General features: G+C 33.5%; 113 protein-coding genes, 1 tRNA gene and 1 CRISPR repeat array (2 of these 115 only partly in view). Of the genes, 59 read left to right on the forward strand and 55 right to left on the reverse strand.

Going from position 1 to position 115,343, the window contains the following annotated elements; translation table 11 throughout:
* Positions 1 to 1,121, forward strand: the 3' portion of a protein-coding gene (locus FJR48_RS10630; protein ID WP_152308105.1) for a hypothetical protein. 82 nt of this gene lie to the left of the window's left edge; only the last 1,121 of its 1,203 coding nucleotides appear in the window; its start codon lies off the left edge, out of view; the stop codon is at positions 1,119 to 1,121.
* Here FJR48_RS10630 and FJR48_RS10635 read toward each other — a convergent pair.
* Positions 1,099 to 2,004, reverse strand: a complete 906-nt coding sequence (locus FJR48_RS10635) for an AraC family transcriptional regulator (RefSeq protein ID WP_152308106.1) — start codon at positions 2,002 to 2,004, stop codon at positions 1,099 to 1,101. The genes FJR48_RS10630 and FJR48_RS10635 overlap by 23 nt on opposite strands.
* A gap of 211 nt (positions 2,005 to 2,215) precedes the next feature.
* On the opposite strand from FJR48_RS10635, the gene FJR48_RS10640 reads away from it, so the two are divergent.
* Both FJR48_RS10640 and FJR48_RS10645 read left to right on the forward strand, forming a co-directional pair.
* A complete protein-coding gene (locus FJR48_RS10640; RefSeq protein WP_152308107.1) occupies positions 2,216 to 2,554 on the forward strand; it encodes a cyclophilin-like fold protein in 339 nt (112 codons plus the stop codon).
* 11 nt (positions 2,555 to 2,565) lie between these two features.
* Entirely contained in the window at positions 2,566 to 3,300 is a 735-nt protein-coding gene (locus tag FJR48_RS10645) for a pirin family protein (protein ID WP_152308108.1), read from the forward strand.
* Between the two features lie 11 nt (positions 3,301 to 3,311).
* Here FJR48_RS10645 and FJR48_RS10650 read toward each other — a convergent pair whose 3' ends face one another.
* Positions 3,312 to 3,665: a MarR family winged helix-turn-helix transcriptional regulator gene (locus FJR48_RS10650; RefSeq protein WP_188108580.1), complete on the reverse strand. Its 354-nt coding sequence runs from the start codon at positions 3,663 to 3,665 to the stop codon at positions 3,312 to 3,314.
* Positions 3,666 to 3,855: 190 nt separating this feature from the next.
* On the opposite strand from FJR48_RS10650, the gene FJR48_RS10655 reads away from it, so the two are divergent.
* From FJR48_RS10655 to FJR48_RS10675, 5 genes are all read left to right on the forward strand, one after another.
* Complete coding sequence (locus tag FJR48_RS10655; protein ID WP_152308110.1) at positions 3,856 to 4,599, forward strand: SDR family NAD(P)-dependent oxidoreductase; 744 nt, start codon at positions 3,856 to 3,858, stop codon at positions 4,597 to 4,599.
* 169 nt (positions 4,600 to 4,768) lie between these two features.
* Complete coding sequence (gene cas9, locus FJR48_RS10660; protein ID WP_152308111.1) at positions 4,769 to 8,242, forward strand: type II CRISPR RNA-guided endonuclease Cas9; 3,474 nt, start codon at positions 4,769 to 4,771, stop codon at positions 8,240 to 8,242.
* A gap of 114 nt (positions 8,243 to 8,356) precedes the next feature.
* Positions 8,357 to 9,229, forward strand: a complete 873-nt coding sequence (gene cas1, locus FJR48_RS10665) for a type II CRISPR-associated endonuclease Cas1 (protein ID WP_152308112.1) — start codon at positions 8,357 to 8,359, stop codon at positions 9,227 to 9,229.
* Positions 9,226 to 9,558 (forward strand): CRISPR-associated endonuclease Cas2, encoded by a 333-nt coding sequence (cas2, locus tag FJR48_RS10670; protein ID WP_152308113.1) that lies wholly within the window; start codon positions 9,226 to 9,228, stop codon positions 9,556 to 9,558. Before cas1 ends, cas2 begins: the two co-directional genes overlap by 4 nt.
* A 49-nt stretch (positions 9,559 to 9,607) precedes the next feature.
* Positions 9,608 to 11,684: a CRISPR direct-repeat array (repeat unit 36 nt; unit sequence ATTGTATCAAATGGGGATTTGAGAGTAGCTGAAGAC).
* Positions 11,685 to 12,019: 335 nt separating this feature from the next.
* A complete protein-coding gene (locus FJR48_RS10675; protein ID WP_152308114.1) occupies positions 12,020 to 13,171 on the forward strand; it encodes an alcohol dehydrogenase catalytic domain-containing protein in 1,152 nt (383 codons plus the stop codon).
* On the opposite strand, the gene FJR48_RS10680 is transcribed toward FJR48_RS10675, so the two are convergent.
* The 3 genes from FJR48_RS10680 to pstS form a co-directional block, all read right to left on the reverse strand.
* Positions 13,161 to 14,765 (reverse strand): cation:proton antiporter, encoded by a 1,605-nt coding sequence (locus tag FJR48_RS10680; RefSeq protein WP_152308115.1) that lies wholly within the window; start codon positions 14,763 to 14,765, stop codon positions 13,161 to 13,163. The two genes, FJR48_RS10675 and FJR48_RS10680, sit on opposite strands and share 11 nt — an antisense overlap.
* Before the next feature lie 137 nt (positions 14,766 to 14,902).
* Entirely contained in the window at positions 14,903 to 16,036 is a 1,134-nt protein-coding gene (locus FJR48_RS10685) for a hypothetical protein (protein ID WP_152308116.1), read from the reverse strand.
* Between the two features lie 164 nt (positions 16,037 to 16,200).
* A complete protein-coding gene (gene pstS / locus FJR48_RS10690; protein ID WP_152308117.1) occupies positions 16,201 to 17,205 on the reverse strand; it encodes a phosphate ABC transporter substrate-binding protein PstS in 1,005 nt (334 codons plus the stop codon).
* A gap of 141 nt (positions 17,206 to 17,346) precedes the next feature.
* On the opposite strand from pstS, the gene pstC reads away from it, so the two are divergent.
* The 5 genes from pstC to FJR48_RS10715 all read left to right on the forward strand — a co-directional run bounded on the left by pstC (position 17,347) and on the right by FJR48_RS10715 (position 22,950).
* On the forward strand, positions 17,347 to 18,204 hold the full coding sequence (pstC, locus tag FJR48_RS10695) for a phosphate ABC transporter permease subunit PstC (RefSeq protein ID WP_152308118.1): 858 nt from the start codon (positions 17,347 to 17,349) through the stop codon (positions 18,202 to 18,204).
* On the forward strand, positions 18,204 to 19,043 hold the full coding sequence (gene pstA, locus FJR48_RS10700; RefSeq protein WP_152308119.1) for a phosphate ABC transporter permease PstA: 840 nt from the start codon (positions 18,204 to 18,206) through the stop codon (positions 19,041 to 19,043). The genes pstC and pstA overlap by 1 nt, the downstream gene beginning before the upstream one ends.
* Positions 19,044 to 19,138: 95 nt before the next feature.
* A complete protein-coding gene (gene pstB / locus FJR48_RS10705; protein WP_152308120.1) occupies positions 19,139 to 19,924 on the forward strand; it encodes a phosphate ABC transporter ATP-binding protein PstB in 786 nt (261 codons plus the stop codon).
* Positions 19,925 to 19,938: 14 nt separating this feature from the next.
* On the forward strand, positions 19,939 to 20,610 hold the full coding sequence (locus tag FJR48_RS10710) for a phosphate signaling complex PhoU family protein (protein ID WP_152308121.1): 672 nt from the start codon (positions 19,939 to 19,941) through the stop codon (positions 20,608 to 20,610).
* 72 nt (positions 20,611 to 20,682) lie between these two features.
* On the forward strand, positions 20,683 to 22,950 hold the full coding sequence (locus tag FJR48_RS10715) for a CHASE domain-containing protein (protein WP_152308122.1): 2,268 nt from the start codon (positions 20,683 to 20,685) through the stop codon (positions 22,948 to 22,950).
* Between the two features lie 45 nt (positions 22,951 to 22,995).
* Here FJR48_RS10715 and FJR48_RS10720 read toward each other — a convergent pair whose 3' ends face one another.
* Positions 22,996 to 23,736: a Gabija anti-defense Gad2 family protein gene (locus tag FJR48_RS10720; RefSeq protein WP_152308123.1), complete on the reverse strand. Its 741-nt coding sequence runs from the start codon at positions 23,734 to 23,736 to the stop codon at positions 22,996 to 22,998.
* 133 nt (positions 23,737 to 23,869) lie between these two features.
* On the opposite strand from FJR48_RS10720, the gene glnA reads away from it, so the two are divergent.
* Complete coding sequence (gene glnA / locus FJR48_RS10725) at positions 23,870 to 25,300, forward strand: type I glutamate--ammonia ligase (protein WP_152308124.1); 1,431 nt, start codon at positions 23,870 to 23,872, stop codon at positions 25,298 to 25,300.
* Positions 25,301 to 25,357: 57 nt separating this feature from the next.
* Here the strand turns inward: glnA and FJR48_RS10730 are convergent, their stop codons facing one another.
* Entirely contained in the window at positions 25,358 to 27,628 is a 2,271-nt protein-coding gene (locus tag FJR48_RS10730) for an ATP-binding protein (RefSeq protein WP_188108581.1), read from the reverse strand.
* A gap of 162 nt (positions 27,629 to 27,790) precedes the next feature.
* Here FJR48_RS10730 and leuA point away from each other — a divergent pair, with 162 nt between their 5' ends.
* The 5 genes from leuA to FJR48_RS10755 all read left to right on the forward strand — a co-directional run bounded on the left by leuA (position 27,791) and on the right by FJR48_RS10755 (position 32,547).
* On the forward strand, positions 27,791 to 29,449 hold the full coding sequence (leuA, locus tag FJR48_RS10735) for a 2-isopropylmalate synthase (RefSeq protein WP_152308126.1): 1,659 nt from the start codon (positions 27,791 to 27,793) through the stop codon (positions 29,447 to 29,449).
* Between the two features lie 70 nt (positions 29,450 to 29,519).
* Complete coding sequence (locus FJR48_RS10740) at positions 29,520 to 30,152, forward strand: response regulator transcription factor (RefSeq protein ID WP_152308127.1); 633 nt, start codon at positions 29,520 to 29,522, stop codon at positions 30,150 to 30,152.
* Entirely contained in the window at positions 30,145 to 31,197 is a 1,053-nt protein-coding gene (locus tag FJR48_RS10745) for a sensor histidine kinase (RefSeq protein WP_152308128.1), read from the forward strand. The genes FJR48_RS10740 and FJR48_RS10745 overlap by 8 nt, the downstream gene beginning before the upstream one ends.
* 46 nt (positions 31,198 to 31,243) lie before the next feature.
* A complete protein-coding gene (locus FJR48_RS10750) occupies positions 31,244 to 31,669 on the forward strand; it encodes a hypothetical protein (protein ID WP_152308129.1) in 426 nt (141 codons plus the stop codon).
* Between the two features lie 65 nt (positions 31,670 to 31,734).
* Positions 31,735 to 32,547: a DUF3187 domain-containing protein gene (locus tag FJR48_RS10755; protein WP_152308130.1), complete on the forward strand. Its 813-nt coding sequence runs from the start codon at positions 31,735 to 31,737 to the stop codon at positions 32,545 to 32,547.
* A 5-nt stretch (positions 32,548 to 32,552) separates the two neighbouring features.
* On the opposite strand, the gene FJR48_RS10760 is transcribed toward FJR48_RS10755, so the two are convergent.
* Complete coding sequence (locus FJR48_RS10760; protein ID WP_152308131.1) at positions 32,553 to 33,713, reverse strand: esterase/lipase family protein; 1,161 nt, start codon at positions 33,711 to 33,713, stop codon at positions 32,553 to 32,555.
* Between the two features lie 43 nt (positions 33,714 to 33,756).
* On the reverse strand, positions 33,757 to 34,818 hold the full coding sequence (locus FJR48_RS10765) for a methyltransferase (RefSeq protein WP_152308132.1): 1,062 nt from the start codon (positions 34,816 to 34,818) through the stop codon (positions 33,757 to 33,759).
* A 104-nt stretch (positions 34,819 to 34,922) separates the two neighbouring features.
* Between FJR48_RS10765 and FJR48_RS10770 the strand changes: the two genes are divergently transcribed.
* From FJR48_RS10770 to FJR48_RS10905, 28 genes are all read left to right on the forward strand, one after another.
* Positions 34,923 to 35,216 carry an ApeI family dehydratase gene (locus FJR48_RS10770; RefSeq protein ID WP_152308133.1) on the forward strand — a complete coding sequence of 98 codons (294 nt, stop codon included), beginning with the start codon at positions 34,923 to 34,925 and terminating at the stop codon, positions 35,214 to 35,216.
* A complete protein-coding gene (locus FJR48_RS10775) occupies positions 35,213 to 35,896 on the forward strand; it encodes a glycosyltransferase family 2 protein (protein ID WP_152308134.1) in 684 nt (227 codons plus the stop codon). Before FJR48_RS10770 ends, FJR48_RS10775 begins: the two co-directional genes overlap by 4 nt.
* Positions 35,887 to 36,735: a lysophospholipid acyltransferase family protein gene (locus FJR48_RS10780; RefSeq protein WP_152308135.1), complete on the forward strand. Its 849-nt coding sequence runs from the start codon at positions 35,887 to 35,889 to the stop codon at positions 36,733 to 36,735. Before FJR48_RS10775 ends, FJR48_RS10780 begins: the two co-directional genes overlap by 10 nt.
* A gap of 37 nt (positions 36,736 to 36,772) precedes the next feature.
* Positions 36,773 to 37,372: a hypothetical protein gene (locus FJR48_RS10785; RefSeq protein ID WP_152308136.1), complete on the forward strand. Its 600-nt coding sequence runs from the start codon at positions 36,773 to 36,775 to the stop codon at positions 37,370 to 37,372.
* A 141-nt stretch (positions 37,373 to 37,513) separates the two neighbouring features.
* Positions 37,514 to 38,425 (forward strand): flavodoxin family protein, encoded by a 912-nt coding sequence (locus tag FJR48_RS10790; RefSeq protein ID WP_152308137.1) that lies wholly within the window; start codon positions 37,514 to 37,516, stop codon positions 38,423 to 38,425.
* Between the two features lie 10 nt (positions 38,426 to 38,435).
* Positions 38,436 to 39,584 (forward strand): beta-ketoacyl-ACP synthase III, encoded by a 1,149-nt coding sequence (locus FJR48_RS10795; RefSeq protein ID WP_152308138.1) that lies wholly within the window; start codon positions 38,436 to 38,438, stop codon positions 39,582 to 39,584.
* 1 nt (position 39,585) lies between these two features.
* Positions 39,586 to 40,002, forward strand: coding sequence for a DarG family dialkylresorcinol biosynthesis protein (locus FJR48_RS10800; protein WP_152308139.1), 417 nt, complete (start codon positions 39,586 to 39,588; stop codon positions 40,000 to 40,002).
* Positions 39,989 to 40,984: a BtrH-related acyltransferase DarH gene (gene darH / locus FJR48_RS10805; RefSeq protein WP_152308140.1), complete on the forward strand. Its 996-nt coding sequence runs from the start codon at positions 39,989 to 39,991 to the stop codon at positions 40,982 to 40,984. Before FJR48_RS10800 ends, darH begins: the two co-directional genes overlap by 14 nt.
* Positions 40,985 to 40,989: 5 nt before the next feature.
* Positions 40,990 to 41,856 carry an ABC transporter ATP-binding protein gene (locus FJR48_RS10810; RefSeq protein ID WP_152308141.1) on the forward strand — a complete coding sequence of 289 codons (867 nt, stop codon included), beginning with the start codon at positions 40,990 to 40,992 and terminating at the stop codon, positions 41,854 to 41,856.
* 1 nt (position 41,857) lies between these two features.
* Complete coding sequence (locus FJR48_RS10815) at positions 41,858 to 42,991, forward strand: ABC transporter permease (RefSeq protein ID WP_152308142.1); 1,134 nt, start codon at positions 41,858 to 41,860, stop codon at positions 42,989 to 42,991.
* Positions 42,992 to 43,258 carry a phosphopantetheine-binding protein gene (locus tag FJR48_RS10820; protein ID WP_152308143.1) on the forward strand — a complete coding sequence of 89 codons (267 nt, stop codon included), beginning with the start codon at positions 42,992 to 42,994 and terminating at the stop codon, positions 43,256 to 43,258. It begins immediately after the preceding gene.
* A complete protein-coding gene (locus tag FJR48_RS10825; RefSeq protein ID WP_152308144.1) occupies positions 43,251 to 44,336 on the forward strand; it encodes a beta-ketoacyl synthase N-terminal-like domain-containing protein in 1,086 nt (361 codons plus the stop codon). The genes FJR48_RS10820 and FJR48_RS10825 overlap by 8 nt, the downstream gene beginning before the upstream one ends.
* Positions 44,333 to 45,136 carry a beta-ketoacyl-[acyl-carrier-protein] synthase family protein gene (locus FJR48_RS10830; RefSeq protein ID WP_152308145.1) on the forward strand — a complete coding sequence of 268 codons (804 nt, stop codon included), beginning with the start codon at positions 44,333 to 44,335 and terminating at the stop codon, positions 45,134 to 45,136. The genes FJR48_RS10825 and FJR48_RS10830 overlap by 4 nt, the downstream gene beginning before the upstream one ends.
* Positions 45,133 to 46,224, forward strand: a complete 1,092-nt coding sequence (locus FJR48_RS10835) for a beta-ketoacyl-[acyl-carrier-protein] synthase family protein (protein WP_241856064.1) — start codon at positions 45,133 to 45,135, stop codon at positions 46,222 to 46,224. Before FJR48_RS10830 ends, FJR48_RS10835 begins: the two co-directional genes overlap by 4 nt.
* Complete coding sequence (locus FJR48_RS10840) at positions 46,224 to 46,871, forward strand: beta-ketoacyl synthase chain length factor (protein ID WP_188108582.1); 648 nt, start codon at positions 46,224 to 46,226, stop codon at positions 46,869 to 46,871. Before FJR48_RS10835 ends, FJR48_RS10840 begins: the two co-directional genes overlap by 1 nt.
* Before the next feature lie 15 nt (positions 46,872 to 46,886).
* Entirely contained in the window at positions 46,887 to 48,401 is a 1,515-nt protein-coding gene (locus FJR48_RS10845) for an HAL/PAL/TAL family ammonia-lyase (RefSeq protein WP_152308147.1), read from the forward strand.
* On the forward strand, positions 48,398 to 49,093 hold the full coding sequence (locus tag FJR48_RS10850) for an SDR family oxidoreductase (RefSeq protein ID WP_152308148.1): 696 nt from the start codon (positions 48,398 to 48,400) through the stop codon (positions 49,091 to 49,093). Before FJR48_RS10845 ends, FJR48_RS10850 begins: the two co-directional genes overlap by 4 nt.
* Before the next feature lie 9 nt (positions 49,094 to 49,102).
* On the forward strand, positions 49,103 to 50,332 hold the full coding sequence (locus FJR48_RS10855) for a beta-ketoacyl-[acyl-carrier-protein] synthase family protein (RefSeq protein WP_152308149.1): 1,230 nt from the start codon (positions 49,103 to 49,105) through the stop codon (positions 50,330 to 50,332).
* A 6-nt stretch (positions 50,333 to 50,338) separates the two neighbouring features.
* The gene (locus tag FJR48_RS10860; RefSeq protein WP_152308150.1) at positions 50,339 to 50,599 is read left to right on the forward strand and encodes an acyl carrier protein; all 261 of its coding nucleotides are present in this window, start codon (positions 50,339 to 50,341) and stop codon (positions 50,597 to 50,599) included.
* The gene (locus FJR48_RS10865) at positions 50,592 to 51,137 is read left to right on the forward strand and encodes a hypothetical protein (RefSeq protein ID WP_152308151.1); all 546 of its coding nucleotides are present in this window, start codon (positions 50,592 to 50,594) and stop codon (positions 51,135 to 51,137) included. The genes FJR48_RS10860 and FJR48_RS10865 overlap by 8 nt, the downstream gene beginning before the upstream one ends.
* Positions 51,127 to 51,876, forward strand: a complete 750-nt coding sequence (locus FJR48_RS10870; RefSeq protein ID WP_152308152.1) for a lysophospholipid acyltransferase family protein — start codon at positions 51,127 to 51,129, stop codon at positions 51,874 to 51,876. The genes FJR48_RS10865 and FJR48_RS10870 overlap by 11 nt, the downstream gene beginning before the upstream one ends.
* The gene (locus tag FJR48_RS10875; RefSeq protein WP_152308153.1) at positions 51,855 to 52,334 is read left to right on the forward strand and encodes a hypothetical protein; all 480 of its coding nucleotides are present in this window, start codon (positions 51,855 to 51,857) and stop codon (positions 52,332 to 52,334) included. Before FJR48_RS10870 ends, FJR48_RS10875 begins: the two co-directional genes overlap by 22 nt.
* A complete protein-coding gene (locus FJR48_RS10880) occupies positions 52,331 to 54,421 on the forward strand; it encodes an MMPL family transporter (RefSeq protein ID WP_152308154.1) in 2,091 nt (696 codons plus the stop codon). The genes FJR48_RS10875 and FJR48_RS10880 overlap by 4 nt, the downstream gene beginning before the upstream one ends.
* The gene (locus FJR48_RS10885) at positions 54,408 to 55,547 is read left to right on the forward strand and encodes a class I adenylate-forming enzyme family protein (RefSeq protein ID WP_152308155.1); all 1,140 of its coding nucleotides are present in this window, start codon (positions 54,408 to 54,410) and stop codon (positions 55,545 to 55,547) included. The genes FJR48_RS10880 and FJR48_RS10885 overlap by 14 nt, the downstream gene beginning before the upstream one ends.
* 41 nt (positions 55,548 to 55,588) lie before the next feature.
* A complete protein-coding gene (locus tag FJR48_RS10890) occupies positions 55,589 to 55,852 on the forward strand; it encodes a phosphopantetheine-binding protein (protein WP_241856065.1) in 264 nt (87 codons plus the stop codon).
* Between the two features lie 5 nt (positions 55,853 to 55,857).
* Positions 55,858 to 56,214: a hotdog family protein gene (locus FJR48_RS10895; protein WP_152308156.1), complete on the forward strand. Its 357-nt coding sequence runs from the start codon at positions 55,858 to 55,860 to the stop codon at positions 56,212 to 56,214.
* A complete protein-coding gene (locus FJR48_RS10900; RefSeq protein WP_152308157.1) occupies positions 56,211 to 57,068 on the forward strand; it encodes an alpha/beta hydrolase in 858 nt (285 codons plus the stop codon). The genes FJR48_RS10895 and FJR48_RS10900 overlap by 4 nt, the downstream gene beginning before the upstream one ends.
* A gap of 3 nt (positions 57,069 to 57,071) precedes the next feature.
* A complete protein-coding gene (locus FJR48_RS10905) occupies positions 57,072 to 58,595 on the forward strand; it encodes a response regulator (protein WP_152308158.1) in 1,524 nt (507 codons plus the stop codon).
* 5 nt (positions 58,596 to 58,600) lie between these two features.
* Here the strand turns inward: FJR48_RS10905 and FJR48_RS10910 are convergent, their stop codons facing one another.
* Genes FJR48_RS10910 through FJR48_RS10955 form a run of 10 tightly spaced genes read right to left on the reverse strand, consistent with a single transcriptional unit; the run spans position 58,601 to position 69,478 of the window.
* Positions 58,601 to 59,188: a response regulator transcription factor gene (locus tag FJR48_RS10910; RefSeq protein ID WP_152308159.1), complete on the reverse strand. Its 588-nt coding sequence runs from the start codon at positions 59,186 to 59,188 to the stop codon at positions 58,601 to 58,603.
* 1 nt (position 59,189) lies between these two features.
* Complete coding sequence (locus FJR48_RS10915; protein WP_152308160.1) at positions 59,190 to 61,196, reverse strand: penicillin-binding protein 1A; 2,007 nt, start codon at positions 61,194 to 61,196, stop codon at positions 59,190 to 59,192.
* Positions 61,193 to 61,882: an ATP-binding cassette domain-containing protein gene (locus tag FJR48_RS10920; RefSeq protein WP_152308161.1), complete on the reverse strand. Its 690-nt coding sequence runs from the start codon at positions 61,880 to 61,882 to the stop codon at positions 61,193 to 61,195. The genes FJR48_RS10915 and FJR48_RS10920 overlap by 4 nt, the downstream gene beginning before the upstream one ends.
* 24 nt (positions 61,883 to 61,906) lie before the next feature.
* The gene (locus FJR48_RS10925; RefSeq protein ID WP_152308162.1) at positions 61,907 to 62,791 is read right to left on the reverse strand and encodes a DNA adenine methylase; all 885 of its coding nucleotides are present in this window, start codon (positions 62,789 to 62,791) and stop codon (positions 61,907 to 61,909) included.
* Positions 62,788 to 64,605 carry an AlwI family type II restriction endonuclease gene (locus FJR48_RS10930; RefSeq protein ID WP_152308163.1) on the reverse strand — a complete coding sequence of 606 codons (1,818 nt, stop codon included), beginning with the start codon at positions 64,603 to 64,605 and terminating at the stop codon, positions 62,788 to 62,790. Before FJR48_RS10930 ends, FJR48_RS10925 begins: the two co-directional genes overlap by 4 nt.
* Positions 64,602 to 64,793, reverse strand: coding sequence for a DpnD/PcfM family protein (locus FJR48_RS10935; protein WP_152308164.1), 192 nt, complete (start codon positions 64,791 to 64,793; stop codon positions 64,602 to 64,604). Before FJR48_RS10935 ends, FJR48_RS10930 begins: the two co-directional genes overlap by 4 nt.
* Position 64,794: 1 nt before the next feature.
* Entirely contained in the window at positions 64,795 to 65,559 is a 765-nt protein-coding gene (locus tag FJR48_RS10940) for a DpnI domain-containing protein (protein WP_152308165.1), read from the reverse strand.
* Positions 65,556 to 66,569: a DNA adenine methylase gene (locus tag FJR48_RS10945; protein ID WP_152308166.1), complete on the reverse strand. Its 1,014-nt coding sequence runs from the start codon at positions 66,567 to 66,569 to the stop codon at positions 65,556 to 65,558. Before FJR48_RS10945 ends, FJR48_RS10940 begins: the two co-directional genes overlap by 4 nt.
* A gap of 48 nt (positions 66,570 to 66,617) precedes the next feature.
* Positions 66,618 to 67,712 (reverse strand): aminotransferase class I/II-fold pyridoxal phosphate-dependent enzyme, encoded by a 1,095-nt coding sequence (locus tag FJR48_RS10950; protein ID WP_152308442.1) that lies wholly within the window; start codon positions 67,710 to 67,712, stop codon positions 66,618 to 66,620.
* Positions 67,712 to 69,478: a sensor domain-containing diguanylate cyclase gene (locus tag FJR48_RS10955; protein ID WP_152308167.1), complete on the reverse strand. Its 1,767-nt coding sequence runs from the start codon at positions 69,476 to 69,478 to the stop codon at positions 67,712 to 67,714. Before FJR48_RS10955 ends, FJR48_RS10950 begins: the two co-directional genes overlap by 1 nt.
* 199 nt (positions 69,479 to 69,677) lie before the next feature.
* Here FJR48_RS10955 and FJR48_RS10960 point away from each other — a divergent pair, with 199 nt between their 5' ends.
* Positions 69,678 to 71,993 carry a diguanylate cyclase gene (locus FJR48_RS10960; RefSeq protein ID WP_152308168.1) on the forward strand — a complete coding sequence of 772 codons (2,316 nt, stop codon included), beginning with the start codon at positions 69,678 to 69,680 and terminating at the stop codon, positions 71,991 to 71,993.
* A gap of 188 nt (positions 71,994 to 72,181) precedes the next feature.
* Here the strand turns inward: FJR48_RS10960 and FJR48_RS10965 are convergent.
* The 4 genes from FJR48_RS10965 to FJR48_RS10980 all read right to left on the reverse strand — a co-directional run bounded on the left by FJR48_RS10965 (position 72,182) and on the right by FJR48_RS10980 (position 73,656).
* Positions 72,182 to 72,258 (reverse strand) — tRNA-Met (locus tag FJR48_RS10965).
* 65 nt (positions 72,259 to 72,323) lie between these two features.
* A complete protein-coding gene (locus FJR48_RS10970) occupies positions 72,324 to 72,542 on the reverse strand; it encodes a cold-shock protein (protein ID WP_152308169.1) in 219 nt (72 codons plus the stop codon).
* Positions 72,543 to 72,766: 224 nt separating this feature from the next.
* The gene (maf, locus tag FJR48_RS10975) at positions 72,767 to 73,312 is read right to left on the reverse strand and encodes a septum formation inhibitor Maf (RefSeq protein ID WP_152308170.1); all 546 of its coding nucleotides are present in this window, start codon (positions 73,310 to 73,312) and stop codon (positions 72,767 to 72,769) included.
* Positions 73,300 to 73,656, reverse strand: coding sequence for a YchJ family protein (locus tag FJR48_RS10980; protein WP_152308171.1), 357 nt, complete (start codon positions 73,654 to 73,656; stop codon positions 73,300 to 73,302). Before FJR48_RS10980 ends, maf begins: the two co-directional genes overlap by 13 nt.
* A gap of 118 nt (positions 73,657 to 73,774) precedes the next feature.
* Here FJR48_RS10980 and FJR48_RS10985 point away from each other — a divergent pair, with 118 nt between their 5' ends.
* Positions 73,775 to 77,224 carry an FIST N-terminal domain-containing protein gene (locus FJR48_RS10985; protein ID WP_152308172.1) on the forward strand — a complete coding sequence of 1,150 codons (3,450 nt, stop codon included), beginning with the start codon at positions 73,775 to 73,777 and terminating at the stop codon, positions 77,222 to 77,224.
* Here the strand turns inward: FJR48_RS10985 and FJR48_RS10990 are convergent.
* Positions 77,221 to 77,703: a hypothetical protein gene (locus tag FJR48_RS10990; RefSeq protein WP_152308173.1), complete on the reverse strand. Its 483-nt coding sequence runs from the start codon at positions 77,701 to 77,703 to the stop codon at positions 77,221 to 77,223. The two genes, FJR48_RS10985 and FJR48_RS10990, sit on opposite strands and share 4 nt — an antisense overlap.
* Positions 77,704 to 80,256 (reverse strand): alanine--tRNA ligase, encoded by a 2,553-nt coding sequence (gene alaS / locus FJR48_RS10995; protein WP_152308174.1) that lies wholly within the window; start codon positions 80,254 to 80,256, stop codon positions 77,704 to 77,706.
* A gap of 169 nt (positions 80,257 to 80,425) precedes the next feature.
* On the opposite strand from alaS, the gene FJR48_RS11000 reads away from it, so the two are divergent.
* Positions 80,426 to 80,659, forward strand: a complete 234-nt coding sequence (locus FJR48_RS11000) for a hypothetical protein (protein ID WP_152308175.1) — start codon at positions 80,426 to 80,428, stop codon at positions 80,657 to 80,659.
* Positions 80,660 to 80,665: 6 nt separating this feature from the next.
* Here FJR48_RS11000 and FJR48_RS11005 read toward each other — a convergent pair whose 3' ends face one another.
* From FJR48_RS11005 to FJR48_RS11015, 3 genes are read right to left on the reverse strand one after another with little or no spacing between them, the layout of a single operon-like run.
* The gene (locus FJR48_RS11005) at positions 80,666 to 81,106 is read right to left on the reverse strand and encodes a 2-thiouracil desulfurase family protein (protein ID WP_152308176.1); all 441 of its coding nucleotides are present in this window, start codon (positions 81,104 to 81,106) and stop codon (positions 80,666 to 80,668) included.
* Positions 81,106 to 82,065 (reverse strand): HD domain-containing phosphohydrolase, encoded by a 960-nt coding sequence (locus tag FJR48_RS11010; protein ID WP_152308177.1) that lies wholly within the window; start codon positions 82,063 to 82,065, stop codon positions 81,106 to 81,108. Before FJR48_RS11010 ends, FJR48_RS11005 begins: the two co-directional genes overlap by 1 nt.
* 13 nt (positions 82,066 to 82,078) lie before the next feature.
* On the reverse strand, positions 82,079 to 83,500 hold the full coding sequence (locus FJR48_RS11015) for an aldehyde dehydrogenase family protein (RefSeq protein WP_152308178.1): 1,422 nt from the start codon (positions 83,498 to 83,500) through the stop codon (positions 82,079 to 82,081).
* Between the two features lie 119 nt (positions 83,501 to 83,619).
* Between FJR48_RS11015 and FJR48_RS11020 the strand changes: the two genes are divergently transcribed.
* Complete coding sequence (locus FJR48_RS11020) at positions 83,620 to 83,844, forward strand: hypothetical protein (RefSeq protein WP_152308179.1); 225 nt, start codon at positions 83,620 to 83,622, stop codon at positions 83,842 to 83,844.
* A 1-nt stretch (position 83,845) separates the two neighbouring features.
* Here the strand turns inward: FJR48_RS11020 and FJR48_RS11025 are convergent, their stop codons facing one another.
* The 12 genes from FJR48_RS11025 to FJR48_RS11080 all read right to left on the reverse strand — a co-directional run bounded on the left by FJR48_RS11025 (position 83,846) and on the right by FJR48_RS11080 (position 94,047).
* Positions 83,846 to 84,457 (reverse strand): GDSL-type esterase/lipase family protein, encoded by a 612-nt coding sequence (locus FJR48_RS11025; protein WP_152308180.1) that lies wholly within the window; start codon positions 84,455 to 84,457, stop codon positions 83,846 to 83,848.
* A gap of 9 nt (positions 84,458 to 84,466) precedes the next feature.
* Positions 84,467 to 84,796: a YraN family protein gene (locus tag FJR48_RS11030; RefSeq protein WP_152308181.1), complete on the reverse strand. Its 330-nt coding sequence runs from the start codon at positions 84,794 to 84,796 to the stop codon at positions 84,467 to 84,469.
* A complete protein-coding gene (locus tag FJR48_RS11035) occupies positions 84,797 to 86,866 on the reverse strand; it encodes a molybdopterin oxidoreductase family protein (protein ID WP_152308182.1) in 2,070 nt (689 codons plus the stop codon).
* A 31-nt stretch (positions 86,867 to 86,897) separates the two neighbouring features.
* Positions 86,898 to 88,157 (reverse strand): homoserine dehydrogenase, encoded by a 1,260-nt coding sequence (locus FJR48_RS11040; protein ID WP_152308183.1) that lies wholly within the window; start codon positions 88,155 to 88,157, stop codon positions 86,898 to 86,900.
* A gap of 1 nt (position 88,158) precedes the next feature.
* A complete protein-coding gene (locus FJR48_RS11045; protein ID WP_152308184.1) occupies positions 88,159 to 89,376 on the reverse strand; it encodes an LL-diaminopimelate aminotransferase in 1,218 nt (405 codons plus the stop codon).
* 60 nt (positions 89,377 to 89,436) lie between these two features.
* A complete protein-coding gene (locus FJR48_RS11050) occupies positions 89,437 to 90,336 on the reverse strand; it encodes a hypothetical protein (RefSeq protein ID WP_241856066.1) in 900 nt (299 codons plus the stop codon).
* Positions 90,330 to 91,127 (reverse strand): hypothetical protein, encoded by a 798-nt coding sequence (locus tag FJR48_RS11055; protein WP_152308185.1) that lies wholly within the window; start codon positions 91,125 to 91,127, stop codon positions 90,330 to 90,332. The genes FJR48_RS11050 and FJR48_RS11055 overlap by 7 nt, the downstream gene beginning before the upstream one ends.
* Entirely contained in the window at positions 91,120 to 91,803 is a 684-nt protein-coding gene (rlmB, locus tag FJR48_RS11060; RefSeq protein WP_152308186.1) for a 23S rRNA (guanosine(2251)-2'-O)-methyltransferase RlmB, read from the reverse strand. Before rlmB ends, FJR48_RS11055 begins: the two co-directional genes overlap by 8 nt.
* Positions 91,804 to 91,826: 23 nt before the next feature.
* Complete coding sequence (rsmI, locus tag FJR48_RS11065; protein ID WP_152308187.1) at positions 91,827 to 92,642, reverse strand: 16S rRNA (cytidine(1402)-2'-O)-methyltransferase; 816 nt, start codon at positions 92,640 to 92,642, stop codon at positions 91,827 to 91,829.
* A 14-nt stretch (positions 92,643 to 92,656) separates the two neighbouring features.
* Positions 92,657 to 92,857, reverse strand: coding sequence for a 50S ribosomal protein L31 (gene rpmE, locus FJR48_RS11070; protein WP_152308188.1), 201 nt, complete (start codon positions 92,855 to 92,857; stop codon positions 92,657 to 92,659).
* A 105-nt stretch (positions 92,858 to 92,962) separates the two neighbouring features.
* Positions 92,963 to 93,634, reverse strand: coding sequence for a 16S rRNA (uracil(1498)-N(3))-methyltransferase (locus FJR48_RS11075; protein ID WP_152308189.1), 672 nt, complete (start codon positions 93,632 to 93,634; stop codon positions 92,963 to 92,965).
* Entirely contained in the window at positions 93,631 to 94,047 is a 417-nt protein-coding gene (locus FJR48_RS11080; protein ID WP_152308190.1) for a hypothetical protein, read from the reverse strand. The genes FJR48_RS11075 and FJR48_RS11080 overlap by 4 nt, the downstream gene beginning before the upstream one ends.
* Before the next feature lie 48 nt (positions 94,048 to 94,095).
* On the opposite strand from FJR48_RS11080, the gene FJR48_RS11085 reads away from it, so the two are divergent.
* Positions 94,096 to 95,316 carry a molybdopterin molybdotransferase MoeA gene (locus FJR48_RS11085; RefSeq protein ID WP_152308191.1) on the forward strand — a complete coding sequence of 407 codons (1,221 nt, stop codon included), beginning with the start codon at positions 94,096 to 94,098 and terminating at the stop codon, positions 95,314 to 95,316.
* Here the strand turns inward: FJR48_RS11085 and FJR48_RS11090 are convergent.
* From FJR48_RS11090 to FJR48_RS11110, 5 genes are all read right to left on the reverse strand, one after another.
* Positions 95,313 to 95,894: a 6-pyruvoyl trahydropterin synthase family protein gene (locus FJR48_RS11090; RefSeq protein WP_152308192.1), complete on the reverse strand. Its 582-nt coding sequence runs from the start codon at positions 95,892 to 95,894 to the stop codon at positions 95,313 to 95,315. The two genes, FJR48_RS11085 and FJR48_RS11090, sit on opposite strands and share 4 nt — an antisense overlap.
* 1 nt (position 95,895) lies before the next feature.
* Positions 95,896 to 96,654, reverse strand: coding sequence for a 7-carboxy-7-deazaguanine synthase QueE (locus FJR48_RS11095; RefSeq protein WP_152308193.1), 759 nt, complete (start codon positions 96,652 to 96,654; stop codon positions 95,896 to 95,898).
* Positions 96,655 to 96,657: 3 nt separating this feature from the next.
* On the reverse strand, positions 96,658 to 97,623 hold the full coding sequence (gene moaA, locus FJR48_RS11100) for a GTP 3',8-cyclase MoaA (RefSeq protein WP_152308194.1): 966 nt from the start codon (positions 97,621 to 97,623) through the stop codon (positions 96,658 to 96,660).
* Entirely contained in the window at positions 97,613 to 98,245 is a 633-nt protein-coding gene (locus FJR48_RS11105) for a hypothetical protein (protein ID WP_152308195.1), read from the reverse strand. Before FJR48_RS11105 ends, moaA begins: the two co-directional genes overlap by 11 nt.
* 108 nt (positions 98,246 to 98,353) lie before the next feature.
* Positions 98,354 to 99,679: a hypothetical protein gene (locus FJR48_RS11110; RefSeq protein ID WP_152308196.1), complete on the reverse strand. Its 1,326-nt coding sequence runs from the start codon at positions 99,677 to 99,679 to the stop codon at positions 98,354 to 98,356.
* Positions 99,680 to 100,045: 366 nt separating this feature from the next.
* Here FJR48_RS11110 and FJR48_RS11115 point away from each other — a divergent pair, with 366 nt between their 5' ends.
* A complete protein-coding gene (locus FJR48_RS11115; protein ID WP_152308197.1) occupies positions 100,046 to 100,519 on the forward strand; it encodes an RDD family protein in 474 nt (157 codons plus the stop codon).
* 13 nt (positions 100,520 to 100,532) lie between these two features.
* Here FJR48_RS11115 and FJR48_RS11120 read toward each other — a convergent pair whose 3' ends face one another.
* From FJR48_RS11120 to FJR48_RS11140, 5 genes are all read right to left on the reverse strand, one after another.
* Positions 100,533 to 101,051: an outer membrane beta-barrel protein gene (locus FJR48_RS11120; RefSeq protein WP_152308198.1), complete on the reverse strand. Its 519-nt coding sequence runs from the start codon at positions 101,049 to 101,051 to the stop codon at positions 100,533 to 100,535.
* 111 nt (positions 101,052 to 101,162) lie between these two features.
* A complete protein-coding gene (locus FJR48_RS11125) occupies positions 101,163 to 102,101 on the reverse strand; it encodes a c-type cytochrome (protein ID WP_152308199.1) in 939 nt (312 codons plus the stop codon).
* 10 nt (positions 102,102 to 102,111) lie between these two features.
* Positions 102,112 to 103,326 (reverse strand): cytochrome b, encoded by a 1,215-nt coding sequence (locus FJR48_RS11130; protein ID WP_152308200.1) that lies wholly within the window; start codon positions 103,324 to 103,326, stop codon positions 102,112 to 102,114.
* Between the two features lie 12 nt (positions 103,327 to 103,338).
* On the reverse strand, positions 103,339 to 103,869 hold the full coding sequence (gene petA, locus FJR48_RS11135) for a ubiquinol-cytochrome c reductase iron-sulfur subunit (RefSeq protein WP_152308201.1): 531 nt from the start codon (positions 103,867 to 103,869) through the stop codon (positions 103,339 to 103,341).
* Between the two features lie 50 nt (positions 103,870 to 103,919).
* Complete coding sequence (locus FJR48_RS11140; RefSeq protein WP_152308202.1) at positions 103,920 to 104,711, reverse strand: hypothetical protein; 792 nt, start codon at positions 104,709 to 104,711, stop codon at positions 103,920 to 103,922.
* A gap of 186 nt (positions 104,712 to 104,897) precedes the next feature.
* Here FJR48_RS11140 and FJR48_RS11145 point away from each other — a divergent pair, with 186 nt between their 5' ends.
* Positions 104,898 to 107,138 (forward strand): methyl-accepting chemotaxis protein, encoded by a 2,241-nt coding sequence (locus FJR48_RS11145; protein WP_152308203.1) that lies wholly within the window; start codon positions 104,898 to 104,900, stop codon positions 107,136 to 107,138.
* Here the strand turns inward: FJR48_RS11145 and mnmG are convergent.
* Positions 107,135 to 109,009 (reverse strand): tRNA uridine-5-carboxymethylaminomethyl(34) synthesis enzyme MnmG, encoded by a 1,875-nt coding sequence (gene mnmG / locus FJR48_RS11150; RefSeq protein ID WP_152308204.1) that lies wholly within the window; start codon positions 109,007 to 109,009, stop codon positions 107,135 to 107,137. The genes FJR48_RS11145 and mnmG overlap by 4 nt on opposite strands.
* Positions 109,010 to 109,097: 88 nt before the next feature.
* Here mnmG and FJR48_RS11155 point away from each other — a divergent pair, with 88 nt between their 5' ends.
* Genes FJR48_RS11155 through FJR48_RS11170 form a run of 4 tightly spaced genes read left to right on the forward strand, consistent with a single transcriptional unit; the run spans position 109,098 to position 112,278 of the window.
* Positions 109,098 to 109,313, forward strand: a complete 216-nt coding sequence (locus tag FJR48_RS11155; protein ID WP_152308205.1) for a hypothetical protein — start codon at positions 109,098 to 109,100, stop codon at positions 109,311 to 109,313.
* The gene (locus tag FJR48_RS11160; protein ID WP_152308206.1) at positions 109,313 to 109,999 is read left to right on the forward strand and encodes a tetratricopeptide repeat protein; all 687 of its coding nucleotides are present in this window, start codon (positions 109,313 to 109,315) and stop codon (positions 109,997 to 109,999) included. The genes FJR48_RS11155 and FJR48_RS11160 overlap by 1 nt, the downstream gene beginning before the upstream one ends.
* A 1-nt stretch (position 110,000) precedes the next feature.
* On the forward strand, positions 110,001 to 110,618 hold the full coding sequence (ribE, locus tag FJR48_RS11165) for a riboflavin synthase (protein ID WP_152308207.1): 618 nt from the start codon (positions 110,001 to 110,003) through the stop codon (positions 110,616 to 110,618).
* A gap of 58 nt (positions 110,619 to 110,676) precedes the next feature.
* Positions 110,677 to 112,278, forward strand: a complete 1,602-nt coding sequence (locus tag FJR48_RS11170; protein WP_152308208.1) for a diguanylate cyclase — start codon at positions 110,677 to 110,679, stop codon at positions 112,276 to 112,278.
* Here the strand turns inward: FJR48_RS11170 and FJR48_RS11175 are convergent.
* Together FJR48_RS11175 and FJR48_RS11180 are read right to left on the reverse strand one after the other, a co-directional pair.
* Complete coding sequence (locus tag FJR48_RS11175) at positions 112,253 to 113,395, reverse strand: sensor histidine kinase (protein WP_152308209.1); 1,143 nt, start codon at positions 113,393 to 113,395, stop codon at positions 112,253 to 112,255. The two genes, FJR48_RS11170 and FJR48_RS11175, sit on opposite strands and share 26 nt — an antisense overlap.
* A gap of 39 nt (positions 113,396 to 113,434) precedes the next feature.
* On the reverse strand, positions 113,435 to 113,986 hold the full coding sequence (locus FJR48_RS11180; protein WP_241856067.1) for an MnmC family methyltransferase: 552 nt from the start codon (positions 113,984 to 113,986) through the stop codon (positions 113,435 to 113,437).
* 320 nt (positions 113,987 to 114,306) lie between these two features.
* Here FJR48_RS11180 and FJR48_RS11185 point away from each other — a divergent pair, with 320 nt between their 5' ends.
* Positions 114,307 to 114,594: a cytochrome c gene (locus tag FJR48_RS11185; RefSeq protein ID WP_152308211.1), complete on the forward strand. Its 288-nt coding sequence runs from the start codon at positions 114,307 to 114,309 to the stop codon at positions 114,592 to 114,594.
* 31 nt (positions 114,595 to 114,625) lie between these two features.
* Here the strand turns inward: FJR48_RS11185 and FJR48_RS11190 are convergent, their stop codons facing one another.
* Together FJR48_RS11190 and FJR48_RS11195 are read right to left on the reverse strand one after the other, a co-directional pair.
* A complete protein-coding gene (locus FJR48_RS11190) occupies positions 114,626 to 115,123 on the reverse strand; it encodes a hypothetical protein (RefSeq protein WP_241856068.1) in 498 nt (165 codons plus the stop codon).
* An 8-nt stretch (positions 115,124 to 115,131) separates the two neighbouring features.
* Positions 115,132 to 115,343, reverse strand: partial view of a hypothetical protein gene (locus tag FJR48_RS11195; RefSeq protein WP_152308212.1) — the 3' portion only. Its footprint extends 91 nt past the window's final position; 212 of the gene's 303 nt are visible here — the last part of the coding sequence; the start codon falls outside the window, past its right edge; it ends in the stop codon at positions 115,132 to 115,134.

Raw genomic sequence — 115,343 nt, forward strand, 5'->3', positions numbered from 1 at the left:
ACTCCATTAAAATAGGTGACTTTAGTTTAGGTGGAGCACTAAGAGTCAACTACGTAAATGACAGTTCAAAAACAGATACTGCAAATGCTTCAAAGGGGAGTCAAGGTATATTTGATTTGGATACTGCAAGAGTAAATATAGACTATAAACATGATGATTTTTTAGGAAAGTTTGAGTATAGATGGTATCCAGGATTTGGAAATACACAAAACGGTACCAACTATAGTTTTATTCATACTGCATGGCTGGGATATGCTATAAATAACACTGCTCATGTAGAGGTGGGTATCAACCGTGTTCCATTTGGTCCAACTGCTTATGGAGCATCTCAAAGTTGGTTTTTTGACCAACACTACTACGTAGGTCTTGCAGATGATATGGACTTGGGCGTAAAATTTAGCTCAACACTAAATAATATAAAATACGATTTAGCATACTACTATGGTAGTGAGGATGACGGTATCGGTGCAGGAGGTGAGAGTACACGTTATGCTTATGACGTTGTTGATGATTTTCATGAAAAAAATCAGCTCTCAGCAAGAGTAATCTACTCTAGTAAGTTATGGGATAAAAAACAAGAATACGGTATATCATTACTATATTCACAACTCGAAGCTCAAACTCAAGGTGTGGATGATGGTTCAAGGTTTGCAGTGTCTGCTCATATGATAAACCGCTATAAAAACTTTACACTTACCACCCAATTAACAAGATATGAGATGAGTGTTGATGCAAATAACGACTCCGTAGATGATGCACTAATCAAAATGGGTGGATTTAACTATGGTGAAGGGGTAGCTTCAGAAGCTTGGCTACCATCTGTTTCACTTAACTACAAAATAGATACGCCAAATATAGAGTGGCTTGACTATGCACTGCCGTATATAGAGTATAGCAATATAATAAAAGATGAAGATACGTTTAACAACAGTTATATGTGGATGATAGGTACTGCATTTGCAAGAGGAAACTGGTATATATATACGGACCTAGCTTTAGCAAACGGTAACTACTTTGTAGGACCTTATACAGGTTCGGACGGAGGGACTAATAACTTTGGTGCAAACAGTTCAAATGATTTAGAACATCGTCTTAATATCAATTTTGGATATTATTTTTAAGGATATATGCCTTTGGAGATAAACCAAACATTCTGGAAAACTCTCTGCTAAACTGCGAGGGAGATTCATACCCTACTTGAAATGCGGCTTCACTTATTTCAATATCTTTTAAAAGTAAAAGTTGTTTCGCTTCTTCAAGTCTAAGGTTTTTTTGAAACTGAATAGGCGACATCGTTGTTATGGTTTTAAAGTGCTGGTACAGCGATGACTCACTCATATCTACACTATATGCCAACTCTTTTATATTTAACTTTTCATCAAAGTTTTCTTTGATTTGCGATATAACTTTTGTTATTTTATTTGAGGTAGTTCCCGCTTGTGAAAACTTTCTTAAAAAAGTTCCGCCTTTACTTTTAACCAAATTATAAAGTATCTCCTTGACCAAAAGCGGTGAAAGATACTCAATATCCTCTTTTGGTCTTTTAAGAAGCATGATAAACCTATGAATAGACTCGTACAGTTCAATATCCATATCACCGAAGTACAAACCTTTTTGCGCATTTTTATCTAGTTTTTCCTCATGTGGTTTTAAAGTTTTTAGAAGTTCATATATATCTTCTAAAGAGAATTTTACTCTAAGCGACATATACGGTTTATCTTCTGATGCCTCTAAAATTTTCATTTTAGCAGGTAGATGCGTAGAGGATATCAAATACTCTTCATTATCATAACTAAGTGTTTCATCTCCAAAACCAACAGCTTTATGCCCTTGCAAAATAACACAAAGCGATGGCTCATACAAGATGTTTATCTGCTGGGTTGGAGATTTTGAGAAGAAAAAATCAAGATTTGAAATCTCACTTTGAACATCGCCTTCTAGTGGATATGTTGCACTTAAAAAATCAATCATTTCAGATCTTAACTTTTCTAAATTGCTATGCATTTTACCCTCCATATAGATAAGCAGTATTATATACTATTTATACTCATCCTACAAAACTTCAAATACTATATATATTTGGATAATCAGGCATCTTTAATGGATTTTTATTATATTAATATACTGAAACTTAGTTTATAATGTTGAGATGTTAAAATTTATATTTCTTATTTTACTTACATTTAATTTGGTTGCTGATGGAAAGGAAAAAAGTATGCAAATCACGATAGAAAGCAATGGTGAAAAAACTATTTTTGAGCTAAATGATTCAGATGCGGCAAAAGAACTTTACACTCAACTTCCACTTAATATAGATGTGGAAAATTTTGGAAGTAATGAAAAGATATTTTATCCGCCAAAAAAACTATCTACGTCTAATACACCGCCAGCTAATGCAAAAAACGGAACTCTTGCATATTATGCGCCTTGGGGAGACGTAGTTATGTTTTATAAAGACTTTGGAGCTGCTAAAGGGTTATATGAACTTGGTAGCTGCATAAGTGCTTGTGAGAATATAAAAAATATGTCAGGTACTATAAATATACATAAGTAAAAGGATAAAACATGCTATTACATAAATCAAAATCAGACCAACAAATTCAACATCTTTTTAATAACAGTTTTACTGAGAACAAACCCATACCATTTCCTGAACATAATAAACACTATGCATATTCAAGCCTATTTTATTGGGCTCATTTAGTAGCTCATGAGAGTGCTGAATTTCCTCTACACGGGCATAAAGGTTTTGAGATAATGACCTTTGTTCTTAAGGGTTCTTTAGAACACTTTGATACGGCTACAAATGTATGGACACCAATTAAACAGGGTGGTTTTCAAATTATTCAAGCAGGAAGTGGCGTCATGCATTCTGAACGTATAGTCAAAGGATCTGAAGTATTTCAAATATGGTTCGATCCAGATTTTTCAAAAACACTTAAAACAGACCCAAGCTATCAAGACTATACTGAAGATAATCTAAGCATAGATAATGCTGAAAATGTTAAAGCTATTGAATATATCGGGACAAAAAGTGACATTGAACATCAAACTGCTGATATAAGCATACGTAGAGAGTTTTTTCAAAAAGGAACTTATACTAAAAAAACAGGTATATCATATGTATATTCTATTTATGTTATGGAGGGCGAAGGCAGCATAAATAAAAAATCTGTAGTACAAGATGATTTTGTAGTTATCGACGATACATCTTCTTTTGTTGTAGATGCAAAAGACGAGCTGGAGTTATTTATTATAAAGTCTCCAAAAGTGCTTCCCTACCCTAGAGTTAAAATATAAACTAAAAGATTTTATTCTAATTTGTCTAAAGAGAGATGCACCTTTTGAAGTAACTCTAAAAGCTTCTTAGCTTCATCTTTATCCAAATCTTTAATAATCTCTTGGTTTACTTCTTGAGCACAGGCAATAGTTTTTTTTGCCAATGATACTCCGCTATGGGTTAAAACCAGATGCTTTTTTCTTTTGTCCTCTGTTGATTTTACCCTTTTAATCAAACCCTTTGATTCGAGTCTATCTATAAGCCTTGTAATACTTGCTTCATCACCGTTAACATATTTAAGCATCTCTTTTTGAGTTTTTACATTGTTTTTATATAGATTCACAAGGATACTAAACTGTAAATGTGTCGCATCATAAATTTTCAACCTGCTCTCCATCATCCTTTTTATATTTGTAAATATAATATTGAAGTGGTAGCCGTAAGATTCTGATAAATTAAATTCCTCTTTTTTCATAAGAAAATTATAACACAATAAACTAAATACTTGTCTTTAACAAGTTTTAAGATTTTTACTAATATACTTGCATACAACAAGTAAATAAAAAGGAGCAAAAATGTCTAAGAAAAATGTACTTATAACAGGTGGAGCAAGAGGTATAGGAGCTGCAACTGCAAAAGAACTTGGAGCTCAAGGGTATAGAGTATTTATAAACTATGTAAACTCTACACAAGTGGCAAACGAGTTAGTAGATGAAATAAATTCAAACGGCGGGGAAGCATATGCTATTCAAGCTGATGTCAGAGTTGACACGCAAGTTGAAAGTATGTTTGATGATATTGAATCTAAATACGGCGGTGTAGATATTTTGGTATCAAACGCAAACATGAACTTTACTCAAAAACCTTTTGTTGAGCAAACTTGGGATGAGTTTTCTCAAAAACTAAATGATGAGATGCATGCGGCATACGTATCTGCTAAATATGCAACAACTTCTATGATAAAGAAAAAATTCGGTCGTTTGGTGTTTATATCTAGTACTTTGTCCGAGAGTCCTGCACCTAGTTTTATAGCTCACGGTTCAGCCAAAGGGGCACTTGATACTTTTAGTAAATATCTTGCACAAGAGTTAGGAGCTCATGGGATTACATCAAATATCATTGCACCGGGATTGGTACTAACGGATGCAACAAGCCAAGCACCAGATGAATTTAAAGAATTCATACGTTCTATGACACCTACTCAGACAATCTCAAAACCTGAAGATGTGGCAAATGCTATAAGCTTTCTTGTTAAGGATGAAAGTGCCCAAGTTACGGGAGCTTATCTATCTGTAAGCGGTGGGGCTTATCTATCATAAATAAAAAATTTGTACAGTGAGAATTTTCTCGTTGTACATGACTATTTTGTTCAATAATCTACTGTTTTAGTAACAAAATGAAATATCTAGTGTGTATACTATTCTTAATATGATTTGGTATAATAATGTGAATTATTATTATATATTTTATAAATATTAGGAAACATTAATGAAGAGAGTATTGGGTTTAGATATAGGTGTTGCAAGTATAGGCTTTTCATTAATAGATGTGTTGGAAAAAGATGGAAAAACTGAATTTAATAATCTTACAACAAATAGTATTATTTTTGATGTTCCAGAACTTGCAGAAGAGAGACGTAAAGGGCGTTCTTCGAGAAGATTGAACGATAGAAAAAGCAGAAGAAAACAACATATACGTAATTTATTCTTTGAACATGGTTTAACAGATAAATCTTTTGTTACTGAGCCAAGTAGTTACTTGAATACTTTAGATGTAGAGAGTGATGTTTATATTCTAAGAGAAAAGGCATTACATCAAGATTTATCTAAAGCAGAGTTTATCAAAGCACTTTATAGCATAACTACAAGGCGTGGGTATTCAAATCAATTTGAATCGACCGAGCAAGATGAAAATAGTGCAAAAGAAAATGAAAAAATCAATGGCTCCATAAGTAAAAACATACAGCTAATCAAAGAAAAAGGTTTCATCCTCCCTACTGAACTTTTAACATATAGACGTACTCAAAAAGAAGAACTTGGATACCAAAACATTCCTGTACGCAATAAAGGCGGTAATTATACAAATTCACTCAATAGAAAACTCCATGAAGATGAATTAAAAATCGTAATTTTCAGTCAAAAAGATAATAGAAATATTTTTGCAAGTGAAGAGAAATGTGAAAAGTTTTATATCGCGGTAAGAGATGTAATGATGGAACAACGACCGCTTAAAAGTTTTGAAGATATGGTTGCATATTGCAGTTATTTTGACAAATATCACGAAACACCGCAAAAGAGAATGTCTCTTTCAAGTATTTACAATATAGAACTCACTTTAAAACAATCTCTCAGCAATTATAAAACTATGGATAAAAAAAGTGGTGAGATAATTTCTTTGTCAAAAAAGCAAATTGATGAGGTGGTTGCAAAATGGGTTAATGAGCCGACAAGCGATAAGATCACATTTGCAAATATTTTTACAAAAACAAGTTTGAAAAACTGTAAACTTAATGATGTTGGTGGAAGTGCAGAAGTACTGAACATCAAAGGATTTAGAGAACTATCTGCTATTTTCAAGCAGTATAATGTGGATTTTTATACTGAGCATAGAGATTTTTTTGAAAAAGCACTTCTTATTTTGAGTTACTATAAAAATATTTCTAAAAGAGTTGAAGAGTTACAAAAATCTTTTACTGGAAAATTGGAGCCAAAAGATGAATTCATTAATGAAGTTGCAAAAGTATCTTCCATAGATGGATTCGGTTCTTTTTCAGTTCGTTTTGCAAAAATGGTTTTAGAAAAAATGGAACAGGGGAATTCATTTTCGGAGGCTCTTGAGAGTTTGGGTTATTTTGATAAATATCTTGGTATGCCAGCTTATGATTACTTACCACCGTTTAACCCTACACAAGCAGATATAAAATGGTTAAAAGAGAATCTCTCTTACTTTGATACAAAGCATCTGTACTATAAAGCAAACAGTTCAAAAACAGTTGAACGAATTATCTCGGTAATGAGAAAACTTATCAATGACATAATAAAAAAATATGGGAAAATTGATGAGATAGCGATAGAAGGTGGAAAAGAGCTTAACAGTAAAAAAGAAGAAGATAAAATTAAAGAAAACCAAAAAGACGATAAAAAGATCAACGATGAGGCAAAAAATCTTTTAAAAGACAAGAATATCAAAGATTATGATAACCCTACAAAAGTTAGAAAAGCTAAAATGCTTATTGAACAAAAATATAAATGTCTTTACAGCAACGAACCGCTAACCCTCAAAGAGGCATTAGATGAAGAAGAATGTGAAATTGAACATTTTATTCCACGTTCCCATTTTTGGAACAACTCTCAAAAAAACACCATTCTCGTCCTTAAAAAGCATAATCAAAACAAAACTGATGTACCACCTATGGAGTATCTAAAACAGATAGGAAAGTGGGAAGATTATAAAGCAGCTGTTCATAACAGCTCGATGAAAGAGAGTAAAAAAGATTGGCTCACAAATGAAGAAAAAATAGAAGCTATTTTTGATCAAGATACTAATGTTTTTCTAGCAAACTATCTAAATGATACACGTTCAAGTATAAAGATTATCAAAAACTACCTTGAACATTATCTCTATCCTAAAACGAATCGTTACGGAAAAGATGAACAAAGCAATGTACGGGTTGTGAGTGCAAAAGCAATTAATGAACTAAAACATATTTGGGGAATCAAGGAACTAATTACCTCAGAAGATACAGGAAAAAAAGACAGAACGACTAACTATCATCACAGTATAGATGCTTTAACAGTTGCTTTGTGTGATAAAAAAGGGATGTTTGCTTTACATAACTTTTTCAAACAAAAAGAAAATAAGTTTAAAACAAAAGCTATGAAAGAGAATGTTTCCAAGAATGTTCCTTTTACAAGTGAAGGGGAAACTCTACACTCTTTCTGTAGTCATTTAGTGGAAAAATATAAGAACAATGAACTCTATGTATGTCCATATAACAAGATTAAGACAAATAAAAAAGGTTTTAAAGATGGAAACAAAAAGCTTGTAGTGGCACAAAATTCTAAAGGGGTTAAACAGCTTCAAGAATTAAAAAATATCAGCTTACTTCCTTATGACCTTCTTCAGGAGAAGAAACAGCTAAAAGTGACAGATAGAACAGATGAGGGTGTAAGAATGTGTGTTCAAGAAATTGTATCGCAACTTGATATTTTTAAACAAAAAGGGATTAGAGAGGCTTTACCAAAATATGGCGAATTTTTGATTGCAAAAAGGGCAGAAGAAGAAAAATTTAGTGTACTAGAAAAAGAGCTTGTGAATAAACAAAAAGCTGATAAAAAGAAAGAAGATGTGGAACTTTCTAAGCAGATAGATGAGATAAAATCACAACTTCAATCCGTTAGAGATGAAATAGCGTTTTCAAATTGTTATTTTGTAACGAAAAATGGAACCAAACAGATTGTTAAAGGTGTGAAAAATTTAAGTGATTCAGAAACAAAAGCGAGTACTGTACTGATTCAAAATGGCAATAGTATTTTAATGGAAAAATTGAATATAGAAACTTTTAAACAAGCGCAAGAAGAGGGGCACCCATTTGTATGTAAAGAGAATGATTATACAGTTTCTGTAGATATTTACAGTTCTTCTAAACATCAGATAATCGGACTTAAATATTTTAGATCTATAGAAAATGATATAGAACCAAATTTTAAGGAAAGTTTTCAAAATATAGATAAACAGTATGAGTTTTCTATACATAAAGGGGAAGTTGTCGTTATTTTAGATGAAAAAGAGAAAGTTCAGTATTTGGCGGTTGCTAATGGTGGAGGACAAATAGCTGGTACAAATCATAAGATACAAATTGAAAATATTAATACAAATGGTGTTGTAGCAGTAACTATCAATAAAAAAACAATCATAAAAAAAGCAAAAATTGACTTTTACGGAAATTTTCAGATTGGCTAAAGATGAATTACTCTAAAATTATACTCGTATCAAATGGGGATTTGATAGTCTGCTTAAGACAAGGGGTCCTCTCCGCACCCCGCAAGGTTTATCCTTTCAAGCGGAGAACTTCTTATGTTTAAACATATATTCATCAAAAACAGATCTCACCTCTACTATAAAAATAATTCACTTGGCATAAAAAATGATGATTTTGACACTACTATATCTTTAGATGATATAGATATGCTTATAGTTGAAAACCAACAAACTACGATTACATCGTCGTTACTTTCACATCTAGCACAAAAAAATATCTGTACCGTTTTTGTAGACGAAAAATATATGCCTTCATCTATCAATATCCCGCTTTATAAAAATAGTAGAGTTTCACTCGTACAAAAGGCACAGCAAAAAGTTTCCAAACCAAAGCACAACCAGTTGTGGAAACAGATAATCTTTGCAAAAATAAAGCATCAGTCTTTTGTCTTGGAAAAATATAAAAAGAGTAAAGCGATAGATGGACTGTGGCATAAAGTAACCTCTGCCGATAAAACAAATATAGAAGCACTTGCCGCAAATATATACTTTCCAGAACTCTTTGGTAAAGAGTTCACAAGAAGAGATGACAGCGTTATAAATGCTGCACTTAATTACGGTTATAGCATTATAAGAAGTTCAATAGCCCGTTATATAATTGCTTACGGAATAAATCCGACAAATGGTATATTTCATTCAAGCCAGTTAAACAATTTTAATTTGGCAGATGATTTTATAGAAGTATTTCGTCCTGTTGTGGATGAGTTTGTACATTGTAATATTAAAAGTAAAAGTTTTGGATGGGAAGAAAAAAAGAAGTTTTCTGTACTACTTTATGAGTATGAATTGTTTAATATAGAAGAGGAACGTAAAATCTCTCTTGATAATGCAATAAAAACAGTTGTCGCCTCTTATCAGTCTTTTTGTCTGGGTAAAAGAGAAAACATAAATATAGCAAAAATGATATGAGTAGATTTAGACGTATGGTTTTATTTGCAATGTTTGATATGCCTACAGAGACAAAGGGTGATCTAAAAAGATATAGACAATTTAGAAAAGACTTGCTTTCATATGGCTTTATAATGTTTCAGTACTCTGTATATGTCCGATTTTGTGACAGTTTGTATATGGCAGAAAAATATGAAGCAAAAATTGAAGAGGTTGCACCTGAAAAAAGTTCTATTCGAGTACTTCGAGTTACAGAAAATCAATACAAAAATATGATAATTGTTGAAAACTATCGAGAAAAACCAGAGGAAAAAGTAGAAGAGATGACACAACTTGTTATGGTTTTTTAGAAGGTAACGTCTCTAAAAAGTCCTAAATATAGTACCTTTGAGCTACTCTATTGTATCAAATGGGGATTTGAGAGTAGCTGAAGACGAAGCGAATAGAGAGCGTAGCTCGTTGTGCATTGTATCAAATGGGGATTTGAGAGTAGCTGAAGACCAAAGTGAAAGTTTAGAGTATTATTCTAAAATTGTATCAAATGGGGATTTGAGAGTAGCTGAAGACACGAGTTTAGCACTATAACATCACTTTTAAATTGTATCAAATGGGGATTTGAGAGTAGCTGAAGACGCATGTTCTGTAGCACCGACTATCTTCATAATTGTATCAAATGGGGATTTGAGAGTAGCTGAAGACAGTATGTTTTTATATAAATGATTTAGAACAATTGTATCAAATGGGGATTTGAGAGTAGCTGAAGACTGTGTTTCAGATGGCGAAGGGGATTATGATATTGTATCAAATGGGGATTTGAGAGTAGCTGAAGACTTTTCGCAAGAGGACAATTCAACCACCAGAATTGTATCAAATGGGGATTTGAGAGTAGCTGAAGACCATACCATCTGAATTACATAGCACTTTATAATTGTATCAAATGGGGATTTGAGAGTAGCTGAAGACAAACTCAGTCAAGTTGATGTCACCTGTAGTATTGTATCAAATGGGGATTTGAGAGTAGCTGAAGACGCAGGTAAACGCATTATGATTTCTTTGCGAATTGTATCAAATGGGGATTTGAGAGTAGCTGAAGACTGTTATCTCATCATATTAGAAAAATAAACTATTGTATCAAATGGGGATTTGAGAGTAGCTGAAGACATGACAGGTGTATTTATAGCACTTGGAACAATTGTATCAAATGGGGATTTGAGAGTAGCTGAAGACTACCTAAAAGAGCTGGACGCATACAGCTTGATTGTATCAAATGGGGATTTGAGAGTAGCTGAAGACACTAATTCTCAATTGAAATTCCAAAATGAGATTGTATCAAATGGGGATTTGAGAGTAGCTGAAGACATAGCTTACAAATGGTAAAAGCAGAATCAGATTGTATCAAATGGGGATTTGAGAGTAGCTGAAGACAAAGGTGTAATAAATGAATCTAAAACCAAATTGTATCAAATGGGGATTTGAGAGTAGCTGAAGACCATAACTTTGTCGGAGGTGTTACGAAAAGTATTGTATCAAATGGGGATTTGAGAGTAGCTGAAGACGGTATAACTCAACTAATGGGGATGAATTAATTGTATCAAATGGGGATTTGAGAGTAGCTGAAGACTATGAAAACATAATTGATAGCGTTCTGCGTATTGTATCAAATGGGGATTTGAGAGTAGCTGAAGACTAGACTTTTCGCCATCAAAACCTTTACGTTATTGTATCAAATGGGGATTTGAGAGTAGCTGAAGACTGTCCTACTGATATATTGATACTCATTTTTATTGTATCAAATGGGGATTTGAGAGTAGCTGAAGACAGACAAATTAGGAAATGAAATTACAAAAGAATTGTATCAAATGGGGATTTGAGAGTAGCTGAAGACTAAGCACTATAACTTACCGATATGTTAATTATTGTATCAAATGGGGATTTGAGAGTAGCTGAAGACAGTAGTAGCTGATACGATACCGACTAAGAAATTGTATCAAATGGGGATTTGAGAGTAGCTGAAGACGTACAAGCTGACTACTCATTCACTATGAAATTGTATCAAATGGGGATTTGAGAGTAGCTGAAGACCCTTGTCTTAGCTTATTAGCTCTTTTTTGAATTGTATCAAATGGGGATTTGAGAGTAGCTGAAGACAAAAGTGTTTTATGATCTAAATGCACCGGCATTGTATCAAATGGGGATTTGAGAGTAGCTGAAGACATGTTTGTTGGCAAAGAGCTTTTAACTAAAATTGTATCAAATGGGGATTTGAGAGTAGCTGAAGACCGCGTGGGTACAAAACCCTAATTTAATTTATTGTATCAAATGGGGATTTGAGAGTAGCTGAAGACATGAGTAGAGTTACTTATTATTCATTAGATATTGTATCAAATGGGGATTTGAGAGTAGCTGAAGACCGCGTGGGTGCAAAACCCTAATTTAATTTATTGTATCAAATGGGGATTTGAGAGTAGCTGAAGACATGAGTAGAGTTACTTATTATTCATTAGATATTGTATCAAATGGGAATATTCATTACAACATTTAATAAATGTATATAGTTATAAAGGCTTTTTGCATCAAAATTACTTACTTTTAGAACAAATATAGTATATATAACTTTACTTGTTCCAAATAGTGTTCAAAAATTGAAAATCAACACTCCCATAACTATTTAATACTTTTTAAACAAACATAATCAAAATCCATAAAAAAATAAAATTTGTAGAATTGTGCATTTTATATGGAGTATCTATCTAGTAGATAATTTTAAAAAGTTATAAAATTGTATTATAAAACCTTATTAGGAGGAGATAGATGCAAACATCGCAAAATCCGTCTCGAAGAGATTTTATTAAAACCTCGGCAGCAATCGGTGCGGGACTCATACTTTGGAGTCCTGTTCTAGCAACAGACAAAGGAGATAAAATGAACGCTATAACAACAAAAGGATACGCGGCATTTGATGAGTCGGGTGTTTTAAAACCTTGGACTTTTACCAGACGCCCTGTAGGTGATAACGATGTACTTATCGATATAAAATTTGCAAGCATCTGCCACTCTGATATACACCAAGAAAAAGGTCACTGGGGTAAACAACAATACCCTCAAGTTCCTGGTCACGAGATAGCAGGTGTCGTAACTGCAGTCGGTAAAAACGTGACTAAGTTCAAAGTTGGAGACCGTGCAGGTGTGGGTTGTATGGTTGATGGATGCACTACTTGTGAAAATGAGGAACAGTACCAGAGCGATACACTATTTACATACGGTTATCCAGATAAAAGAGAACCTACGAGGATATCTCAAGGCGGATACTCAAAACAGATAGTCGTAAGAGACCACTATGTTGTTCACATTCCGGATAGTCTTAGTTTTGAAAATGCCGCACCGCTTTTATGTGCAGGGATTACGACTTACTCACCTATTATGAGAGCAGACTTTAAAAAAGGCGATAAAGTAGCAGTAGCGGGAATCGGAGGCTTAGGGCATATGGCTGTAAAATTTGCGCTAAGTAGAGGTGCCGAGGTTTATGCTTTTACTACAAGTGCCGACAAAGTAGAAGATATCAAAGCTTTTGGTGTAAAAGAGGTAATCGTCGTAGATGATACTAAAAAACTTTACGAATACGCAGGACAAATGGATTATATGATTTGTACAATCCCTTATCAGTTTGATGTCGCAGCTTATGCATCTGTAGTTAAACCTTATGGATTTTTCACTCAGGTGGGGATGCCAGAAGCTTTTGAAATCACACTAAACAATCTTGGTCTTTCTTTCTCAAGGGTTAATTTTAATGCTTCTCTTATCGGAGGGATGAAAGAGACTCAGGAAGTAGTAGATTATTGTGCGGAAAATAAAATATATCCGCAAATAGAGATAATAGATGCTAAAGATATTACTGATGCATGGAAGAAAGTTGAAAACAAACAAGCAAGGTTCAGATACGTAATCGATACGGCTACAATTTAATAGCCTCTTCAAACATAGCACTTGCAGTTTTTTCCGTCTCTACAATTATATGTGAGAGGTTTAAACTTGAAAGTGCTTCTTGTTCTTCATATTTATTTACTTTAACTATTGTCTTTTTATTTTCTCTCAAATCTTTTACCGCCTGACATATCTGATGAAGTTTTTCGGAGTTTCCTATAGATATAACTACCGCTGATGCATCTTTGATATTTACGGATTCGAGTACGTTTTTTTGTGCAGCGTTTCCAAATATAACAGGCTTGTTTAACTTTCTAGCCTCTTTTACGCTTAAAATATCATTCTCTATGGCAATATAATCCATATTTTTTTTCTCTATTAACCTTGATATATTTTTACCAAGTCTGCCGTAACCTATCAGCACGATATGGTTACTTAGTTTTTCATTGTTATCGGGAGATGTATATTCTTGGGATTCTTCAGGAGTGTAACTAAACATATCAACTATTTTAGATATATTTTTCAAAACAAAAGGCGTCATAATCATACTGATAACTACCATAACTACAAGTACTTGACCGATAACTGGATCAATCAAGTTCTTTGCAAAAGAGAGTTCAAATATAACCAAACCGAACTCTCCAAACTGAAAAAGGGTAATAGCACTCTTTAGTGCAACTCTTGAATCCGTAGCAAATCTAAGCAATAAATATATAATTAGTATTTTTGCCAAAATAAGTACAGGCAATATCAATAAAACAGTATATATGTTTTCAAATATGATGCTAAAGTTAAGCTGCATCCCCACAGTTACAAAAAAGACACCCAGCAAAAGATCTCTAAATGGTACAAGGTCGGCTTCTACCTGATGCTTGTAGTGAGTTTCAGCTATCATCATTCCTGCTATAAAAGCTCCTAATGAGTATGAAAATCCAAACGCATGAGCCAAATACGATGCACCCATAACAATAAGTAAAACAGACCCAACAAATATCTCATTTGATTTTGTTTTGCTTACCTGATGAAAAAACGGTTCTATCAAATACTTACCGACTAAAAATAAACCCATAAGTAAAACAACAGCATTGAGCAAAGTCTCAATAAGTAACGAAGATACTGATTTATCCGTTACGCTAAACATGGTTATCATTAAAAGTATCGGTATAACCGCTATATCTTGAAAAAGTAATATTCCAAGCACTTTTCGACCGTAGAGTTTATTTATATCACCGTTTTCATTAAGCAGCTTTAATACTATGGCGGTTGAGGACAAAGCTAAAGCAGCTCCGATAATAATAGATGACTTAGCCTCTATTGAAAAAATATTATGTGCTAAAAATGAAAAAAATGCGGCTGTTATGAAAACCTGGAGTGCTCCGTATAAAAAAACCTCTTTTTTCATTTTAATTAAATTTCGTACCGAAAATTCTAATCCGATAGTAAACATTAAAAATACTACACCAAACTCTGCTATTTCTTTTAGTTCGTGAGAATTTATTGCATCGTGAAGTTCATACCCGTAAGCTATAATCGTACCCGTTGCGATATAGCCTATGATAGTTGGGATTGAGAATTTTTTAAGAAATAAATTTAAAATTGTTGCGCTTAAAATTGAAAATATTATTATCTCTAACATATATGCACCTTAATAAATATAAAGTGCATTATACATTATAAAAATAATATTTATTTTAGGAGACAAAGCCTTTTGAAAATAGGCTTTGTTTTTTAGGGAGAATGAATGAATTTGCCCCAAATTGAGGCATGATATTTTTAGAATTCTACTTGAGCTGTTAACATATATGCCGTACTGTCAGCTTTTTCAGGCTTAGAAGCTTTAAACGCATCCTTCTCATTATCTTTAACGATAACGTTAGCTACCCATTGAACATTATGATTTTGTTGCCATGCAAAACCGGCGATAAGTGAAGTTCTTTCTCTTTCGTCAGAGCTTACAAGTTCTTCATCAGTCCAAGCATCATAACGAGCAAGTACTCTATACTCATAAGTGTTACCAAAACGGTATTCCCCGTTTATAGAGTAACCCGAACCGGCTTGAGCCGATACGTAAGTAGAATTATCAGCCGTGTCATCTGAGACAACATATTGAGCAGACACTAAAAACTCAGGTTGATTATATACGGTATGAAGGCCGTAAAAAACTAAGTCATCATAATCATTTGCTAATCCACTTGCACTCGCTTTATGTTCTTGGTTGTATTGACCAAAGAAAGAAGCGTCAAAGTAAGTTTTTTTCGTTTGTTTATCTTTACCGTTTACACCAAGAATATGAGCAGTAGCTCTCCACTCCAAACTCATACCGTTACCGGCTTTATCACTAGCTTCATCATCATTAAAATCTGAGTGGTAACCTTCACCGTTAAATATACCTATTTCACTGTCAAAGTACTGAGTTTTTGTTTTGAAGTTAAAACCAAAGTCCGCCGAGTTACTTAAATCTCCACCGTTTTTAGCTTCTATCATTACTTTTGAAATATCACGGTAAAACCAAGCATTATGCTCTTCATAATCATGCCAAGGGCGGTGTACCAAACCAAGTTCAACACCTGTATTTTCTAACACGTTATTTAAATATAGGTATGCATATTTAGCACGAACAACCATATCGTCTTCAGCATTTTGGTGCATATCGAATGTTACACGGTAGTATGATTTAGGGTCATCTAAAAGATATGCTTTTAGTTGAAAATACGCACGTCTTAACTCAAAGTTAGTTTCGTTTGGATTTACAAGCTCATCTTTATAAGAGTTTTTAGTAAGACCTATATATGTCAAACCGCTAAACTTTAGTTTATCGGTATGTGAGAAAACAGGTGTAGCATCGCTAGCCATAACACTTGAAGCCAAAGTTAAACCGGCTACCGCAGATAGAATGATTTTTTTCATTATTTTTATCCTTTTAAATTATTGGCAAAATTATAAATTTCTTTGGTTACGAAAAGATTACATTGAATTACACTTGTGTAACTTAAAAAACAGGGCAAAAAAAAAGCTCCCGCATCAAAGAGATGCAGGAGCTTAAAAAAATAATAAACTATATTAGAATATTACTATTTGATATTTTCAGCCCAATACTCGCGAATCATTTTTTTCGTAGCATCAGGAAGTGCGATATAACCAAGTTTTTTAGCTTGAGCATCACCGTTCATAAAAGCATAGTCATAAAACTTTATAACTTTTTTATTCATTTTAGGTTTTTCAATCGGAAGCAATATAAATGTAGCTGCAACTATAGGATATGAAGTATCACCAGGTTGAAGTGCTAACATCGCATAAAAATGATCTTTTTTAGTCCAGCTTGCATATTTAGCGGCAGCTTTAAAATTAGCTTCCGTTGCCTGAACCCATTTACCGCTAGCTGTTTTAAGTACAGCTGCACTTAAATGGTTTTTCTCTTTATATGCATTTTCTATATAACCTATAGAGTTTGGAGTTTGCTTGATTAAGTTTGCAACACCCTCGTTACCTTTACCGCCTATACCAGTAGCCCAGTCAATAGCTTTACCGGTACCAAAATTTTCTTTCCAGTTTTTGCTGCTTCCGCTTAGGTAGTATGTAAAGTTATAAGTAGTACCGCTTCCGTCTGAACGGTGAACAACGATTATTTTTGCATCAGGAAGATTTATATCAGGATTATCGGCTTTAATAGCTGCATCGTTCCATTTTGTAATACGACCCGCAAAGATATCTGCTACAACATCATTTTTAAGCTTTAGTGTTGCATCCGCAATACCGTCTATATTAAATGCGACTACAATCGAGCCGATAACTGCAGGGAATTGTAACAATTTACCTTTAGATAGTTTTTTAGCATTTAACGGTTTATCGGATGCTCCAAAATCAACTACACGTTTAGTGATTTGCTTGATTCCGCCGCCTGAACCTATAGACTGGTAATTTACACGATTTTTTGTGTCTTTTCTATAGTCAAATGCCCAACCGTAATATAAAGGTGCAGGAAACGATGCACCTGCACCGTTGATTTTATCTGCTGCTAATAACGGAGTTACACCGACCGCCGCTACAAGTAATGTTGAGAGTATTTTTTTTAACATTTTTCATGTCCTTTTTAAAATTAAAGTTGACGAAATTATAAATTTACCTTATTACAGATTGGTTACAAAAAAACTATAAGTCTGTAATCATTTCGTAATAAAAACTTCATAAAATTTCAAACTTTTTTATTGGAGGATTCTTTGAGTTTAATAATTGATAAATTTTTTGCAAACTCTACAAAACTTATAGCAGTGGGGATACTGCTTTTAGTAGCTAGTATATTTGCTATTTTATTTGAACACTCCCTGACATCAATACAAGCTTTTGGAGTCAGTTTTGTCACAGAAACAAAATGGGCTCCGAATTTAGAAAAGTTTGGAGCATTGCCTGCTATATACGGTTCTGTTTTATCAACTTTTTTAGCGATGATTTTAGCAGTCCCGGTAGCTATAGGTGTAGCTATATTTTTAAGTGAATTAGCCCCTGCAAAACTTAAATCACCGGTTGGCGTATCTATAGAACTTTTAGCTGCAATTCCATCAGTTATATACGGTATGTGGGGTCTTTTTTACTTCGTACCTATAGTTCGCGATGCCGTAGGCGGTATAGGTATATCGATGCTGACTGCGGGGATTGTTTTAAGTATTATGATTTTACCGTTTATGGCAGCCGTTACACGTGATGCTATGAACACGACACCCGATATCTTAAAAGAATCGGCTTATGCACTTGGCGGAACAAAATGGGATGTTATCAAGGATATTGTAATCCCTTACGCAAAAGCGGGAATAATAGGTTCTTTTATTTTAGCGCTCGGTCGTGCGATAGGCGAGACTATGGCTGTTACTTTTGTAATGGGTAATGTCCATAAAGTCTCTACAGATTTAACTCAACCTGCAACTTCTATACCTGTTACATTGGCAAATGAATTTACGGAGGCTGATACTGATTTATACTATTCATCATTATTTGAATTATCTTTATTGCTTTTAGTGATCAGTTTTACGATTATCTTTGTTGCAAAATTCTATTTTCTAAGAAGAAAGAAGGCGGTATAATGACACAGACTCAAAAAAGAATATTAACAAATAAGATAGTTATGTCTCTCTCGACATTATCTGCACTTATTGGAATGGGTTTTTTATTTTGGATTCTTTATGTACTTGTTTTTAACGGTGTAGATGCACTAAGTTCTACTATATTTACAAGCGAAGGTGCACCTCCGGGATATGAACAAAGCGGATTAAAACACGCCCTTATCGGTCAGCTGTATATTGTAGGATATGCAACCATATTTGGTGTCCCTCTTGGAATACTAGCCGGAACTTATCTTAGTGAGTACGGCGGACGTGCAAAACTGGCAGAGATTATTCGTGATATATCGGATATTATGATGAGTGCTCCGAGTATCGTAATCGGTGCATTCGTATATGCTATTGTCGTTGCACCTATGGGTCACTTTAGCGGTTGGGCAGGAAGTGTTGCTTTGACTATTATTATGATACCTATCATTTTGCGTACAACAGATGATATGCTACAACTTGTACCATCAACCTTACGTGAAGCAGCATTTGCACTCGGTGCTCCAAAATATAAAGTTATTATACAGGTAGTTTACCGCGGTGCAAAAGCGGGAATATTGACGGGTATTTTACTCGGTGTCGCTCGTGTAGCAGGTGAAACTGCACCACTTCTGTTTACATCGTTTAACGATAACTTTTTAAATACGGACATGATGGAGCCTATGGCATCACTAACAGTTACTATGTACAACTATGCAACTTCTCCATATGAAGACTGGCAGCGTCTTGGTTGGGCTGCGGCTTTTATACTTAGTATGTTTATTTTAGGTCTTAATATTATAGGAAGATTATTTATTATGAAGAAAAAGTCTTGATTTTTTCTTCTCTTGTCCTTGGACAAAGCTTTAGTGAATGAAGATAATTTGGACTTGTTCAAATTATCTGAGAAAATATAAAAAGGAAAGTAAGAATGGCAAGTATTGTTGATATAAACGGTGAAATAGCACTAGATGTAAAAGATTTTGATTTTACATATGCCTCTGCGGAGGAAGCTAGTATAAAAAAAGTGAGTATGCCTATTGCAAAAAACTCTATTACGGCATTAATCGGACCTTCCGGATGCGGTAAGACTACACTTTTAAGAAGCTTTAACCGTATGCACGATTTATATCCCGGTAATAAATACGACGGTGAAGTTATGTTTAAAGGCAGAAACATTTTAAGTGCAAAAGAAGATTTGATAAATCTTCGCATCCAAATAGGTATGATATTTCAAAAGCCTACAGCTTTTCCTATGAGTATATTTGACAATGTAGCATACGGAATGAGACTTCAAGGTATAAAAAACAAAACTGAACTGCAAGACAGAGTCGAAAAAGCACTTAAAGATGCAGCTATCTTTAAAGAGGTTAAAGACAGACTAAAACACGATGCAAACGGTCTCTCAGGAGGTCAACAACAACGTCTCTGTATAGCTCGTGCCATTGCGGTTGAGCCTGAAGTGCTACTTTTTGACGAACCGACATCTGCACTTGACCCGATCTCTACGGCGGGTATAGAAGAGTTGGTAGTAAGTTTAAAAGACAGAGTTAGTATAGTTATAGTTACGCACAATATGCAGCAAGCTGCACGTGTAAGTGATTATACAGGTTTCATGTATCTAGGTGAGTTAATAGAACTCGGCAAAACTGAGGAGCTTTTTGTAACGCCGCGCGAAAAGTTAACGCAAGATTATATTACAGGCAAATTTGGTTAATTAGGAAGTGATTAATGAGAAGTAAATACGAAATAAAAATAACTGATATAAGAGAAAAAATAGCAAAACTCTTAGAAAATATTACACAAGCAAATAAGATAGCTTATGATGCTTACAAAGACAACGATACGATTAAGTTTCAAGAGGTACAAGACAAACTGAACAATCTTGGATTTAATGCTGATATGATTGACAATGAAATTATAAAAGCATTCGCTCTATTTGGTCCTGAAGCAGATGAGCTTCGCTCTTTAATAGCATATTTAAAAATGACTAACGAGATAGTCCGCATAGGTATGGGTATAAAAAAATATGCACGCAGAATGAAAGAACATATAGACAGCGAGTGTGACTTAGAACCTCTAAACCCTACTATATTGCCTCTTCATAAAAGTACTATTGCTTCTTTGGAGTTGATATGTGAATGTTTTGTGAACTTTGATGAGTGTAATATTGAAGACAACTATAGAAAAGTTATGGTTGAAGAGAGTAAAAACGATGATCTGTTCTCTATTTTAGAAAAAGATATTATGACCAATATTATAGATGAAAAAGAGTTAGCTATAGAGTATGTAAAAGTTCTTGGAAGTCTTAGAAAACTTGAGCGTTCATGTGACAGAACGGTAAATATAGCAAACCTAATGTTGTATGCAAAAAATGGCGGGGAAATTCACTTGCATCAATAAATAAATAAATAAATAGCCTTATCAATAACTATTTGCTACAATACTTGTAGCAAATAAAATTAAAGGTCCTTTATGCCTATTCATTTTAACAAGTCACATAAAGTGTGGCCAATCGTTACAATTATAATTGGACTTTTATTTAGCGCTTTAAGTGGGTGGCTCACCTATAATTACTACAAAGAGAAAGAAAACTTACGCCTTGATTTGGCAAGTAACGAAATAATTCTTCTCGTACAAAATCGCATGGCAGCATATGAACAAGTTCTAAAAAGCGGTGTTGGCTTATTTAATGCTTCTGATATGGTTTCTCGTAAGGAGTGGACTATATTTGTTAAAGAGCATAAATTAAATGAAAACTTCAAAGGAATTCAAGGATTTGGCTATTCTGAAGTTGTTTTGCCACAAAACAAACATCAACACGAAGAACGTATAAGAAAAGAGGGATTTGCTGACTTTAAAATATATCCAGATGGGAAAAGAGAATTATATACTTCCATAATATATTTAGAACCTTTTGATGAGCGTAATATAAGAGCCTTTGGATATGATATGTTCTCCGAAAAAATTCGAAGAATTGCCATGAAAAAAGCGATGCTAAACGGTAAAGCAGCACTCTCTGGTAAAATTAAACTTGTTCAAGAATTTAACACAGATATTCAGGCTGGTTTTTTAATGTATTTACCTGTTTATAAAAAAGGCTATAAGTTAGATACCCCTCAAGAGAGAGCTTTGGCAATTCAAGGTTTTGTATATGCACCGTTTCGTGCAAATGACCTTATGAACGGTATTTTGGGAAAAATGTTTCCTAACATAGATTTTGAAATTTACGATGGAGATTCTATTGCTAAGGATAACATCCTATATAGCTCCAATTCTAATAATAAGTCAAAATTGTATAAAAAAACAAATATTACTATGAATGGACATACTTGGACGCTTATATTTAAGACAAACAGCGTATTTAAAAGTGAAAATATTTACGTTATCTTTCTTATTCCTAGCCTTATCCTAATATTAACTTTCTTGCTATATTCATTGCTAAATTCATTGATTAAGACAGAAAAGAATGCAGTGCAAATTGCAAAAAAAGCCACTCAAAAGTTACAAAACTCAGAAGAAAGACTTAGATATGCACTAGAAGGTGCCGGAGATGGACTATGGGACTGGAATCTTGTGACAGATGAGGTCTTTTTTTCAAAACGATGGAAAAAGATGCTTGGGTTTTCAGAAGATGAAATAGGCTCAGATATAGATGAGTGGAAAAGCTTGATACATCCGGAAGATTTAGAACATATGGATGCAGATATAACGGCGCATATTGAAGGTAAAAGAGATACCTACAAAAATGAACATAGAGTAAAATGCAAGGATGGTTCTTACAAATGGATACTTGATAGAGGAATTATAGTTAGCCGTTCAATTGATGGTACTCCATTAAGAATGGTTGGTTCACAAAGTGATATTTCTGAGCGCAAACAGTCTCAATTAAAATTAGCATACTATTTAGAAATAATAGATAAAAATGTCATATCATCAACAACTGATTTGCATGGTAAGATAACTAAAGTTTCACAAGCATTCTCTGATATTTCAGGCTATAGCAAAAATGAACTTCTTGGAAAAAGTCATAATATTCTTAGACACAAGGATATGCCAAGTAGCACATATAAAGAGCTTTGGAAAACTATACAATCAGGTAATATATGGGAAGGTGAAATTAAAAATAAGCGTAAAGACGGCTCGACTTACTGGGTAGATGCCACTATATCTCCTGTCAAAAATGAACAAGGTGAAACTATTAATTACACATCTATACGCCATGACATTACAGATAAAAAGCGCATTGAGGAACTATCTGTCACAGACAAACTGACACAACTTTATAATCGCCTAAAGTTAGACGAAATTTTTTCTATGAAACTTGCTTCTGCTCGAAGGTATAATAGTACCTTTTCTATTATTATGATGGACATTGACTACTTCAAAAGTGTAAATGATACATGGGGACATCAAGCAGGTGACGATATTTTAAAAGAGTTTGCAACAATTATAAAAAATAATATTAGAGAAACAGATGTCGTTGGTAGATGGGGAGGTGAAGAATTCCTAATTTTATCATCGGAGAGTGACCTTGAGAGTGCAATTAAATTATCTGAAAAATTAAGAGATATAGTATCTTTATTTAAATTCTCATTTGCAGGACATAAAACTGCAAGTTTTGGAGTAAGCTCATACCATGCAGGCGACGATGAAAAAACTATGGTAAAACGAGCCGATGATGCTTTATACCGTGCAAAAGAAAATGGAAGGAATAGGGTGGAAGTAGAAAAATATGACTAAAATTTAATATTCTATCAGTCTGACACAAAATTTCTTACACTCCCACTATTTGTGGCTATCTTTTTGTTCATCAATATAATGTGAGATAGCTTCTTTTATGTTGCTGAGTTTATTTGGATTACCTTGCAGGTTTTGAAAGTGTTTACTTGTATCTTTATCCTCTTCAACTTTTAAATCCGCAATTTTTGAACATACCTGCAAAAAAACATCATACGGTACATCATCACCGCGCTTTAAAAAATATATAGCACGCTGAAGCGATACAAATGGATTTACGCTTACTCTTGTTAAATGATTTATTCTGGTATTTATATAGTTTACAAACTCTATTCTCATATCACATTCTAAAATGCTGAAAAGTCTTTTTTTTGTATCATATACACATTCAAAAGCTATCTTTGTGGAGTCAAAGTCAAAGCCCTCAACCAGCTCTTTTAAAGAAGCCCCTTCAAAACGTTCTCTATATACAAGTTGGTATATATCATTTTTATATTTGTAAGTATATGAGTTATTTTCATACTCAAAAAAATCTTGGTTCATCGCAGAATTTAAAAGTTCCCTGTCTTCATTGAATGGGAAAAACATATCCAAGTCCCTAAATCTATCTGCTTTTATACAAGAACCCGCAAGATAAAACTTTATATATCTTTTTTTTATATGGGTAATTATAAGTCTTTGAAAAAATTCGTTTAATTTAATTGAAATATTGTCTAATCTATAATCTAAAAGAGAAGCTTGCTCGTAAGAAAGTAATTCTTCATAATTTTTCCAGAAATCATAAACCATAGATTCCTCCAAATTTAATGTAGTTAAATTATATCTCATTCTTAGATAATATAATTTTTATATAAACATATATAATCTTTATTAAATTTAAATTCGGATATACTTATATTAATTTTTTTTGGGAGAATAACGAATGGGAAAATTTGTTAATAGTATAGATGAGTTCTTTACATATTGTGAAGATAATGACGTACAATTCGTTGATTTTAGATTTACGGATATAAAGGGTGCATGGCATCATTTAACTTATAGAATGGGTGCAGTATCAGCCGAACAACTTGAAGCCGGTCTTCCTTTTGACGGTTCTTCCGTAGATGCATGGCAGCCTATCAATAAATCGGATATGTTGCTAAAACCTGATGTTCCGACTGCTTTTTTGGATCCTTTTACAGCTGATCCTACTATAATCATTTTTTGTGATGTGTATGATATCTATAAAAATCAAGCATATGAAAAGTGTCCACGTTCAATCGCTAAAAAAGCTTTACAACATGCCGATGAATTAGGTATTGCGGATGCTGCATACTTTGGACCTGAAAACGAGTTCTTTATTTTTGACGATGTTAAATTTGTTGATAATATCAATGAAGCCGGTTACAAAGTTGATACTGAAGAGGGTGAGTGGAATTCTAATACTCACTACGAAGATATGTACAACACGGCACATCGTCCAGGTACTAAAGGCGGTTACTTCCCTGTAGCTCCAACCGACTCTATGGTTGATATGCGTGCAGAGATGATGCAAGTACTAGAACAAGTTGGACTTGAAGTTGTACTTGGTCACCACGAAGTTGCGCAAGGTCAAGGTGAAATCGGTATCGTATTCTCTGACATCATCGGTGCAGCCGACAACGTTCAAAAATATAAATATGTCGTAAAAATGATAGCACACCTAAACGGTAAAACTGCTACATTTATGCCAAAACCTCTTTACGGTGACAACGGTAACGGTATGCACGTACACCAATCGTTATGGAAAGACGGCAAAAACCTTTTTTACAAAGAGGGCGAATATGCTAACTTAAGCGAAACTGCTCTACATTACATCGGCGGTATCTTTAAACACGCTCGTGCAGTTGCTGCATTTACAAATCCTTCTACTAACTCGTACAAACGTTTAATTCCGGGTTTTGAAGCTCCAAGTATTTTAACTTACTCAAGCCAAAATCGTTCGGCATCTTGTCGTATCCCATATGGTGCGGGTGAGAAAGCTACACGTGTTGAGATGAGATTCCCTGATTCAACTGCATGTCCATACTTAGCGTTTGCTTGTATGATGATGGCTGGGCTTGATGGTATCAAAAACAAAGATATCCCAATAGGACCAATGGATGAAGATCTGTTTGAATTAACTCTTGATGAGATTCGCGAGAAAAAAATACCGCAGATGCCACATACTTTACGTGGTTCTCTTGAAGCACTTATCCGTGATAACGACTTCTTAAAACCTGTGTTTACAGATCTGTTTATCCAAACATATCAACACTATCAATTTGAGCGTCAAGTATGGCCGGATGAAGGTCGTCCGACTGCTTACGAGTTCAAAACAACTTACCAGTGCTAATAAATTTTTAGCATTGTTTATTCCCACTTTGTGGGGATATCTACACTTTTTTTAATCCTAAAAAAATTTTCTCAATGTTTTGGCAAGTTTGTTTTTATCTATTGGCTTTGTCAGATAATCATCCATTCCGGCTTCTAAAAAACGCTCTTTATCGCCTTTTAAAGCATTAGCAGTTAATGCAATAACAGGGGTATGGACAAGGTTATTGTCCTTTTCATATTTCAATATGTTTCTCGTGGCCTCTATACCACCCATATTTGGCATATTTTCGTCCATAAATATTGCATGGTATTTATTTTCTTTATATAGTTTTATAGCTTCAAACCCGTCTTTTGCAAAATCAAAATTTAAGTTCATTTTTTTAAGGGCAATATCCATAAACATTCTATTGGCTTCATTATCTTCAACTACCAATATTTTTTCATTATTAAAAAGATTATTCTCGTATTTTTTAGCTTCATTCTCTATTATCGTATTTCCAACCTCTACCGGAATCTCAAAATAAAACTCACTTCCGACTCCAAGCTCACTTTTTACTTTTAGTTCTCCACCGAGCAGTCTAACCAACTCATGGCTGATAGCAAGCCCAAGACCTGTTCCTCCATACTTTCTTGTAGTTGAACTATCTTCTTGATGAAACGCTTCAAATATGTGTCCTAATTTATTTGGAGATATCCCCTTCCCTTCGTCTTTAACGGAGATTTTTAATATACCTTCAAAAAAAGCTATATTAACAAATATATTTTTACCGCTGTCGGTGAATTTTATGGAATTACTTAAAAGATTAGATATAACCTGTCTAACTCTAAGAGGATCCGACTTTATTGATTTTGGCATATCGCTTTGAATATCTATATTAAGTGCAATATTATGTTTGGAACATTTTCCCGAAAACAAATCAATCACCATTTTAAACTCTTCAAAAGGATCGAAGTAAATCATATCCATGTTTAATTTACCATTTTCTATTTTGCTAAAATCAAGAATGTCATTTATAATCTGCACAAGCGATTTACTAGAACTGTCTATGATATTTACGTACCCTAGTGCTTTTTCGCCATGAATCTCATCTTTTAATATATCTATAAATCCAAGTATTGCATTTAAAGGCGTTCTTATCTCATGTGACATATTAGCCAAGAACTCGCCTTTTGCTTTAGCATACTCTTTAGCTTTATCTCTCTCCACATTGGCAATTTTGGTTTTTTCTTCAATGATAGCTTCTTGTTTTGCGGTTAGTTCTTCCAGTTCTATTTTATCCGTAATATCAATTCTGATGGCATCATATGAATCAAGTTTGTAGTTTTCGTCGTAATGCGGTTGTATAACTGCATCCACCCAATAGTAAGTACCGTCTTTTTTTAAATTTTTTATTTTTCCACGCCAAGTTTTTCCGGCTTGTATAGTATCCCACATCTCTTTGAAAAAACTCTTTGACATATCGGGATGGCGTATAATATTATGTGGCTCTCCAATAAGTTCAGCTGTAGAATAGCCGCTTGTTGTGCAAAATGCTTCATTCGCATATGTTATAACACCCTCTAAATCAGTCGTTGAAATCAAAATATGTTGGTTTATAATATCCAGATATTTTTGCAACTCTTTAGTTTTACTATTTACTTTTTCTTCAAGCTTATCATTTATATCGTACAATTGATCCGTAGTCTGTTTAATTCTTTTGCTTGCAGGATAAAATATAAAAAATCCTTCAAGCAACAAAATTAGTAAAGTTATAAAAAATATTTTTTTTATACTGTCTGATAAATTGTTTATTTTCTCATTACTATAACTTTTATATTCTTGCACTGCTCTATCCAACTCTACAAGCAGACTTTGAGAATCTTTTCTGGCCGATACTAGCAAATCTATATTTCTAAAAGTATTTATACTCTCTATTTTTTTTATAAAATTTGTAACATTTTCATTGAGTTTTTCTTTATAATACAGCTTTTTTAAATCATCCGTATCTAAATTTTTTAATAAATACTCGTGAGATTCTTTCATTAAATATATATCTTTTTCAAGTTTATCTTTGTTAGAGAGGGTTGGATTTTCTATATATTCCCGACATAGTAAAATTATTTTTTGAGAAAGCATTCTTTGTCTGCCGGTAATATTTATTATTTCATTATCTTTTTCTATGGTTGAAATTATTTGGTGTTGGTTTAAATATGAAAGCCCGCTAAAGATAGCTATTAAAATAAGTGCAGGTATATATATATTTCTATTTGTTAATAATGTTAAATATTTAGTATTATGTTCTTTTTTCATAATATTTATTAATCCATTTTTAACTATGTAATTTAATTCTAATTTTAATTTTATCATAATAATCTTTAATATTTTGTGATATACGTCAAAAAACATTAACTTATATAAACAAATTATATATATCACACTTTACTTGCCTAATAATAAATTTGATATAATTCCAAAATTGATAATAAATGTAAGAGTGTATTATCAAAAAATTCAAGATAAAGGTTTGTAATGAGACATATTACAAAGGGCAAGTACCGCCCGTATCCACAAATAGATTTGCCAAATCGTACTTGGCCGGACAATACTATACAAAAAGCTCCTCGTTGGTGTAGTGTAGATTTACGTGATGGTAATCAGGCACTTATTAATCCAATGAACATGGAGAAAAAACTTGAATTATATGCACTCTTACTAAAACTTGGATTTAAAGAGATAGAAGTTGGTTTTCCTTCGGCTAGTAAAGTTGAATTTGACTTTTTAAGACGTTTGGTTGATGATAATCTTATACCGGATGATGTAACTATTCAAGTTCTTGTTCAAGCTCGCGAGCACTTAATAGCAAAAACTTTTGAAGCACTAAAAGGCGTTAAAAAGGCTACCGTGCATCTATACAATTCAACATCCGTTGCACAAAGAAAAATCGTCTTTAAAAAAGAAAAAGAAGAAATTATAAACTTAGCTTTAGAAGGTGTAGATTTAGTAAAAAAATATGAACAACAACATGAGGGTGAAATATTTTTAGAGTACTCACCTGAGAGTTTTACGGGAACCGAGTTAGAGTTTGCAGCCCAGATTTGTAATGCGGTAACTGAAAGATGGGGCATCTGTAGTGAGAGAAAAGTTATAATAAATCTTCCTGCTACGGTTGAAATGTCAACGCCGAATGTGTATGCAGACCAGATTGAATGGATGGGCAGACACTTAAATAATAGAGAAAATGTTGTTATTTCTACTCATACCCACAACGATAGAGGGACTTCGATTGCTGCAACAGAACTTGCTTTGTTGGCAGGTGCGGACAGAGTTGAAGGTACACTTTTAAGTAACGGTGAGCGTACGGGTAATGTAGATATCATAACACTTGCACTTAACATGACGACACAAGGCTTAGACAGTAACCTTGACTTAAGCGATGTAAATGAAATTTTAGATGTAGTTGAACGCTCTACCGAGATGCCGACGCATCCACGTCATCCATATGTAGGTGAACTTGTATATACTGCTTTTTCAGGCTCGCACCAAGATGCCATAAATAAAGGTATGGCTCATCAAGAAATACGTGCGGATGCTTTTTGGGAAGTTCCGTATCTTCCAATCGATCCAAGAGACGTAGGACGTACATATGAAGATATCATACGTATAAACTCGCAGTCCGGTAAAGGGGGAGTTGCATATATTTTAGAGAAAAACTTCGGTTATCAGCTTCCAAAAGCTATGCATCCGGAAATTGGAAAGTTAGTTCAGATTCTTAGTGACAAAGAGGGGCGTGAGTTAGATGCTAAAGAGATTTTTGAAGTGTTGCAGGACAATTACTTTAGAAATAAAGAACATATCTCTTTTGTTGATTCTTCCATAAACTCTAAAAGTTCTACATCTACTTGTGAACTTACTTACAAAATGAACGGAAAAGAAATCATATCTGTAGGTGAAGGCAACGGACCTATAGATGCAGCAAAAAATGCACTTATGAAAGAGTATCCTAACGAGTTTAAGATTAAATCTTACTCTGAACATTCTTGCGGTGATAAAAGTACGGCAAAAGCTATTGCATATATAGAAATTCAAAGTGAGAATACACTTTCTTGTTTTGGAATGGGTGCGGATAACGATATAACTACAGCATCTATAAAGGCACTATTTTGTGCTATAAATAGGGCATTTAATTAAAAAACACTTTAGAGGTGACTTTTTTGTCTCCTCTTAACAAACTGCTAACACTTACATATTAAAATAATGTATGAATAAAAAAATACTCCTATTAGAAGACGATTCACTACTGGCAGATACATTAAAAGAGTTACTACAATCAGAAACTTACAATGTAACTTTAGTTAAAACGGGAAATGAAGCTATAGACAAAACTTACGATGAAAAGTTTGATTTGTACGTATTTGATATAAACGTCCCTGACATTAGCGGACTTGAAATTTTAGAATCCCTAAGAGATGCCAACGATAAAACTCCAACTATATTTATCAGTGCCTTAGTAGATATAAACTCTATTTCAAAAGCTTTTAAAGTAGGTGCCGAAGATTATATTAAAAAACCTTTTTTCCCTGAAGAATTGTTAATACGCATAGATGCAAAGTTACTACCGAAACAAACAAATATAGTTTATAAAAATATAGAGTTTAATCCAAGTGAAAAAATATTAAAAATAGACGGACATATAAAATCAATAGGTGAAGTTCAAGAAAGATTACTTGAAATGTTTTTGACAAATCAAAATCAGATTTTGGATAAGGATATTCTTTTGGAATGTTTGGATAAACCCTCACCTACGGCACTTAGAGTTGCAATAACTAAACTAAAGCAAACCACGGGATTAAATATAATAAATGTACGCGGTATAGGATACTCACTTGAATAAAGTCGAAACGGAATCTTTTTTAAAAAGTTTTTTTCTTTTTTTTACCTCACTTAGCATACTGATTGGAATTGTATATTATGTTAGTTTTTCAAAAAGTGTACAGACTTTGGATGAGAGTATTTTATCTCAGATGAGATTGTGCAGTTACGATTTAAAGTGCGAGCAGTTTAAACTAGATTTTATAGATATTAAAGAAGAGAAAAAACTATCTACCCTATATAAAAATGAAAATGGGCTTACGAGTTATTACCCTATTCCAAATTCCGAAAACTTTTTACTCTCATTTAATCTCTCCCAAGAAGACTATTTAAAAGAGGTTCAAATTTTAAAAGAAAAACTTTATCTGGAAATATTTGCAGTTTTAGTAGTTGTTTTTCTTTTATCTGTTTTATTTTCTATATATTCACTCTACCCGCTTAGGAATGCCCTGCTTTTAACTCAGGAGTTTATTAAAGATATACTCCACGATTTTAACACGCCTCTTGCAACTCTAAGATTAAATTCTTCAATGTTAAAAAATGAAATCGGCACTAACGATAAAGTACAAAGGATAGAGCTCGGAGTTAAAAATATTCTTGATTTACAAGAGCATCTACGCTCATATTTGCAAAACAGTTCTATTCAAAAAGAGGAGTTTGATTTAAAAGAGCTTATTCAAACTAGAATAGACATTATACAAATAAACTATCCCGATATAAAATTTTTCGAAGATATTAAAAATATTAAATTGTTTACTAATAAAGAAGCATTTACCAGAGTTATAGACAATTTACTAAGTAATGCCGCAAAATATAACAAGCAAAACGGCTCGGTAAAAATAGTTTATGAAGAAAATAGTTTAAAGATTATAGATACCGGCAAAGGTATTAAAAACCCGAAAAAAATATTTAACAGGTTTTATAAAGAACAAGAAAGAGGCTTGGGAATCGGTCTGCATATAGTTAAAAAACTATGTGAAGAATTAGGTATAAATATACAAATAGAGAGTGAGTTAAATAAAGGTACTGTTTTTATGCTAAATTTATCTAAACTTACAACCCGCTAACACTTAAATGTCATACTTTTAATATCCAAAAAGATAAGGAACAAAAATGAAAACGCTAAACATAATAACAACTTCATTGTTGTTAGGGACTTTAACATTAGGTTTGTCAGCGACAATAGATGAGCAAATTACTGCTATACAAAATTCAACTACACAAGAAGAAAGAGTTGAGTTGATGAATGAGTTTAAAACTAATATTTCTACTTTAACTCAAGAGGAACGCTTAGAAGCTATAACACAACTTCGTACTACAATGCAAAACAGTGGTACTGAGTCACAATTACAAACCAGAGAGAGAATAAGAACTCGTATTCAAGACGGTGAACAAACTGGTGAAATGCTAAGAGAGCAAAAAATGAATCAAAATCAAGCTGCTTCAAAAGGTATGAACCAAATCAGAAATAGCGTAGATTCTATAATGGGAGGCGTAACAAGTGCAGGTGGACAAAACGGTTTTATGGGAAAAAGATAATCGCATAAAAAACATAAATATGTCGCTTATTGCGGCATATTATCATAATTTTTAAAAGGAGATATATGCTCAGATTTTTATTACTACTCTTTAGCTTAAAACTAATACTTTTTGCTTATAGCGACTATGATTTAGACGGTGTCGATGATGCCAATGACAGATGTCCAAATACACCCTTTAGTGAACTCGTAGATGCTTACGGATGTACAAAGTCGTCCTTAAAGTCTTATCATAACTTTGATATTATATACGGTATAGGTTATATAAAAACCGATTATAGCGGTGAAACTACGGATACTACAATTCATAACCTACAATTTGATTATTACTACAAAAACTTTTCCCTAGAACTAAGCACCTCTTATTATGATTCTCAAAGCATCTCTTATAATGATAACGGGAATAATGATTCTTTTATAGGTGCATATTATCAGTTTATGCCGGTAAATAATTTAAAAATTAAAACAGGTTTTGGAATTATCATTCCAACCTACGACTCGGAACTAAATAATAACAACACAGACTATACAGGCACGGTTAGTCTAAGTTATGCACTGGATAAGGTAAATTTGTTTGCAGGCTATAACTATACAAAAATAAATGACGATGATTTAAATACGAATATAATCGTTAACTACCAAGATACAAATTCTTATAGTTTCGGTATAGGTTTTTACCCCTCTCAGAAACTTTATCTTAGCACATCATACTTTAGCAGTGACAGTGTTTACGTAGATGTTGAAAAAATCGACACAGTATCCGTTTATGCATTTTATTCAATAAGCTCAAAATACTTTACAACTCTGAATTATGCCTACGGATTAAGCGATAGTGCAAGCGATACTTACCTATCTGCAAGAATTGGCTATAACTTTTAATACTTTTAGTTAGCTAAGTATTTATTTATCATATTAGAGACTTTTTCACTCTCTAATATCGATTTGTGAGTTTCGTCAAATCCTCTAATCTGTTTTGCTTCATCTTGTGCTTTATATCTAAGTTGTGAAGCTATAGACACACTTCCGTCGGTTGAGTTAACCCCTTTAATTCCAAACAACAAGTAAGCTTCAGTATCTTTAGGCAAAGATTTTCGATATAGCTTATTTAAAAACTCACTATTTGGGTCTAAATCCTTCCAAACGGGTATAACAAGAGGCGAGTTTTTAACTCCGAATCCGGCAGCTATATTTCCGTTATAGGGTGCAGATATAGATATAAATTTATCCACTAAATTAAAATTATTTTCATTTAACCTATTGAGCATATCTCTTGCAATTATTCCACCTAAAGAATGAGCTATTATAGATATCTTTTCAAACCCTAATTTAGATTGCAACAAGGTTGTGTTATTTGTTAAAATATTTGAAATTATACTTGCCGAGAATCCACTCGGATAGTATGCTATAAAAGGTTGATATTTTGAATGGTCCAAATGTTCTATCAGGTAAGAAAAATGTTTTGGACTTCCAAATACTCCATGTATAAATAGTACAGGTTTTTTATTTGGATTATATTTCTCCAACAAAAAAATACCAAACTCTACATCTTGTACGAATTCAATCGGTTTCCAAAAACCTTTTGAAACATTTTCATTTGAAAAAACAGGGCTGTTAAGTGAAACTATATCACCAAGATAAGCCGAAGAATTATCAAGATTAATGCTGAACATATCTTTATTAAAATTTTCGTTCTTTCTAAGCGGTCTTAGTTTTAAAACTAGATTTAACTTATCTTTTGCATATATAAAGAGGTTATCGCTTATGCTTATATATTCGTCTTTAGAGTATTTTTTATCATTATTTGTATCTTCAAAAGCAAATATTTTATATTCATCGGGTTCAACATAAAAAGTAACTTCACTTTGTTTTTTTACTACAGTGTAGTTTTTAACATCATAAGTTTTAGCCTTTTTTTTTGTTAAAACTATAAAAATATTTGAATTTGTTTTTGATTCTATCCGTATATTTATTTTAGCAATATTTGATTGTTTTTGTATATTTTTTTTTATATCCAAAAGTGCACAAGACGTAAAAAAAAACGGCAAAAAAATAAGACTAAAAAAAATTTTCAAAATGTTTGTAAGTCTTTTAAGCTTTTTTACAAATCATTAAAGTTGAGTTAAATCCCAAGTCACTTATTTGTTCTTCAACTTCTAAACCCGCTTGTATTACAAACTTTTCCATTTCACTGGCTCTATACATCTTGCTTTTTCCATTTGCTAAGGCTGTAAAATAAGGTGAAGTATTTATAAGACAAAATGAACCTATCGGGTTACTCTTGTCCCAAAAAGGCTCAACTATATACACTCGCCCATTGTCGTTTAAAGCATTACGCGAGCGTTTTAGAAGATTAACAATATCATTAGGTCCAAAACAATCTAAAAACTGACTCATCCAAACACCGTCAACACCCTTAGGGAAAGCGACCGTATGATCTAAAAGATCCATAGGCTCACCCAAAACTCTTCCTTCTAAACCTTTTTCCTTAGCATTTGCCAGTGCTACATTTATCTGACCTGGATGATCTAGTATAGTTACAGTAGTATCAGTAGTGGCACTTGTTAATCCTATAGCAAATTTTCCTGTATTTCCTCCGACATCTAAAAGGGTTTTTATGCCTCTTTGGCTCATTAATTCAATTAATTTGCCAAATGTAGCATCCGAATAAAAATGGTCAAATCCAAACCAACTTCTTTTAGCATCGCTTGGAAGTTGAGAAAGAATAGGATATATAGTCTCTTCTTTTGAAAAAGTTTCGTGTAATCCTGCCGGACGCTGCTCCTTCAACGATTCATCCAAGTTATATAAACCTAAATAGTTTACATAATGGTTAAAATCCATATTGACTTTTGTCATCTCATCCGTAAATAAAAAGTATCCTACGGTAGTAATGTAATATTTTTCATCTTTTAAATCAAGAGCACCCATTGAATAACCTGTTTCGCAAAGTATTTGAACTGCATATGTCGTAATATTTAATGCTTTGGCAATCTCTTCAACACTCTGCCCTGTTCTTTTGTTTTTATAAATAAGTTCAAAAATACCGTAATCTCTTAATAATCTTGCGCATTGAAATAAAATTGGAGCAAAAGCAATTTTCTGAGCTTCCATCAATGCTTCCGGTCCACTTAATTTTCTATCGTTAAACATCTATATCCCTTGAATTTGTTGTGCCGATTATACAAAAATATTAATAATTTTTAATTTAAATATGTTAAAATCATTTTCAAATATATATAATTAAAGTGAGATTTATGTTACTCGATAATCTATACGAGATAAACAGCAAAAACGACAAACTTGCCATTGTAACCCTTAGCAATGAAAAACATCCGGTATTTCAAGCACATTTTCCAAAACAGCCGATTTTACCCGGCTTTGTTCATTTTGATATTATTGAAGATGCTTTCAATATAGAAATAACTACTATAAAAAGAGCAAAGTATTTAAAAATAGCACATCCAAATCAATCTCTAAAATATGAAAGAGACAATAACAAATTTAAAGTCTCATGTAACGGTGAAGATATAGCGACATTTACCCTATGAAAAATTGCGTTGTTATCCCTGTTTATAATTCTCCGTATATTGATGAAGTTATTAAAGATGCATTAAAATACGACTACAAAATAATAGTCGTAGATGACGGTTCAGATAAAAAAGTTAGTGTACCGGATGATGTAATATTAATAACTCATAAACAAAATATGGGTAAGGGAGAAGCTATTTTAAGCGGTGCAAAAAAAGCAAAAGAACTCGGATATAATTTTTTTGTTACTATGGATGCCGACAAACAGCATCTTGCGTCTGAAATCCATAAACTTATAGCTGCATACAAAACAGACTCTATAGTTATAGGAAACCGTGACTTTCAACATGAAAATGTACCGGATAGTTCAAAATTCGGTAGAAAATTTAGTAATTTTTGGGTTAAGCTAGAAACATTTAAAACACTTGGTGATACACAAAGCGGTTTTCGTATATATCCTACGAATATATTGGACTTAAATATAAAAAATAAAAGATTTGATTTTGAAATAGAAGTTTTAGCACTACATTCATATAGAAACGGAAATATAATTGATGTAGAAACAGATTGTTATTATCCTCCAAGCGATGAAAGAGTTACACACTTTGATAAAGTTAAAGATAACATTAGATTGTCATTGATTCATACTAAACTTGTTATTCAAAGATATTTACTGCTAAGAGGGATTTTATGGAGATAGCTAAAAAAGACAACTCCTTTGGATATTCTTTATTATTGTTTATCTATAAAATTTTAGGTTACAAAAGCGTAAAATTTATACTTAACTTTGTAGCTTTATATTACGTTATTTTTGCAAAAAAAGTAAAAAAAGACCTAAAAAGTTTTTACGATGTACAAAATATTGAATTGACTAATATAATTTTTTTCAAACACATAAAATCTTTTGCCGTATCTCTTTTAGACAGATTTGTATCGCGCATAAATCCTGAAGAATTTAAATACAACGGTATAAATCAAGAATATTTGGATATTTTCAATGAATCAGGAGGCTTACTACTTCTCTCACACTTTGGAGGATGGGCATCGTCAACCCATAATTTATCAACAAAAAACATACCTCCAATGAATGCGGTAATGGAAGACCAAGCAAATGAAAATATGAAAGAAGTTGAAAACAATGCTAAAGACAATAGCAAACAAAACGTTAAAATCATAGATGTTAATCAGGGTTCACTTAGCACAAATATACAAATAGCAAATGCCTTAATAAATAATGAAATAGTTGCAATGATGGCTGATCGCGTTGTTGATTCAAAAAGAACTCTCAAAGTAGATTTTTTTGGTAAATCTGTATCTATAAACAAAGATCCTTTTGACATAGCTAAAAGATTAAATAAACCAATAGTTGTAGTCCATACCATCAACAAAGGTTCTAAAAATTATGATGCATATTATTTTAAACTAAACTCAAAAGAACAATCTATTGAAGATTTATCTCAACAATATATGTCCATATTGGAAAAGATTGTAAAAAAAGACCCTCAACAATGGTATAACTTTTATGATTATTTTATATAAATTTTTTTATACTGATACAAACAAAAGGAGTTAAATTATGATGAAAAAGATTCTAAGAGCTACAAGTGCTGCCTTGGCGATAGGAATTTTAGGCTTTGCTTTAACAGGTTGTGGTGGAGCTAAACTCTCACCAAAGATTCAGCAGTCTTTTGACAAAAAAGAAGAGATGTACACTCAAAGGAATATGTTTATAAGTTCGCTCGGTAGATACGGACAAAGAATGTTAGAAACGACAAATTACGGCAACGGTGAAGTTATACCCGTTAACACAAAGGTAAAATTTAAAGATGTTAACTCAAAACAAATGTCTTTTACATACAACGGCAAGTTAGTAATATTAAGAAATATTCCAAAATATTCAAACACTACCGTCGAGGGTATGATAAACAGATACTTTGGTCCAAAAAAAGTAAACTTGTCTAACTTCACTTCATCTGAAAGAAGTGCTATAAAAAACGCTTCTAGCAAGCGTATAGAAGTTGGTATGAGTAAAGATGCCGTTCTTGTTTCGCGCGGTTTTCCACCATCACACGTAACACCTGATATCAAATCAAATACATGGAAATTTTGGGAGACTAGATATAATACTATTTTAGTAGAATTTAAAAATAATAAAGTATCTAAAATAGTTGATTAACTAAACTTATAAAAAGAGAGTTTTAAGCCTTTAAACAGGCTTTTAAACCTCTTTAAAAAACCCTCTTAAACACAATTTCACTAAAATTTAATCTTAAGTTTTGTATAATTCCCAAAACAATACTAAGAGCACACTATATATATGAAAAAAGTATTAATTCTGTACTATTCTCAAACAGGTCAATTAAAAAATGTCGTAAACAGTTTTATAGAAAAACTTCCTGATGAAGAGATTAAAGTAGATATCAGAGAGATTAAACCAAAACGACCATATCCGTTTCCATGGCCGTTTTATGAGTTTTTTGACGAGTTTCCTGAATCTGTATTTATGGACGGATGCGATATAGAACCTATAGAAAATTTAGATAGTGATTACGATTTAATAATTCTTGGTTATACCGTTTGGTATATGGCACCATCAATACCCGTAACCGCATTTATGAAATCATCCCAAGCAAAAGAATTATTTAAAGACAAACCTGTAGTTACCCTTGTTGCTTGTCGCGATATGTGGGTATTGGCTCAAGAAAAAATCAAAAATATGCTCAAAGATGTAGGTGCAAGACTTATAGACCATGTAGCACTAACCGATCAAGGCGGCGAAGTAAAAAGTCTCGTAACTCTTCCAAGATATCTACTAACCGGAAAACGAGGTCCGTTTTGGATATTTCCGCCTGCAGGGATTAAACAAGAAGACATAAAAGCTGCATCAAGGTTTGGTAAAAGGCTAAATGAAGCTCTAAAGCTTGACCAAGAAAAAAAAGATGAAGCTATGCTAAAAAATTTAAATGCAGTAAACATCAACGGAAAACTTATAGCCACCGAAAAAATAGCCGATAGTAGTTTTAGAATTTGGAGTAAACTTATCAAGATGGCTGGAGAAAAGTACGGCTTTGGAAGAAAAATACTAATTACTATATATGTAATATTTTTACTCTTGCTGATATTTACGGTAATTCCGATAAATATAATAACAAGAAAGACTTTAAGCATATTTCAAAAAGAGAAAATAAAAGCTATGGAAGAATATTACGAACTTCCAAGCGGCAGATAAAGGAGAATTTTTGTCAAGAGATGTATATATAAACGATATAGCAGTTTTTTTACCGAATGAAGCTGTTGATAACGATAACATAGAAAAAGTACTAGGTCAAGTCGGGGATAGACCATCACGTGCCAAAAGATTGATACTAAGATCAAACAAAATAAAAACAAGATATTATGCGATAGATCCAAATACTAGAAAAGCTACCCATACAAATGCCCAGCTTACAGCTAACGCCATAAAAAAACTTGAAAAAAACGGTTTAGACCTTAATAGTGTTGATGTTTTATCATGCGGGACTACAATGCCGGATCAACTTATGCCAAATCATGCATTAATGGTTCACGGTGAAACAAAAATGAAGCCGCTTGAAGTTATATCGACAGCGGGAATTTGCTTAAGCGGAATTACGTCTTTAAAGTATGCATACAATGCTGTAAAAAGCGGTGATGCCGAAGTAGCTATATCCACGGGAAGTGAAAATGCTTCTGCGGTAATGAGAGCCGAAAATTTTGAACCTGAACTTGAATCAAGAGTAGATGAGCTAGAAAAAAACGGCGAAATAGCTTTTGAAAAAGACTTCCTTAGATGGATGCTAAGCGATGGAGCAGGTGCAATCGCACTTAGTTCTACACCAAATAAAAACTCACTCTCTTTAAAGATTAATAAAATCTTTTCACGTTCATTTGCCAATGAACTGGATGCCTGTATGTATGCGGGATGTGAAAAGCAAAAAGACGGCAGTTTAAAAGGATGGAGAGAATATATGCCGCAAGAATGGCTTGAAAAATCTATTTTTTCGGTAAAACAAGATGTAAAGTTGTTAAATGAACATATAACTTACTATACGGTACAAAAACCGCTAGAGATGATGCTTGAGGAAAATATGTTTAATCCTGATGAGATAGACTGGTTTTTACCGCACTATTCTTCAAATTATTTTAGAGATGAAGTTTATGAAAAAATGAAAAATGCTTCTTGCGATATACCACAAGAAAAATGGTTTACAAACCTTTCTTCAAAAGGAAATACAGGCTCTGCATCTATCTATATTATAATAGAGGAGCTGCTAAAATCAGGTAAAGTTCAAAAAGGTCATAAGTTATTATGCTACATTCCTGAGAGTGGAAGATTTTCAACGGCTTTTATGATTTTAGAAGCGGTATAAAATGGATATTAAAAACGTCCCTCAAGATAATAGCAGCGTATTTGAAGGCGGTAAAAAAGCAATCTATGCAAAAGATACGGACGGTAAGGTAAAAGTAGTAGGTTCATCAGGTTGGGAAGCAGAAGAAACTGCAACCATGCAAGCAGTAAAAGATTTGCAAGATAAAGCAAAAGAAGCTTATTGTGCGGTAAAAAAAGGTCAAAAGTCACCTTTATATTATTATATGTATGCACTTAGAATGGATTTACAGCTTTTAGCCGAATCTACAGGGTTTTTCAAATGGACTATAAAAAAAGATTTTGATCCTTTAAAATTTGAGAAAATAAAAGATAAAAGACTTGAAGTTTACGCTGAAGCTTTAGGAAAAACAAAAGAAGAATTAAAAAAATTGGAAGACTTAAACTATGAGTGTAAATAATTTTGAACATACGCACTCCGCACACTGTGAGAGCGGTGTTATGTCATCTATGCTTAGACATTACGGCATCAACTTAAGTGAAGCCATGGTATTTGGATTAAGCAGTGCACTGACTTTTGCCTATCTTCCGTTTGTAAAGATAGGGGGAATGCCTCTTATTGCATACAGAACCCTTCCAAAATCTATAATAAAAAACATCCAAAAAAATCTTGGTGTTAAGATGAAGTTGGAAACCTTTTCTTCTAAAGAAAAAGGACAAAAAAGACTTGATGAACTACTAAAAGAAGGAAAAGTCGTAGGTGCTCAAACATCGGTATTTTGGCTGCCTTATTTTCCCGAAGAGATGCGTTTTCACTTCAATGCACATAATATGGTTGTTTATGCAAAAGAAGCAGATAACTATCTTATAAGCGATCCTGTATTTGAAACAACACAAATCTGCGATAAAGCATCTTTAACAAAGGCTAGGTTTGTAAAAGGGATAATGGCTCCAAAAGGACTTCTTTACTATCCGCTAAAAGTGCCTGAAAATATCGATTTAAAACCCGTAATAAGAAAGAATATTAAAAAAACTGCAAAATCGATGTTAAAGACTCCTGTTCCTATTGCGGGCTTAAAAGGAATAAAATCTTTAGCTAAGTCTATATCAAAGCTAAAATCTAAGGATAAGAGGTACGCAAAACTATATCTTGGTCATATAGTAAGAATGCAAGAAGAAATTGGAACAGGCGGAGCCGGATTTAGATACCTTTATGCTTCTTTTTTACAAGAGGCAAGTGAGATTTTTGATAATGACGAGACATTAAAAAAATCATCACAACTGATGCTCGAAGTTGGCGATAAGTGGCGTGAATTTGCTTTGATGATAGCAAAATCAATAAAATCTAAAGAGGATATAGATTATAAAAAATTATCTGAGAAACTTTTAGAGATATCGGATGATGAATCTGCCGTATATAAAAAAATGCTAGAGTTTAAATAAGTATAATGATAAAAGTCTCTAATGTAATAAAATCTTACGGTGAGTTAAATGCACTTGATTCACTCTCTTTAGAGGTTAAAGAAAATTCTATCTTCGGTCTTTTAGGTGTAAACGGTGCTGGAAAAACAACACTTCTCTCAATATTAAACGGACTTATAGAAATCGACAGCGGAAGTATAGAGATTTTCGGGCTTGATATTAAAAAAGATAGACGTGCAGTTAAAGAGATAAGTTCAATAATACCCCAACATCTTGCATTTTATGAAAAACTGACGGTGCAAGAAAATTTGGATTTTTTTGCAAAAGTACAAAATGCTTCTAAAGAAGCATTTGATAAAGCTATAGAAATCAACTCATTATCTTCAATTTTAAACCAAACATCTTCTACCCTCTCAGGCGGACAAAAAAGAAGACTAAATATAGCTATAGGACTTTTAAATTCTCCAAAAATCATATACTTCGACGAACCTACGGTCGGTGTTGACCCAAAAAACAGAAATGAAATACTTGATTCTATAAAAGAGTATAAAAATTTTGGGATAACCGTCGTATATACATCCCATTACATGACGGAAATAGAACGTATATGCGATGAAGTAGCCATCATCTCAAAAGGCAAACTAGTAGAACAAGATCTCTTGGATAATATGCTTACAAACAGAGTGTCTGATAAGGTGAGTATTGAAATATCGTACTCTAAAAACATTGATATTAGCGATATTATTTTAAAAGACAATACAATCATAGAAACAACTCAGGATAAACTTTGTTTTGTTTTAGATAAACTTAATAAAAACAATATATCTATAAAAAATATAAGATACGGTTCAACAAATTTAGAAAAATATTTTCTAGATATTTCAGAGGGTTAAGATGTTTAGTGCTATGGTCAAAAAAGAGTTTTTACTTGTATTTCGCGACAAACATGCATTGTTGGCTCTGTTTGTTATGCCTGCTGTTTTTATACTAATCATGTCAGTAGCATTACGAGATCAATTTATAAGCGAAAAAATAAATTTTAGTATATACCTTCAAAACCATGATAATACAGAGATAAGCAAACAACTTACGGACAAACTAAAACAAGACCCCAACTTTATATTAACAAAAACAAAAAAAGATGCGGAATTTACGATAATAATTCCAAAAGATTTTAAAAAAGACAATAAAAAACTCTCTGTTATAGTCTCAAACGGCATAAAAAATGATTTACTCGAAATTTTTAAATCAAAACTATTAAAAAGTTTGGTAGCTTTAAAAATAAAAAGTGTAGCAGACGAATTAGCCCCTATGTCCTCAGAAGCTGCACAAGCCGTTAACAGTATTACCCTTTCTTACGATTCGTTATTTGACGTAAAGTATGAAAAAAATCAAAAAATACCCAATTCTACTCAACAAAGCGTACCTACTTGGATAGTATTTGGTATGTTTTTTGTAATAATACCTATGTCCACAATCTACATAAACGAAAGAAAACAAAATACTTTAACTCGATTAACATCCATGAATATATCTGTAATCTCGATGACCTTTTCTAAGATAATTCCCTATCTTCTGATTAACCACATACAAGTATGGATAATGTTATCCGTAGGAATATTCATTGTACCTCTTTTTAATACGCCTGCTTTGGAAATAAACGGTGATATATCGGCACTCATATTCTTGTCTTTATCTCTTAGTCTTTCAGCCATAGGATTATCTACTTTAATAGCCGTTAGTGCCAATTCAAGTGAGCAAGCTACGACTATTGGCGGGATACTAAATATCCTTCTTGGTGCTATAGGCGGGGTTATGGTTCCAAAATTTATAATGCCTGAATCTATGCAGAGTTTTGCAGATATTTCTCCAATGTCATGGGGGCTTGACGGATTTTTAGAAATATTTTTAAAATCCGCGGATATATGGATGGTTTTAAACGAATCAGGTATGTTATTGCTATTTGGCATGGTGTGCTTAATAGCATCTATGATAATATTAAAAACTAGAATTTCCAAGGGGTTATAAGTGGATATAGAAATATTAAAGCACGATTTAAAAGTCTTAATAATCGAAGATTGCGAAAAAGAAGATATAGAGCCGCAAGATATAAAAGACGACTTAGAACTTTTCTCTGAGGAGATAGGTTTAGAACTAGATTCTTTAGATGCATTGCAAATATCTATGGGTTTACAAAAAAAATATGGAATAAGATTAGGTGATTCTAAAGAGTTCAGACGCAGAGTTACAACTATCCAAAAATTAGCAGAGTACATACAAGAACAAAATGGATAATATATACCTATCAAATTTTGAAATACTTTGTTCGCAAGGTAACCTACAAAATACGCTTGAAGCTGTAAAAAGCAATAATATACGCATAGATAAAAAACGTATAGTTACAGATATACAAACCTTAGATGCTCCGTATTTTTTATTTGAGGATGAAATAAAAGATGATAAAAACGAGATATATAGCTCACTCAAGGAACTAGTATCTAAAATAGTATCCAAAATAGACCAACATGAACTCTCTTCAACAGGTTTGATTATAGGAACTGCTTTGGCAGATTTAAATTTAGGTTTTGCAATAAATTCAGATGCACAAGGAGATGCTTATATCTCTAAAAAAACATCTATTGACACTTATGCTTCCAAACTTGTAAAACACTTTGGGTTAAATGAGTTTACAATGACTATAAACACGGCTTGTACATCAAGTGCCAATGCCATCTTGGAAGCTTCTAACCTAATTCAGTCAAATATTTTAAATAAAGTGATTGTCTTAGGAGTGGAGATACATTCTAAAATGTTAAGCAGTGGTTTTTTGGCAATGAACTTAATAACACTTGACACACAAAAACCTTTTGAAGAATCTCGTGACGGCTTAGTATTAGGAGAAGCAATAGCAGGCTTGGTTTTATCTAAAGAAGCTTCAAAGTATAAACTTTTAGGCGGTTATTCAAACTGCAATGCCGCAAGTATTACCGGTGTGAGTGAAAGTGGTGAAGAGTATGTAGAAGTTATGCAAAAAGCACTTATAAATTCAAATCAAACTGTTGATTCTATAACTGCAGTTAAAACTCATGCTACATCTACCCCTGCTAGCGATCTTAGCGAGATGAACGCCATGGACAATATATTTTCAAAAAAACCGCCTTTATGTGCATTAAAACCTTACGTCGGACATACCATAGGTGCATGTGGTACATTGGAATTATCTTTATTTTTATCGTGTATAGATAATGGTTTTATACCCAAGTTACCATCACAAAATAAACATATCGAATGTAAAGGCGGTATATTTATGCTAAACTATTTTGGTTTTGGAGGTAATAATACCACCTTGATTATAAAAAGCGAACAAGAATGAAGTTATATATAAATGCTATCAGTTCGTATCGTTCAGACCTTGAAGATATTGATGTAAAAAAAGAATTGAAACAAAAATACAAGCATGACCCTAGACGTCAAGATTCGTTTATTCATCTTGGTGTACTTGGTGCATACAGGTTAAAAGACAAATATTCTATAAATACATTGGACGAACTATATGTTACAACAGGTATCGGTAATGTAAACGTACTTGAAAAAATTTATCAATACGTTATAAAAGACGGTAACTCAATTAAGCCATATGATTTTCTGAATATGCTTGGAAATACTACAAGTTACTACATAGCAAAAGCACTTGGAACGAAAGGAAAAGCTCTCTTTCAAATTAGTGATAATTTTACATACATAAACACTTTAATGTCCGCATTTTCATCAATAAAACTCTCAGGTAATAATGCTATAATTTCATCTTGTGATTTAGTAACAGAATCAGATAGAGTTATAAAAAGGGTACTGGGAGTGGATGAGACCACAAAGGTAGTAAGCTCTGTAAATTATCAAAGAGTATCTTTAGAAAAAAAAGATGCCTTTGCAGAGTTGGAATTAGAAAATAAAACATATACTTTAGATGAAATTAAAACCATAATACAAGAAAGCAAATTAAAAACTATTGCTTCTCCTAGATGTAAAGAATTAAATCTAAAATGTAGTGATGTTTTTTTTGAAACGATTGCTAGCAGTACGATTAATGAATATATAGAAAAAAATCAGAATATGATTTTTTGTGACTGCATCGGTGAAAAATATAAAATTATAAAATTAAGGATCTTGAATTGAATGCATATATAAACAGCTATGAAGTTGCTTGCAACGCCGGTGACACTATAGCTTTAATGGATGCAATATATAACAAAAATTCAGCTATTACCATTGATACTAATTTTTTGAACGGCAAACCCGCGGGCTTGGGAATCATGCCAAAGTACGACGACTTTTTTAAAGTTTTAGAAGATGTAGTTCAAAAAATTTTAGATCAATCAAACCTTGAGAATTTTAATAACACTCTGCTAATCCTTGGTTCATCGGTAGGCGGAATGCAAATAAGTGAAGCTCTTTTCTTTAGGGATCACCATTACAGAAATATAGACCCTCTTAAACATTCTATACATGTATTGAGCGATCATCTTATGCAAAAATTCAACTTTTACGATACACGTTCAATCTCAACAGCATGTACCTCAAGTGCCAATGCCATTTTTTTAGCTAAAAGACTTATAGATGTAGATGCATACGAGAACATTTTAGTAGTAGGTGCAGATGCCATGACACATACCACGGTATTGGGATTTAACGATCTTAGCGTGCTATCAAGCGATAAGTGCAGACCTTTTGACAAAGAAAGAACCGGTATGAATGTAAGCGAAGCTATAGCAGGTTTATTGATTCAAAATATAAAAACAAAAGATTCCATAGAGTTAAAAGGTGTCGGTGCCAGCAGTGATGCTTATCATATGACAAACCCAGATCCTGAAGCAAAAGGTGCTATATCATCTATGAATTCTGCTATAAAAGATGCAGGACTAACTCCAAATGACATTGATTATGTAAATGCTCACGGTACTGCTACATTAGCAAACGACAAAGTAGAAGCATTGGCGATTGAAACATTGTTCGACAAACCGTATGTAAGTTCAACAAAAGCGATTACCGGACATACTCTAGGGGCAGCCGGAGCTATAGAAGCCATTATTAGCTGTGAAGTTATAAAACGCTCTCTTGTAGCACCTCAAACAGGTCTTAAAGAAGCTGAAAATAAAAATATAAACTTAGTACTTGAGCCCGTAAAAAAAGAGATTAGAAATGTTGTAAGTAATTCTTTTGCTTTTGGCGGGAATAACACATCTTTAGTACTGGGGGTATGTTAATGAAAAAAGTAGCTCTAAAAATTATCAGTGCTGCAAAGGTAGCTGCTCCGAAATCTATAGAAGATCTAGATGAAAAACGAATAGTTCCAAAAATGTTGCTTAGACGTCGATTAACCAGAAATGCAAAAGTGATGTTGTATTTGAGTGACAAGTGTGGTTTTGACGGCGGAAAAGTTGTTTACGGAAGTTGTTACAGTGAGATTAAAGAAACGGTAGTTATTTCGGATGCTATTTTAAATAAAGAACCGATATCGCCGACATCTTTTCAAAACTCTGTTTACAATTCTGCACCGTCATACTTTTCACTTGTTCATCAAGATAGAGATGAAATAATAACAATATCTTCGGGTATGAATTCTTCCAGAGATGCTTTAAAAACAGCTGCTTTGCAAGCACTAGTATCCGGAGAAAAGATACTTTGTGTAGCAACTGAATGTTTAAACGTAAAAAATATCGAACAGGTTAACAGATGTACGACATATTTAGAATCCGGAGCTGCCGTCGTTGTTGAGATTGACAACGATACAACAGATGCTTGTGAGATACAAGGCAATGGAGATAGAGGTATTCTTCAATCTCTTCAAGACTTGTTTAAAGTAGTAAACATGTACGAAAATAATCAAAAAAAAATACTTATAGAACTTTAGAAGGATAAAAAAATCATGGTAATAGACAACAATACAGTAGCATATGAAAATTTCATCTATGATGAAAAAGTAACACTTAGCAATGATCCCGAATTTATAGCATTTATCAATGCCGGACATGACTTTTTAATTGAAAACATTAAAAACGGAAGACCTATCTACGGTGTAACGACAGGTTATGGTGAAGCCGGTCAGAACTATGCTGCTTTTGAAGAAGCTCAGGAATTACAAAAAAATCTTTATAGCTTTCACGGTTGTGGTGTTGGTGAAAACCTGAGTGCCGAGATTTCTAAAATCATGGTAACTATTCGTATGATCTCTCTCTCAAAAGGTAAAAGCGGAATCAGCTACGATTTACTTAAAAGATTTGAGCTTCTTTTAGATAATAAAATATACCCTGTTATCCCTGCTCAGGGTTCAGTCGGAGCTAGTGGAGATTTAACTCCGTTATCTTATATTGCAGCAGTTATCGCGGGTGAGCGTGAGTGTTACTTTAATGATGAAATAAGACCTACCGAAGAAGTTTATAAAGAACTTGGAATTGAGGCTTACGTATTTAAACCAAAAGAAGCATTGGCTATTATGAACGGTACGGCTTCAATGAGTTCAATCGCAATTGATTCTATTAAAAAATTTGAAATACTACTTGATTCTATGGAGAGCTTTGTAGCATCTATATTTGAACTTTTATTATGTGATATTACACCTCTGGAGCCGTTTGTGCATGAGAGTAAACCTTTTGATGGGCAAAAAGCCGTAGCTGCTAACGTATTGGCAAAATGTGAAGGTTCCAAACTTACTCACGAAGCGTTCAGTCGTTACGAAAACTTTCACTTAGAAGCTGAACAAAATATTCAAGACAGATACTCTATCCGTTGTGCTCCACAAGTTCTAGGTGTAGTTCGCGACAACCTTGAAGTTGCTAAAAAGTGGATTAAAACTGAGATTAACGGTGTAAACGACAATCCTCTTATCGACCATGTCGGTAAAAAAATCTACACATCCGGTAACTTCTACGGCGGTTATATAGCTCATGCTATGGATACTATGCGTATATGTGCAGGAAACGTTGCAGATTTACTTGATAAAGAGTTTGGACTATTGGTTGACCATAAATTTAACAAAGGTCTGGGCGAATCTCTTAAACTAAATAAAAAATCAACTCACCACGGTTTTAAAGCTATGCAGATTTCACTTAGCTCACTTGCGGCTGATGTTATGATAAATACAACCGCAGCATCTCTACACTCACGTCCTACAGAGTCTTTTAACCAGGATAAAGTAAGTATGGGTACAACGGCAGCACTTCACTTTAAAAAACAACTTCCTGATTTAACAAATATGTTAAGTATTGCATTTATCGGTATGGCTCAGGCCGTAGATATCCGCGGATACGAAAACTGTTCTAGCACTTTACAAAAAAACTACGACTCCGTTCGTTCTATTGTAGAAAAACTAGAGTTTGACAGACGTATGGACGGTGATATAAGAGCAGTTAATGCAATGATTCAAGAAGGTAAATTAGCATGAAAAAAGTTTTAGTTACCGGCTCAACCGGTGCTATAGGTGAAGCATGTGCAAGATATTTTCACGACAATGGATATTTTGTATATCTGCACTACCGCTCACAAGAGGCAAAAGCTAAAGAGATTCAAGCCGAACTTGAAAACTCTGAGATTTTAGGTTTTGACATTGTAAATAAAGAGGATGTGTTTTCAAAACTTGAAAGTTTGGAGATTGACGTACTTGTGAACAACGCAGGTATTACAAAAGACAACCTTTTCTTTTTCATGCAAGACAATGAGTGGAGTGACGTAATAAACACTTCCGTAAACGGTACATACAATGTTACAAAAGCCGTACTTAAAAACATGATATCAAATAAAAACGGCTCAATTATAAACGTAGCGAGTGTATCTGGTCTTGTCGGTAATACGGGTCAGACTAACTATTCTGCCGCAAAAGGTGCAATGATAGCTTTTACTAAAGCGCTTTCACAAGAAGTTGCACGTTACAAAATACGTGTAAATACTGTAGCACCCGGTTTAATAGAGTCAGACATGACAAAAGATTTACCGCTTAAAGAGCTTAAAAAAACTATACCACTTAGAAGAATCGGTAAAGCTGAGGATGTGGCTGAGACTGTATTTTTTCTAGGTGACAAAGCTTCTTATATTACGGGAGAGACCGTAAATATAAGCGGCGGTATGGTCATCACGTAAGGGGCATAAATGAAAAGAGTAGTAATTACGGGAATCGGACTTAATTCACCGCTTGGGAACAGTTATGACGAGCTTTACGAATCTTTAAAAGCTGAAAAATGCGGAATAGAATATTTGCCCGAATTTGAAGAGATTCCTGATCTTAGCACAAAAATCGGCGGAATAGTAAAAAACCTTGACTTTAAAGGTGAGATTCCAAGAAAATACCGCCGTTCTATGGGAAGAGTTGCTCAACTGAATGTTATATCTACAGCAGATGCGATAGCTGATGCAAAGCTGTCACAGGAACTTTTATCTTCTAAAAAATGCGGTATATCTTTTGGTTCTACAATGGGTGCGGATGAAGAGATATTTAGATGGATATCTGAAGTACACGAGCAAAAGAGTTATAAAGCTCAGAACTCTATGGCGTTTTTAAAAGTTATGAGTCATACAGTAGCTGCGAATATAGCCCAAATGTTTGAGATAAAAGGTCGTAATATACCGACGTGTTCTGCTTGTACATCTTCGGCTCAGGCTATCGGTGTAGGATATGAGAGTGTAAAATACGGTATGAGTGATATTATGATTTGTGGCGGTGCCGAGGGGCAACACCACCTCTCAGCAGGTATATTTGACGTACTCGGTGCTGCATCGTCTAACCATAACCACGAACCGCACAAAGCATCTCGACCTTTTAATCATTCACGTGACGGTTTGGTTATCAGTGAAGGAAGCGGGGCTATAGTCTTGGAAGAACTTGAACACGCACTTGCTCGCGGAGCTAAAATCTACGGTGAGATTATCGGTTATGCAACAAGTTGTGACGGTTCACACTTAACAACACCGTCTAAAGAAGGTATGCAAAGTGTTATGGAGTGGTCGCTTGAAGATGCACATCTTAAACCTGAACAGATTGATTACATAAACGCTCATGCTACAGCTACCGAGAAAGGCGATATAGCCGAGAGTCATGCTACATTTAGCGTATTTGGCGGTAATACCCCTATCAGTAGTACAAAAGGTCATATGGGACACTTGCTTGGCGGTTGTGGAGTAGTCGAGAGTGTTATATGTTTATTGGCACTTAATAAATCATTTTTACCAAAAACCATGAACTTTGAATCATTGGATCCAGAATGTGCAGAGATTAATGTTTTAGCAAAAAATGAGAATAAAGATTGTAAAATTGTCATGAATAATAACTTCGCCTTTGGTGGGATAAATACGTCGTTAATTTTTCAAGAGTATAAAGGATAATAAATTATGGTAACAAAAGAGGAAATTTTTGAGAAAGTAAAAACTACTTTAATAAATGACTTCGAAATAGAAGATGATGAAGTAGTACTAGACGCTCATATCTATAAAGACTTAGATTTAGACAGCTTAGATGCAATTGACTTAATGGTTACACTCGATAAACAACTCGGGATTGAAACTAAACCTGAAGAAATGAAAAATTTGGCAACTATCGATGATGTTTGCAACTTTATTGTAGATACTGTAACAGCCAAAGAAAATGGCTAAACTCCTCTCTCTTTTATATGCTCCGCTCTTTATTGTACTTATGTACAATTTTGAGTTTAAAGCGGTTGTTTTAATCTATCTATTTTTATCGGTTATCTTTTTTATATACAGATATATTAAAAAAACTTCTTTAAGAGACCTCATCCTCCCTTTATTTTATATAGTAATGCTTTTATCCGCATATAATTTTGCATCTTTTGAAATTGTAAAGCTTGTACCGGTAACTTTATCTGCCGTATTTTTTGTACTGTTTGTAGATTCAACTCTAAACAATAAAGAGTTGATTTATACTTCAACAACAAAGTTTTATCCAAAAAAGCTTCAAGATTGGGAGGTCGATTATCTAAAAAAAGGAGATGCTTATTGGGCTGTTGTTACAATGATAAATACGGCAATTCAAATAGCCGTAGTTTACTTTGCCAGTGACTACATATGGGCATTTTATACTTCGGTTGGTTGGTATATATTCTTTTTTAGTGCTCTGTTTATTCAAATAATATACGGAAGGTTTGTCTGGAGAAAAAACTTTGAGAATTAAATGTTTATATTCTTTATGGGCACTTGTACTTTTTTGGGCTCTTATTTTTGCACTTTTAATCCCTGCATATACCGTATATCTTATAGCATTTTTATTTACAAAATATCCCCAAGATGCATTTCAAATCTTCCCAAGATACATATTTAAGCTATATTTCAAAATTGTACCCAAAATTAATCTTATCCTCGATATTCCGGATGAGCTTCCAATGGGTGCGGTGTATGTAGCTACCCACCAATCAAGTATAGATTACCCTATACTCGGCTCATTTATACCAAAGTATCTATCACTTACAAACGTAAACGTAACATGGATACCCATAGCATCTACCTCGGCAAAACTTATCGGCATCAGATATCTAAACTCAAGCGATTTGGGTGCGGTGGCTAAAAGCTATGAAGAGCTCCAAAAGCAGTTAAATGAAGGAAGAAACGTTATAATCTTTCCCGAAGGTACTAGGCATCAAGCGGGAGAAGAGCTTGGCAAGTTTAAAAAAGTCGCTTTTCGTCTTGCATTAAACACTTCATCTCCAATAATACCGATTGTAATAGAGGGAAGCGGAAAAGTGCTCGCCAAAGGTGATCCATGTTACAAAACTCTAAAACAAACAGATGTTCATGTTAAAATGTTAAAACCGATTGACCCGAAAAATTTTAAAGGCGAACGTGAACTTTTAAAATACACCCAAAAACTATTGCAAGACAAAAAGGACGAAATGTGCGAAATACTTTACTCTTAATACTTTTAACACTCACTTTAGATGCAAAATCATATAAATTTGATGAATTTAGATATGTAAAAGCGGTACAAGTCGAGTTTAAAAAAAGCGGAACTATCTCTATAAACAATAAAAGCATCTCGATTACATACGATAAACCACAATACCAAAAAGTCACCTCTTCAAAAGAGGGTGTTACAATAGATAAAGGTAACGGTGAGATTCAAAATTTAGAGGGTCGTGCACTGCAATATACAAAAGTTTATTTAGAATTAATTCGTGAACTTGATGATATAAACAACTATAAAGACAATAAAAACTTTTCAGTAGAACAAGACAAAAACTTATATACGCTTTATCCAAAAGAGGGTATTGATTTTAGAATTGAAAAAATTAATATACAAACAAATAACAATAAAGTTAAAAGCTTTAAAATGCACATGAAAAATGAAGATGTAATCACTATAGTTAAAAAATGAAACATCTAAACATATTAATCTTTTTATTGCTGGGTACTATAACTCTGCTCAATTTGCAAAATATAAAAATCTCTACAAATTTTATGGATGCTTTGTTTTCAAAAGAGAGCACCGAGATTTACCAAATATCTCAAAAGCTCGGTTCATCAAGTGATATTTTAATATCTACAAAAGGATTTGATAAAAAAGCTTTAGATAAACTTTACAAAATAAAAGAAGATTTATTAAAACTAAAAGCAATCGATACGGTAAAAATATCCCTCCTTCCATCTAAAGAGATAAGAGAATATATAGCAAAAAACTACTATCTGCTATCTGATTTTAAAAATAAAAAATTTAGCGACGATGAGATAAAAAATAAGTTACAAAAAATTTACAACGAGATATCGACATCTGTATTTTATACACCCGTAGATAACAGTGATCCTATGGGACTATTTAGTTTTGGAAAAATCTCAAACGAGAGATATCTAAAACTAAAAGAACACGGTTACATATTAAAAGCCACAACAAAAATAAAACTCTCCCAAGCTAGCAAATCAAGAGAGTTATACAATCAAATTCACTCGATAACCGACAAATATCCTAACACAATATCATTCGCACCTTTTTATTTTTTAGTTGAGAATTCTGCTTATATACAAGCAGATGCCACAGATATAATCACTCTATCTTCAATATTGCTGTTAGTGCTTTATTTTATTATCTTAAAAAATATAAAACTATTTTTTCATACCGTTTTAGCACTTAGTTCATCTGCGATGCTTGCCGTTTTAATATCTACATCTATATATGATGAGATAAATATTATATCGCTTGTGTTTGGTATTAGCATAACTACTATCTCTATAGACTATATGTTTCACTACTATTTTCACGACGAGTTTGAAGCTAAAAAGTTTATAAAACAAAAAAAAGTATTTTTTGGATTTTTAACAACTTTTGGAGTATTTTTAATATTTAGTTTTATAGATATAAAACTCTTTGCCGAGCTTAGCCTTTTTTCCGTAGTATCACTCGCATCGGCATATATAATCTTTAGCTTGGCATTTCCATATCTAAATATAAAATCTCCACATATAAAGCAAAAAAATACAAAGCTGCAAAGTTTTAATCCGCTTATAGTAACGACTATATCTATTTTAATGCTTATCTATTCGACACTCTTTTTAGAATTTGATTCAGATTTAAAAAGCTTGGATTATCAAAATACAAAACTAAAAGATATCTCAAAAAAGTTCAATACTTCACTAGGTGCAGACAAATACCAAAGACTTTTACTCAGTGCATCGACAAAAGAAAAACTTCTTCAAAAATATGAACAAGTCGAACAAAAACATCCCTCAATTAAAGGTATAGGAAACTTTATATATAGCCAAAACAAATGCCAAGATAAGCTAAATACACTTAAAACTTATGATTTTATTCAACTCAACAAAAAGATAAACAGTATTTCAACAGATATAGGTTTTAGCAATATTTTTAAAAACACATATCTAAATATACAAAATACAAAATGTGAAATGGTTCTACCTGATGATATAGATTTCAAAATCATTAAATACCAAAACAAGTTTTATACTTTGGCTCTAATAGAAAAAGACGACAAGATATCAAGTGATGAAAACCTGCTTATATTAAATATGGGAGAGATATTATCAAAAAATTTGGATGAGTTAAAAAATACTCTTTTGATTTTTACTATATTTTCTTTAATATTCGTACTCGGATCTTTATTTGGAATATCAAAAACAAAAATCTTATATCCTCTGAGTTACATACTATTTCCCGTAAGTGTGGTACTATTCACGCTATCATTTTATTCGCAGCTAAATATTATGCATATGTTTGCACTGGTCATTCTTATATCTATAGGGATAGATTACGGTATATATATGTTGGACACTTCAACACACTCACAAACTACAAAAGCTATACGTTACGCTATGCTTAGCACGTTTGCAGGTTTTGGGGTACTTATATTCTCAAGTGTAAATTCACTTCACTCCATAGGATATGTAATCTCGGTTGGGATTATGTCTATATTCGTTTTATTAATTTTAAAGGGCAAAAATGAAAATATTTAATATCGACACACAAAGTTATGAAAAAATTCGTCCGATACCGGATGCATCTACGAAAATAGAACGTCTTGTTCACGCGATATATTGTTATGAAAATGAGATTTTTGAAGTTCTTTACGATAAAACACAGCCCTCTTTAAAAAAGTATGTAGAAAATTTTGACAGAGATTATATAACCCAAGAGGGGATGCAGTTTTTATTTTTTACATCGGGTACTACGGGTGATCCTACCGGTGTATATAAGACACGTAAAAATATTGAACTTGCTATTGATGATTTGATTAAGGTACTCGATACTTCAAAAATACAGCGTGTAGTTGCAACCGTACCTTTTATTCATCTTTATGGTATCGAAGCAGGTGCACTGCTATCTCATAAGCTTGGAGTTGAACTTCATACAAAAGAAAACTTTTTAATCCAAGAACTTATAGCAGAAGCTAAAAAACCAAATACCCTTGTTATAACCACTCCGCTTTTCATAAAAGCCCTAAATAAAACAACGGAACAAGATAGTTTAAAAGATAGTTTCTTTATAACATCAACTGCTCCTCTAAACCATGAGGATGCAAAAACATTTAGTGAAAAATTTAACTCTTCGGTTTTACAAATATTCGGTTCAACCGAAACGGGGGCTATAGCTTATAAAATAAATGATGAAAAAATTTGGCATGCATTTGAGAGTGTTACGCTTACGACCGAAAATAATATGCTCGGTATATTTTCCCCTTTTATAGCTCCAAAAACATTAACTTCTTTTATTCAAAACGTTGAACTACCCTTTGCAACCGAAGACATAGTAGAGGTTATAGGAAACAAAGATTTTGAACTTATAGGCAGAAGTTCAAATATAGCAAAAATTGCAGGTAAGCGTATTTCAACACTGCAAATCGAAGCTATAATAGAAAATCTTAACTACATAGATGCCGTACTTATAAAAATAAAAAGAGATGACAAAGCACTAAAAGACGAAATACTTGAAATATATGTAGAGTCAGATCAAAAACTTCAAGCAAAAGTCTTAAAAGAACTCTTTACTAAACATTTCGGTTCTTTGCATCTACCGTTTAAAATTTTTAATCACAAAAAAATTATCCGCTCATCTGTGGGGAAAAAAATTGGTTTTGAGTAATATTTTGGTATAATTCAGACAATATTAATTAAGGATACTTTGTGATAACGACAACTCAGTTAAAAGAAAAAATAATCGAAGGGTTAAGCCTTGAAGACATGACGCCGGATGAAATAGAAGATAATGAAGCATTATTCGGTGATGAAGGTTTAGGTCTAGATTCAGTGGATGCTATTGAACTTACACTTGTACTTGAAAAAGAGTTTGGTGTTAAAGTTACCAACATGAATGCTGCTGAGAGCATTTTTGCCACACCTACTTCTTTATGTGAGTATATTAACGAACAACAAACTGCTAACGCATAAACTACATGACTGAGCTTATTCTTCCACATCAAAAACCGGTACGATTTGCTTCACACGTAATCACAAGAGATGGGGATAAGGCAATAGTTCAAAATGAATTTGGGGAAGTTCCAAGCTTAGGAATGATTATAGAAGCTGCCGCTCAAAGTACGATAGCTATAGCACTAGAAGAAGAGATAGGAAGAGTCGGCTTTTTGACAACTCTTAAAAATGTAAAACTACATTCTAAACCTACGATCTCGGAATGTCAGATGCATATAGAGCTTTTAAATCGTGTAAGCGGTGTCGGACATCTGTCCTTTGAAGCAAAACAAAACGGCGTGACAATAGCAAGCGGCGGATATGTAGTTGTAATACAATGAAAACTATTATACATTCAATAATCCTTGTATTTATAAGCTTATTGTTTGTTGCTTGCGGTCCAAAAACTTTTCCGTCTGATAACAAAATTTACGACTCTCCTAAAAACTATGAATATTCTTACACTTCACATACTTTTTTATCTGAAGATTCTACAAAACTTTATGCATACCACATAAAGAGTGATGAACAAAATTCAAAAGGTCTTATCGTCTTGGCTAACGGTATGAAACAAAATATGTCTTTTAGGTTTACAGAATGGCTGTGGATACTTGATGCAGGTTATGATTTGTTTATATTTGATTATAGAAGCTATGGAGAGTCATATGCTGAAGCCGACCTATTTGGTTTTGTAGATGATGTTAAAGCAGCACTCAAATATGCTCACAGTTTGGATAAAGAGAAAAAAATAGTACTTATAGGTCAATCAATGGGCGGAACATTTGTAATAAACGCACTAAAAAATAAAGAGTATGATTACCTTTCTTTTGCCGTATCAGACTCAACATTTACGGGTTTTGACGATGTGTTAAGCAGTCTTCTCAGAAGAAGTATTATTCTTTTCCCTTTTTCTTGGATACCCTACCTTACAGTACCAAAAGAATTAAATGCCGATGAAAATATTCAATATTTAAAAACACCCATACTGTTCATAGCAGGAGATGACGATATAGTTGTAGATTATGAAGACTCCATAGAACTATATAATATGACAAAGGCTAAAAAAGCCCTTTGGATAGTCAAAGATGCCGCTCATGTACAAAGTTTCAATAACTTGGAAGTAAGAGATAATTTTTTAAAAATTTTGGAGGACAACACTTTATTATTTAAGCAACAAAAGAAAATTTTTAAATAAATCATGCCAAATTCAATTTTAATAGTAGATGGTTCAAAACTCGTAAATGACAACCTGACGAAGTATTTAACAAATGCTAACTTTGATGTAGTACAAGCTTTTAGTATATTGCAAGCAAAAGAGATTTTAACAAATAGCGATTTTGAGTTTTGTCTTTTAGACTTAAACCTTCCAGATGGCAGCGGAGAGGAACTTCTTGATATATTTGAAGAAAAAGAAGGTGTTAAAGTAGTTATATTTACTTTTGAAAAAGACAATAAAAAAAGAAGAAAACTTTTCTCTTACAACTGCGTTATCGACTATATAATAAAAGAGAGGAACTTTAACGAACTCTCTTTTAACATAGTCGAACTTATAAAAAAAATATCCACCAACGACCAATTTAATATACTTATCGTAGATGATTCTCCCACAACTTTAATGATTCTAAATATACTTCTGCAAAAACGCGGTTTTAATATCTACGAAGCTACAAACGGTGTAGATGCACTAAATATTATAAAAAACGAAAAAATCGATTCGGTTATAGCCGATTTGGAGATGCCCCAAATGAGCGGTGATAAACTTCTGGCCAAAATAAAAAAAATCCCTGAACATATCTCTACACCGATTATGATTTTATCCGGTACGTCAAAAGCCGAAATGATATCTTATGTAATCAAAAACGGAGCAAGCGACTTTATTAAAAAACCTTTTGTACCGGAAGAGTTTATCCTAAAAGTCGATAAGATGATGGAAGATTTAAAACAAAAAAAACTCATCAAGCATCAGCAAGAACTTTTGCAAAGCAAACTCGATAAAGAGATTCAAAAAAATTGGGAATATAATAAAATGCTTATTCATCAGTCAAAGATGGCTGAAATGGGTGAAATGTTAACCTACATAGCCCACCAGTGGCGTCAACCGCTTAATGCACTTGGACTGGTACTGCAAAAACAAAAATTATTTTTCTCAATGGGTACACTTGATGAAAAAAAATTAAACGAAAGTGTCTCCAAAGGATTAAACTTAGTTTCTCAAATGTCAAATACCATTGAAGACTTTAAAAACTTTTTTAAAGACGATAAACATATTCAAAATATATATATATCTGAGGTTATAGATAAAGCACTTGTAATTATAGAGCCCACTTTAGAAGCTAACGGCATATCTGTTAAAGTCCATGCAGAAATAGATACAAAACTAAGCATCATAGCAAACGAGTTGGCACAAGTGATATTAAATATTTTGGCAAATGCCATGGATGCACTTATAATAAACGAGATTAAAAAGCCAAAAATAGATATAAATATAAACCAAATAAACAACATCGCTTTAGTATCTGTTGAAGATAATGCAGGTGGGATAGATGCTGAAATAATTGAGCATATATTTGAGCCATACTTCACTACAAAACAAGAAAACAAGGGTACTGGACTTGGATTATATATGTCCAAAACTATAGTCAAAGATCATATAAACGGAGATATATTGGTATCAAATACCGATAAAGGTGCTATTTTTACTATAGTTATTCCGCTAAAGTAAACTAACTATATACACTTTTTTTCTATTGCGTATTTAACAATATCGGAATTTGAGACAAGTGATAACTTTTCGAGTATCCTTCTTCTGTATGTACTGATTGTTTTTGGTTTTACGCCGTATTTTTCAGCTATTTGCGCAGGTTTTATGCCTCTTGCAATATCACACATAACTTCATATTCCCGTTTAGACAATACATCTAAAACATCATTGTTTGCATCATCTTCGATACTGACACTCTCTTTTATTTTTTCTATTAACTCTTCTACGTTTATAGGTTTTAAAAGAAAACCGTTTGCCTGCATATTTATAGCATCCAGCAGATAACTTTTTTCACTAAAAGCCGAGGCAAATATAGTAACTATGTCTTTATGTGCTTTTTTTACTTCGCTTAGCATATCTAAGCCGTCTAAACACGGCATCCTTATGTCGGATATCAAAACATCGGGTTTATATTTTTGTATATATTCCAAACCTTCGCAGCCGTCTTTAGCTTCTGCGACGTGTTTAAACAAAGAACTTAAAATCTCGACAAGTTCCTCTCTGACATTATCATCGTCTTCAACTACAATAATACTTATGTTATCTCTAGTCATCTTAAAACAACAGTTCCTCTGTAGCTTTAACTTCTTGTTCTACTCTTGGCGGTTTAGAAATATCGCTAAAGTATTCTTTTCTTTTTCCGACTTTTACTTCTACTATTCCATCAGGTACGTCAAATTTTCTTTTTATTTGAGGATACAGTTTTAAAAGTGAATCATAGTACATTTTAAATGCAGGTCCTGCTATTTTACCACCAGTTTCCCATCTATGCATCGGAGAATTGTCGTCATTTCCAAACCATACTATGGTTTGAATCGTCGGGGAATATCCTGCAAACCAACCATCTACATTATTATTTGTAGTACCTGTTTTTCCTGCAAGTTCAATCCCCCAAGCTTTTGCACGGCGACCCGTACCACGGTTAACAACATCACGCAAAATAGACGTCATTATAAATGCTTGCGTAGGCTCGGTTATAAACCTTGTTATCTCTTGACGCTCATATACGACATCACCGTTTTTTTCTATAGACGAAATTAGACTAGGTTCTATCTGTATGCCGTCATTTGCAAAAGAAGAATAGTATTTTGCAAGTTGAAGCGGAGATAAAGAGATTGTACCAAGAGAGACTGATAAATCCCTAGGAAGATTCTCTATACCAAACTTATCAAGCTGTGTTAAAAGCTGGTTTAATCCTATCTCGTTTACAAGGTTGATCGTAGCAAGGTTTCTTGAGTGTACAAGTGCTTCGCGAAGAGATATTAAACCTTTATAGTTTTTCTCATAGTTTTTCGGCTTCCACATTAACTCTTCGCCGTCTTTTTCATACTTGTATGTACGCGAAACATCTACAAGTTTAGTAGCACCCGAATACCCTAAATCTATACCCACTTGATATATAAAAGGCTTAAAGGCAGACCCCGGCTGACGTCTTCCCTGCGTGGCACGATTATATGAACTTTTTTCATAATCGGTACTTCCGACCATCGCGAGTATATTTCCTGTTTTTGCTTCAAGTGAAACAAGTGCACCGTTTAGAAGTGTAGTATTTGTCTCGGGTGCTACTTCCCAAGTAGGGTCTTTTGCAAGAATCTCCTGATCTTTGATTTTATATTCTTCTATTCTCTCCAAAGACATCTCATAAGCTTTTTTAACAGCTTCACGGGCAACTTCTTGAAGTCTTAAATCTACGGTAGTATAAACTTTATAACCACCGCTTTTGATATCTTCCATACCTTCTTTTAACATTCTGCGGACAACTTCATCAACAATAAAAGGTGCTTGATTCTGAGTCAGGGTATCATCATAAACTTCCGGATTTCTAGCTATCTCTTCTTGGTAGGTCACTTCATCAATCCAGCCTAAGACCTTCATACGTTTTAGTACGCGGTTAGCTCTGCCCATAGATATTTCATAATTTTTAGTCGGTGCATATGTACTAGGTGCTTTTGGTAACCCTACCAATACGGCTATCTCTTTTAGTGTTAAATCTTCTAAACGCTTATGAAAGTAGCCATCCGCCGCTGTTTTGATTCCGTAATAACCGTGACCGAAATAAATCTCGTTTAGATATCTCTCTAAAATCTGCTCTTTTGTCAGATGACGTTCAAGCTTTAGCGAGTAAATAGCTTCTTTAATTTTACGGGAGAGTTTTTTCTCACGTGTAAGCAGTACGTTTTTTACAAGTTGTTGTGTTATCGTACTTGCACCCTCAACCGCACGACCTGCTTTTAAAACCTTTATGGCTGCACGAAAAATAGCATCTATATTTATGCCCGGATGCTCAAAGAAAGATGTATCTTCTATAGCTACAAGAGCTTCTACGACATGAGGCGGTATCTCTTCAAAGGGTGCATAGTATCTATGCTTTTTATCAAAAAGGTTTGCTATTTTATTTCCGTCTTTGTCGTATATTATTGTTGTTTGCTTAGGGTTATAGTTTATTAAAGATGATATATCATAGGTAGAGACTTGTAAAAAGTATCCAAGTACCAAAAACGGAGTTAAAAATCCCAGTATCAGTATAGTATATATTATATTTTTGAAACTAATGTTTCTCATTTCCTAAAGTCCCTGTTTGCAAAATTTGCTTCGATTAAAGTTTGTGTATATTTTTCTTTTGGTGATTGTAAAATATCTTGCATTTTACCATATTCAACCATACTTCCGTCTTTTATAACGCATATATCCTCACATAAACTCTTTGCCGAGTTCATATCATGTGTTACGAATAATATTTTAAATTCATACTCTTTTTGAAGCTCTTTGAGTAGATCTAAAATTAAAATTCTAGTATTTGGGTCAAGTGCGGTTGTGGGTTCATCCAACATCAAGAGTTTAGGATCGCCCTCTAACGCCATAGCTATAACCACGCGTTGGAGTTGTCCACCCGATAACTCAGGGGGAAACCTCTCTTGTAAAGATGCATCTAAACCTACGTGTTCAAACAACTCATCAACTCTCTCCTGTGAGGTAAAAAACTGCTTTTTTATTTTTGTAAGCGGAGAGAGTGCCGTAAAAGGATTTTGCGGAACAAACCCGAGTGTCTTACCTGCTACTAATTCAAAGTCTGCATCTATACTAAGCTCTTTTGTCATTGTGTTTGGAAGCATATTTAGAAGTGCTTTAATACTTAAAGACTTTCCGCTACCACTCTGACCTACCAATGCCAATGATGATTTAATTTCAAATCCAATATCTACTAAAGTTTTATCGTTTAAATCTATTTTGAGTTTGTTGATTTTCATTAGAGATATTTTATCTTATTTGACCTAATAGTTGGTTATCAGAATCTCTTTTGTAGAGTCTGCTTCTTTATTTTTTGCCTGATAATTACAGTTATGATAAGTATAAGTTAGATGATTTACCTTATATTTTTTGCTCCACTTTAGTAAAAGCTCATTTGTTTTGCCCTTATTTTCAAATACGTTTGAGAGTGCAAACTTCACGCCTTTTGCATCTAAAGCATCCATGTAGTCTAAAAGTTCTTGTTCTTTAGCTTCACCCCAACCGCCGTTTTCATTGTAAGCCGCCAAAGTTGCAAGATACGGCGGGTCTATATATACAAATGAGTCTTTTGAGACAGATATATCTTTAAAATCTTTACTGCTAAAAGAGATGTTTAGATTATTTAACCTATCTATAAAAAGTTCTAAGTTCTTTCTCATGTTTTTATTAAAATCTCTTTTGTTTACGGGTGTATTAAACTCGCCCTTGGAGTTAAAACGGATTTGGTTGTTAAATGCAAAAACCAAAGTCGTATAGAACATAAGAGGAGTTTTGTTTTTGTTGTAATCGTTTCTTAGTTTCTCATACGCTTTTTTGTTATAAGCCCCGACACCTTTAGATGAGTTTGTTTTGTACTTATCGTAACCGTATTTTGAAGTGTTTGAGAGTCCGTAAGAATCTATAATAGCATCTATCTGCTCTACCAGCTTGTTTGCATCTGATGCTTTAAAAAACTCATACAGATTTATAATATCCGTATTTATATCGTTTGCGATTATTCTTTTTGCATCTACATTTACAGCTACGTTGCATCCGCCTGCAAACAGATCCACAAAAGTATCAATTTTATCTGGGAAAAGCGGGGTTATCTGTTTTAAAAGCTTGTGCTTTCCGCCTGTGTAGTTTAGGGGAGATTTTAAAAAATTCATAACTTCCCATCCGTAAAGTTTTTTACAATATTTGGAATAGCCCTTAACCACTCATCAGAACTATTTATATTTTCATCATCTTTTAACTCTACTACACTTTCTAAAAAACTCTGAAATCTTATATGAACAAAACCTTTGTTGTCTTCTTTTAAAAGTTTTATATACTCTAAAATATCTATGATTTGGGTTATCGTCAAAGGGATTATTTTTTGCTTTTTTCCTTCATACTCATACTTAAGTGAAAACCAAAAAGTATTTATTGTATCTCTGTGCATCTGAGGTGCTACAAATATACAATAGTTCTCTTTAGATGACTTATCTTCAAAATCCCTAAAGTGTCTCATAACAGGCTGACCTTCATTATGCCACTGGTCACGTCCCGTTAGCATCGTAACCTCACAGATGCTATTAAAAGATTCATAATAACACTCAATATCTGGCTTATTTGCAGGGGCTGTAAATATAAAATCGCCATCGTCACCAAGCAACGAATTCGGCTTTATCTCTTTTGCATCGTTGATTATATTTAAAGCCATAGTTATATACTTCTCTAACGCTATGCTTGGTTTTAAATCTAAAGTCCTGATATTTTTTAATGAATCTATTGTCTCATCAATTTTAGATATATCTTGCAGTTGAATTTTTAAAACCTGTTTTAAAAGTAACTTTCTGTACTCTCTTAATCTATTTATCTCTTGTTCTTCAAATTGTTTCAAAGTTAAACTTGGTTCTCTTAATTTAACAGATGCCAAAAACAGTGTATGGCTTTTTTTAGATAAGTTATTCTCTCTAAATATTTTATCAATATCTCTAACCAAATCATTATATATTTCATTTAGATTTTTTGCATTTTCCCAAGGTAGTTGCGGTAAATTTATATTCGATATATAATCTATATATTCATCTTTTGTAAATTTTTCTGCACTTCCATCATATGTTTTTAAAAGTGTTTCTATCTCAACTTTTCTTCTTGGTTCCAAGTCTATATAGTATCCACCGCCGCGAATATAAATAAGACGTGTCAAACGAAAATACCTTATGGTATTATCTGCATAATCACTTAGATTTTCTATATTTACAAAGTCATATAAAAATTGCTCTTTAAAGGCTTCTATAAACTCTTTTTTTAATTTATACTCTTTTATACTTTCTGTTCTTTGCCTAAACTCTAATAGCTGCTCTGCCTGTGAATCAAGTTCTTTATAGTGTGTCAGTGTCTGAGCAAATATCTCAAACTCAACCCTTGAAATCCCTTTTTCTTTTAGCCCTTTTTCACTGCATAACTCATTTACTCTTTTAATAAGATGCAAGGTTAATATAAAAGGTTTTAAATCATATATTGTATTATCGGAGAACTCTCTATCTACGGGATTTGGATACTGCCATTTTAAAAAACTTCTAAAAAAAAGCTCCCCTAAGTCATAATTGTCGCTTAAAAGATACTCACCCAAAGAGGTTATTTTTATCTTTCTATCTTTTATAGTCGCTAACCCCATCTTTTCAAGTGTTTTATACGAGTTTCTGCCTCGCATAGAAGCACCGACATAGTTTTTTGACTCAAATATATCTTTTGCATCTTCCATTGAGATTTTTTTGTTTATATCTTCAAGCAAGTCTATATGTTCTGACGATAGTCCGTTATAAAACTGGGTATTTCCATATCCGTAGTATCTGTTTTTAATAAGTCTTATTTGAAACTCTAACTGTGCATCTTTATTCCAGATACAACCCTGCATCTCTTTTAGAGTAATTAGAAAGTTTCTTAACCTTTCAGGGTTTCTAAGAGTAGTTGATATAGACCAGACTTTTTTCAATTTTTTCTCTCATCAGAAATATTTTTTTTATTTTCAATAATAACATCTCCATTGAAATCAGAATAATCTAAAACTATATCTTCATTGTTATACATATCTGAAACTATATTAACAGCCTCTTCTTCTGAACTAGCTTCAACAGTAATTGTTTTTGACAAAACTTCTGTTATATTTATTTCATACTTCATATTATTTTAACCTATATTTTCCTCGACTTACAAACTCAAGATAATCTCTATCTCTAAGCAATTGAAGTTGTTGTCTTATTTTTGCTTGAATATTATTATTTTTTGGATGTCTTATTTTTAAATATTTTTCAAATTTGTACATATCATTAAGTGTAAAACTATTCTCATTAATTTTTTCAATACACATGATTATATCAATTATCCAACTTTTTGACTGGATGTCAGATGATTGTCTTAAAAAATTAGTTTTATTCCACTCTTCTAATACTTTATCTTTACTTTGTATTTCACCATTTTCGATATAAGATATTTTACCGCTATTTGGAATACTGGATATATCAATATTACACATAAAATAGTTAGGTCTATTCGGTATGCCTTTTTTTCTTTTTATAATCATTTCCGGAACAAACATATAACCCGGTGTTGCTACGAAATTTATTATTTTATGTGTATCCTTTTCATAATTTAAAAAGAAAAAATTTGGACTACTATCACTAGTAATTCTCTCAATCATAGTATCATATGCCCCATCGGCAACAATCTTACCGAGTGAATTACCTTTTTTACTTTTTAATTCATAATCCTCACTGCATTTTAAACAAAAGAAATCTGCCACAGGTTTATTATTTTTATATTCGCTTACATTATCTCCACATTTAGGACAATATATATTTTCATTTACCCAGTTTTCAGTCAATACCCTTATCTTTTGTGAATTGTTTTTATATCCATCGCTTAAAGCAGAATATAAATTTAAATTCATTTAATAACCTTCACAAAAAACACCCTCTCTTTATTGTCGGCGTGTTCACTCTTGCCCGTTGTAAATGCTTTGTAATCTTTCTCATAAACCTTAACTTCGCCACGCTTTGACATAGATTTTATAATATCCTCGTCACTTATTTTAGCATTGCTTCTATCGTTTCCGCGTTTTGCCATGTTGTTATATGAGAGGAGCATATATTTACATTTTGCATTGACTACCAAGTCATCAAAACTCTCTGCCGCACTACGTTTTGAATATTCGCTTTTTATCTTGCTTCTGTCAAACTTTTTGGCTACTCCAAACACCTCCGGCTTTTGCCAAAGAGATAGATTTTCAAGCAGGTGGTAAGCGTCACAGTATTGTCTGGAATTATACGGCGGATCCATATACAAGACATCACATTCTATATCGCGTATAAGCATATTCGCATCTGTGTTGTGAACTTCGTTTAGAGCATTTTTTTCATTGTCTATATCTAGCATCTTCATCTCAAAACTCTGTTCACGTATCTCTTTTTTTATGTATGCATCGTAGTGTCCTACGGTATTTGCGATGCGGTCTATTGCATAGTTTAGAGAAGTGATAAGTATATGTTTTTCTTTGAGATTTATTGCATCGGATATATATAGTTTTTTAATCTCTTGACGAATAAAACCTATCTTTTTTGCCACCTCATCAGAAAAGTAACGCCCACCAAAATTTTTAGAAAAGTAGTTTGCTTTTGTAGGAGTAGATGCATTAAATTCAGCTATGTAGTTTAGTACCTTTTTTTCATCATAATCTTCATCGTTTAAAAAAGCGTTTAGTGAGATGAAGTTTTGGTAAAGCAGATCGTTTGAGATGATTTTCTTGTCTTTAGCGTTAAAGTATTCACCTACAACCCCGGTACCTGAGAATATATCGCACAAAGAGTCAAACTCCCCAACTTCGCTTTGGATTATCTCATCTATAAAAGGCAAAATGCTATTTTTATTTCCTAAGTATCTGCGTTGTGAAATTTTATACAAACCAAATCATCCTATTTTTTTTTAAATATATTGCAATTTGCAATTTTTTTAGATAATTTTAGCCAATTTTTTACACAGAGAGATTAAGTCGCTCTCACTCTCGCCCAGTCTTGCTATAAGACGTACTATCGCTTTTGGGACGGTCGGTTGGCGTATAGCTCCTATTGCATAATCCTCTTTTTGCATAAGCTCTTTTATATCCATCACTTTTTTATTGTCGTTTATGATTATCGGCACTATTAAACCATCTACGCTGATGCCAAGTTCACGCTGTATTATCATCTTACGAAGGTTTATCTCGCCAAGTAAGATCTCTCTGTTTTCTCTGATATATTCAAGAGATTTATGCGCTAAGAGAGTATCATAAAGGGAGAGTGCCGTCGCGTAGATTATAGGTTTTGCACGGTTTATAAGATAATCTATAATGTGAGCAGATGCGAGTATATATGCACCGAATCCACCATATGCTTTTCCAAGTGTACCCATCTTTATATGATTTGGTTTTGGAGTGATTTTGTACAAATCAAACACACCCATAAGTCTCTCCCCCACAACTCCGCTGCTGTGAGCTTCATCTACTATAAGTATGGCGTCTTGTGCATCTGCTATCTCAAAAACTTCCCTATCGCACAAATCCCCATCCATAGAGTAGATGCCCTCAACAGCTATTATCTTTCTTTTTGCATCTGAGTGCTCACGTAAGAGTCTTTGTAAATCTTGCATATCGTTATGTTTAAAAAAGACTACACTTACATGTTCAAGCTGTGTAGCCAGCACACCTGATGCATGGTAAAGCTCATCCATAAACAGCATATCGCCTTTACGACAAAGCGCTTCTATCATCGCTATATTTGCGTTAAATCCGCTTCCAACAACTACCGCATCTTCAAAGTTGTTTGCTTCGCAAAGTGCTACTTCGAAATCTTTATGCACTTGATGGTAACCGTTTACAAGTAAAGATGCTTTAGCAGAATGTGAAGGCAGTTTTTCCAGCTCTTGAGAGGTTGCTTTATGAAGCTCTTTGTTATGTGCAAGCCCTAAGTAGTCATTAGATGCAAAGTCTTTTAACGCGGCATCTACAACTTTTCTCTCTCTGTATCTGAGTGATTTTTTTAAAGCTTTTAGTTCATTTTCATAGTACATCATTTAACAACTACCATATTTCGTCCACCGTTTTTTGCTTCATATAAAGCGTCATCTACTCTTTTAAGTATGCTGTCAACATCTTCATTTTCAATATACTGACTAACTCCAAAACTTACAGTTATAGGAACAACCTCTTTATGCTCTTCTACACCTATTCTTAATTTTTCAGCTATCTTTTGAGCATCACTCTTAGCCGAATACGGTAACAGTATAACAAACTCTTCACCGCCGATTCTGCAAAAAATATCACTCTCCCTTAACATAGACGATATAAATCTGGTATATTCAATAAGCACATCGTCCCCCACTTTATGACCGTACTTGTCATTTATACGCTTAAAATAATCGATATCAAACATAACAATAGATAATGGATGTTTATACCTCATGCAGTTATATATTTCATCATTTATCTTTGTGTGAAAGTATCTACGGTTTCCGATGCCCGTAAGCATATCCGTTATACTCCAGTTTTCAAGTTGATGTTTATAATGTTCTTCATTTGTAATATCTGAAAACACTACACTGTAGTAGTTGTCTTCTTTTGAAATGAGTACGGCATTTAACATAAAGTAGTAAGTTTCATCTGCATATTTTATCTTAACTTTATTTATGGATTTTTGATTTTTAACTATATAATCTATCCATGTCAAACCTTTTACGGTTTTACCTATATACTCGCCTTCTTCAATAAAAAAATCGCATACACATTCATGTTCTTGTCTAAATTCCTCTAAGGAATTGTACTTATTAAAATAAGTAAAAAACATCTTATTTGCATCAACTATATATTTGCCGTCGTTTACCATCACTATATTTCTTGAAGAATCGATTATACTTTTATAATAAACCTTTTGTTTTCTCATAAGGTAAAACAAACTTATATTTATAATCCCTGCAACCACCATAATGCCTATAAGTCCAAGTGCAATCCATTTAAATACAAAAAAATCCAAGTCCACCGTAGGTATATTTTTTATATTTTTAGACATAATATAGTAACCTATTAGTTCTTTATCTATAGATTCAAGCTTATAAGTCGTAACCAAATTATTTTGGATTATTTTATATGTCTGAGAGTAAAACTCTTTAATGTCGGTATTTTTTAAATACTTTTGCATATAAAGCGGTGCATCGAAATTTGCTATATAATACTCATCTACAAATATATTTGTATAAGGATATTTTAGCTGTTTGGTATATTTTTTATCCAAAACTACCATAGAATCCACATCAAATTTTTTCATCTGTTTTTCTATAGAATTAAAATGCGATATAACTTCTAAAGCACCTACTATCTCTTTATCTTCAAAAATCGGCACTATAGCTTTTATAGACAAATCGAACTTACCGACACTAATAGAGTATATAACTTCCTTTTTATTTATGGCATCTGCGATATCTTTTCTTATATCTCTAAGATTATCCCCTTTTTTATCCGTCCAGCTTCTATACAAGGAGTTTAAGTTTTTATCTATAATTTGAATCCAAATATTTTTATACAGTGTATTTTTCCTAAATTTAGCACTTAAATTTTTATAATACTTGTCTGATATATTTTTACTTTTTATATTTTGCGCCAAAAATCCATCACCTGCCAACGCTATGGCTATCGCTACCGTGGCTTTTTGCTTGGAGAGTATCATTTCGGATACTCTTTTTTGCATAAGTTTTGCTTGGGTGTCGTACCTTTGATTTTTTAGTTCGTATTTTTTTGTATTTACAAAATCAACATATACCCACCCACCGTATAACAGTAACATAATAACACCGATAATAGTTAGATACACTTTTTCGATTTTAATGGAACACCCCCTCTATATAACTTATTGTATCAACATATACATTTATCTTATATAAAACGTTTTAGAACTAATTATTTCCTGTTAAAATATTAAAATTTAACCGTTGACTTAACAGTTTTTGTGTACAATGTAATTAATTGGGGATTTGGCATATATTATGAAACTATTAATTTTTTTACTTTTTATTACATCTTTGTATGCAGGCGAGAAAATCGTTTTACAACTAAAATGGCTACATCAGTTTCAGTTTGCGGGATATTATGCTGCAAAGGAAAAAGGTTTTTACAACGAGCTTGGACTTGATGTCGAGATACGGGAGAGAGACAGAAGTAAAAATAATATAGAACAAGTTATAAACGGTGAAGCCCAGTACGGCATAGCAGACTCTATACTATTTTTATACAGATCTAAAAAAGAACCCTTAGTTATAGTTACACCGATATTTCAACATACTCCAAATGTCATATTGACTCTAAAAAGCAGCGATATCGACTCTCCGTATAAACTAAATAATAAAAAATTGCTATTTTATAAAAAAGATACCGACGGCTTTGGAATATTAGCTATGTTTGAACACCTAGGTGTAAAACCGTATTTAGATAGAACCAAAGATAAAAAAAGTTATGAAGCACTGATGAAACACGAAGTAGATGCTTATACGGGATACCTCAGTAATGAACCTTTTTATTTTAAAGAAAAAGGGATGGATATAAATATCATTAACCCCGCAAATTACGGTTTAGATTTATACGGGGATATGCTTTTTACAAACAAAGATGAAGCAACAAAACATCCCGAAAGAGTAAAAAAATTTAAAGAAGCAACAATAAAAGGTTGGTATTATGCATTGGAGCACAAAGATGAGATGATTAAAATCATCAAATCCAAGTATGCAAAAAACAAATCTATAAAGCACTTAAGATATGAAGCAGATGCCCTAGAAGAGATAATCCAACGCAAATCAATTCCCATCGGAACACTTGACAAAGGTCGCATTAGATACACGCTTGAACTTTATAAAGACCATGGCTTAATAGAAAATGAGATTGACGTGGATGATTATATTTTTGATTCTTTTAATAAAAAAATAGACAAAAACACTATTTTAAACTCTAAAGAAAATGATTACCTAAAAAAGAAAAAAGTAATCAAGATGTGTATAGACCCGGACTGGATGCCTTTTGAGAAAAACGATAGAGGAAAACACATCGGTATGACTGCCGAATATAAACAAATCTTGGAAAAAGAGATAGGTATCCCTATAGAGGTGGTTCAAACAAAAACCTGGCAGGATTCTTTAAAATTCGGTAAAGAGAGAAAATGTGATATTTTTTCCCTTGTAATGCCTACGAAAGAGAGACTAAAGTACTTAGATTTTTCTACGCCGTATTTAAAAATACCATTAGTAATAGTAACAAACATTGATGAGTTTTTTATAAACGACATCTCATCCGTTACGAATAAAAAAATAGGTGTCGTTGACGGTTATGCATACGGTGAAATACTAAGAGAAAAATACCCTAAAATGAACTTAGTCAAATTAAAAAATCTTAAAGACGGGCTTGAAAAAGTTAGAAACAAAGAACTTTTTGGTTTTATAGGGACATTGGCAACTACGGGTTACCATATTCAAAAAAATTATATCGGGGAGCTAAAAATAGCAGGCAAATTTGATGAAAAATGGGAACTTGGTATTGGTACGAGAAACGACGAACCTATATTAAAGAGTATATTTGACAAAGCGATAAAGCAGATATCTTTAAAAAAACATCAAGAAATTCTTAACAAATGGATATCGGTTAAATATGAACAAGAGATGGATTATAAACCGATATTAAAGTGGGCACTTGGCATCTCTTTTGTTTTTATTATTGTTTTGTTATTTATATTAAGAATAAACAGAAAATTAAACCTTGAAATAAGAAGCCGTAAAGAAACGGAGAGAAAACTCCAAGAACTCTCTATAACGGATGAGTTGACCACCCTTTATAACAGAAGATATTTTAATATTATATTTACAAAACTGCTAAACAGTGCAAAACGCGATAATCATAATATTTGTTTTGCATTAATGGATATCGATTTCTTTAAACCGTATAACGATACATATGGGCATATTATGGGAGACAAAGCCTTGCGGGATGTTTCTAGATGCATCAAAGACTCTCTCTCAAGAGCAGATGATTATTGTTTTAGACTAGGCGGAGAGGAGTTTGCAATACTCTTTAAAGGCTTATCAAAAGAACAAGCAACAAAACTCATCAAAGGCATTAAACAGAATATAGAAGATTTAAAAATTGAACATAAGAAAAACGGTGCAAGTCAGTATTTAACCGCATCCTTTGGGTTAGTTGTCAAAGATGCAAAAGAGGTTAAAAATGAAAATGAGTTATATAGAGAAGCAGATGCACTTTTATACAAAGCAAAAGAGAACGGAAGAAATAAAGTATGCGTTAACGACGAGACCGTTTAGAGTTTTGTTGATAAACTTATTTCATTCAGAAGTTGTTGAGCATTACTTATTGATAATCCGGACTTTGAGCAAGCACTATTAAATGTTTCTTTATTCTTTAAAAGCCTTATCAATACATTTAGTCGGAATGTTTGAGAAATATTTATTATATTTATTGGCAAATTTTCTCCTTATATTTTATTTTTTATTGGTTGCGGAAGTTGGATTTGAACCAACGGCCTTTGGGTTATGAGCCCAACGAGCTACCGAACTGCTCTATTCCGCGATAAGACGTAGTATTATTTGTAGATATCTAGATTTGGACAGAGATTTCTCTGTCCCTTGATGCTATTAAAGCGCCGTTACGTTTTCAGCCTGTGGACCTTTTTCGCCTTGACCTATTTCAAAAGTAACTTTTTGACCGTCATTAAGAGATACACGATCATAACCGTTACTATTTATTTGACGATAGTGTACGAATACATCTTTACCACCGTTTTCTTGTTCGATAAAACCGAAACCTTTATCTGAATTGAACCATTTAACGGTTCCGTTTATTTGAGTTGCCATTGCAATTCCTTTTGTTGTTAATACATATCATTTCTGAGATGCTCAAAATTATAAAGTGGAGTGTTTTTCTGTTGGGAGGTTAATACTGTAAACTGTAAGTAAGCAATAAAAATCTTGCCTTAGATGAAACTCTAAATCATCATTCGATAAAAGAAGTATAGCTGAATAAATATATAATAGCAAGTTTTTGTATTAGTCCATAACATACGGCACTGAGGATTAGTTTAAATAAAAACTTTTAATAAGTCCGTATTTAAGCCCATAGCCGTTGACTCATAACCTCTTACCTCTTTTATATACTTTTTACAAAAGCCCTCGACCATACAGGCTCCTGCTTTTCCTCGCCAGTCTCCGCTAGCCATATATCTGTCCAAATCTTCTAGGTTAAACTCGTAAAATATATAATCGGTTGAAGATATATCTATGATTTTTTTGCCAACATCTTCATAAATCATACAAGTTATAATAGAAGTAATATTTCCGCTTTGGGTCATCAGTATATTTCGTGCATCGTCTTCGCATCTGGCTTTGCGTAAAATTTGATTTTGGCTTGTAACCACCGTATCTGCCACCAAAAGCGGATAATCTTCTATACCAAATTCTCTTCTATTTACCTCGTACTTTCCGTGTGTAGCCTGATATACAAAATTTTTAGGGCTAGATGCAATTATGGAATCTTCATCAAAATCAACAGACTCTTGAATAAAACCAATGCCTGCATCTTTTAAAAGTTTTGCACGCGTCTCAGAGGCGGATGCTAAACGCAACATTTTTTATATTTCCTTCCGCTGCCGCACGGACAAGCCTCATTTCTCTGTATTTTTGTATTAAAAAGTTCTCCGCTGTCGTAAAGCCATTCTCCATCTACTTTTACAAACTTGCTTCTTTCATGTAAAACGCCTAAAACATCATTATCTTTATAATAAGCTTTAAACTCAACTTCATCATCTTTTGCATCTAATATATCTAATTTTAACCACTCTATATTTTCATAACCGCTCATGTCTGAAGATATTTTTTTTGTCGTTGTTCTTGCAAGATACTCTCCATCCCTTCGGACAAAGGCATCATAGCGGCTTTTCATCAACTCCAAAGGAGTTTCTATCTTTTTCATACATATCCCTAAAATTTATAAAAGCTTATGATACACTATAACAAATTAAATTCTAAATAATAATTTCTTGGTTATAATAAACACAAATGAGCACTTTTTGTTTAGGGGGAAACTAATATTGATTCAAATTAATCATCTCTTTATATCTGCCCAAAAACTAGTAAAAATCTTAAATGAAAAAAACATAGATTTAAAAAGTAACAAAATATTAATTCAGATTTTTACTTCTGTTTTAGATGAAACAATCATTGAGTCCAATTTAAAATCAATTTTAAAAGAACTTCCAAACGCACATATCATAGGTTCAACTACATCAGGAGAGATTATAGATGCACAGATGAGTGAAGATAACTTTTTTTTATCCATATCTATTTTTAAAAATACCTCAATAAAATCTATCCACAAAATAGAAAAAGACTCATATGAACTCGGAGAACAAGTATCAAAAGAGCTTTTTGACAAAAAACCTTGCAAATGTATTATAAGTTTTTGTGACGGTATAAAACATAACGGCGAAGAATATCTAAAAGCCTTAAATAAAAAAAATATAGATGAAGCCGTTTTAGCCGGCGGCATGGCAGCTGATATGCAAAGATTTACAAAAACTTATACTATCCATCAGGATAAAGTTTTTCAAGGCGGTGCCGTAGCCGTTGCACTGTATGGAGATGATTTGGATGTGTATCAGGATTATAATCTTGGCTGGCGTGCAGTAGGTCCGAAGTTTACAATAACAAAATCAAAAGGACCAAGGGTTTATGAGATAAATAATAAACCGATAGAAAAGCTGTATGAAGAAGTTTTAGGATTGGAAGTTGTAAAAAATATTCCAAACTCAACCATTGAATTTCCGCTTATAAAAAAAGAAGCAGATACTTATATCGCACGTTCTATGATCTCTAAACTTGATGATTCCATCGTCTATGCGGGTAATTTACATGAGGGGGAAGAGGTACAGTTTGGAATAGGAAGTTCGGCTTTAGCAAACAGATACGATTTTTCTAAAAACGTGAATTTTAACAAAAACAATATTCAGGCATCGTTTATATACTCATGTACGGCACGGAAACAATTTTTGGGTAAGTCAATGGAGACTACGTTTAGAAAAATAGCTCAGCTTTCGCCAAGTTCGGGTTTTTTTACTTACGGGGAATTTTATAGATCAAAAGAACCCTCTTTTTTAAACATAACCACAACTATAGTTTTTTTATCCGAGAGAAGTGATTTAGACAATATGAGTAGTGTAAAAATTTCAAATACACCGCATCAAAAGTCATTAACCGAAGATGCTACCTTTAATCTTATAGATTATATTTCAAAAGAGTTACAGCATAATGAAAAGATTTTAAAAGAATACTTTAAAGCAATGGACAGCAACCTTATAATATCAAAAATTGATTTAGATGGAAATATTACCTATGCCAATAAGAAGTTCTCTTTAGTAAGCGGATATTCAAATGAAGAACTTGTAGGACAGTCATACAGTATAATAAAGCATCCGGACGTCCCCAAAAAGCTATATACGGATATATTAGAAAATGCCAAAAATACCAATATTTGGTCTGCAAACATAGCTAATATGGCAAAAGACGGTTCAACATATTATGTAAAAAGTACCATTATTTCGATACACGACGAAGATGGAAAAACTTATGAATATATGTCTATAAAAGAGGATATTACTGAACTTATTCTTACACAAAAAGCATACCAAAAAGAGAAAGACTTCTCGGAAATACTTCTAAATACATCACAAAATATTATCATAGTTATAAAAAACGATGCTATCTATAAAACCAACGATACTTTTTATAAATATTTTGATTTCAAAGATATAGACGACTTTAAATCTAAACATAACTGTATTTGCGAACTTGCCCTAAAAAGAGAAGGTTATATTCAAGAGATGATAAATAGTAAAAAATGGTATGAAGTTATCAGTCAAAACAAAGATACGGTTTATAAGATGCTATTTAAAACAAAAGACTCTAAAGAAAGAGCATTTTCCGTAAGTTCGGATGTTATAACAATCGATAATGAAACTTTGATAGTTAGTTCTTTTAGTGATATCACGGAAGTTGAAAACGCAAGGATGCAGGCTGAATCTGCAGAACAGCTAATGTCTAGATTTTTGGCAAATATGTCCCATGAGATACGTACGCCTATGAATGGAATTATAGGTTTTTCAGACCTTTTATTAAACACAAAACTAAATAAAACCCAAAAAAAATATTCAGAAATTATCAATAACTCTGCGAACTCACTCCTAAATATCATAAACGCAATATTGGATTTTTCTAAACTGCAAAGTCACAATATTGAACTCGATATTATACCTATAGATATAGTAGAGATTATAGAGGATATATACAATCTTTTAAAATTTACCGCAGATAGAAAAGCGATAAAATTAACTCAAAGTATAGATAAAAACTTACGTAAAAATGTCTATTTTGATTCTACAAGACTAAAGCAAGTTATTACAAACCTTGTTTCCAATGCCATTAAGTTTACCGATGCAGGCGGCCGTGTTACTATATCTTTAGATGTATTGGAATCTTTAACCCACGCCCAAAAAGTAAGAATAGCTGTAAGTGACACAGGTATCGGTATAGCACAAGAAAATATAGGCAAAATCTTTTCAGCCTTCAAACAAGAAGATACTTCAACTACCAGAAAATACGGTGGAACAGGTCTAGGGTTATCGATATCAAAAGATTTGGTTGATATATTTGACTCAGAGCTTAAAGTTGAATCAGAGCTCGATAAAGGAAGTACTTTTTTCTTTGACTTATATCTTGAAACTTCTGATGAAACAGAGAACAAAACAGCTCAAACAGAAACTAAAAACACCGATGCAAAACCTGATGCCAAAGATATGTCTGTTTTAGTCGTAGATGACTCAAACGTCAATATAATTTTGATGAAATCTATTTTAGAGGAGTATAAAATCTCCGTAGATACGGCATATGACGGAGAAGAAGCTATAAATAAAGTTAAAAACAAAACTTATGATATTGTTTTTATGGATATAAATATGCCTACAATGGGTGGGATGGATGCAACAAAAATAATCAGAGAGTTTAATAAAAATATAAAAATCGTAGCCTTGACTGCAAATGTCATAGAGGGTGATAAAAAACGCTTTATGGATGCGGGTATGGATGATTATCTATCAAAACCATTGGTCATAAGCGAGCTTGAACGTGTATTGTTCGGGTTTAATTTTGATGAATTTTTTCAGACAACTAAAGAAGCTGTTTCACTGGGTGATGAAGTCATATTTAAGCTATACGATTCTATTTTGGAAGTAGCTTCGGAAATAGTAGAAGAGATTAAAAAAGCTATAGAGAACTCAGATTTTAAAACTATACAAAATGCTGCACACAAACTAAAAGGTGCATCTAGTTCACTGAGGTTAAACTACATAAACGAAATATCTAAAACAATGGAAGAGGATGCAGTAGCGGAATTAGACAGAAACTTCCAAGCAGAATTAAATAAAATCGAGAAATTTTTTAGACTTTTTAAAAAAAGTCTAGAACAGGCAAAAACCTCTAAAGATTAAAAAATGCTTGAGAGATAAGAACCTAAAAAGATTGCAATAAGACCTAAAAAAATATTTGTCGGAACTTGATACTTGCCGATAAATCCAAGTTGGGATTTTGCCAAAACCATATCCCCGTTTTTGATAGCTTTTTCAGCACGGTTTCTTCTTTTTATCATAACTATAAGGTTTATAAACATAACAGCCCAAATAGCCTCTTTTGCGTGTGCAAAAATCGCATAATCACTGCTTGATAACGAATATGCCTTTATCATTATAAATGCAGTAATAAACAGTAGTACTACAAAAGGAAGCACTATCGCAAAAAGTTTTTTCAGTGCGAGCGAGATATGTTCTAATCTTTTTAGAGGTGATTCAATCTGCATAAAAGATGGATGGGCCGCATAACGCATAGCTATCATACCTCCAACCCAGATTACACCGCTGATTACATGAATAAAAAGTATAAAAACTTTGTACTCTGCAAAAAAATCAGACATCTATGAAAGAGCCTCTGTAATGAACTTAAGTGAAGCCTCTTTAGCTTCAGGAAGTTTAGTTTTGTCTTTTCCACCTGCTTGTGCAAAGTCAGGACGACCACCGCCGCCACCACCTAAAATAGGTGCAATCTGCTTAATCCAATCACCCGCTTTAGCATTTGCATCTTTAACACCTGCAGCTATTAGAACTTTATCGCCTTTTACCTGGAAAAGCATTGCACAAAGTTTATCGTTTTGATTTTTAAGCTCATCTATTTTTTCTTTGATGTCGCCGTTTGGATACTCTTCAACTACAACAGCTACACCGTTTATCTCTGAAGCTGTTATCTCAACTTTAGCAGACTCTTGAGCTTCTTTTACTTCTACTTTTAGCTCTTCAATAGTTGATTTAAGTCTGTTTATACCGGCAATTACGTCAAGATTTTTAACTTCGGATTCTACTTGTTTAAGCAACATTCTTTGCTCACAAAAGTGCTCATATGCAGCACGCCCTACAACAGCCTCTATACGTCTGACACCGGCACTTACACCACTCTCTTTTGTGATTATAAAACTACCTATAGATGCAGTGTTGCCAACATGCACACCACCGCAAAGCTCAATAGATGCATCTTCAAAACTCACAACACGCACATCGTCACCGTATTTCTCACCAAACTGAGCTTTAGCCCCGCTCTCTCTTGCACGATCTATATCCATGACTTCTGTTTTTGCATCTATACCGCGAGCGATAATAGCATTTACACGCTGTTCTATCTCGGCAAGTTCTGAATGTTCCAAGGCTTTAGGGTGTGAGAAATCAAAACGTAAACGATTTGCTTCGTTTAATGAACCCGCTTGTGATATATGATCACCCAGTACATCAAAAAGTACGGCATGAAGCAAGTGAGTAGCCGAATGGTGTTTTGTAATCTCTTGACGCGATATATCAACATGGCTATCTACAACGGTTGAAACTTTTAACTCTTTAGTTACCTCTATTTGAGATAAGTTAAGTCCGAAGAATTTTTTAGTGTCTAGTACTTTTGCAAAACCTTCTAACTCTCCAGTATCTCCGACTTGTCCACCGCTCTCAGCATAAAAAGGAGTGATATCTAAAAGAACCCAGCCTTTTTCACCCTCGGTTAATGAGCCTGTTATTTTAAAATCCGCATCTAAAAGTGCTTGAACTTCACCGGAATGGCTTGTAAATTCATAACCTACAAAAGTGTTCTCGCCAAAATTTTCTAACAATACTTTAAAGTCACCGTGAGTATCTGCATCTCCACTGCCTTTCCAAGCAGCTTTTGCACGAGTTCTTTGCTCATTCATAAGAGAGTCAAACTTATCTGCATCTAGCTTTAAGTTATGGCTTTTTAACATATCTTCAGTCAAATCAAGAGGGAATCCGAATGTATCGTAAAGTTTAAATGCAACCTCACCGCTAAATACGTCTTTTGTATTTTCTAGTTCATCTTCAAATAAAGCTATACCGCTCTCAATAGTTTTGAAAAATCTTGCTTCTTCAAGTTCTATCTGCTCCTTAACCGCATCTGATTTTTCACTTAAATATGCATATTCCTTACCCATAATACTAACTAAAGTATCAACAAGTTTATACATAAACGGTTTTCTAAAACCAAGCAGATAACCGTGACGAACCGCACGTCTTAATATACGTCTTAAAACATAACCACGCCCTTCGTTTGAGAAGTTGATGCCTTGAGAAAGCAAAAATACTGCTGTACGGATATGATCGGCTATAACACGGTAACTCGCACCGCTTTCATACTCATACTCTTTTCCTATAAGTTCTTCAACTTTACGGATAATAGGCATAAACAAAGATGAACCGTAGTTTGAGAGTGCTCCCTCTTTAATAGCTACTACACGCTCTAGTCCCATTCCCGTATCGATAGAAGGTTTTGCAAGTGGAATACGCTCTCCACCTTTTTCTTTAACTTCATATTGCATAAATACAAGGTTCCAAATTTCTAAAAATCTGTCACCTTCTCCGCCCATTTTATCCTCAGGGCCGTTGAAATGCTCTTTACCTTGGTCATAAAAAATTTCAGAACAAGGTCCACAAGGTCCGGTATCTCCCATAGACCAAAAGTTATCTTCATCCCCAAGACGCATAATACGCTCTAGCGGTACGTGCTTTTGCCATAACTTTTCTGCTTCATCGTCACTCTCATGCACGGTTACCCATAGCTTCTCCACGGGAAGTTCTAAAACTTCTGTGATAAATTCCCATGAATAATCGATAACTTCTTCTTTAAAATAATCCCCAAAACTAAAATTACCCAACATTTCAAAAAAAGTATGATGACGTGCAGTATGACCTACGTTTTCTAGGTCATTATGCTTCCCCCCGGCTCTCAAACATGTTTGACACGATGTAGCACGTGGATTAGACGGTGTCGGAACTTCCCCTGTAAATATAGACTTAAACGGTACCATACCCGCATTATTAAACAAAAGTGTTGCATCTTCAGGAACAAGTGGTGCGGATGCAACTCTTTGATGATTTTTTGATTCAAAAAATTTTAAAAACTCTTCTCTGATATCCATATATTATTTCCTAACTATAACCGCATTGTAAAATTGACGCGATTATATCCAAAAAAGCCTATATTATGCATAATTTTTTCTAACTGGTAACCAAAATGAAGAAAAAACGTAATCATTCTGATACATTTTATATATACAATCCCGAAACTAAACTAAGGAAAAACCCAATATGTTAGAAAGAATTTTTACTATAGATGCATACAATGAAGAACTGGAGATATTTGATAATTTAGACGATGAATGTGCCCAAAGTATATGTGAAAATAATCTTGAAATCCCTAAAGAATATATAAATAAAATCAGTTGCAAAAATGATAGTTTTACAATATATTTAGCAAATTCGAGATCTTACTATCGTGATGACTGGTATGTAAACTTGCAACGTTTAGAATATGTTTCTTAATAATTTTTAGATATATTCGTTTTCATCTTTTATAAAACTTTTGGGAAACTGTTTTAAAAACATATCAGCCGCCAAACCGTTTCCATATTCTAATATATTTTTATCTTTATCTAAAATAGGCGTAGTCCCTAAACCGCATGAAGGAGATTTTGATTTTAAAATAACTTCGTCTGCATCTAAATATTTTTCTAAAAAAGAAGCTATCTCTTCTTTTAGTTTTTGTGTGACGTCTATATTTGTTTCATCCGTAATAATTCTATTTTTATTATCGACTAAAACAACATTTATTCTCTCCCTTGGAGTTCCAAAAAGAGGAGCTTCGGGACAAAACGGAATAATTTCACAATCTTTAAACTTGTTTATAACTGCATCTACGGCTTTTGTTTTACCGTCATACCTGCAATACTCACCTAACAAACATGCAGATATTATTACTTTTTTTTTCATTATTTTTTTACTAAAAGAGTTATAAATATTTTTATATATTGATGATTAAAACGATTACGCATCTGCTCATCTTTCATCATATACGTCAGTGCTTCAAAGCTACTCATCTCTTTTCGATATGGTCTTGTACTAGTTAGTGCATCAAAAACATCGCAAATAGAAAGTATGGATGCGAATATACTAATCTCACCTTTTTTTAAATGATTTGGGTATCCTGAACCGTCATAATTTTCATGGTGGTGCATAATTGCTTCTATGATATGGGGGTTATGAATATGATTATGTTTTATAATTTCCGTGCTGTACATGGCGTGTTTATGTATATCTTCTATCTCATCTGCCGATAATTTGGAGTCTTTTAGTACAATATTATTATCTACTTTTTTTATCCCTATATCTTGTAGATATCCTGCCATCCCTAATGATAAAAGTTTTTTGTCTTGAATTTCAAGTGATATACCTAGGTTTACGGCATAGATAGCTACGTGTAATGAATGGTGTGCAAGCATATTATCATTTTGAAAATGTATTATATTTTCTTTTACAAAATTTCTATTATGTCTAATAAGTAAAATAATCGCTTTTATCATAGACTCCACATCTTCAAAATCAAAGAGATTGTCGGATGATTTTAAAAAATTATCAAAAAAGATATCATTCATTTTATATAAATAATTTATGCAATACTCGGGATTGTGTTTGGCATAAGATATATACGTTTCTAAATTTTTAGACTCGTTTTTTCGTAAATCTACATACTTTTTTGGAATAAAAACAGCTTTTTGAGACTGCAATACATCATATATTTTATCATCTATTAATGTACCCGCTTTAACGGCTATTGTAGAATCGTCTTGTTCTATATACATATCGTACGGCAAGATAACATCTTTATTTATTGTATCTAATGCAATCTGATATTTATCTATATTTTGCCCTTTTTTAACTTTTATCAGCATAGCAATCCTTAACTTATCGACAGATTATGACACTTTTTATCTCTGTCATCTCCTCAATGGCAAACTTTGGACCTTCCCGTCCTACTCCGCTTAGTTTTACACCGCCGTATGGCTGAATATCAAACCTAAGCGTCGGCATATCGTTTATAACAACCCCGCCTGCATCAAGTTCGTCTATTGCACGGTTTGTTAATGATAAATCGTTCGTAAACACCGAAAACTGTAATCCATATGGAGAGTTGTTCATACGAGGAAGTGCATCGTCAAAACCGTTAACCTTAACAAGTGAGACAATCGGAGCAAAAACTTCCTCACATACTATAGCCATATCATCACGCACATCTGCCATTACACAAGGATAAAACGTTCTATCTTCGACTTTAGGTTCTAAAAGGGCACGAGCACCTTCATCTATCGCACTTTGTACCCAACTCATTGCGCGTTCACACGCATCATCATCAATAAGAGGTCCCATAAAGGTCTCTTCATCGTATGGACTTCCCACTTTTAGTTTTTTAGTCTCTTCTGCCATCTTTTGTGCAAACTCATCATAAATATCTGCATCTACATAGATACGCTGAAGAGAGATACAAACTTGACCCGAATTTATAAATGCACCTAATGCACATCTGTTTGCTGCTAAGTCTAAATCAGCCGACTTGTCTATAAACGTAGCGGCATTACCGCCAAGTTCAAGTCCGACTTTTTTAATCCCTGCAGATTTTGTAATTATTTCCCCGACGGGTACGCTTCCCGTAAAACTTACAACACGGGGAATGTCGGATGTTACTAAAGCAGAACCAACCTCTGCATCCCCGTAAACTACACTTAGTGCATCTTTTATGGCATATCTGCTGTTTATGAAAAGTTTTGCAAACTTGTATGCAGTCAAAGGAGCTTCGGGTGTCGGTTTTAGTACAACTGCATTTCCCGCAACTAAAGCAGGACCTAGTTTATGTGCAACTAAATTTAGAGGAAAATTAAACGGTGTAATAGCAGCTACTACACCGACAGGCTCACGTCGAAAAAAACTCATAGTTTTTTTACCGCTTGCCATTGCATCCGTGTTTATCGTCTCACCATGCATTGTACGCATAGTCTCTGCACTTAATGTTAAAGTCTCTATAGCACGATCAACCTCAACCCGTGCAAATGCCAAAGGTTTTCCGACCTCATCAGTTATGGTCATAGCTATATCTTCTTTATTTAAAGCAAGATTATTTGCTACATCTAAAAGCCAGTTACATCTTTGGCTTAGTGTAGATGCACGGGTAGCTTTTGTTGCCTTCTGGGCTATTTTTAAGGCCTTGATTGTATCATCTGCATCACATACCGGAGCGGTAGAAACAACCCTTTTATTGTATGGACTTCTTCTTTGGCTTATCTCATCTTTTGTAGCCTCGTTTGAGCCAAAAAAAATCTTTGCACTATTCATCATATCCCCTAAAAGCAATAATAATATAAATTGATTATAACATTTAATATATTTTTTTAATTTAAAGGTATTGTTTTTTATGTTATCATTGTTGATAATATATACATAAGGAGGATGTTATGAACACTACTCGTTATTTATTTCAATCGCCTTATCACTCTCAGGTTCAATTTGGCAGACCTGATCCAAGTAGTGAACAAAACCAAAAAACTGACAATAATTTAACCAACTTAAATGATGTAAACAACAGTGTGCAAAAAGAGGCTCAGAGTTTTCAAGCTACTCAAACCACGGAAGTTAAACCAAAAGTTAGTTCAGCAAATAAACTTGATGTTTATGCTTAAGTTATTTGATGTAGTTATTATCTTTTAGTATCTCTATAAAAGTATCAGCCATCATTTCATACCCTTTTTCATTTGGATGAACATAGTCGCTTTTTAGATTATTTCTTCTTTGAATATAACCTATAATATCTTCCTCATAAAGTACATCTTCTTCTTGTGCCACTTCATGGTATAAATCTATTGCATCCATATCAAGCAGGTTAAATTCAGGCACACCAACTAGTAAAACTTTTGCACCGACCTCTTTTATGCTTTTAATCATTTTTTTAAGGTTTGATTTTAGTTCATTACGAGGCAGTTTTTGCAATATATCATTTCCGCCGTGACACAAAATAACCAAGTCGGGTTCAAAAGCCAAATAATCTTTTAATCTCTCAACACCCTCGGCAGATATCTCACCGTTAACGCCTGCATTTATTGTATTTAATAATGTTTTTTCTTTAAAAAAATCAGGATAACTTTTATCTGAACCAAATCCATATGTAAGACTATCGCCAAATGCCAAAACAGTTGCATCGCTACTCAAAAGTATTTCCTTGTCATTATTTGTCATATTGCGAAAGAAGATTATTATACTTAAAATAAGAAGTGCTACAATTAGATAGTTTTTCATATATACTCCTTAAAGAGTTATATTCTCCACATAAGAGATATCATCTTGTACTACAACTATAGCATCGTAAACATAATTCAAATCTAAAGAATTTTTTTTCATGTAAATATCGCCTGTTTTTATAAGGCGTGAGAGTTTTGTCGGAGTGATATTTTGGATAGCCTTTTCATAATCTTCAGCACTTTTAACTTCTATGAAATGAAGAACTTCATCCTTTATGCTTATTATATCTATCTCACCAAAACGTGAGTAAAAGTTTCTATCAACTATCTCATGACCATGATCGTAAAGATATTTAGCCGCCAATTCTTCGGCAATATCTCCTTTTTTTCTACTCATTTAGCAATTAATAACTTCCACTTTTACAGATTTAAATGCAGCCGTTAAAATCAACTCATCACACTTGTCTCCAAATAGAGCATTTATACGTGAATCTGCATGATGAAAAGTTACAAATAAAGTTTTTGGTTTTACCTTGTCGGTTAGTTTTACGGTAAGTGGATTAGTTTCTCCATACTCAGTTTTTAGTATAACTTTATCACTTGTAAAATCTGCGGCATCATCTTCACATACAAGTAAAATATCTTCAGGATATCTCTCTAAAAGAGAGTCTGTCTGTTTTGTTTGAGCAGCATTGTTGTAATGTGCCAGTGTACGCCCTGTTGTAAGATGATAACCGCTTAAAGTTTTTTTAGTAATCTCTTCAACCATCCCGCGTAACTCATACTGTTTATAGTGAAATCTTCCATATCCGTCTTCCGTACGAAAGTCCAGTTGATGTAAAATTGGAGTATCTTCTGTGTGTACTGGCCATTGCAGACCGCGTTTACGGTGTTTTTCAAGTCTATGATAATCTGCTCCGCTAAAGCGTCTATATGCTACGCGCTGTACCTCTTCCCAAATATCTTTGGAAGAAGTATATGAAGCACTCCCTCCCATCTTATTGTCAAGTTGTTTTAAAACTTCCCAATCATCAGGCAAGTCTGATTGTACAAGAGGCTGTGATAGATGCAGACGACGCATTGCATTTACATATACACCGGTTTTTTCATATGCCGATTTTACGCCTACGACTATATCTGCTTTAGAAGCGATATCGGTCATAAAAAGCTCTTGAACCATTACAAATTCCAAGTTTTTTATAGCTTTGTCAACTTTGTTAATATTTGGATGAATATGCGTTAGATCCTCACCTATATTCAATACGGCTTTTACACGACCTTCTATCATCTCATCTACAAGTTGTGGAGTCATAAGTCCCACCTCTTTAGGCTCTTGATAATCAGGGTCGTAATATGGGAGCATACCCATATCACAAGCACCTTGAACATTGTTCTGTCCACGAAGAGGCATAAGTCCTGTACCGCTTTTACCTATATTTCCAGTCATAAGGGCTAAATGCGTTATAGCCATAACTGCATATGAGCCGTCAAGATGTTCAGTAATACCCAGACCCCAGAATATCATAGAGTTTTTAAGCGCATATTCACGTGCAACTTTGCGGATAGTTTTTGCCATATCTTCATATCCGGCTATCTCTTTAAAATAATCGGGATTAGCATACGGATCGTTTAATATCTTATCTTTAAACTCTGCAAAACCTTTAGTGCGTTCAGCTATAAAACTCTCATCATAAAGTTCTTCATCTATAACTACGTATGCAAGCATATTCAGTACAAGCAGATTTGCTTCATGCGGCATAATAGCTTTGTACTTTGCAAAACGGTGAAGTTTAATTTCACGAACATCAAATACAGCCAAGTTATCATGTTCACGTGCTACATCTAAAATACGGTTTGCGATAATAGGGTGGGCTTCAGTCGTATTTGAGCCTATAACTATCATAAACTCGGCATTGTAAATATCATTGTAAGGATTAGTAGCAGCACCTTCCCCTATGGTCGTACGCATCCCTTTGAGTGAGGGTGAGTGGCATACGCGGGCACAGTTATCAACGTGAGGGGAGTTTAAAGTATGACGTGTAAATTTTTGGAAAAAGTAAGAGTTCTCACAAGAAGTTCTAGCTCCGCCGATTGAACATACGGCTTTACGTCCGTATTGTTCTTGAATCTCTTTTAGTTTGATGGATGCTGCAGTGGTAGCCGTATCTAAATCACATTCATACCACGTATCATCAAAATCTTTTAATTTTGAGCCGATTGCATTTTTAATTGATGGATTTTTTTCTAAAAAGCTTTTTTTAATTCTCGGTGCTCTTAGACGGTTTGGAGATTCTACAAAGTCATGACCGTATTTACCTTTTATACAAAGTTTTCCCTGTGAAACTACTCCGTCGGGATGAGCAAATATCTTTGTAATTTTATTTTCTTTTATATCTACGTTTGCCGCTATATCACAACCAACACCACAATAAGTACATACACTGTCTATCGTTTGAATATTTTCCATAAAATCATCTCTTTATCTTTATTTATTATAGTTAGACTATCCTAATCATTACGGGTTTTGTATTTACAAACTCTAAGTCTTCTAACTCGTCAATCATCTTTTGTATATCACTCTCAAGTGCTACATGAGTTGAAATCAATAGATTAGCACTTGTCTCGGATGTTGATTTTTGAAGCATTGTTTTAACCGAAATATTGTTGTTTTCAAAGATTTTTGTAATCTTTGCCAATACGCCTGTTTTATCGTTTACGTTTATACGAAGGTAGTATTTGGATTCTATTTCACCTGATGGTTTTAAAGTGAATTTTCCCTCTATCGGTTTATCAAACCCAAGCATCGGTGCAGATTTTCCGGCACGTGCTATATCTATAATATTTGCTATTACGGCACTTGCCGTTGCATCTCCACCGGCACCCGGACCGTAGTATAGAGTTTCACCCACTTTATCGCCGACTACACTTATACCGTTCATTACACCGTCGATTTTAGCAATCATTTCATCTTGAGATATCATAGCGGCATGTACACGCAGCTCAACTTCGTTAGAGTCTTTTTTGGCAATTCCGAGAAGTTTTATAGCATATCCGAACTCTTTTGCAAACGCTACGTCTTCGCTTGATACGTTTTCAATACCTTCAATTAAAATATCTTCAGGTTTTGCATCTATACCGTATGCAATAGATGCAAGTATAAGAAGCTTATGCGCAGCATCAAATCCACCCACGTCAAATGTAGGATCAGCTTCGGCATAACCAAGGTCTTGGCTCTCTTTTAGAATTGCATCATATGCAACTCCCTCATTTGCCATCTTAGTCATCATATAGTTACAAGTACCGTTTAAAATACCCATAATAGATTCGATATGATTAGCTGAGAGTCCATCACGAAGTGCATTGATTATAGGTATTCCGCCTGCAACCGCTGCCTCATATTCAAATGCTTTATCTTTTGCCAAGTCTTGTAGTTCATATCTATGGTAAGCTAAAAGTGCTTTATTAGCAGTAACGACTGCTTTTCCGTTTTTCAATGCTTTTTTTACTACTTCATAAGGCTCTTCTATACCACCCATAAGTTCAACTACTATATCAATTTCAGGGTCATTTAGAATATCATCGGGATTATCGGTAAGTGCAATATCTACACCCCTGTCACGCCCAAGAGTTTTTACAACTCCGCTTTTGGCTACTATCTCTACACCGGCACGAGCACTTATAATGTCTGCATTATCTTTTAAAATATTTGCAACACTTGCACCGACTGTACCGACACCGATTATCCCGACTTTTAGCATATTATTTTTCCTCTTGAAACTGTTTTAAAAACTCTTTAATATTTCTTGCAGCTTGACGGATGCGGTTGTCATTCTCTATCAGCGCTATACGCACATAACCCTCACCGTATGTTCCAAAACCGATTCCCGGAGCTACCGCTACACCCGCTTCGGTTAGAAGTCTTTTTGAAAACTCCAATGAACCTAGATGCGCAGCACATTCAGGTATTTTTGCCCAAGAGAACATACTCGCTTGATTTTTACGTATATGCCACCCTGCACGTCCAAACGCTTCTATTAAAACATCTTGACGGTGATCATACTTGTCAACTATATCTTTTACACACTGCTGGTCACCGTTTAATGCTACCGTAGCCGCTACTTGAATAGGCGTAAACATACCGTAATCAAGCCATGATTTTATCTTTTGAAGTGCACCGATTAATTTTTTATTACCTACAAAGAAACCTACGCGCCAGCCTGCCATATTGTAACTTTTTGAAAGTGTAAAACTCTCTACAGCCACATCTTTTGCACCGGGAACCGACATAATAGAAGGTGTCTTATATCCGCCAAAAGTGATATCACCATATGCGATATCACTAATTACATAAAACCTCATCTCTTTTGCCATAGCAACCAAACGCTCGTAAAACTGAGGGGTTACTGTTGCCGTTGATGGGTTATGCGGGAAGTTTACAAGTACATATTTTGGTTTTGGTGATGTTTCTTGAAAAACTTTTACTAAATCTTCAAAAAATTTATCTTCATCAATTTTGTAATCTTCATCAAAACTAATTCCAAATTTTGCAACGTTTCCACCTGCTAATATAAATGCATATTCGTGAATAGGATAAGTCGGATCGGGTACAACCACTACGTCACCGGGATTTGTAATAGCGTATGATAAATGTGCATACCCCTCTTTCGAGCCCATAGTAGCTACACATTCAGTTTCAGGATCAAGTTTACAATCATATCTCTGCTCATACCAGTCAGATATAGCTTTAAGTAATTTTGGTATGCCCTTGGAAGTAGAATATCCATGAGTTTTTGTTTTCTTGGCCGATTCAACAAGTTTCTCTCTTATGTGCTCTGGCGTATCCCCATCCGGGTTACCCATAGAAAAATCTATAACATCTTTACCTGCACGACGCTCTTGCATCTTAATGTCATTAACTTCTGCGAAAACATATTTAGGGAGTCTTTCAACTCTGTTGAATCTTATCTCATCAAACAAAAGAATTTCCTTGGTTTAAATTATTTTTCGTATTTTAGCCAAATAAGTTAAAGATGTGCTTTATCTCTCTCCTATAGGCGTTAAATAGAGGCTGTCCTTGATATTTTTTAGTGTATAAATATCTGAGATTTTTATATATTTTGCATTTTGCGGAATGTTTAAATACATAGCACGTCTTTTAGTATCTCTTTTTACTACCTTTAACAGATGCAAAGAAGCATCAAAGTATGTAATATACGGATACCAAGAGTTTCTGTAGCTACTCTCAATTTTTAGTTTTTGTATCCCGGATACATCCAACCAATATGAATAAAGCGAGCGGTTGAGTTCAACTTGTTCTCCATCAATCAACATATCAACGGCTAAGAAAGCATCTCTCATATCTACGCTGAAAGTCCATTCCGTTTGAGTATGTCTTATAACATCGACTATTTTTGAACCGCTGTTATATAATTCTCTTTGTAAAACTTGAGGATCGGTAACATACTCGGCTTTTAAAGTTATTGACCATGTAAACCCGCTTTCGTTTAGTTTTGATTCTTTTGTAACATAACGATAATAACCTATATTTCTTAAAGCATCCCCCATAATTTTTACAAAAAACAAAGGGTTGTCGCTAGTATGAAAATTAATCCTTAACTCTTTTGGTTTTTTAAAATAAAGATTTAGCAAACCGTTATCTTTAAGTGTTTGAACAACTTTAACGGAATCTATTCTACCATTGACTATAAAATCTGATTTTGGAGAAAAAATAATATTTATATATGCTTGATTTTTTTTATATGTACTCTCATCCAAAAGAGATTTGATTTTTAAATCAAGTTCTTCTATAAGAGGACTTATATTTTCTATATTAACCGATGACTCCGTTTTAAATTGAGTCTCATTTTCTTGTTCATAAATTTCTTGGGCAAAATTAAGGGAACAAAACAACAAAAGCGATAAAAAAAGTTTTACCATTCTTTACCTTTATTTAAATCAAGAAACTCTTCATAGTTTATCTTTTTAAGATGACCGTCTTTGTATAAAAAACGTATATTTCTATAATCTTTATGTTTATCTAATTCACCGTTAATATTAAATGTAACATGACCGTGTCCAAGTGTAATTAACCAATGACCTTTTGGATCTAACTCTAACTCCTCTGACTGCTCAAGAGTTATCTGCTGTTTTTTATCGGTATTTAAATTTATATAACCCACCCACAATTTCGTTTGAGGAATAATTTTAAATTCATTTAAAACTTTTTCTTCAGGCTTAATTTGCTCTACTTCATTTTGTGGAACAATCTCTTCTTGAGGTTTAATTTTTGAAGTCACTTCTTCAATTTGTTCGTTATCTATTTTATGGTTTTGTTCTATATCGGATGATGGCATATTTACGGCTACTATTATAAAAATAATAACTGCAGCAATAATATAATACAGAGTATAACTACTTGTTTTTTTAGGTGTTATAAAAACTTTTGACTCTATGGTCGGGCTCTCTTGTATCTGTGAAAAATGTGCCATTCCTTCGGCTCTTAAATCACTTAAATCCAGTGAATACTCTCTCTCAAGTATCGATACGAAACCAAGAAATTGTATCTTGTTCATAGATTTAAAATAACCGTTTACCAAGTCTTCACATGAAACTTTTGGTATATGTGTTTTTTCATGTATCTTTTGTGCACCGATGCTTTTTATTTTTTCATAGTTTGCATTGGTTACTTTATTTGTATCTTCAAAATTTACATCCTGGTTTTCACTCATATCTCATCCTATCCATCAAAATTGCTCCTGCTACGCTTACGTTCAAGCTATCAAACTGATGTGACATTTTTATACTTACTACCTCATCAAGTTTTGAGCTTACTCTATTAGTTAGACCTTCACCTTCACTACCTAGAACAAGTACCCTCTTTTGTTTTGGTTTGATATCTCTTACGTCTTTGCCGCCCATATCCGCTCCGTATGATGTAAAACCAGATGTTTTAAAATCATTTAGTACGTTATGTATGTTAGTCTCTATTGCAAAAGGCATATCGTAAAGTGCACCCGTACTTGTACGCATAATTGCTTCAAGCGGAAGTTTTTTAACCCCACATGCAACCACGGCATCTACGCCAAGTGCATATGCACTTCTTATAATAGCCCCGATATTACCTACATCTGTAAGCGAAGATAAAACCAAAATAAACTTTTTATCCAGAAATGATTTATACTCATGCAAATTATACTCTTCAACTTCAGCCAACATACCTTGATGCGATGCATTCTTGCACATCTTTCCCGCTGCTTCGGCAGGTATTCTCTTAACCTCAAAACCAATCTTCATAAGACGTGAATATTCTTTTTTATCAATTTCACGTGCAAGATAAAGAGTTTTAATTTTTTGGGGATAATTTTTGATTATATAATTAACCGGTTGTTTAGCATAAATTAACATGGAGGTATTTTACCCAAAATATTTTAAACTTCCAACAATCTTTGGTAACAAGCTTTGGTATTTTCACCCGTAATTTTAGAAATAAGCTTTGCTTGTTGTTTCTTTGGGATATCTAAGGCAAGAATGTCTTTTTGGCTAATAGCACTTGCATTTTGAGCCTCAGATGCTTTTATAACTACTACCCATTCACCTTTAAAATTTCCATCAAGTTTTTTTAGGCATTCTGTTGCATTACCGTTTATATAACGCTGATACTTTTTAGTGAGTTCTTTTGCCAAAAAAATCTCTCTTTGGCTATCTGCATCCGCAAGCTCGTTTAAAAGCTTTTCCAAACGATGCGGAGATTCATAAAGCACTGTTGTATAACCACTGTTTAATGCACCCTCTAATGAAAGACTTCTATCTTTTCCTTTGTGAGGCAAAAAGCCCCAAAAAAGCATTTTAGTCTCAATAAAGCCGCTTGCTACAAAAGCGGTTAAAACTGCATTTGCACCGGGAAGTACATCATACTCTATATCGTTATCGATGCAGTATCTGACTAAAAGCTGTCCCGGATCACTCACTCCAGCCATTCCGGCATCACTTACATAAACAACATTTTGCTCAAAAAATGATTTTTCAAGTTTTTCAACAAAAGATTTTTCATTATGTGAATGCAAAGATATAAACTCTTGATTTTCTCTAAAAACGGTGTTGTAACGCTCTTTTAAAATGTGGATTAATTTTTTTGTAACGCGGGTATCTTCGCAAAGAAGTGTTTGGGCATTGCTTAAAGCCTCAATAGCACGAAGTGATATATCACTTATATTTCCAATCGGAGTTGGAACGAGAGTTAACAAGGAAAAATCCTTGATTAACCCATATTGTAACGTTTTTTGAACTTGTCGATACGACCTGCAGTATCTACCATTCTCTCACTTCCTGTGAAGAAAGGGTGACATTCATTACAGATGTCGATTCTCATGCTGTCTTTTTCACTTTTTGTTTCAAAAGTGTTTCCACATGCACATGTTACTGTACAAGTTACCAAAGTCGGGTGGATATCTTTTTTCATTATTTTGCCTTTTGCATCGCGTCGAAGTACGCAATACTATATATTTTTTAATTCCGTATGGGTGCGGAATTTTGGAGCTGAAATTATACCCAAAATTTCCTTAGGTTACAACAATACTTTTGAAGCGACTGCCATAACGGCACTTTCACTTCTTAAAACCATAGGGGTATCGAGTCTAAAAACCTCTAAAGATTTTAAGAACTCTTTCTCATCTTGAGAAAAACCACCCTCGCAACCGATAATAACAGTAGATATATCTTTTACTTCATCTAAAGTCTTCTCGACAAAATCAAAAACTTTTGCATCCGGATTTTGTTTTACAAACTCCTCTAAAGATGAACTTGTATCAAATTCTATTTTTTGTGTTGAACCACACTGTTGCATAGATGCATGAAGTATCCTATCAAATCGTTTAAAATCAAGCTTTATATTTCGCTGACTTCTTTTACAATCTATAAAAGTTATTTTACTTACACCGATTTCACTCAAACTAGGAAGTACCTTTTCTACACTTTTAGCATCTACTTTACACCAACCTATATGCAACTCTTTTTTTGCTTTTATTTCAAATACTTTAGAGTCTTGCAAAGATAAAGTAACTTGTTTTGGCTCTATAGCATCAACTCTATATGTGTGGAGTTTTTTAATATCATCTTCATTTCTAAAAGCTATCTTATCATCTACTTTATGACGACGTACTTTTACAAGATACTTATGTAGTTCACCTTTAAGTATTAAAACTTCATTACCTGCATTTTCATCAAAGATATATATCATTTTGCTATGCTAACCATCCAAATATAGATAATTAAAGTACCAATAAATTCAAGTGCAAAAATCTTTTTAGCCTTCTCTTTAAAAAGTAAAAAACCTTCTTTATCGCTATTTAATACATACTTAAAAGTTTTTGCGCGCTTAGCTTCTAAAACTATTAACACAATACCATAAACTATCATAACAATATTTTCTAGTGTGAACGATAGATGTTTTGCAGCCATCATTATCACGCCCGTAAATAAAACTGCACCTATCATCGTCCCGACAATAGGGTTAAAAAGCATTGTAAATTTTCTATATTCTTGTACACTTTTTGCACTAAATAATTTGTAAAAATTTACACCTATAACCAATAAAACAGCTAACACACTATAGTTGTGTGCTACAATACTCATACTATACATTTCATTCATAATGAAATTTTACTATAATTATTATTATTTTTTATCAGGGCAGTACATATGGAAGTTACAATAGAGCAAGCACTCGATTTTATCTACAAAAACACAATTAAAAAAGCAACAAAAATTTTACCGATGGAGCAGGCACTGGGATTTATCATGGCAGAAGATATAAGTGCAACCCATAACCTGCCACCGTATGATAATTCGGCAATGGACGGGTATGCCGTTAAAATATCGGATGCTTCTAAATGTGTAGAGGTGACAGATACTATATTTGCCGGTGATAATTCAAAAGCTGTTTTAAAAAATGGATGTGGCATAAAAATAATGACGGGTGCAAAAATACCCGAAGGGACTGAAGCTATAGTTCCAAGAGAAGATACTACCGAATGTGGGGACGGTGTAGTCCTTCCAGATAGCCTATCTGAAGGAAGACATATACGTCATTGTGGAGAGGATATAAAAAAAGGTGAAATACTTTTACACAAAGGGGAACGTCTTGGGGCTCATCAAATCACACTTTTAGCATCTCAAGGGATTAGCCATATAAAGGTATATAAACAACCTCGTGTTGCAATATTTGCAAGCGGCAGTGAGCTTAAGATGCACTTTGAGAGTGTAGTAGATTCGTATCAACTGTACAACACAAATGCTCCCGCACTAAAAGCCAGATGTGAAGAGCTTGGTTGTGAAGTTGATTTCATAGGTACTGCAAAAGACTCTCTTGAAGAGTTACAAGAGCATCTTGAGAGTGCGCTAAACAGTGACTTGATTATTACAAGCGGTGGAGTTAGTGTCGGAGATGCAGACTATACAAAAGAGGCGTTTGGTAGTTTTGGCATGGAGACTTACTTTGATAAGGTTCAAATAAAACCCGGAAAACCGACAACTTTTGGTCGTATAAACAAAACTATGGTATTAAATCTTCCCGGAAATCCACTTGCTGCATCTGTAAACTTTGAGCTTTTTGGTCAAAGTATCATTTTAGCAATGAGCGGGGCAAATGAGAAATACCTAAATACTATAGATGCAAAAATGGCAGAGGAGTTTAAACTAAGAGCTGGTCGTCGCACACTGCTTCCCGGTTATTTTGACGGCTCAAAGTTCACACCTAGCAAGAACTTTGCACCCGGTATGGTAAAACCTCTCTCAGAGGCTAACTCTTACATAATGATAAGCGAAGAGTGTAGTTTAATTAAAGAGGGAGATATAGTAAAAATACTTCCTATTAGATTTGCATTTAATTCAAATGAGCAAAACAGTTTAGTAAGTCCTTAGACACTATCTGGATTTACAAACTGCTCACCGCGCTTTAGTTTCTCAAATAAGTCTTTATCTTTCCAATCCGCTTTGATTGCATCAGAGAATATTATATCGTTTAAATCAATGATTCCCATCTTTTGCGAATATGCATCTTCACGAAAACATTGTGCATAACCTGTATCTGTTTCATGAACTATAATACTGTGCAGTTTAACATCTCTTTCACCGTTTATACCGCGTGTTAACTCTAAAACTCTGTCTATCATTAAAAATATAACACGGCTAAACTGCTCACATGATGGTGATACAGGTAAAACCACCCATCTGTCTGAGTGTTTTTTCATATCTGCTATATACTCATCTGAATCTTGATTCCAAAGAGTTATCCCATGGTCAAACGAATCAACCAAAGTTTTCATATTGTCTTTCATTAAACCAAAGTCATACACCATCTGGGCATTATCTAAAAAGTCTGATTCAAATAAAAGTTCAATTTTATATGAATGTCCGTGGATTGAGCTTCTGCATCTAATAGTTGAGCAATCTCTGACAATATGTGTATTTTCAAATTTAAATAATTTACGAATTATCATCTTATACGCCTTTTTCTTTATCCCAAATTCTCATGTGTAATCTATCTGAAAAATTATAACCTCTATCTTTGCAATACTCAATCAACTCCATGGAGTTTTGTTCCAACTCTTTTTTATCCGATGCAACGGGCATACAATATACTCCAATATTGGGAGCATGGGAGCTTATATCTTCTATCTCTTCATCTAAAGCTGCATTTATCGACTCTGCATCTATAGAAAACTTAAAAAAAGAGTCTTTAGAGTTTAGTGATATTGAATTTATAATGTCAGGTCTTACCCTTTTTCTATAGCTCTCTTCTGAGTTTGAGAGTTTTACCGAGAGTGCAAATATACACTCTTTATATACAGGATGCTTTTCAAAGTCAACTCCAAGAGAACCGTTTGTCTCAAAAGTGATCCTGTGAGATTTTTTTTGTAAAGCCTTTAAAAACTCTATAAATATCTCATCATTGGCATATATAAGCGGTTCCCCACCGGTTAAAACTACATCCACTGCATTTGGAAGATCATATATATCCAAAACATTTAAAAGGTCTTCCACTCTGTTTATCGGTATCCAGTTTTTTAAAAAATGTTCTTTATCGACTGCATATATGGTATCGCAACCAGTTATTTCACTTCCATCTTCAAGCTGTTCCGTGCAGCCAAAACCTTTACAAGTCATATTACATCCGCCAAAACGAAAAAACAAACTTGGAGTACCTACGTAACGTCCTTCACCTTGGATAGAGTAAAAATGTTCTACAAGGTATAGCAAGATTTAACCGCCTGTCTCATAAAAAGCACGATTTGATGACTCACCGTCTTCACCGCCCCAACGATTTTTCTCAGGTTTAGTACGTACCACTTCTTTTAAAACTGCCGTAGCACCTTTTATATCTCCACGTTTTACAGCCTCACCTATACTCATAGCTTCATCAAAATATAAACACGGTATTAAGTTACCCTCGGCAGTTAAACGAATACGGTTACACTGTTTACAAAAATCATCTTCATAAGGCTCAATAATACCAAATCTGTAACCATCATCCATAGTATAATAGTGTGATGGGCTTGCACCGTCAAAACCGTCATCGCTAAAGCTGTACTTTTCTCTTAACAAAGCTAATAATTCCGGAGATTTAAGACCTTTTATCTCAGCTTTTGCATGTTGGTTTTCCATATATTCAATAAATCTTATAGACATCCCACGAGCTTTACAGTATTCAAGTACATCTATAATCTCCTCGGCATTAACCGTTTTCATCGGAACCATATTTACTTTTACTTTAAGTCCTACTTTTAATGCCTCTTCAACACCTGCCAAAACATTCTCTAAAACATCTTTTCCTGCTATATCACGAGCAACTTCAGGCTTTAGAGTATCTATGCTTACATTTATACGTTTGAGCCCTGCATCTTTTAGTTTCTGAGCAGCACCTTTTAGTAAAAATGCATTTGTAGTCATTGCCAAGTCAATCTCTGGTGCATAATCGTATATCATCTTTATAAAAGTGTCCAAGCCTTCACGAAGAAGTGGTTCACCACCTGTAATACGGATTTTTTTAACACCTTCGTCTATACAAACTTTTACAAACTCAAAAAGTTCCTCAAAGGTAAGTAGGTTTTCTTTTGGAACCCAAGAAAAGGGTTTCTCGGGCATACAGTAGTTACATCTAAAATTACATCTCTCAGTTACGGATATACGTATATAGTCAACTACTCTATCATACGAATCAATCAGCATTTAAAATCTCAGTTTTTAGTTTTTTAAACTCTTCCTCTGTTAATATACCCTCTTCTTTTAGCTTATGGGCTTCTTTAATTTTTTCTATCTTTGATTTAGAAACATACTCTACTTTAGGTGCGACTTTAATTGGCTCTTTTTCCTCTTTGTCATCATCATAAATTAAAGATTCTATTTTTTTCTCAAGTATAGAACCGCTAAGTTTTGTTTTTTTAATCTCTTTTAGCCCAATAGTTGAATCTACTTCCTCAAATTCAAAATCACCGCCAGGCAGCGTATTTATTCTAAAAAAGTAAGTTTTACCGGACTCAGTACTAAAATCGATATCTTTAGTTATAAGTGCAGATCGTGTCGCAGATATTTGTACGTTTTTTGAAGCTTTTAGGTTAATAGCGGTATATTCATTTTCTACAAGCGTTTTATCTATCCCTATTCTATTTATTTGCAGAAAGTACTTTCCCATATTCATAGCATCATTATCTTGCAGTATTTTATTTGCATAAACATATACTAAAGCAGAGTTTTCAAGTGGGTCTTGTTCTTTAAAAGGTACCTTATCGGCACAACCAAAAAATGAAAGTGTTATTGTAAGTGTTATTAGTGTTTTTATTATTGTGTTCATACGAAGTATTATACACAAGTTTTATAAATTTTAAATTGATTTGTGAAAAAGAGGAAGTTTATAGATATTCTCAAGCCAAAGCTTGAGAATAATATAGTTTAACAACTATTAGAAGTTGTAACGAGCCCAAAGACGAAGTCTATCATCAGATTCCCATAAACCAGCCGCTTTGTTAGCTGCTGTTCTATCTAAACTGCGAAGCATAGCTGAAGCCCAGTAAGTAACACCACCAGCTTTAACTTTGTAGATTAAATCTAATTCTGAATAATCTTCAGCAACTGCTATACCAGCAACTGCATTTCTATCATCAGTAGTCATATTATAGTTAACAATAACTTTACCCATATCTCCCATATTATATGCAGCTTTTAAACCAATAGTACTTGCATCACTAGAGATAAAGTCTTGGTTATAGATAGCTTGAGTAAATAAAGGTGATTTAATACCAGTACCAGTATTTTTAACAGCTATTGTACCATCATCAACTGTAGTATATGCTAATTCAACCATTAAATTATCAACCGGTTTCATACCAACTTTTACACCTAATGCAGAAGTATCTTTATTTAAAGCTCTAGTTACAGTAGCATCATCTTTTATATCTGGTGAAATATTACCATACTGAAGACCTATGTTAAGACCTAGTGGTAAATCTTTACCTGCGATTTTAGCATCAATCCATAATGCTGTAGCATTGTTACCATTATTATCTGCCGTTGCAGTTGCTGCAGTACCAGCAAGTGGAGCTAAATCAATACCATGTAAAGTGTAGTATGAAGCTGTTAATGCAGTCATTGGAATTGACTTATTAGCAACTGTCAACATATATGCTCCATCATTTACATCTAACCCAGCACCTTTTAAATCAGATAAAGTGCTATAGTTAGCATTTGGATCATTTGATTCACCTACCCATGCACCAACAATTGTAGTGTCTTTTATATCTGTATTAATAGCTACGATAGCATCAAAAGTATTTTTAAATACATTCCAACCCTCTGAATACGCTAGAGGAGAAAGTGATTTTGGAAGTTCTTGACGACCAAGTTTTAAAGTAGTGTTTCCTATTTGTTTAGCTACAAATATTTTACTTAACATTATCTGCGTAGTTAAATCATTATTTAAACTTTGCCCAGCATCTGCTCTAGTTCCAGAAACAAGATTTTTTTCTAAACCTAAAGTACCAATATAAGAAGCTTGTGTTCCTAAAGTGAAACCATTACCAATATCACCACCAATGTTTAGCTGCAAACCAACATTTGCCATTGATTCATCTTTATCAAACATACCTTTATCAGCTCTTGTATCATCAGTATGAGTTTCATAATAAATTACTGCCTGACCAGTAGTTGTTAAATCTACACCTTTATCAGCTGCCATTGCACCTGTACTAATTGCAGCTACAGCCGCTAAAGAAACTAAAGTTTTTTTCATTCTATTCTCCTGTTTTGTTTTAACAAACCCATAGAGCTAATCCATCCCTTTTTCTAAGCCATTAAGGCTTTTTCAAATCAACTTTTCGCTATATGAGTTTATTAATATCGGGAATATTGTATATCAGTAAAAATAAATTTAGTCTTAAAATCCCAATAATATTTGCAAATTGTTTATTTTTGGACAATATTTTCGATGTTTAAATAATTTTTAAGCAAAATGTATCATATTTTTGTGACACTAAGAATTTTCTAAATGACAAATTTTTGCCATATTCTATTTTATATATGTATTTAATATCTACTATAAATAGCATATAAAAGACTAATTTTGCTATAATTTTTCAAATTTTAATTAGGAAAAAATATGAGATTTAGAGATTTAAAAAACAATAATAAAACAAAAAACATACAAAAACAAACAAATCGAAAAGCTCACTATGCCAAAACAAGTTTAAGGATAAAAGCTTTTATTACTGATTTGTTTATGATTTATGCACCTATTCTTTATGTAATTACATATATTTTTATGGGTGGTAAAGATGAATTTCAAGAATCAAACTTAGCCCCTTTTATAGGTGTTAGTTTATATGCTCTAATATACAGTCTTTTAGTTGGTAAATTCGGTCAAACCCCTGGTAAAAAAGCATACGATATTAAAATAGTAGATGCAAAGACCGGTCAGTTACTTGGCTTTTGGCGTTCTCTTTGCAGATTTGTTATGTTTTTATTCTCAGCCGCTATTTTACTTGGTCTTATGACTCAGCTATATAGAAAAGACAATCGTACTTTACATGATTTGATTTGCGGAAGTGTTGTTATACAAGATACTAAACTCTAGTATCTTGTATATGTTATCTTAATCCTTTAAACTTATACTCTGCACCTAAAGAGAAATTTGAAAGTTCATCCGTAACAGTATGATCTATATAAAAATTTATATTTTCACTAAACTGATACCCTGCACCTATACCTACTGAGACTTCCATACCGTCATTACCGTAAGATGATTTATCAACTGAATAATAAACCATACCCGCCCTACCTTTAGCATAAAAATCTTCAGTAAATTCGTATGTATAAGTAGCATATCCTCCAAGTGTTGAAAAGTCAACTTCGTATGAACCTTTAGAAGGTGAAATAATTGAATGTGTGAATTCTGCTTCAACTCCCAAATTTCCGGGACCGTCTTTTAGATTTTTAAAAGGAAACCCACCTTTTAGAATAAGCCCTAACCCACTGTCAAGTTTATCAGCAGATTGAATAGCAAAACCTGCACCTAAATAGATGTCGTTTTCATCTACAGGTACCTTTGCATATGTATGTATAGTTAATGTGCTCAGCGAAATGATTGTTAATATAATATTTTTCATGTAGAATCCTTTAAATTATATTAAAATATCTTACATTAAAAAAATAAATTTAAAATAAATAAAAAGGATATATACCCCTAAGAAATAGGGGTATGAAGTATATGAAGAAGATTAGTGTAAATCTCTCCATACTTGTTTTTTCCAAAGAAGTGCAAAGATTGCAAAGATTACCATAAATATCATTACATTTTTACCGATAGCTTCTCTTTCATGTCTTTTAGTATCAGCAGAATCAGCTAAATACTCTATAACTTTCTCAGCTGCATCTGCAGTAACACCTACACGAGGCATTGCAGTTCCAGCTAAGTGATTTTGCGGATTTTCGATAAACGTACTTAAAAAGTGTTCATTACGAGAACGATAGTACATACTTAAATCCGGTGGCAGTTTACCCATATAAGCTTTTAAAGAATCTTGATATTCCAAAAGTTTAATGTCAAACGCTAAAGAATCTTTTTCATGTTTAAACCTAGGTTTCGTACCAAGTTGAGTCCAGTTTTCATAACCAACAGCGTGACATCTACCACAAGCATCTTCAAATGCCATAGCAGGAGTTACTTCTTCTGGTTTAACGGCAATAGACTGTAAGTAAGCTACCATATCAGCAACTTCTTGATCTATATCACCACCCATTCCGTAAAAAGGAACCATTGGGTGCATTTTACCGCTTGCAGCATCAAATTTATGCTCAACTTTAAGAGCATGAGCAGGGTTTTTAATTAAATCACTCAAAAATTTAGCTTCATATATAGCACCTGCATTTGATAAATCAGGTGGATTCACACCATAACTTTGAGCTGCCATAACACCGTCCATAGGAGCAGGCATACCTGCAGCTTCTATAGAGTGACAACCTGCACAACCACCGTTTATAATCAACTCTTGACCACGAGTTGCATCACCTTTTTTAGTTAGCGCAGGAAGATCATTGTAAGTAAAACCTTCACTATCTACATGTTTATGCATTTGCGAATGAGCATACGGCTCAACTAAAAAATATGTTAAAAGTGTAAAGAAAACAACTACTGCTAATATTTTTAATTCTCTCATTTGTTTCTCCTTATACTTTTTTTTCGTTTTTAGTTATGAATGGCAAAATTATCCACATAGCTATAAACAACAGAGATGCAATTAGACCAATAGTACTAAAGATACCTTCCGGCGGTAATTTACCCATAGCCGTTAATACAACCATATCAACCAACATTACCCAAAACCAAATAGCAAATTTACCACGACGATTTGCAGGTACGGTATTTTCACTTCTGTCTAACCAAGGAAGCAACATAAAGATAACTTGTGCAAAACCAAACGCTACAAGACCAATATCAACAGGGAACGGTCTTAGAATCTCATATGACCATAAGAAATACCACTCAGGATAAATATGTGCAGGCGTTTTTAGTCCATCTGCCGGATCGAAGTTTACAGGATCTAGTGCAAAACCATAATGCCAGAAAACTAAATAAAAGAAGAAGATTAAGAAAAATCCTACAACCATTAAATCTTTAGATAAGAAATCATTAGCAAATCTCATAACTTTTGAACCTTTAGTATCACCGTCTAAATATTTTTTAGCTTCAACATCAAAGTCAATTTCTTCACCGTCTTGATTATTAACGTGAGGAATTCTAAGTGCTGCAAAGTGAAGACCGATAAGACCCATGATTGCTAACGGTAATAAAAATACGTGTAACATAAAAAATCTGTTTAAGAATGCTTGTGCAGGAACATAGTCACCACGAATCCACTCAACTAAACCGTCTAAGTGTAATGAACCTAAAGAAAAGATGTTAGTAATAACCATACCGGCCCAGTAAGACATTTGACCCCATGGTAACATATAACCCGAGAATGCTTCTGCAGAGAATGTTACGAATAACAACATACCTGAGATCCAAATCATCTCACGACCCTTTTTATAAGAACCGTAGTAAATACCGGTAAACATATGAATATATATTACAAGGAAAACAACCGAAGCTGCTACACCATGAACGTGTCTCCATAACCAACCAAAATCAACTTCTCTCATTATTGTATAGTTAACACTGTAAAATGCCGTATCTACACTTGGTTGATAATACATTAATAAAAATATACCCGAAATTGTAAGCAGACCGAAAGTTACTGCTAAAATCATACCCATTGCCCATAAGAAGTTGATATTTTTCGGAATCCAATACTCAGATGCCATTACCTTTTCAACTTTCTCAACTGCTAATCTTTGGTTTAACCAATCTTTAACACTTGTTGCTTTTGTAAAATGTGCCATTTATCCTCCCTTCTATAGCGTAACGCCGTTGTCTTTCATTGCTTGATACTCAGGACCAACTTCACCAAGTAACAATTTGTTACCATCTATTTTAAACGGAGGAATATCAAATCCACGCGGTGGTGGAACTTTTGTAACTAACCCTGATGCACTAAACATACCACCGTGGCATGCACATAAGAAATCTCCCTTGTCTTTTCTAAATGCCGGAATACATCCTAGGTGTGTACATAAACCGATAGCAATCATAAAATTGTCGTTTCCAACTTTAATATTTCTTGCTTGCGCTTCCGGATTTCCTTCTTCATCTTTCATCATCTCTGGAGTCTTTTTAAGAACAAAGATTGGCTTACCACGCCATTTTTCCGTAACCATTACACCCTCTTCATATATACTCATATCAAGAGTCGTAAAACCTGCAGCTTTTACACTTGGAAGTGGATCCCAAGATTTTTTCATAGCTACCAATGAACCTATTGCACCTAAACCTGCAACAGCTCCAAACGCTTTTCCCATAAAACCTCTACGGCTATTTTCTTTCATACTTTCTCACTTTTGTGAATTTTTACGCCTTATTATATACTAAACTTATTTTAATTATATATAAAACTAAGAAAATTTAAAGAATTTGTATGAATTTGCTGATACGAATTGTTACGAATAGCCCTAAAAACCTTACTCTCTTGACCTAGGTCAAGAGAATCTAATATAGGAATATTTAATTTTTCAAAAAGCTCTTCAAAAGAGTCTAAATAGTCGTCTCTTTTTAAAAATATCGGCTTTCCTCCTGATGCCAAACACTCTAAAGCCGCTTGTGGGGAAGCTGTAATTAAGGCTTCACAGGATGTTATAACTTCATCATAATCTTCAAATTCATAATGATTTTTAAAGTTTTCTTTGAGCATATCTTCATAATCAAAAAAATAGTAATAACCTAAAAGTAATGCAGTATCTAATTTTTTTAAGCTTGGTATTAGTTTTTCTAAATCTTTTTCATAATCGTCATCACCGAAGAAAAATGCTAAAGGTATTTTTTTTTCATACTTTTGAAAATATTTTTCATCAACTACAAGCTCGTCCGCTTTAATATGTATAAAACTTGAAAAATACTCTTTCATATCTTCAAGCATGATAGGGTTTGCTTCATCCGAATCAAATATAAGTCTATCTCCGTGATGTGCGATATGCGGAATATTTCTCACAACATCTATTCCGACCGCTTTATCTATACCAAATTCCCTAGATTCGTTAGCTATACGAAAATCTGAACAAAGCAGTGTAATATCCACACCTTTTTTCTGTAACTCTTTTACTATAACTACTGCGCGTCTAAATCTATCTAGTCCTACTCGATGTCCGGTATGCACATAATAATATGTTTTCATTTTATATTCTTTGTTTTTTTTATGAATTGTACTAAAAAGAGATTAAGACAAATTTAGTATATATCTGAAAATACACTTAAGTAAATAATTAATAATAATATATTAAAAAATAATTTAACTTTAAAGAAACTTATATTACAATCGAACCGTTATATAAGTCAAACTTATTACAAATAAGGACACAAAATGATTGACAAGATGACCATCAGAGCCAAGCTTATTTTTTTAAGTGTTGTAGTTTTATCCGTTATAACTTTATTCTCCGTTAAAAATGCTTATAACACTTGGAGTGAACATGAAAACATAAAAAAGACAGCTTCTCTTATAAAACTTTCCGTAAAAATGAGTGCCGTGTTACATGAGTTGCAAAAGGAGCGTGGAGCAAGTGCAGGATTTCTAGGTTCTAAAGGAACTAAATTTGTAGATATTCTTCCTAAACAGCATACTTCAAGTGACACAAAAATTAAAGAACTTAGAGATTATATAAATCAAAATCCTTCAGAAGCAGCTTCCAAAGTTAGCACAGAAATCGATTTAAATTCTGTACTGTCCATGAGAACTAAAGTTAAGTCTCAAAGCGCACAAGTCAAAGATGCCGTAACATTCTATACTTCTTTAAATAAAAAAATCATAGACACTATTTCTCATTTTTCAACAATACCGAAAAATGGCGATTTGAGAACAAACTTCAACAGTTTTGTTATTTTTATAAGTTCTAAAGAAAGAGCCGGCATCGAACGTGCCGTTTTATCAAGTGTTTTTGCAAAAGATAGTTTTACAAGAACAACTGCTGCAAAATTTGCATCTTTAGTATCTGAACAAAAGGCATTAACAAATCTGTTTATGCATACTGCAAATCAAGAGATGCAAAATGCTTTCAATAAAATTAAATCCGATAGTTCATTTACACAAGTAGAAAACTTTAGACAAATAGCATCTTCAAAAGAGAGTGATTTTGGAGTAGATGCAACAGTATGGTTTAAAACAATTACTAAAAAAATAAATAAACTAAAAGAGTTTGAAGATACCTTGGCAAATTATACTTTAAATATGGCTGACAATATGGTTTCTTCATCTTTTATGTCCCTTATTTTTGTATCAATATTATCTGCCCTTGTAATTTTATTTGCTATGTATCTGACAAGAAACGTATCTAACGGAATCACAAATTCCATCTGCAAGTTTAAAGAGGTCATAGGCAGAATAACTACCAACGGTGATTTATCCGTTGATGTTAACAGAAGGGCTGTAGCAAGAGATGAGATGGATGAAATAACTTTCTTACTGGCAACACTTGTAAGTTTAGTAAAAGATTTAACCGCAAGAATAAATACTTCCGTTCATAAAGCTTCTCAAGGGGATTTTACTTACAATCTTAACAGTGATGGTTTAAACGGGGATTTTGCCGAAGCCATACGCAATGTTCAAGACGGAATAAATGCCATGAAATCATCTCATGAAAAACAGACGTTTATAAACTTTTCTTCAAAAGTACGAGCAGTAGGTAGCATCGGTGATGGTTTAGGGCTTATTCAAGGTGAGATGACTAGCTTAATTCAAGAACTCGGAGATGTGCAAACTACAACAAAACAAACGGCTAAAACTTCAAATGAATCTATGGGAGCGGTAGATAACATTTTACAAAATCTTCAAACACTTATTGAACATATAAGTGATAGCAATAGTTCTATAGAAGGTTTAAATGATAAAACAAACGAAATTACTTCTATTGTTGATCTGATTAAAGATATTGCCGAACAAACCAACTTACTTGCTTTAAATGCAGCTATTGAAGCTGCACGTGCAGGTGAACACGGACGCGGTTTTGCAGTTGTTGCCGATGAAGTGCGTAAGCTGGCAGAGAGAACTCAAAAAGCGACAAGTGAAATAACAATATCTATCAACTCTATGAAACAAGAATCAAGCATAATTCTTGAAAAATCAGAAACAATGACATCTCTTGCCGATGATGCTTCTTCCTCTATCGATAGCTTTAACACAACCATGAAAGGGATGAACCAAGATGCTCTCAATATGGCTGGAGTTATAAACGATATGGAAAATAAGGTATTTATCGTTCTGGCAAAAATCGACCATATCATATACAAAGCTAATGCTTATGATGCAATTATAGCAGCCGACAAAAGCAAAGCCTTCGGTACACATACAGAATGTAGGCTCGGAAAATGGTACGAATCCCAAGGAAAAGAAAGATTTGGTAACACGGATGCTTATAAATCTGCCGCAGTTCCGCATAAAGCCGTACATGATAGCGTAAGAAGTACAATTGTTTTCTTTGAAAACGAAGATAAAAGAATAGAAAATGAAGACAAAATTGTAGGTAATTTAAAAACTATGGAAGAAAATAGCGATAAACTTTTTGTTTGTCTTAATGATATGCTTTTGCAATATCATGAAGACAACTAAGAGTTTTTTGTAGCCATTTTTATGTAAATATGCAGTATCTCGATAGCGGCAGGGGTTATTCCGCTGATATTGGATGCAGCTTGCAAAGTAGGCGGGTTAAATGTTGAAAGTTTTTCCTGAATCTCTTTGCTTAGACCGCTCACTACCGTAAAATCAAAACCTTCAGGGATAGCTACTTTAAGATACTTTTTCATCTTTTGTATCTCTTGTGCCTGTTTTTCAATATAGCGCGCGTATTTACCCTCTACCAAGATCTCTTCTTGTATGTATGGATCCAGTTCTGCGAGTTCCGGTACAAGTTTTAACATCTTCTCAACATCAAAAGTTTTTCTTGCTACTAGCTGTTGAGCAGTTTGCACATCTTTGATAGGCTCTTCATCCATAGACTCTAAAAGTGTATTAAACTCTTTGTTTGGCGTAAACTTTGTATCTTCAAGAAGCAAAGCACCCTCTTTTATCTGTGCATCTTTTGTTTTTACTTTTTCATAAACCTCATCACTTAAAAGTCCCAGTTCATGTCCATAGTGAGAAAGTCTTGTATCTGCCGATTCTTCACGCAGAAGTAGTCTGTACTCGGCACGAGATGTGAACATACGGTATGGCTCTTTAGTACCTTTAGTAACAAGATCATCTATTAAAACACCAATATATGCTTCATCACGACGAAGTACGAGGGCGTCTTTACCTTGGATGCTAAGAGATGCGTTTATTCCAGCCATTAAGCCTTGTGCCGCAGCTTCTTCATAACCTGTAGTCCCGTTTATTTGACCTGCAAGATATAAACCTTTTATCTTTTTAGTCTCTAGCGAATGTTTTAACTCCCTCGGATCTACATAGTCATACTCAATAGCATATCCGTAACGGACTATTTTTGCATTCTCCATCCCCTTTACAGAGTGAATCATTTGTTGTTGAACTTCCGGTGGCAGTGACGTACTCATACCGTTTATGTAACACTCGGTATTTTCCATAGTCTGAGGCTCAATGAAGAGGTGGTGTCTGTCTTTGTCACGGAAGCGGTTTATTTTATCTTCAATAGAAGGACAATAGCGTGGTCCTGTTCCTTCTATTTGTCCCGTAAAAAGAGGTGCGCGGTAAAAGTTTGACTCGATTATCTCATGTGTCGTCTCATTCGTGTATGCTATAAAACAAGGTATCTGTTTTTTAGTCTTGGCAAACTCATCTCTGTCTGTACGAAATGAAAACGGGCTAGGAACTTCATCACCCCCTTGTTCTTCCATAACCGAAAAATCGATAGAAGAACTGTCTATACGGGCACATGTCCCTGTTTTTAGTCTATCCATCGTAAGTCCGCACTCTTTTAGAGATGCACTTAGACCTTTAGATGTTTGTTCACCAAAACGCCCACCCTCTTGTTTGATTTCACCTATGTGTATAAGACCGTTTAAAAACGTACCCGATGTAATAATGACTTTTTTAGCCATATACTCATTTAAAAGATGTGTTTTAACACCTTTTACTTGCATTTCTTCAACTATTAAAGAATCTGCCAATTCTTGAACAAGGTCTAAATTCGGCGTGTTTAAGATTTTGTTTCTAGCTATGACTTTGTATCTGTCCATATCTATCTGAGCACGGCTTCCGCGAACCGCAGGACCTTTTGTATGGTTAAGTATGCGAAACTGTATTCCGGCTTCATCAGTAATGAGACCCATTTCACCGCCGAGTGCATCTAGTTCACGCACAAGATGCCCTTTTGCAAGTCCGCCGATAGCAGGGTTACAAGAGGTAGCACCCACATTTTCTGCAAGCATTGAGATTAAAACAGTTTTGTTACCCATTCTAGCCGAAGAGAGTGCGGCTTCTACACCTGCATGACCGCCACCGACTACTATTACATCATAATTCATTCTAGTTCCACTAAAGAAGTTTGTTAAATGGAATTTTATCATTTTAATGTATAATTTGCCTAAATAGAAATATTAATAGAGGTTTTTTATGTCAAAAGAAGACAAAAAAGATATATTTGCAGACTATAAACCTGAAATTGTAGAATATGACCCTGAAATAGACGGCGGTGAAGAACACAAGATTAGAAATGAGCATCTGGACCATAAAGAAGATGCACTTGAAAAGATAAGAAAAGCTAAGGCCAAAGCAAAGGGAAATCAAACAACTTTCAGACAAAACATAAGAACGGAAAACGAAAAATAATGATACATAATGCACACAATGCATATAACTCTCAAGATTTTGAAAAAGCATTTAAACTATATGAAGATTTAGCAAATAAAGGCGATGCGGATGCAACTACATCACTTGGGTTTATGTACCAAAATGCCCAAGGCTGTGAAAAAAACGATAAAAAAGCATTAGAACTTTACACGAAAGCCGCCGAGGATAAACAACCTCTTGCTCTTTTTAACTTAGCCGTACTATACATGAACGGTCTAGGCGGTGTAGAACACGACCAGTTCAAAGCACATGAGTTGTTTTTGGAAGCGGCAGTCAAAGAAGTTCCCCAAGCTATGTACGAAGTAGCTTTAATGTTTGAACGCGGTCTAGGTTGTGTTCAAAACTATTCAGAGGCTGCTTTTTGGTATGAAGAGGGTGCTAAACGCGGTCATTTGGAAGCTTTTAACAACTTAGGCGTACTTTATAAAGAGGGTCATGGAGTTATTCAAGACGATGCAAAATGTTTTATATGTTTTTCACGTGCAGCCGAGGGTGGACTTGCACAAGGTCTTTATAACTTAGGTCAGCTATACGATCAGGGCATCGGATGCGAACAAGATCATGACAAAGCACTTGATTATTGTAGAAAAGCCGCTTACAAAGGGCACGAAAAAGCTAAAGCCATAATCAAAGAGCTTCAAGAAGATGGAAAGATAGTATTTTAAAATGTTTACAGGATTAATACGTGAAATTGCAACTGTTAAAAGCTTTGTCGGCTCGACTCTTAGCATCAAAGCCAAATATAAAGGTGCTCTTGGTGATTCCATTGCGATAAACGGAGCTTGTTTAACAGTTACCGATGTTCTTAATGATGGTTTTTCGGTTGAACTCTCACCCGAGAGTCAAAAACTTTTAGCGATTGAGAACTATAAAAACGAAGTGCATATTGAACCTGCTATGATGATGGGGGACAGGTTTGACGGGCATGTAGTTCAAGGACATGTTGACTGCATCGGAGAAGTTAGCGAGATAAAAAACAATGGAAACTCTTATGATATTTTCATAAAACTTCCAAAAAAATTTATAGCTTACGTAATTCCTAAAGGCTCAATAACCATAGACGGAGTAAGCCTAACGGTCAATGAAGTATTTGATGAGAGCTTTCGTTTGACTATTATTCCTCATACGATGAAAGAGACTTTGATTAGAAACTATAAAAAAGGATATAGGGTAAATATTGAAACCGATATGTTTGCACGTTACGTAGCACACATAATATCGCATCAATCAAAACCGAATTCTTTAACATGGGATGAAGTGGATTCAATTTCAGCAATATACTAAAAGGGACTAAACTTAAATATATTTTGATATAATTTTTAGAAAGTAGGAACATTTTTTCATGGATTCTATTCGCTTTCGAGTTATTTTATTATCAACTTTTGCTTTAGTGTTTTTAGGATTTACCATATTTAAAGGGTATAGTGACGTACAAAACGATTTAAAAAAATCTCAAAACTCTCTAACCTTGATTAATAACATAAGCTATCTATCACAAGTTATTCATTCACTTCAAAAAGAAAGAGGTTTAAGTGCAATAAATATAACAAACGAAAATAAACTACTTAAAAAAGAGTTACTTAAACAACGCCAAATTACAGATTCCATATTAAAAGATTTAAATAAAAATTTTAATAATAACCTTAATAACAAACTAATCAAAATACGAGAAAATATTGATACTAATGTAAATCCATGGTATACCATCAAACAATTTTATAGCCAAAAAATCGAGCATTTACTTAATCAAATACATTTATCAATAGGTAGTTTAGACTATTCTAAAGATATTATTCATAAACTGGATGCAGTCTATAACTTGTTATATGCCAAAGAAAATCTTGGACTATTAAGAGCTACCATATCTAGATATTATCAAAAAGATTCCTTATCAACACAAGAGTTACTAGATGTCGGGAAAAGATACTTTATATTCAAAGATAGATATAAATCTTTTTTGCTCGAACAAAATAATTTTGATGCACAAAGATTTAAAGATGAAATACAAACTAAAACTTTTGACTCTATAAAAAATCAAGTTGAATCAGTATTGACAAACAATTATATCCATACTGATGCCGCAACACTCAAATGGTGGGAAGATACAACAAGTATTATAAACACTATGCTTAAAGTAGAAAAAGAACTACTTGAACAAATTCGAAAACACTCAAACCAAACAATAACAAAAACACAAAAAAAACTTTTTATATATACTATATTTGCTTTAATAGCTTTTTTTATGATTTTTTTATTAACAATCTTAACCGTATCAAGAATACTGCAGGCACTTTCATGTCTTATTCGTTCTTTAAACAGGGTACAAGAAAAAGAAGATTTTGAAATTAGAATTGAAACTAAATCAAATGATGAGTTTACGAAATTAAGCTCTTCAATAAATAATTTGTTAGACTATACGGCTAAAATTATAAAAGAAAAAGACAAACTGGCATCCACGGATTTGTTGACGGGAATTATGAATAGACGTAGCTTTACAACTTCTGCAAATAAAGAGATTGCAAGAAGTCATCGTTATAAAACTCCTTTGTCTTTAATATACTGTGATATTGACAAATTTAAATCCGTAAACGATAACTATGGTCATTCTATGGGTGATCAGGTTTTAGAAGCATTTGCAAAAACAGTAAAGTCACATATACGAGACAGCGATTTATTTGGTAGATGGGGAGGTGAAGAGTTTATTATTTTAGCAGTTGAAACCGATGAATCTCAAGCACAACAACTAGCCGATCATTTACGAAAACTCGTAATGGATATAAAAGTTTTACCTTCTGAACAAGTTACATGTAGTTTTGGAGTTTCTCAGCTTAAAAACAATGAATCTTTTGAGGAGTTATGTGAACGTGCCGATAAAGCGGTATATCACGCTAAAAATTCAGGTAGAAATAAAGTATCGACTAATTCAGAGGCAACTCCAATATAAACTTAGCACCATTAAGTACATTTACGGCTTTTAAAGTGCCATTATGTTTTTGTGCTATTTGGTCTGTCATGTAAAGGCCTATTCCCGTTCCTTTTCCTTCCTCTTTAGTAGTTACGTTTGCTTTAAATATATCATCTATTATATCTTCCGGAATACCGCCTGCATTGTCTATTATTTCAATTTTTTTATGTTTTTTATCTTTTAATATATTAATTTGGATTTTTCTATTTTTAATATCTTTTTCGTTAAAAGCATCTTTGGCGTTATTTATAATATTTAATACAAGATGTTTCATCTCATTTTCTATACCGTTAATTTCAAATTTATCAACTTCATTTACACAAACTTCTATAGTATTTTTCATAAGTTCATCTGCTAAAAGATGTAATGCGGAGTTTATCATAGATTTAACATCAAATTTTTCTGTTTTTTTATTCGGTCTAAAAAAACTTCTAAACTCGTTTAATGTTTCACTCATATGTTGAATTTGTTCAGATATATTTAACTCAAAATCTTTTAAATACTCTAAATCAACTTCTCCATATTCATAATCGGATGCCAACATACTTGTTCTTAGACCAATCAAACTTAGCGGTTGCGTCCATTGATGGGCTACTGCATCCATCATCTCACCCATGGCAGCTAATTTGGACTGTTGAAAAAGTACTTTTTCTTGTTCTTTTCTTTTAGAAATTTCCTCTTCTACCTTATGTTCAAGGTAGTTTTTATATTGGCTTAACTCTTTTTTTTGTTCACTTAGTTGTATATGTGTTGCAACACGAGCCTTAACCAGAGAGTTAATAACAGGTTTTGTAATATAATCGACTGCACCTAGTTCCAAACCTTTTATTTCATCTGCATTTTCACTTAAAGCAGATACGAATATTACGGGTATATCTTTTGTTTTATCATTTGATTTTAAAATTTTTATTACATCATAACCGTCCATTTCAGGCATGGATATATCTAGTAAAATAATATCAAACTGTTCTTCTTCAACTTTTTGAAGAGCTTCTTTTGCACTTAAAACACTGTCTATGTCATACTCGTCTGATAGTATTTCCTGCATTAAAGATATATTTACCAAACTGTCATCTACGATTAATACTTTATACATAGTATGATTTTATGATGTTTAAGCTTAAAGCAACTTTTACTAATCACGCAGTGATTTTACATCCGGATTACAGTTTATTTTATGGAGCATATCAACCTCCTCATACCCCTTCAACTCGGATATTGACGCGAGTGTAGAATTTCTAAAGTTATTTCCTTTATTTATATATACTTTAAATCCGTTCTCCCACAAAGCCAATCTGGTTTTTAATGCTGTAGAATATGTAGTTAAAATACCTTTTTTATTTATAATTTTTTTAATATCTCTAAAATACTCTTTTGTCCAAAGAAGAGGGTTGACACTTGGACTGAATGCATCTTGATATACTATATCAAACTTGACATCCAAGTTTTTGACATATAACCTTGCATCTCCTATAAATAGTTCAATTTTTAAATCTTTATCTATATAATTTCCATTCTGACTTAGTTCATCTACTATATATTTTATACTTTTAAATTCATCGGGATAGGTAAAAGCTTTTAATGACTTGACTAGATCTGCATCTAACTCCGGAGAATATATATTTATTTTTTTGTTAATAGCGTTTTTTTTATAGTAATATATAGTAGCTAATGTATTAAACCCCAAACCAAAACATATATCTAAAATATTTACTTCTTTTAAGCCTTTTGTTAGCTCATATCCCGGTATAACATGTTTTAAAAGAGACTCTTTTAGTGCACCGTCTTTTGTGGAGTGGTAATGTTCGTCATACTCTTTTGAATAAGCAGTGTATGAACCATCCTCACTTTTTACGATTTTATGCTTTTCATCATTAAAATTTGAGTTGATTTTTTATCCTTTATTAAATAAAATTATTATATTTGAAAGTTATTATCCTATAAGTTTTAATGATATATTATTTAAATCACAATGTGTATAACATTATACACTACGAGGAGGATATTATGATAACAATAAACAGATGTGCTTTAGCCATTCTTGTATGTTCTATGCCTTTTTATGCTTACGATGTTCAAAACGGAAAAGATTTATTTGATTCTTCCGGCTGTATGGAATGTCATACTAATGAGCACTTTAAAAGCAAAAATAGAAAAGCAAAAAACTATAAACAACTATTTCAAAACGTAGAAGCTTGTAGGCAATCTACAGGTGCAGACTGGTTTGATGAAGATAGAGATGATGTGGTACATTACCTAAACAAAGAATTTTATAAATACGATATACAAAAATAGTCATATTAGAAATTTTCTAATATGGACTCTACTATAAACCGTTACCCCACATATGCATCTTCTTAGCCATAAAGATGTCATAGTCTTCTACTATATCCATATGATTAGCCGCACGAAATTCGTAAGTTTCAAAAAGCTCCATCATAGATGCAATATCTAATGTACCTTTTTTCTCCATTATTATAATATCTGCCGTATTTGCAAGTGTAGTATATGCTGTTTTTAAAAGCAACTCTTGTTTATTGTGCTTAGTAAATATATCTTTATACATAACCATGTCATTGTCTCTTGGCAATGCCCTGTACGGGTGATTAAAATTTTTTACATGCTGGATAGAAGCTTCAGGATATTTTTCCTTTAAATTCGGCATCTCATCTTCTGAAAAATAAGCTATACGTAACTCTGCATCATTATTTTGAAGCAAGTTATATAATGCAGTAGTTGTATTATCTACATTTGTAGTAACCTGAATATATCTGTATCCTGGTTGTACAGAAAATAGCTCTAAGAACTGCGATAAATCTTTCAAATATAAGCCTAATACGCTAAATCATGAAGCTCGCGAAATAAAAATGCTTCAACTATATCTTCTATACTTCTTTGCTCATGTGCTACTAGAGGCATCATATTATAATCCATAAACATCATAGGGTTTTCAAAGTCATTTTCCAATACAACAGCTTCACTTATATCATCAAAGCCATCAAAAGCATCATTAAACTTAATGCTTTGAATCTTCCCTTCATCTA

The sequence above is a fragment of the Sulfurimonas lithotrophica genome (genome assembly GCF_009258225.1).
GTDB classification, from domain to species: domain Bacteria; phylum Campylobacterota; class Campylobacteria; order Campylobacterales; family Sulfurimonadaceae; genus Sulfurimonas; species Sulfurimonas lithotrophica.

Excerpts from the sequence above, each read along its gene's own strand:
- FJR48_RS10740 (WP_152308127.1), top strand. The coding sequence starts at position 29,520 with ATGAATAAAAAAATACTCCTATTAGAAGACGATTCACTACTGGCAGAT.
- FJR48_RS10750 (WP_152308129.1), top strand. The coding sequence starts at position 31,244 with ATGAAAACGCTAAACATAATAACAACTTCATTGTTGTTAGGGACTTTA.
- FJR48_RS11000 (WP_152308175.1), top strand. The coding sequence starts at position 80,426 with ATGTTAGAAAGAATTTTTACTATAGATGCATACAATGAAGAACTGGAG.
- FJR48_RS11020 (WP_152308179.1), top strand. The coding sequence starts at position 83,620 with ATGAACACTACTCGTTATTTATTTCAATCGCCTTATCACTCTCAGGTT.
- FJR48_RS11050 (WP_241856066.1), bottom strand. The coding sequence starts at position 90,336 with ATGGTAAAACTTTTTTTATCGCTTTTGTTGTTTTGTTCCCTTAATTTT.
- FJR48_RS10685 (WP_152308116.1), bottom strand. The coding sequence starts at position 16,036 with ATGAAAAAAATCATTCTATCTGCGGTAGCCGGTTTAACTTTGGCTTCA.
- FJR48_RS10860 (WP_152308150.1), top strand. The coding sequence starts at position 50,339 with ATGGTAACAAAAGAGGAAATTTTTGAGAAAGTAAAAACTACTTTAATA.
- FJR48_RS11115 (WP_152308197.1), top strand. The coding sequence starts at position 100,046 with ATGAGATTTAGAGATTTAAAAAACAATAATAAAACAAAAAACATACAA.
- FJR48_RS11170 (WP_152308208.1), top strand. The coding sequence starts at position 110,677 with ATGGATTCTATTCGCTTTCGAGTTATTTTATTATCAACTTTTGCTTTA.
- FJR48_RS10900 (WP_152308157.1), top strand. The coding sequence starts at position 56,211 with ATGAAAACTATTATACATTCAATAATCCTTGTATTTATAAGCTTATTG.
- FJR48_RS10990 (WP_152308173.1), bottom strand. The coding sequence starts at position 77,703 with ATGTCTGATTTTTTTGCAGAGTACAAAGTTTTTATACTTTTTATTCAT.
- FJR48_RS10980 (WP_152308171.1), bottom strand. The coding sequence starts at position 73,656 with ATGAAAAAGATAGAAACTCCTTTGGAGTTGATGAAAAGCCGCTATGAT.
- FJR48_RS10840 (WP_188108582.1), top strand. The coding sequence starts at position 46,224 with ATGAAAAAAGTAGCTCTAAAAATTATCAGTGCTGCAAAGGTAGCTGCT.
- FJR48_RS10880 (WP_152308154.1), top strand. The coding sequence starts at position 52,331 with ATGAAACATCTAAACATATTAATCTTTTTATTGCTGGGTACTATAACT.
- FJR48_RS10950 (WP_152308442.1), bottom strand. The coding sequence starts at position 67,712 with ATGTACTATGAAAATGAACTAAAAGCTTTAAAAAAATCACTCAGATAC.
- FJR48_RS10865 (WP_152308151.1), top strand. The coding sequence starts at position 50,592 with ATGGCTAAACTCCTCTCTCTTTTATATGCTCCGCTCTTTATTGTACTT.
- FJR48_RS11160 (WP_152308206.1), top strand. The coding sequence starts at position 109,313 with ATGATACATAATGCACACAATGCATATAACTCTCAAGATTTTGAAAAA.
- FJR48_RS10895 (WP_152308156.1), top strand. The coding sequence starts at position 55,858 with ATGACTGAGCTTATTCTTCCACATCAAAAACCGGTACGATTTGCTTCA.
- FJR48_RS11025 (WP_152308180.1), bottom strand. The coding sequence starts at position 84,457 with ATGAAAAACTATCTAATTGTAGCACTTCTTATTTTAAGTATAATAATC.
- FJR48_RS10845 (WP_152308147.1), top strand. The coding sequence starts at position 46,887 with ATGGTAATAGACAACAATACAGTAGCATATGAAAATTTCATCTATGAT.
- FJR48_RS11010 (WP_152308177.1), bottom strand. The coding sequence starts at position 82,065 with ATGCTGATAAAAGTTAAAAAAGGGCAAAATATAGATAAATATCAGATT.
- FJR48_RS10785 (WP_152308136.1), top strand. The coding sequence starts at position 36,773 with ATGATGAAAAAGATTCTAAGAGCTACAAGTGCTGCCTTGGCGATAGGA.
- FJR48_RS10905 (WP_152308158.1), top strand. The coding sequence starts at position 57,072 with ATGCCAAATTCAATTTTAATAGTAGATGGTTCAAAACTCGTAAATGAC.
- FJR48_RS11030 (WP_152308181.1), bottom strand. The coding sequence starts at position 84,796 with ATGAGTAGAAAAAAAGGAGATATTGCCGAAGAATTGGCGGCTAAATAT.
- FJR48_RS11155 (WP_152308205.1), top strand. The coding sequence starts at position 109,098 with ATGTCAAAAGAAGACAAAAAAGATATATTTGCAGACTATAAACCTGAA.
- FJR48_RS10790 (WP_152308137.1), top strand. The coding sequence starts at position 37,514 with ATGAAAAAAGTATTAATTCTGTACTATTCTCAAACAGGTCAATTAAAA.
- FJR48_RS11075 (WP_152308189.1), bottom strand. The coding sequence starts at position 93,634 with ATGATATATATCTTTGATGAAAATGCAGGTAATGAAGTTTTAATACTT.
- pstB (WP_152308120.1), top strand. The coding sequence starts at position 19,139 with ATGGCAAGTATTGTTGATATAAACGGTGAAATAGCACTAGATGTAAAA.
- FJR48_RS11120 (WP_152308198.1), bottom strand. The coding sequence starts at position 101,051 with ATGAAAAATATTATATTAACAATCATTTCGCTGAGCACATTAACTATA.
- pstA (WP_152308119.1), top strand. The coding sequence starts at position 18,204 with ATGACACAGACTCAAAAAAGAATATTAACAAATAAGATAGTTATGTCT.
- FJR48_RS10955 (WP_152308167.1), bottom strand. The coding sequence starts at position 69,478 with ATGTTACTGTTATACGGTGGGTGGGTATATGTTGATTTTGTAAATACA.
- FJR48_RS10780 (WP_152308135.1), top strand. The coding sequence starts at position 35,887 with ATGGAGATAGCTAAAAAAGACAACTCCTTTGGATATTCTTTATTATTG.
- FJR48_RS11040 (WP_152308183.1), bottom strand. The coding sequence starts at position 88,157 with ATGCTAAAAGTCGGGATAATCGGTGTCGGTACAGTCGGTGCAAGTGTT.
- FJR48_RS11110 (WP_152308196.1), bottom strand. The coding sequence starts at position 99,679 with ATGAAAAAAACTTTAGTTTCTTTAGCGGCTGTAGCTGCAATTAGTACA.
- FJR48_RS10675 (WP_152308114.1), top strand. The coding sequence starts at position 12,020 with ATGCAAACATCGCAAAATCCGTCTCGAAGAGATTTTATTAAAACCTCG.
- FJR48_RS11090 (WP_152308192.1), bottom strand. The coding sequence starts at position 95,894 with ATGATAATTCGTAAATTATTTAAATTTGAAAATACACATATTGTCAGA.
- FJR48_RS10855 (WP_152308149.1), top strand. The coding sequence starts at position 49,103 with ATGAAAAGAGTAGTAATTACGGGAATCGGACTTAATTCACCGCTTGGG.
- FJR48_RS10720 (WP_152308123.1), bottom strand. The coding sequence starts at position 23,736 with ATGGTTTATGATTTCTGGAAAAATTATGAAGAATTACTTTCTTACGAG.
- FJR48_RS11185 (WP_152308211.1), top strand. The coding sequence starts at position 114,307 with ATGATAACAATAAACAGATGTGCTTTAGCCATTCTTGTATGTTCTATG.
- FJR48_RS11080 (WP_152308190.1), bottom strand. The coding sequence starts at position 94,047 with ATGAATGAAATGTATAGTATGAGTATTGTAGCACACAACTATAGTGTG.
- FJR48_RS10850 (WP_152308148.1), top strand. The coding sequence starts at position 48,398 with ATGAAAAAAGTTTTAGTTACCGGCTCAACCGGTGCTATAGGTGAAGCA.
- FJR48_RS10635 (WP_152308106.1), bottom strand. The coding sequence starts at position 2,004 with ATGCATAGCAATTTAGAAAAGTTAAGATCTGAAATGATTGATTTTTTA.
- FJR48_RS11140 (WP_152308202.1), bottom strand. The coding sequence starts at position 104,711 with ATGAAAACATATTATTATGTGCATACCGGACATCGAGTAGGACTAGAT.
- FJR48_RS10920 (WP_152308161.1), bottom strand. The coding sequence starts at position 61,882 with ATGAAAATCAACAAACTCAAAATAGATTTAAACGATAAAACTTTAGTA.
- glnA (WP_152308124.1), top strand. The coding sequence starts at position 23,870 with ATGGGAAAATTTGTTAATAGTATAGATGAGTTCTTTACATATTGTGAA.
- darH (WP_152308140.1), top strand. The coding sequence starts at position 39,989 with ATGAGTGTAAATAATTTTGAACATACGCACTCCGCACACTGTGAGAGC.
- FJR48_RS11015 (WP_152308178.1), bottom strand. The coding sequence starts at position 83,500 with ATGAATAGTGCAAAGATTTTTTTTGGCTCAAACGAGGCTACAAAAGAT.
- cas9 (WP_152308111.1), top strand. The coding sequence starts at position 4,769 with ATGAAGAGAGTATTGGGTTTAGATATAGGTGTTGCAAGTATAGGCTTT.
- leuA (WP_152308126.1), top strand. The coding sequence starts at position 27,791 with ATGAGACATATTACAAAGGGCAAGTACCGCCCGTATCCACAAATAGAT.
- FJR48_RS11105 (WP_152308195.1), bottom strand. The coding sequence starts at position 98,245 with ATGAACACAATAATAAAAACACTAATAACACTTACAATAACACTTTCA.
- rpmE (WP_152308188.1), bottom strand. The coding sequence starts at position 92,857 with ATGAAAAAAGATATCCACCCGACTTTGGTAACTTGTACAGTAACATGT.
- FJR48_RS10800 (WP_152308139.1), top strand. The coding sequence starts at position 39,586 with ATGGATATTAAAAACGTCCCTCAAGATAATAGCAGCGTATTTGAAGGC.
- FJR48_RS10910 (WP_152308159.1), bottom strand. The coding sequence starts at position 59,188 with ATGACTAGAGATAACATAAGTATTATTGTAGTTGAAGACGATGATAAT.
- FJR48_RS10645 (WP_152308108.1), top strand. The coding sequence starts at position 2,566 with ATGCTATTACATAAATCAAAATCAGACCAACAAATTCAACATCTTTTT.
- FJR48_RS10640 (WP_152308107.1), top strand. The coding sequence starts at position 2,216 with ATGCAAATCACGATAGAAAGCAATGGTGAAAAAACTATTTTTGAGCTA.
- FJR48_RS11175 (WP_152308209.1), bottom strand. The coding sequence starts at position 113,395 with ATGTATAAAGTATTAATCGTAGATGACAGTTTGGTAAATATATCTTTA.
- FJR48_RS10825 (WP_152308144.1), top strand. The coding sequence starts at position 43,251 with ATGGATAATATATACCTATCAAATTTTGAAATACTTTGTTCGCAAGGT.
- FJR48_RS10775 (WP_152308134.1), top strand. The coding sequence starts at position 35,213 with ATGAAAAATTGCGTTGTTATCCCTGTTTATAATTCTCCGTATATTGAT.
- FJR48_RS10715 (WP_152308122.1), top strand. The coding sequence starts at position 20,683 with ATGCCTATTCATTTTAACAAGTCACATAAAGTGTGGCCAATCGTTACA.
- FJR48_RS11145 (WP_152308203.1), top strand. The coding sequence starts at position 104,898 with ATGATTGACAAGATGACCATCAGAGCCAAGCTTATTTTTTTAAGTGTT.
- FJR48_RS10885 (WP_152308155.1), top strand. The coding sequence starts at position 54,408 with ATGAAAATATTTAATATCGACACACAAAGTTATGAAAAAATTCGTCCG.
- pstS (WP_152308117.1), bottom strand. The coding sequence starts at position 17,205 with ATGTTAAAAAAAATACTCTCAACATTACTTGTAGCGGCGGTCGGTGTA.
- petA (WP_152308201.1), bottom strand. The coding sequence starts at position 103,869 with ATGAAAGAAAATAGCCGTAGAGGTTTTATGGGAAAAGCGTTTGGAGCT.
- FJR48_RS10815 (WP_152308142.1), top strand. The coding sequence starts at position 41,858 with ATGTTTAGTGCTATGGTCAAAAAAGAGTTTTTACTTGTATTTCGCGAC.
- FJR48_RS10935 (WP_152308164.1), bottom strand. The coding sequence starts at position 64,793 with ATGAAGTATGAAATAAATATAACAGAAGTTTTGTCAAAAACAATTACT.
- ribE (WP_152308207.1), top strand. The coding sequence starts at position 110,001 with ATGTTTACAGGATTAATACGTGAAATTGCAACTGTTAAAAGCTTTGTC.
- FJR48_RS10710 (WP_152308121.1), top strand. The coding sequence starts at position 19,939 with ATGAGAAGTAAATACGAAATAAAAATAACTGATATAAGAGAAAAAATA.
- moaA (WP_152308194.1), bottom strand. The coding sequence starts at position 97,623 with ATGCTGATTGATTCGTATGATAGAGTAGTTGACTATATACGTATATCC.
- FJR48_RS10830 (WP_152308145.1), top strand. The coding sequence starts at position 44,333 with ATGAAGTTATATATAAATGCTATCAGTTCGTATCGTTCAGACCTTGAA.
- FJR48_RS10765 (WP_152308132.1), bottom strand. The coding sequence starts at position 34,818 with ATGTTTAACGATAGAAAATTAAGTGGACCGGAAGCATTGATGGAAGCT.
- FJR48_RS10970 (WP_152308169.1), bottom strand. The coding sequence starts at position 72,542 with ATGGCAACTCAAATAAACGGAACCGTTAAATGGTTCAATTCAGATAAA.
- alaS (WP_152308174.1), bottom strand. The coding sequence starts at position 80,256 with ATGGATATCAGAGAAGAGTTTTTAAAATTTTTTGAATCAAAAAATCAT.
- mnmG (WP_152308204.1), bottom strand. The coding sequence starts at position 109,009 with ATGAATTATGATGTAATAGTAGTCGGTGGCGGTCATGCAGGTGTAGAA.
- FJR48_RS11085 (WP_152308191.1), top strand. The coding sequence starts at position 94,096 with ATGGAAGTTACAATAGAGCAAGCACTCGATTTTATCTACAAAAACACA.
- FJR48_RS10755 (WP_152308130.1), top strand. The coding sequence starts at position 31,735 with ATGCTCAGATTTTTATTACTACTCTTTAGCTTAAAACTAATACTTTTT.
- FJR48_RS11055 (WP_152308185.1), bottom strand. The coding sequence starts at position 91,127 with ATGAGTGAAAACCAGGATGTAAATTTTGAAGATACAAATAAAGTAACC.
- cas1 (WP_152308112.1), top strand. The coding sequence starts at position 8,357 with ATGTTTAAACATATATTCATCAAAAACAGATCTCACCTCTACTATAAA.
- FJR48_RS10770 (WP_152308133.1), top strand. The coding sequence starts at position 34,923 with ATGTTACTCGATAATCTATACGAGATAAACAGCAAAAACGACAAACTT.
- FJR48_RS10940 (WP_152308165.1), bottom strand. The coding sequence starts at position 65,559 with ATGAATTTAAATTTATATTCTGCTTTAAGCGATGGATATAAAAACAAT.
- FJR48_RS10960 (WP_152308168.1), top strand. The coding sequence starts at position 69,678 with ATGAAACTATTAATTTTTTTACTTTTTATTACATCTTTGTATGCAGGC.
- rlmB (WP_152308186.1), bottom strand. The coding sequence starts at position 91,803 with ATGTTAATTTATGCTAAACAACCGGTTAATTATATAATCAAAAATTAT.
- FJR48_RS10655 (WP_152308110.1), top strand. The coding sequence starts at position 3,856 with ATGTCTAAGAAAAATGTACTTATAACAGGTGGAGCAAGAGGTATAGGA.
- maf (WP_152308170.1), bottom strand. The coding sequence starts at position 73,312 with ATGTTGCGTTTAGCATCCGCCTCTGAGACGCGTGCAAAACTTTTAAAA.
- FJR48_RS11125 (WP_152308199.1), bottom strand. The coding sequence starts at position 102,101 with ATGAGAGAATTAAAAATATTAGCAGTAGTTGTTTTCTTTACACTTTTA.
- cas2 (WP_152308113.1), top strand. The coding sequence starts at position 9,226 with ATGAGTAGATTTAGACGTATGGTTTTATTTGCAATGTTTGATATGCCT.
- FJR48_RS10925 (WP_152308162.1), bottom strand. The coding sequence starts at position 62,791 with ATGAATTTTTTAAAATCTCCCCTAAACTACACAGGCGGAAAGCACAAG.
- FJR48_RS10915 (WP_152308160.1), bottom strand. The coding sequence starts at position 61,196 with ATGAGAAACATTAGTTTCAAAAATATAATATATACTATACTGATACTG.
- FJR48_RS10680 (WP_152308115.1), bottom strand. The coding sequence starts at position 14,765 with ATGTTAGAGATAATAATATTTTCAATTTTAAGCGCAACAATTTTAAAT.
- FJR48_RS11130 (WP_152308200.1), bottom strand. The coding sequence starts at position 103,326 with ATGGCACATTTTACAAAAGCAACAAGTGTTAAAGATTGGTTAAACCAA.
- FJR48_RS11005 (WP_152308176.1), bottom strand. The coding sequence starts at position 81,106 with ATGAAAAAAAAAGTAATAATATCTGCATGTTTGTTAGGTGAGTATTGC.
- FJR48_RS10810 (WP_152308141.1), top strand. The coding sequence starts at position 40,990 with ATGATAAAAGTCTCTAATGTAATAAAATCTTACGGTGAGTTAAATGCA.
- FJR48_RS11035 (WP_152308182.1), bottom strand. The coding sequence starts at position 86,866 with ATGGAAAATATTCAAACGATAGACAGTGTATGTACTTATTGTGGTGTT.
- FJR48_RS10730 (WP_188108581.1), bottom strand. The coding sequence starts at position 27,628 with ATGATAAAATTAAAATTAGAATTAAATTACATAGTTAAAAATGGATTA.